The organism is Pseudoflavonifractor sp. An184 (assembly GCF_002160305.1).
GTDB classification, from domain to species: domain Bacteria; phylum Bacillota; class Clostridia; order Oscillospirales; family Oscillospiraceae; genus Lawsonibacter; species Lawsonibacter pullicola.
Map to the genome: position 1 here is coordinate 1 of NZ_NFKI01000002.1, position 115343 is coordinate 115343.

The 115343-nt window shown below is 60.9% G+C and carries 104 protein-coding genes, 1 tRNA gene, 1 pseudogene and 2 riboswitches; of the genes and pseudogenes, 27 read left to right on the forward strand and 79 right to left on the reverse strand.

Annotation, left to right across the window (positions count from 1 at the left end; genetic code table 11):
- Window positions 1–30: 30 nt before the first annotated feature.
- Window positions 31–1620, reverse strand: coding sequence for an FAD-dependent protein (locus B5F19_RS01010; protein ID WP_087286720.1), 1590 nt, complete (start codon window positions 1618–1620; stop codon window positions 31–33).
- A gap of 149 nt (window positions 1621–1769) precedes the next feature.
- Between B5F19_RS01010 and B5F19_RS01015 the strand changes: the two genes are divergently transcribed.
- Window positions 1770–2312, forward strand: coding sequence for a nitroreductase (locus tag B5F19_RS01015; protein ID WP_087286723.1), 543 nt, complete (start codon window positions 1770–1772; stop codon window positions 2310–2312).
- Window positions 2313–2535: 223 nt separating this feature from the next.
- Here the strand turns inward: B5F19_RS01015 and B5F19_RS01020 are convergent, their stop codons facing one another.
- From B5F19_RS01020 to B5F19_RS01045, 6 genes are all read right to left on the reverse strand, one after another.
- Window positions 2536–3264, reverse strand: coding sequence for a Bax inhibitor-1/YccA family protein (locus tag B5F19_RS01020; protein WP_087286726.1), 729 nt, complete (start codon window positions 3262–3264; stop codon window positions 2536–2538).
- 379 nt (window positions 3265–3643) lie between these two features.
- Window positions 3644–4441, reverse strand: a complete 798-nt coding sequence (locus B5F19_RS01025; protein ID WP_087286729.1) for a ZIP family metal transporter — start codon at window positions 4439–4441, stop codon at window positions 3644–3646.
- Between the two features lie 39 nt (window positions 4442–4480).
- Window positions 4481–4738 (reverse strand): hypothetical protein, encoded by a 258-nt coding sequence (locus tag B5F19_RS01030; protein ID WP_087286732.1) that lies wholly within the window; start codon window positions 4736–4738, stop codon window positions 4481–4483.
- Window positions 4739–4809: 71 nt separating this feature from the next.
- Window positions 4810–6285 carry an IMP dehydrogenase gene (guaB, locus tag B5F19_RS01035; protein ID WP_087286735.1) on the reverse strand — a complete coding sequence of 492 codons (1476 nt, stop codon included), beginning with the start codon at window positions 6283–6285 and terminating at the stop codon, window positions 4810–4812.
- A 103-nt stretch (window positions 6286–6388) separates the two neighbouring features.
- Window positions 6389–7132, reverse strand: coding sequence for an acyl-ACP thioesterase domain-containing protein (locus B5F19_RS01040; RefSeq protein ID WP_204248280.1), 744 nt, complete (start codon window positions 7130–7132; stop codon window positions 6389–6391).
- On the reverse strand, window positions 7129–7764 hold the full coding sequence (locus B5F19_RS01045) for a hypothetical protein (RefSeq protein ID WP_087286738.1): 636 nt from the start codon (window positions 7762–7764) through the stop codon (window positions 7129–7131). The genes B5F19_RS01040 and B5F19_RS01045 overlap by 4 nt, the downstream gene beginning before the upstream one ends.
- Window positions 7765–7935: 171 nt before the next feature.
- Between B5F19_RS01045 and B5F19_RS01050 the strand changes: the two genes are divergently transcribed.
- Window positions 7936–9021: a hypothetical protein gene (locus tag B5F19_RS01050; protein WP_242972652.1), complete on the forward strand. Its 1086-nt coding sequence runs from the start codon at window positions 7936–7938 to the stop codon at window positions 9019–9021.
- 231 nt (window positions 9022–9252) lie between these two features.
- Here B5F19_RS01050 and B5F19_RS01055 read toward each other — a convergent pair whose 3' ends face one another.
- Window positions 9253–10107 (reverse strand): MurR/RpiR family transcriptional regulator, encoded by an 855-nt coding sequence (locus tag B5F19_RS01055; protein ID WP_162612489.1) that lies wholly within the window; start codon window positions 10105–10107, stop codon window positions 9253–9255.
- A 361-nt stretch (window positions 10108–10468) separates the two neighbouring features.
- Between B5F19_RS01055 and B5F19_RS01060 the strand changes: the two genes are divergently transcribed.
- Together B5F19_RS01060 and B5F19_RS01065 are read left to right on the forward strand one after the other, a co-directional pair.
- Window positions 10469–11650 carry a nucleoside recognition domain-containing protein gene (locus tag B5F19_RS01060; RefSeq protein WP_087286744.1) on the forward strand — a complete coding sequence of 394 codons (1182 nt, stop codon included), beginning with the start codon at window positions 10469–10471 and terminating at the stop codon, window positions 11648–11650.
- A gap of 40 nt (window positions 11651–11690) precedes the next feature.
- Complete coding sequence (locus B5F19_RS01065) at window positions 11691–11903, forward strand: hypothetical protein (protein WP_087286747.1); 213 nt, start codon at window positions 11691–11693, stop codon at window positions 11901–11903.
- Between the two features lie 283 nt (window positions 11904–12186).
- Here the strand turns inward: B5F19_RS01065 and B5F19_RS01070 are convergent, their stop codons facing one another.
- A complete protein-coding gene (locus B5F19_RS01070; protein WP_087286750.1) occupies window positions 12187–14028 on the reverse strand; it encodes an LTA synthase family protein in 1842 nt (613 codons plus the stop codon).
- Window positions 14029–14418: 390 nt separating this feature from the next.
- Entirely contained in the window at window positions 14419–15540 is a 1122-nt protein-coding gene (gene alr, locus B5F19_RS01075) for an alanine racemase (protein ID WP_087286753.1), read from the reverse strand.
- Between the two features lie 278 nt (window positions 15541–15818).
- Between alr and B5F19_RS01080 the strand changes: the two genes are divergently transcribed.
- From B5F19_RS01080 to B5F19_RS01095, 4 genes are all read left to right on the forward strand, one after another.
- Window positions 15819–16715 carry a transporter substrate-binding domain-containing protein gene (locus tag B5F19_RS01080; RefSeq protein WP_087286756.1) on the forward strand — a complete coding sequence of 299 codons (897 nt, stop codon included), beginning with the start codon at window positions 15819–15821 and terminating at the stop codon, window positions 16713–16715.
- Window positions 16716–16816: 101 nt separating this feature from the next.
- A complete protein-coding gene (locus B5F19_RS01085; protein ID WP_087286759.1) occupies window positions 16817–17587 on the forward strand; it encodes an amino acid ABC transporter permease in 771 nt (256 codons plus the stop codon).
- Window position 17588: 1 nt separating this feature from the next.
- A complete protein-coding gene (locus B5F19_RS01090) occupies window positions 17589–18317 on the forward strand; it encodes an amino acid ABC transporter ATP-binding protein (RefSeq protein WP_191436648.1) in 729 nt (242 codons plus the stop codon).
- Window positions 18318–18431: 114 nt separating this feature from the next.
- Complete coding sequence (locus B5F19_RS01095; protein ID WP_087286762.1) at window positions 18432–18698, forward strand: YlmC/YmxH family sporulation protein; 267 nt, start codon at window positions 18432–18434, stop codon at window positions 18696–18698.
- A 335-nt stretch (window positions 18699–19033) separates the two neighbouring features.
- Here the strand turns inward: B5F19_RS01095 and B5F19_RS01100 are convergent, their stop codons facing one another.
- From B5F19_RS01100 to B5F19_RS01115, 4 genes are all read right to left on the reverse strand, one after another.
- Window positions 19034–20182, reverse strand: coding sequence for an iron-containing alcohol dehydrogenase (locus tag B5F19_RS01100; RefSeq protein WP_087286765.1), 1149 nt, complete (start codon window positions 20180–20182; stop codon window positions 19034–19036).
- Between the two features lie 42 nt (window positions 20183–20224).
- Window positions 20225–21361 carry a flavodoxin gene (locus B5F19_RS01105; RefSeq protein ID WP_087286767.1) on the reverse strand — a complete coding sequence of 379 codons (1137 nt, stop codon included), beginning with the start codon at window positions 21359–21361 and terminating at the stop codon, window positions 20225–20227.
- 71 nt (window positions 21362–21432) lie between these two features.
- A complete protein-coding gene (locus B5F19_RS01110) occupies window positions 21433–22284 on the reverse strand; it encodes an aldo/keto reductase (RefSeq protein ID WP_087286770.1) in 852 nt (283 codons plus the stop codon).
- Window positions 22285–22305: 21 nt separating this feature from the next.
- Window positions 22306–22704: a cupin domain-containing protein gene (locus B5F19_RS01115; RefSeq protein WP_087286773.1), complete on the reverse strand. Its 399-nt coding sequence runs from the start codon at window positions 22702–22704 to the stop codon at window positions 22306–22308.
- Window positions 22705–22996: 292 nt separating this feature from the next.
- On the opposite strand from B5F19_RS01115, the pseudogene B5F19_RS01120 reads away from it, so the two are divergent.
- Window positions 22997–23749: pseudogene (locus B5F19_RS01120) on the forward strand (site-specific integrase); the annotation flags it as partial.
- Between the two features lie 240 nt (window positions 23750–23989).
- Here B5F19_RS01120 and B5F19_RS01125 read toward each other — a convergent pair.
- Both B5F19_RS01125 and B5F19_RS01130 read right to left on the reverse strand, forming a co-directional pair.
- On the reverse strand, window positions 23990–24886 hold the full coding sequence (locus tag B5F19_RS01125; RefSeq protein ID WP_343219410.1) for a LysR family transcriptional regulator: 897 nt from the start codon (window positions 24884–24886) through the stop codon (window positions 23990–23992).
- Window positions 24887–25218: 332 nt separating this feature from the next.
- On the reverse strand, window positions 25219–27378 hold the full coding sequence (locus B5F19_RS01130; protein WP_162612490.1) for an S-layer homology domain-containing protein: 2160 nt from the start codon (window positions 27376–27378) through the stop codon (window positions 25219–25221).
- 266 nt (window positions 27379–27644) lie between these two features.
- On the opposite strand from B5F19_RS01130, the gene B5F19_RS01135 reads away from it, so the two are divergent.
- Together B5F19_RS01135 and B5F19_RS01140 are read left to right on the forward strand one after the other, a co-directional pair.
- Window positions 27645–27720: transfer RNA gene (locus B5F19_RS01135), tRNA-Gly, on the forward strand.
- A 364-nt stretch (window positions 27721–28084) separates the two neighbouring features.
- Window positions 28085–28531, forward strand: coding sequence for a (deoxy)nucleoside triphosphate pyrophosphohydrolase (locus tag B5F19_RS01140; RefSeq protein WP_087286779.1), 447 nt, complete (start codon window positions 28085–28087; stop codon window positions 28529–28531).
- 142 nt (window positions 28532–28673) lie between these two features.
- Here B5F19_RS01140 and B5F19_RS01145 read toward each other — a convergent pair whose 3' ends face one another.
- Window positions 28674–29291: a folate family ECF transporter S component gene (locus tag B5F19_RS01145; protein ID WP_087286782.1), complete on the reverse strand. Its 618-nt coding sequence runs from the start codon at window positions 29289–29291 to the stop codon at window positions 28674–28676.
- 87 nt (window positions 29292–29378) lie between these two features.
- A riboswitch (THF riboswitch) is annotated at window positions 29379–29515 on the reverse strand.
- 150 nt (window positions 29516–29665) lie between these two features.
- On the opposite strand from B5F19_RS01145, the gene B5F19_RS01150 reads away from it, so the two are divergent.
- The 3 genes from B5F19_RS01150 (at window position 29666) to B5F19_RS01160 (ending at window position 32569) form a co-directional block, all read left to right on the forward strand.
- Window positions 29666–30067, forward strand: a complete 402-nt coding sequence (locus B5F19_RS01150; protein WP_087286785.1) for a ribonuclease III domain-containing protein — start codon at window positions 29666–29668, stop codon at window positions 30065–30067.
- Between the two features lie 189 nt (window positions 30068–30256).
- Window positions 30257–32035 (forward strand): NFACT RNA binding domain-containing protein, encoded by a 1779-nt coding sequence (locus tag B5F19_RS01155; protein ID WP_087286788.1) that lies wholly within the window; start codon window positions 30257–30259, stop codon window positions 32033–32035.
- 264 nt (window positions 32036–32299) lie between these two features.
- Window positions 32300–32569 (forward strand): DUF6514 family protein, encoded by a 270-nt coding sequence (locus B5F19_RS01160; RefSeq protein WP_087286791.1) that lies wholly within the window; start codon window positions 32300–32302, stop codon window positions 32567–32569.
- A gap of 385 nt (window positions 32570–32954) precedes the next feature.
- Here B5F19_RS01160 and B5F19_RS01165 read toward each other — a convergent pair whose 3' ends face one another.
- The 8 genes from B5F19_RS01165 to murJ form a co-directional block, all read right to left on the reverse strand.
- On the reverse strand, window positions 32955–34964 hold the full coding sequence (locus B5F19_RS01165) for a pyruvate carboxylase subunit B (RefSeq protein WP_087286794.1): 2010 nt from the start codon (window positions 34962–34964) through the stop codon (window positions 32955–32957).
- Window positions 34965–35230: 266 nt separating this feature from the next.
- Window positions 35231–35362 (reverse strand): hypothetical protein, encoded by a 132-nt coding sequence (locus B5F19_RS18170; RefSeq protein ID WP_255378357.1) that lies wholly within the window; start codon window positions 35360–35362, stop codon window positions 35231–35233.
- 410 nt (window positions 35363–35772) lie between these two features.
- A complete protein-coding gene (gene csaB / locus B5F19_RS01170; RefSeq protein ID WP_087286797.1) occupies window positions 35773–37995 on the reverse strand; it encodes a polysaccharide pyruvyl transferase CsaB in 2223 nt (740 codons plus the stop codon).
- A gap of 13 nt (window positions 37996–38008) precedes the next feature.
- Window positions 38009–38527: a DUF4330 domain-containing protein gene (locus B5F19_RS01175; protein ID WP_087286800.1), complete on the reverse strand. Its 519-nt coding sequence runs from the start codon at window positions 38525–38527 to the stop codon at window positions 38009–38011.
- The gene (locus tag B5F19_RS01180) at window positions 38524–39024 is read right to left on the reverse strand and encodes a DUF4330 family protein (protein WP_087286802.1); all 501 of its coding nucleotides are present in this window, start codon (window positions 39022–39024) and stop codon (window positions 38524–38526) included. The genes B5F19_RS01175 and B5F19_RS01180 overlap by 4 nt, the downstream gene beginning before the upstream one ends.
- On the reverse strand, window positions 39011–40141 hold the full coding sequence (locus B5F19_RS01185) for a glycosyltransferase family 4 protein (protein WP_087286805.1): 1131 nt from the start codon (window positions 40139–40141) through the stop codon (window positions 39011–39013). The genes B5F19_RS01180 and B5F19_RS01185 overlap by 14 nt, the downstream gene beginning before the upstream one ends.
- Complete coding sequence (locus B5F19_RS01190) at window positions 40138–41592, reverse strand: O-antigen ligase family protein (protein ID WP_087286808.1); 1455 nt, start codon at window positions 41590–41592, stop codon at window positions 40138–40140. Before B5F19_RS01190 ends, B5F19_RS01185 begins: the two co-directional genes overlap by 4 nt.
- A 3-nt stretch (window positions 41593–41595) precedes the next feature.
- A complete protein-coding gene (gene murJ, locus B5F19_RS01195; RefSeq protein WP_162612491.1) occupies window positions 41596–43161 on the reverse strand; it encodes a murein biosynthesis integral membrane protein MurJ in 1566 nt (521 codons plus the stop codon).
- A 267-nt stretch (window positions 43162–43428) separates the two neighbouring features.
- On the opposite strand from murJ, the gene B5F19_RS18175 reads away from it, so the two are divergent.
- Window positions 43429–46242 carry an S-layer homology domain-containing protein gene (locus B5F19_RS18175; RefSeq protein WP_162612492.1) on the forward strand — a complete coding sequence of 938 codons (2814 nt, stop codon included), beginning with the start codon at window positions 43429–43431 and terminating at the stop codon, window positions 46240–46242.
- Between the two features lie 469 nt (window positions 46243–46711).
- On the opposite strand, the gene B5F19_RS18180 is transcribed toward B5F19_RS18175, so the two are convergent.
- From B5F19_RS18180 to B5F19_RS01230, 7 genes are all read right to left on the reverse strand, one after another.
- Entirely contained in the window at window positions 46712–46840 is a 129-nt protein-coding gene (locus B5F19_RS18180; protein WP_255378364.1) for a hypothetical protein, read from the reverse strand.
- Between the two features lie 15 nt (window positions 46841–46855).
- On the reverse strand, window positions 46856–48001 hold the full coding sequence (locus B5F19_RS01205; protein ID WP_087286814.1) for a sodium ion-translocating decarboxylase subunit beta: 1146 nt from the start codon (window positions 47999–48001) through the stop codon (window positions 46856–46858).
- Window positions 48002–48266: 265 nt separating this feature from the next.
- On the reverse strand, window positions 48267–48854 hold the full coding sequence (locus B5F19_RS01210; protein ID WP_087286817.1) for a hydrolase: 588 nt from the start codon (window positions 48852–48854) through the stop codon (window positions 48267–48269).
- Between the two features lie 171 nt (window positions 48855–49025).
- Window positions 49026–49865: a DegV family protein gene (locus B5F19_RS01215; RefSeq protein ID WP_087286820.1), complete on the reverse strand. Its 840-nt coding sequence runs from the start codon at window positions 49863–49865 to the stop codon at window positions 49026–49028.
- A 96-nt stretch (window positions 49866–49961) separates the two neighbouring features.
- Window positions 49962–50717: a tRNA (guanosine(37)-N1)-methyltransferase TrmD gene (gene trmD, locus B5F19_RS01220; protein WP_087286823.1), complete on the reverse strand. Its 756-nt coding sequence runs from the start codon at window positions 50715–50717 to the stop codon at window positions 49962–49964.
- Between the two features lie 93 nt (window positions 50718–50810).
- Window positions 50811–51824: an AEC family transporter gene (locus B5F19_RS01225; RefSeq protein ID WP_087286826.1), complete on the reverse strand. Its 1014-nt coding sequence runs from the start codon at window positions 51822–51824 to the stop codon at window positions 50811–50813.
- A gap of 213 nt (window positions 51825–52037) precedes the next feature.
- Window positions 52038–52922, reverse strand: coding sequence for a 3-hydroxyacyl-CoA dehydrogenase NAD-binding domain-containing protein (locus tag B5F19_RS01230; RefSeq protein ID WP_162612496.1), 885 nt, complete (start codon window positions 52920–52922; stop codon window positions 52038–52040).
- Between the two features lie 414 nt (window positions 52923–53336).
- On the opposite strand from B5F19_RS01230, the gene B5F19_RS01235 reads away from it, so the two are divergent.
- On the forward strand, window positions 53337–53849 hold the full coding sequence (locus B5F19_RS01235) for a DUF4352 domain-containing protein (protein WP_087286832.1): 513 nt from the start codon (window positions 53337–53339) through the stop codon (window positions 53847–53849).
- Between the two features lie 98 nt (window positions 53850–53947).
- Here the strand turns inward: B5F19_RS01235 and B5F19_RS01240 are convergent, their stop codons facing one another.
- The 8 genes from B5F19_RS01240 to B5F19_RS01275 all read right to left on the reverse strand — a co-directional run bounded on the left by B5F19_RS01240 (window position 53948) and on the right by B5F19_RS01275 (window position 62345).
- Window positions 53948–54712, reverse strand: coding sequence for an alpha/beta hydrolase (locus B5F19_RS01240; protein ID WP_087286835.1), 765 nt, complete (start codon window positions 54710–54712; stop codon window positions 53948–53950).
- A gap of 150 nt (window positions 54713–54862) precedes the next feature.
- On the reverse strand, window positions 54863–55375 hold the full coding sequence (locus tag B5F19_RS01245) for an amidase domain-containing protein (RefSeq protein WP_087286838.1): 513 nt from the start codon (window positions 55373–55375) through the stop codon (window positions 54863–54865).
- Between the two features lie 126 nt (window positions 55376–55501).
- Window positions 55502–56656, reverse strand: a complete 1155-nt coding sequence (locus tag B5F19_RS17630; protein ID WP_087286841.1) for a hypothetical protein — start codon at window positions 56654–56656, stop codon at window positions 55502–55504.
- Between the two features lie 61 nt (window positions 56657–56717).
- On the reverse strand, window positions 56718–58295 hold the full coding sequence (locus tag B5F19_RS01255; RefSeq protein ID WP_087287149.1) for a recombinase family protein: 1578 nt from the start codon (window positions 58293–58295) through the stop codon (window positions 56718–56720).
- A gap of 137 nt (window positions 58296–58432) precedes the next feature.
- On the reverse strand, window positions 58433–58732 hold the full coding sequence (locus B5F19_RS01260) for a hypothetical protein (protein ID WP_087286844.1): 300 nt from the start codon (window positions 58730–58732) through the stop codon (window positions 58433–58435).
- Window positions 58733–58749: 17 nt separating this feature from the next.
- A complete protein-coding gene (locus tag B5F19_RS01265) occupies window positions 58750–60036 on the reverse strand; it encodes a plasmid recombination protein (RefSeq protein WP_087286847.1) in 1287 nt (428 codons plus the stop codon).
- A gap of 346 nt (window positions 60037–60382) precedes the next feature.
- Window positions 60383–61747 carry a phage/plasmid primase, P4 family gene (locus tag B5F19_RS01270; protein ID WP_087286850.1) on the reverse strand — a complete coding sequence of 455 codons (1365 nt, stop codon included), beginning with the start codon at window positions 61745–61747 and terminating at the stop codon, window positions 60383–60385.
- Window positions 61725–62345, reverse strand: a complete 621-nt coding sequence (locus B5F19_RS01275; protein WP_087286853.1) for a CHC2 zinc finger domain-containing protein — start codon at window positions 62343–62345, stop codon at window positions 61725–61727. Before B5F19_RS01275 ends, B5F19_RS01270 begins: the two co-directional genes overlap by 23 nt.
- 215 nt (window positions 62346–62560) lie before the next feature.
- On the opposite strand from B5F19_RS01275, the gene B5F19_RS01280 reads away from it, so the two are divergent.
- The gene (locus B5F19_RS01280) at window positions 62561–63406 is read left to right on the forward strand and encodes a sigma-70 family RNA polymerase sigma factor (protein ID WP_140394135.1); all 846 of its coding nucleotides are present in this window, start codon (window positions 62561–62563) and stop codon (window positions 63404–63406) included.
- A 34-nt stretch (window positions 63407–63440) separates the two neighbouring features.
- Complete coding sequence (locus tag B5F19_RS01285; RefSeq protein ID WP_087286859.1) at window positions 63441–64349, forward strand: hypothetical protein; 909 nt, start codon at window positions 63441–63443, stop codon at window positions 64347–64349.
- Between the two features lie 187 nt (window positions 64350–64536).
- On the opposite strand, the gene B5F19_RS01290 is transcribed toward B5F19_RS01285, so the two are convergent.
- The 25 genes from B5F19_RS01290 to ribD all read right to left on the reverse strand — a co-directional run bounded on the left by B5F19_RS01290 (window position 64537) and on the right by ribD (window position 90709).
- Window positions 64537–65250, reverse strand: coding sequence for a SprT family zinc-dependent metalloprotease (locus tag B5F19_RS01290; RefSeq protein ID WP_087286862.1), 714 nt, complete (start codon window positions 65248–65250; stop codon window positions 64537–64539).
- Window positions 65251–65253: 3 nt separating this feature from the next.
- A complete protein-coding gene (locus B5F19_RS01295) occupies window positions 65254–68385 on the reverse strand; it encodes a type I restriction endonuclease subunit R (protein WP_087286865.1) in 3132 nt (1043 codons plus the stop codon).
- 69 nt (window positions 68386–68454) lie between these two features.
- Window positions 68455–68688, reverse strand: coding sequence for a DUF2188 domain-containing protein (locus B5F19_RS01300; protein WP_087286868.1), 234 nt, complete (start codon window positions 68686–68688; stop codon window positions 68455–68457).
- 425 nt (window positions 68689–69113) lie between these two features.
- Entirely contained in the window at window positions 69114–70400 is a 1287-nt protein-coding gene (locus B5F19_RS01310; RefSeq protein ID WP_087286874.1) for a restriction endonuclease subunit S, read from the reverse strand.
- A 3-nt stretch (window positions 70401–70403) separates the two neighbouring features.
- Complete coding sequence (locus B5F19_RS17375) at window positions 70404–70541, reverse strand: hypothetical protein (protein ID WP_162612493.1); 138 nt, start codon at window positions 70539–70541, stop codon at window positions 70404–70406.
- An 80-nt stretch (window positions 70542–70621) separates the two neighbouring features.
- Window positions 70622–71467 (reverse strand): DNA damage-inducible protein D, encoded by an 846-nt coding sequence (gene dinD, locus B5F19_RS01315; RefSeq protein WP_087286877.1) that lies wholly within the window; start codon window positions 71465–71467, stop codon window positions 70622–70624.
- Window positions 71464–73050 carry a type I restriction-modification system subunit M gene (locus tag B5F19_RS01320; protein ID WP_087286880.1) on the reverse strand — a complete coding sequence of 529 codons (1587 nt, stop codon included), beginning with the start codon at window positions 73048–73050 and terminating at the stop codon, window positions 71464–71466. Before B5F19_RS01320 ends, dinD begins: the two co-directional genes overlap by 4 nt.
- Window positions 73047–73628: a restriction endonuclease subunit S gene (locus B5F19_RS01325; RefSeq protein ID WP_087286883.1), complete on the reverse strand. Its 582-nt coding sequence runs from the start codon at window positions 73626–73628 to the stop codon at window positions 73047–73049. The genes B5F19_RS01320 and B5F19_RS01325 overlap by 4 nt, the downstream gene beginning before the upstream one ends.
- 220 nt (window positions 73629–73848) lie before the next feature.
- Window positions 73849–74100, reverse strand: coding sequence for a DUF6061 family protein (locus B5F19_RS01330; RefSeq protein ID WP_087286886.1), 252 nt, complete (start codon window positions 74098–74100; stop codon window positions 73849–73851).
- A 65-nt stretch (window positions 74101–74165) separates the two neighbouring features.
- A complete protein-coding gene (locus B5F19_RS01335) occupies window positions 74166–74294 on the reverse strand; it encodes a helix-turn-helix domain-containing protein (RefSeq protein WP_087286889.1) in 129 nt (42 codons plus the stop codon).
- Between the two features lie 661 nt (window positions 74295–74955).
- Window positions 74956–75546 carry a DUF4093 domain-containing protein gene (locus B5F19_RS01340; protein WP_087286892.1) on the reverse strand — a complete coding sequence of 197 codons (591 nt, stop codon included), beginning with the start codon at window positions 75544–75546 and terminating at the stop codon, window positions 74956–74958.
- 10 nt (window positions 75547–75556) lie between these two features.
- On the reverse strand, window positions 75557–76618 hold the full coding sequence (gene holA / locus B5F19_RS01345) for a DNA polymerase III subunit delta (protein WP_087286895.1): 1062 nt from the start codon (window positions 76616–76618) through the stop codon (window positions 75557–75559).
- A gap of 24 nt (window positions 76619–76642) precedes the next feature.
- Window positions 76643–77485, reverse strand: coding sequence for a pyridoxamine kinase (locus tag B5F19_RS01350; protein WP_087286898.1), 843 nt, complete (start codon window positions 77483–77485; stop codon window positions 76643–76645).
- A 1127-nt stretch (window positions 77486–78612) separates the two neighbouring features.
- Window positions 78613–79290, reverse strand: coding sequence for an alpha/beta hydrolase (locus tag B5F19_RS01355; RefSeq protein WP_087286902.1), 678 nt, complete (start codon window positions 79288–79290; stop codon window positions 78613–78615).
- A gap of 1 nt (window position 79291) precedes the next feature.
- Window positions 79292–79627 carry a cytochrome C biogenesis protein gene (locus tag B5F19_RS01360; RefSeq protein ID WP_087286908.1) on the reverse strand — a complete coding sequence of 112 codons (336 nt, stop codon included), beginning with the start codon at window positions 79625–79627 and terminating at the stop codon, window positions 79292–79294.
- On the reverse strand, window positions 79624–82986 hold the full coding sequence (locus tag B5F19_RS18230) for a PD-(D/E)XK nuclease family protein (RefSeq protein WP_087286911.1): 3363 nt from the start codon (window positions 82984–82986) through the stop codon (window positions 79624–79626). Before B5F19_RS18230 ends, B5F19_RS01360 begins: the two co-directional genes overlap by 4 nt.
- A 334-nt stretch (window positions 82987–83320) precedes the next feature.
- Window positions 83321–83476 carry a hypothetical protein gene (locus B5F19_RS17635; RefSeq protein ID WP_204248282.1) on the reverse strand — a complete coding sequence of 52 codons (156 nt, stop codon included), beginning with the start codon at window positions 83474–83476 and terminating at the stop codon, window positions 83321–83323.
- 80 nt (window positions 83477–83556) lie between these two features.
- Window positions 83557–84651, reverse strand: a complete 1095-nt coding sequence (locus tag B5F19_RS01370; protein WP_087286913.1) for an S-layer homology domain-containing protein — start codon at window positions 84649–84651, stop codon at window positions 83557–83559.
- Entirely contained in the window at window positions 84648–85310 is a 663-nt protein-coding gene (locus tag B5F19_RS01375) for a redox-sensing transcriptional repressor Rex (protein WP_087286916.1), read from the reverse strand. Before B5F19_RS01375 ends, B5F19_RS01370 begins: the two co-directional genes overlap by 4 nt.
- 159 nt (window positions 85311–85469) lie before the next feature.
- Window positions 85470–86258, reverse strand: a complete 789-nt coding sequence (locus B5F19_RS01380) for an inositol monophosphatase family protein (protein WP_087286919.1) — start codon at window positions 86256–86258, stop codon at window positions 85470–85472.
- Window positions 86259–86425: 167 nt separating this feature from the next.
- Window positions 86426–87115, reverse strand: coding sequence for an HAD hydrolase-like protein (locus tag B5F19_RS01385; protein WP_087286922.1), 690 nt, complete (start codon window positions 87113–87115; stop codon window positions 86426–86428).
- A 1-nt stretch (window position 87116) separates the two neighbouring features.
- Complete coding sequence (gene ribE / locus B5F19_RS01390; RefSeq protein WP_087286925.1) at window positions 87117–87584, reverse strand: 6,7-dimethyl-8-ribityllumazine synthase; 468 nt, start codon at window positions 87582–87584, stop codon at window positions 87117–87119.
- Window positions 87585–87739: 155 nt separating this feature from the next.
- The gene (locus B5F19_RS01395) at window positions 87740–88948 is read right to left on the reverse strand and encodes a bifunctional 3,4-dihydroxy-2-butanone-4-phosphate synthase/GTP cyclohydrolase II (RefSeq protein WP_087286928.1); all 1209 of its coding nucleotides are present in this window, start codon (window positions 88946–88948) and stop codon (window positions 87740–87742) included.
- A gap of 20 nt (window positions 88949–88968) precedes the next feature.
- Window positions 88969–89622 carry a riboflavin synthase gene (locus tag B5F19_RS01400; protein ID WP_087286931.1) on the reverse strand — a complete coding sequence of 218 codons (654 nt, stop codon included), beginning with the start codon at window positions 89620–89622 and terminating at the stop codon, window positions 88969–88971.
- Window positions 89603–90709, reverse strand: coding sequence for a bifunctional diaminohydroxyphosphoribosylaminopyrimidine deaminase/5-amino-6-(5-phosphoribosylamino)uracil reductase RibD (gene ribD / locus B5F19_RS01405; protein WP_087286933.1), 1107 nt, complete (start codon window positions 90707–90709; stop codon window positions 89603–89605). The genes B5F19_RS01400 and ribD overlap by 20 nt, the downstream gene beginning before the upstream one ends.
- A 161-nt stretch (window positions 90710–90870) precedes the next feature.
- Window positions 90871–90987, reverse strand: a riboswitch (FMN riboswitch).
- Window positions 90988–91235: 248 nt separating this feature from the next.
- Here ribD and B5F19_RS01410 point away from each other — a divergent pair.
- Entirely contained in the window at window positions 91236–92627 is a 1392-nt protein-coding gene (locus tag B5F19_RS01410) for a sodium-dependent transporter (RefSeq protein WP_087286937.1), read from the forward strand.
- Between the two features lie 82 nt (window positions 92628–92709).
- Here the strand turns inward: B5F19_RS01410 and B5F19_RS01415 are convergent, their stop codons facing one another.
- From B5F19_RS01415 to B5F19_RS01480, 14 genes are all read right to left on the reverse strand, one after another.
- Window positions 92710–93141, reverse strand: coding sequence for a hypothetical protein (locus tag B5F19_RS01415; RefSeq protein WP_087286939.1), 432 nt, complete (start codon window positions 93139–93141; stop codon window positions 92710–92712).
- Window positions 93142–93294: 153 nt separating this feature from the next.
- Window positions 93295–94101 carry an RnfABCDGE type electron transport complex subunit B gene (locus B5F19_RS01420; protein ID WP_242972653.1) on the reverse strand — a complete coding sequence of 269 codons (807 nt, stop codon included), beginning with the start codon at window positions 94099–94101 and terminating at the stop codon, window positions 93295–93297.
- Window positions 94102–94120: 19 nt separating this feature from the next.
- Window positions 94121–94729, reverse strand: coding sequence for an RnfABCDGE type electron transport complex subunit A (locus B5F19_RS01425; protein WP_087286941.1), 609 nt, complete (start codon window positions 94727–94729; stop codon window positions 94121–94123).
- Window positions 94729–95421 carry an electron transport complex subunit E gene (locus B5F19_RS01430; protein WP_087286944.1) on the reverse strand — a complete coding sequence of 231 codons (693 nt, stop codon included), beginning with the start codon at window positions 95419–95421 and terminating at the stop codon, window positions 94729–94731. Before B5F19_RS01430 ends, B5F19_RS01425 begins: the two co-directional genes overlap by 1 nt.
- 16 nt (window positions 95422–95437) lie before the next feature.
- Window positions 95438–95971, reverse strand: a complete 534-nt coding sequence (locus tag B5F19_RS01435; protein WP_087286947.1) for an FMN-binding protein — start codon at window positions 95969–95971, stop codon at window positions 95438–95440.
- The gene (locus tag B5F19_RS01440) at window positions 95968–96921 is read right to left on the reverse strand and encodes an RnfABCDGE type electron transport complex subunit D (RefSeq protein WP_087286950.1); all 954 of its coding nucleotides are present in this window, start codon (window positions 96919–96921) and stop codon (window positions 95968–95970) included. The genes B5F19_RS01435 and B5F19_RS01440 overlap by 4 nt, the downstream gene beginning before the upstream one ends.
- Window positions 96921–98231, reverse strand: coding sequence for an electron transport complex subunit RsxC (rsxC, locus tag B5F19_RS01445; protein WP_087286953.1), 1311 nt, complete (start codon window positions 98229–98231; stop codon window positions 96921–96923). The genes B5F19_RS01440 and rsxC overlap by 1 nt, the downstream gene beginning before the upstream one ends.
- Before the next feature lie 517 nt (window positions 98232–98748).
- Window positions 98749–99273: a hypothetical protein gene (locus B5F19_RS01450; RefSeq protein WP_087286956.1), complete on the reverse strand. Its 525-nt coding sequence runs from the start codon at window positions 99271–99273 to the stop codon at window positions 98749–98751.
- A 2-nt stretch (window positions 99274–99275) separates the two neighbouring features.
- Window positions 99276–99773 (reverse strand): pantetheine-phosphate adenylyltransferase, encoded by a 498-nt coding sequence (gene coaD, locus B5F19_RS01455; protein WP_087286959.1) that lies wholly within the window; start codon window positions 99771–99773, stop codon window positions 99276–99278.
- Window positions 99770–100330 (reverse strand): 16S rRNA (guanine(966)-N(2))-methyltransferase RsmD, encoded by a 561-nt coding sequence (rsmD, locus tag B5F19_RS01460; protein ID WP_087286962.1) that lies wholly within the window; start codon window positions 100328–100330, stop codon window positions 99770–99772. The genes coaD and rsmD overlap by 4 nt, the downstream gene beginning before the upstream one ends.
- A 28-nt stretch (window positions 100331–100358) precedes the next feature.
- Window positions 100359–100976 (reverse strand): NUDIX hydrolase N-terminal domain-containing protein, encoded by a 618-nt coding sequence (locus tag B5F19_RS01465; RefSeq protein ID WP_087286965.1) that lies wholly within the window; start codon window positions 100974–100976, stop codon window positions 100359–100361.
- Window positions 100977–100995: 19 nt separating this feature from the next.
- Window positions 100996–102834 (reverse strand): excinuclease ABC subunit UvrC, encoded by a 1839-nt coding sequence (gene uvrC, locus B5F19_RS01470; RefSeq protein ID WP_087286968.1) that lies wholly within the window; start codon window positions 102832–102834, stop codon window positions 100996–100998.
- 929 nt (window positions 102835–103763) lie between these two features.
- Window positions 103764–104027: an HPr family phosphocarrier protein gene (locus B5F19_RS01475; RefSeq protein WP_087286973.1), complete on the reverse strand. Its 264-nt coding sequence runs from the start codon at window positions 104025–104027 to the stop codon at window positions 103764–103766.
- 280 nt (window positions 104028–104307) lie between these two features.
- Window positions 104308–106671: an endonuclease MutS2 gene (locus B5F19_RS01480; RefSeq protein ID WP_087286976.1), complete on the reverse strand. Its 2364-nt coding sequence runs from the start codon at window positions 106669–106671 to the stop codon at window positions 104308–104310.
- Between the two features lie 138 nt (window positions 106672–106809).
- On the opposite strand from B5F19_RS01480, the gene B5F19_RS01485 reads away from it, so the two are divergent.
- The 8 genes from B5F19_RS01485 to infB all read left to right on the forward strand — a co-directional run bounded on the left by B5F19_RS01485 (window position 106810) and on the right by infB (window position 115179).
- Entirely contained in the window at window positions 106810–107451 is a 642-nt protein-coding gene (locus B5F19_RS01485) for a CatA-like O-acetyltransferase (RefSeq protein WP_162612494.1), read from the forward strand.
- A 162-nt stretch (window positions 107452–107613) separates the two neighbouring features.
- Window positions 107614–108981 (forward strand): sodium:alanine symporter family protein, encoded by a 1368-nt coding sequence (locus B5F19_RS01490; protein WP_242972654.1) that lies wholly within the window; start codon window positions 107614–107616, stop codon window positions 108979–108981.
- 180 nt (window positions 108982–109161) lie between these two features.
- On the forward strand, window positions 109162–109866 hold the full coding sequence (locus tag B5F19_RS01495; RefSeq protein WP_087286982.1) for a hypothetical protein: 705 nt from the start codon (window positions 109162–109164) through the stop codon (window positions 109864–109866).
- 184 nt (window positions 109867–110050) lie between these two features.
- Window positions 110051–110506 (forward strand): ribosome maturation factor RimP, encoded by a 456-nt coding sequence (rimP, locus tag B5F19_RS01500; RefSeq protein WP_087286985.1) that lies wholly within the window; start codon window positions 110051–110053, stop codon window positions 110504–110506.
- 22 nt (window positions 110507–110528) lie between these two features.
- Window positions 110529–111743, forward strand: coding sequence for a transcription termination factor NusA (gene nusA, locus B5F19_RS01505; RefSeq protein ID WP_087286988.1), 1215 nt, complete (start codon window positions 110529–110531; stop codon window positions 111741–111743).
- Between the two features lie 121 nt (window positions 111744–111864).
- Window positions 111865–112143 carry a YlxR family protein gene (locus B5F19_RS01510; RefSeq protein WP_087287160.1) on the forward strand — a complete coding sequence of 93 codons (279 nt, stop codon included), beginning with the start codon at window positions 111865–111867 and terminating at the stop codon, window positions 112141–112143.
- Window positions 112133–112759 carry a 50S ribosomal protein L7 gene (locus B5F19_RS01515; RefSeq protein ID WP_087286991.1) on the forward strand — a complete coding sequence of 209 codons (627 nt, stop codon included), beginning with the start codon at window positions 112133–112135 and terminating at the stop codon, window positions 112757–112759. The genes B5F19_RS01510 and B5F19_RS01515 overlap by 11 nt, the downstream gene beginning before the upstream one ends.
- Window positions 112760–112779: 20 nt before the next feature.
- Complete coding sequence (infB, locus tag B5F19_RS01520; RefSeq protein ID WP_087286993.1) at window positions 112780–115179, forward strand: translation initiation factor IF-2; 2400 nt, start codon at window positions 112780–112782, stop codon at window positions 115177–115179.
- Window positions 115180–115343: the final 164 nt, after the last annotated feature.

Consider the following 115343-nt stretch of genomic DNA (forward strand, 5'->3'; position numbering starts at 1 on the left):
CCTGCGGCGGGGCCCCGGCGAAGGGGCCGGTCATCCCTTGGCGATGGCCTCGGCCACCCGGATACCATCCACCGCGGCACTAACAATCCCACCGGCATACCCGGCCCCTTCGCCGCAGGGGTAGAGACCCCGGAGGGCGGACTGGAGGGTCTCGTCCCGGAGGATGCGCACCGGTGAGGAGGAGCGGGTCTCCACTCCGGTGAGCACCCCGTCCGGACAGGCAAAGCCCCGGAGCTTCCGGTCCATCAGGGGCAGGGCCCCCCGCAGGGTGTCGGCCACCGCCCGGGGCAGACACCGGTCCAGCTCCGTCCAGGTCACCCCGGGGCGGTAGGTGGGCCGGATGCTCCCCGGCCCCTGGGAGGGCTGTTTCAGGAGGAAGTCCTCCACCCGCTGGGCGGGGGCATAAAAGTTCCCGCCCCCCAGCTGAAAGGCCGCGTGCTCCCACTGCTCCTGGAAGCGCACCCCGGCCAGGGGGTCGGAGCCGAAGGCCGAAAAGTCCTCCGGACCCACCCCCACCAGGAAGCCGCCGTTGATGTTCTTCCCGTCCCGGGCCCGGTAGCTCATGCCGTTGGTCACCACCTGCCCCGGGGCGGAGGCGGCGGCCACCACCTCTCCCCCGGGGCACACGCAGAAGGTGAAGGCGGACCGGCCGGTGGGCAGGTGGCAGGCCAGCTTGTAGTCCGAGGGGGGCAGCTGCTCCCAGGAGGGTCCGTACTGGGCCCGGGAGACGGCGGCCTGGTCCTGCTCAATGCGCACCCCGATGGCGAAGGGCTTCTGCTCCATAGGCACCCCCGCCCCGTGGAGCATGGCAAAGGTGTCCCGGGCGGAGTGTCCCGGGGCCAGCACCAGGGCGTCACAGTCCAGGCGGTACGCCCCCTGGGGGCCCTCCACGCGCACGCCGGTGAGCATCCCCTCCCCGGTCTCCAGGCCGGTGAGCTGATGGCCGAAGCGCACGTCGCACCCCAGGGCGATGAGCTCCTGGCGGATGCGCTTCACCACCTGCCGCAGAATGTCGGTGCCAATGTGGGGCTTGTGGGACCACTTCACGTCCGCCGGGGCCCCCGCCCCCACCAGGGCGTCCATCACCGCCGAGATGCGGGGGTCGTGGGTGCCGGTGGTCAACTTCCCGTCGGAGAAGGTGCCCGCGCCCCCCTCCCCGAACTGTACGTTGGAGGCGGGGTCCAGCGCTCCTCCGGCCCAGAACCCCTCCACCTTGGCGGTGCGGGCGTCCACGTCCTCGCCCCGCTCCAGCACCACGCTGGGGATGCCGTTCCGGGCCAGAAACAGGGCGGCAAACAGCCCCGCCGGCCCCATCCCCACCACCACGGGCATGGTCCCCGAGCGGCGCTTCACCTCCGGGAACACATAGGGCTTGGGGGTTACCAGGGCGATGTTTTTCTTTCCGGTCCGCTCCACCGCCTGCTCCTCCCCGCTTTTCAGGGATACGTCCACGGTGTACACGTAGTGCACGTCCTGCTTCTTCCGGGCGTCGATGGACTGCCGGACCAGGACAAGGTCCTCAATCGCCCCGGGGCGCACCCCAAGGGCCTTGCCCGCCCGCCTGCGTAAAAGCTCCAGATCCCCGCCGATGGGCAGGGGAATATTTTGAATGCGTATCATAATGTAATCACCAGGGGTAAGTGTACCATATCCCCCTCCCCTTGAAAAGGGCGGGGGGCGGAAATTTTTCTCTCCCCTGCCCTTGACAAATGTTTCGCTCCGGTCTACCATAACCCCATCCCAATCATCGTTCCAGGAGGATTTTCTTGATGGACGCACAGACCTGTATTCTCACCCGGCGCAGCGTTCGGAAATTTACCGACGAGCCGGTGAGCCGCGAGCTGCTGGAGAAGGTGGTGGCCCTGGCCGCCTACGCCCCCAGCTGGAAAAACACCCAGATCAGCCGCTATCTGGCCATTGAGGACCCGGCGGTCCAAAACACCATCGCCGAGGAGTACTGTCTGGCCGGAGCCAACAACCCCAACATCATCAAGGGGGCTCCCCTGCTGGTGGCCCAGACCTTTGTAAAAGACCGCTGCGGCTACAACCGGGACGGCACCTTCACCACCGACCGGGAGGACGGCTGGCAGTACTACGACTGCGGCATCGCCGCTCAGACCTTCTGCCTGGCCGCCCACGACCTGGGGCTGGGCACCGTCATCATGGGGGTGTTCGACCGCAAGCGCCTCCAGGCCTACCTGGAGATCCCCCAGGACCAGGAGCTGATGGCCCTCATCGCCGTGGGACACCCGGCGGAGGTGGGCCCCGCCCCCAAGCGCAAGGACGTGGACGTGCTCCTGTCTTGGCGGTGACATGACCGAAAAAAATCCCGGCACCACGCGGTGCCGGGATTTTTCAGCTTGTCAAAAAACCTCTGCTGAGTAGAATGCGCCTCAGTTTTGGCGGGGGAGCTCGAGGGGGCGGCAGCCCGCCTCGAATGGGATCGAATACCCTGAATGCCTTGCTTGGCAAGGCGTTCAGCGAGCGCAGCGAGGACTTTCCCGCCGCTGTGCGGCGGGAAAGTAACGGCATTTTTCAGTTGCGGCTCTTGCCCAGGAAGCGAAGCAGGTACAAAAACAGGTTGATAAAGTCCAGATACAGCTGCAACGCGGAGAAGATGGACGCCTTTTCCATCATATCCGGATAGCCGGCGTAGTAGTGGTAGTACTCCCGGATGCGCTGGGTGTCGTAGGCGGTGTAGCCCAGAAACACCGCGATGCCGATGAGGCACACAATGGTGTCAAAGGCGGTGAGAGCCGGGATGAACAGGCTCACCAGTCCAAACACCACCAGGAAGATCAGGCCGGAGAACAGGATGGGACCGATACCCGCCAGGTTCCGCTTGGTGAAATGTCCATAGGCCGCCAGCACGCCGAAGTACAGGGCAGTGGCCAGGAACACAAGGATGATGCTGTCCAGCCGGTACACATACAGGTAGATGGACAGGGTAAACCCGAACAGGGCGGAGAAGGCCACAAAAATGGACCGGGCCGTCCCCACCGACATCTTCTCAATGCGGGCGGACATGGTATAGGCCATGACCAGGGTGGCAATCAGCACCGCCAGCTGGACAAAGGGCGCGTACACATACACATACAGCGTCAGGTTGGTAATCCATCCCACCACCGCCACGCCAAAGGTAATCATCAGACCCAGCACCATCCACAGGAAGGTCCGGGAGGTATACTCCCCTTCGGTGACCACCCGCCGGTTTGCAGGGTTGGGGGTGTAGTCCCGGTCAAATTCATAGGGATCAAAACTCATTGAAAACACTCCTTTCCAGAGCTTCGAAAGTTCCATTTGCACATCTTTATTATACCCCAGACGGCAAGGAAAGTCAAAGAACTCTTCTGTAAGGAGTTCCACCGCCCGCAGACGGCAGAATATGATGCGATTCCGTCATTCCCGAGGATGCCGCCTGTGGCGGCTTCTCTTGGCCTTCGGTCAACTTATCTTCTGCATCTCGGAAATAAGGCTTTTTCCAAAAATTTTACCAACAATGATTGGTCCTCAAAACTACTCTATGGTTTTCCGGGAGAGGAGATACAGAAAGGACGAGCATCCAGGTTTGCACGGACGCAGACGATCCACAGCTTGCGGTAACGACATCAAGGCAAAGATTCCGTGCAGTTTAACGCAAATGCTACCCCAGGGCCACGTCCAAAATCATCATCAGGGTAAAACCCACGGCGAAGCCGATGGTGCCCAGGTTGGAGTGGTCCCCCTGGCTGGCCTCGGGGATAAGCTCCTCCACCACCACATAGAGCATGGCTCCGGCGGCGAAGGCCAGGAGGTAGGGGAGGGCAGGGGCGATCTGAGAGGCCAGCAGAATGGTAAGCAGGGCGCCCACAGGTTCCACCACTCCGGAGAGCAGACCGTACAGGAAGGCGCGCCCCCGGCTGGCCCCCTCGCTTTTAAGCGGGAGGGAGATGATGGCCCCCTCCGGGAAGTTCTGGATGGCGATGCCAATGGACAGGGCGAAGGCCCCGGTGAGGGTGATCTCGCCTTGTCCGGTGAGCATGCCGGCGAACACCACGCCCACCGCCATCCCCTCGGGGATGTTGTGGAGGGTGACCGCCAGCACCAGCATGGTCAGCCGCTTGAAGCTGCTGTGGGGGCCCTCCGCCTTCTTGCTGCCCAGGTGCAGGTGGGGGACCAGCTGGTCCATCAGCAGCAGAAAGGCCATGCCCAGCAGAAAGCCCACCGCCGCCGGCAGGAAGGCCAGCCGCCCCAGGTGGGCGGACTGGTCCATGGCGGGGATGAGCAGGGACCACACCGCGGCGGCCACCATCACCCCGGAGGCAAAGCCCAAAAGGGCCTTCTGCACCAGGGGATGGATCTGGTGTTTCAGGAAAAAGACGCACCCCGCGCCCAGCGTGGTGCCAAACAGGGGGAGGAGCAGCCCTAAGAGCAGCCCTCCGTCCAAGAGTTGATTCAACATGGGGATTCCTCCATTCCGGCGGCTCCCCCGGAGATAAGATCAGGGGAGCCTGTACTGCTCCAGCCGCAGCCGGAGCTGCTGGTTGACCAGCTTTCGGGCCATCAGCTCCTTAAACTGGACGGTCTTATTCTTCCCCTGAAGACGCAGCTCCTCCAGCTTTTGGGCCAGTTCGGTCTGTTCCCGCTCCAGGTCGGAGAGCAGGTCCTCGCACCGGCCCAGCCGGTCCAGGGCCCGGGAGAGCTCCGCCCCCTCCGCCAGGGCCCAGGTCTCCTCCCGGCGCTGGGTATAGCGCTCCATATCAGATTCCTCCTCTGTGACGGCATCATAAAAAATGGGCCGCGCCGGCAGGCGCGGCCCTGAAACGGTGATCAGTCGGGGCTGATGGTGTAGTTGGGAGCTTCCTTGGTGATATAGATATCGTGGGGGTGGGACTCCCGCAGGCCGGCCGCCGTGATCTGCATGAACTGGGCGTTTTGCTGCAGCTCCTCGATGGTGTGGCAGCCGGTGTAGCCCATACCGGCCCGCAGGCCGCCCATGAGCTGATAGATGGTGTCGCTGGTGGTTCCCTTGTAGGGGACGCGGCCCTCCACGCCCTCGGGGACCAGCTTCTTGTTGTTCTCCTGGAAGTAGCGGTCCTTGGAGCCGTGGTTCATGGCGGCCAGGGAGCCCATGCCGCGGTAGGTCTTGAACTGACGGCCCTGATAGATCTCGGTCTCGCCGGGGGACTCCTCACAGCCGGCCAGCAGAGAGCCGATCATGACCACATTGCCGCCGGCGGCGATGGCCTTCACAATGTCGCCGGAGAACTTCACGCCGCCGTCGGCGATGATGGGCACGCCGTACTCGGCGGCCACCCGGGCGGCGTCATAGATGGCGGTGATCTGGGGCACGCCGATGCCGGCCACCACGCGGGTGGTGCAGATGGAGCCGGGGCCGATGCCCACCTTCACGCAGTCGGCGCCCGCCTCGATGAGGGCGCGGGTGCCCTCGGCGGTGGCCACATTACCGGCGATCAGCTGCACGTCGGGGTAGAGGGCCTTGATGCGCTTGACGGTCTCCAGCACGTTCTGGGTGTGGCCGTGGGCGGAGTCCAGGCCCAGCACGTCCACGCCGGCCTCCACCAGGGCGGCCACCCGGTCCAGCACGTCGGAGGTGGCGCCGATGGCGGCGCCCACCAGCAGGCGGCCCTTCTCGTCACGGGCGGAGTTGGGGTATACCTCGGCCTTCTCAATGTCCTTAATGGTGATGAGGCCCTTCAGGCGGAAGTCCTTGTCCACGATGGGCAGCTTCTCGATCTTGTGCTTGCGGAGGATCTCCTTGGCCTCGGCCAGGGTGGTGCCCTCGGGGGCGGTGACCAGGTTTTCCTTGGTCATCACGTTGTCGATGAGCTGGTTCATGTCGGTCTCGAACTTCATGTCCCGGTTGGTGATGATGCCGATGAGCTTTCCGTTGTCGCAGATGGGCACGCCGGAGATGCGGAACTTGGCCATCAGCTCGTCCGCCTCGGCCAGGGTGTGGCCGGGAGCCAGCCAGAAGGGGTTGGTGATGACCCCGTTCTCGGAGCGCTTCACCATGTCCACCTGCTCGGCCTGCTGGCTGATGGACATATTTTTATGGATGATGCCGATGCCGCCCTCCCGGGCGATGGCGATGGCCATGCGGTACTCGGTGACGGTATCCATGGCAGCGCTGATCAGGGGGATATTCAGCCGGATCTTCTTCGTCAGCTGGGTGTGCAGGTCCACGTCGGCGGGCAACACGTCGCTGGCCGCTGGGATCAGCAGCACATCGTCAAAGGTGAGGCCCTGCTTGACGAACTTCTGGGCGGCGTCCTGATTGACCATAAGCTACAACTCCTTTTCCTTCTCCGCCCCGCGGGAGCCGCGGGGCCTGTCGTCACAAAAATGTGTATTCGATATTTCATTGTACCCCGGGGCACAGGGGTTGTCAAGGAAGCACTTCACCAAAAATCAGGGCCGCCTCAAAGCGGGATTTGCCGCCTTCGTCCATCCCCTGGACGAAGTGGGTACCGTCCTGCTCCTTGGTCCAGAGGAGCAGCTCCTCTCCGGGGCGGCACTCGGCCAGATAGCCGATCTGCATGGAGGACAGGAACCGGTCGGGGCCCAGGCGCTCCATCTCCAGGGCGTCGCAGGCGAAGTCGGCGTACCGGGTGTTGTTCACATGGCCGTTCAGGTCGGTGTCGCTGTAACGCAGCTTCCGCCGCCCGGCCAGCTCCAGGTCCTGAGGCAGGCGGAGCTTGGAGAGCTTCTTGCTTTTGCACAGCTCCCCGCCGCCGGTGCCGTCCAGCTCGTGCACGGTGGCAAGGCGGATGATCTGCCGGGTGTCCATGCTGGCCAGCACCCAGGCGGAGACGCACTCGCCCACCGCCTCCCCGTCCACAAACAGGTCGTAGTCCCGGTACATGGTGGCCCCCTTGTCCTCCCGGTGCCAGGTGCGGATGGTGAGGGGCTCCTCCCACCGCAGGGGGCGGCGGAGCTGATACCACACCCGGGTGAGCATCCAGAAGGCGTGGTAGCCGTCGGTGGTCATGGCCCGGCCGAAGCCCCCGTGCTCGGCGGCCTGGGTGGCCGCCTCCTGGATGTGGCCCAGCAGGGCGGAGGCCTTGCAGTAGCCGTTCCCATCCACGTCCCGGGAGTCGATGGGCAGGGTCATCTCGTAAAAGAGGCTCATTTGGACTCCTTTCCCCGCAGCAGCAGCGTGGTCTTGCAGCAGATGTCGTCCAGATCGTCGGCGGTGGCGGCGGGAATGCGCATCTGGGCCCCGCAGTCCCGGCACTGCAGGTCCACCGAGCTGTAATTCACCTGGAAGGTCCAGTTTTTGGAGCCGCAGGTGCAGGAGATGCCGCCCCGGGCGGCAATGTCCCGGATCTCAGACAAAACCTCCTCCATGATCAGGGGGTCCAGGAAGGGGGGCTTCTCCTCGTCCTCGGTCTGGCCGGAGCCGTCGGGGGACTCCAGCTTGTCAATGGCCCGCTCCAGCCGGGCGGTGGCGGCGTATACCGGGCCCTCCTCGCCCACATAGCAGCAGTCCAGGCCGGAGGCGGCGCAGGAGAAGGCCAGAGCCTTTTCCCACAGAAAGGCGTGGGAGGGGCAGGAGACCAGGTGCTCCCGGCCGCAGGCCACGCAGGGGACGCTTAAGGTGACCCGCTGGGGCATGAACTCCACGGTCAGCTCCGACTTGCCGCAGGGGCACTTGATGTGGGCCGGAGCGGCGGCCAGGGCGAATACGTCCTTCTCCACGATCACCGACTGGCGGCAGCGGGGGCAGATATAGGCAAGAAAGCGCGTCTTCTCATGTGTCATGGGCGTTCCTCCAGTTTCCTTGTGCGCGGTTGGGGCCGGGGCGGCGGGCCGTCCCGGCGCAAGGGATATTATACCGCAGATTTTCGCCGTTGACCAGTGGGTTTTTCGCACCACGGGGCGCTCAGGCGCATAGTCTGGGACAGATTTTGGAACCAATGGAGGGAAGCATCCATGTCTCAGACCTATCAGATCCAATATTTTTTGGGGGCCAACTCGCCCCAGGGCTTTTACTCGCTCTACGACCAGCTGCTGCCCCCGGAGACAGCCAACGCCATTTACATCATCAAGGGCGGTCCGGGCTGCGGCAAGTCCACCCTCATGCGCCAGGTGGCGGCCCAGGCCGCCCAGGCGGGGGAGACGGTGGAGTACATCCTGTGTTCCGGAGACCCGGATTCCCTGGACGGGGTAGTACTGCCCCGGCTGAAGGCGGCCCTGGTGGACGGCACGGCCCCCCACGTCATAGAACCCAAGTATCCCGGCGTGGTGGAGCAGTACGTCAACCTGGGCGTTTGCTATGACCGGGAGGGGCTCCAGGCGGTGCGGGAGGAGCTCCAGGGGTGCATGAGGGGCTACAAGGAGCACTACCAGCGGGCCTACCGCTGCCTGGGGGCGGCCGCCGAGATCCGGGAGGACGTGCGGGACACCCTGATGACGGAGGAGCTGGAGGCGAAGCTGGCCAAGCGGGCCCGGGGCATTTTGAGCCGGGAGCTGAAGCCCAGAAAGACCGGCGAGGCGGGGGCGGTGAAGCAGCGCTTCCTGGGGGCGGTGACCCATAAGGGCGTACTGACCCTCTACGGCACCGCGTCCGCCCAGTGCACCCGGATCTATGAGCTGTCCGACCGGTACGGCCTGGCCCACCCTCTGCTGGCCCGGCTGCTCTCCGGGGCGGTGCTGGGGGGCTATGACGTGGTGGCCTGCCCCGACCCCATGGCACCGGAGCGGCTGGCCCACCTGCTGGTGCCCGAGGCGGGGCTGGCCTTCGTCACCTCCACTCCGGCCCAGCCCTACCCGGGGCGGGCCTGCCGCCGCCTGCGGCTGGAGACTATGGCGGACCAGGACCTGCTCCGCCGATGCCGGCCCCGGCTGCGCTTCGCCCTGAAAGTGTCCGCCGCCCTGGTGGAGGAGGCGGTGGACTCCCTGGCCCAGGCCAAGGCCATGCACGACGAGCTGGAGGGGCTCTACCACCCCTATGTGGACTTCGGTCGGGGCGCGCTGGAGGGGGAGCGGATCGCCGGAGAGATCCTGGTACTGACTTAGGACCAGTTTGTAATGTTGTCATGCTTCGTAGAGGACCTGGGACGAAAAAAACGGAGGTCAGGCATTTCAATGCCAGGCCCCCGTGAGGCTGTGGGAAAAACGGCTTCTTTTGGGCTGCGCCTATGTTGCAAACCTAAGAGCTCTGCCCTTTCGAAAACGAACGCATGCAAGATGGTTTTTTGACATCCATCCCCCCTTCCGGCGGCTTCGCTGTCGGAAGGGGGGATGTTTCTATACATGCCTTCGTGCAATGGCTTCGGCGATGCGCTCCCGGCACTCCACCGCCTGCTCCGGAGCCCGCTGGAACAGCTCGGTGTACAGCAGGTCCAGTACAAACAGCTGAGCCACCCGGGCGGGAACCGACCCGGCCTGGAGGGGTCCCTCGTTGGAGCCGCACTGGAGGACCACATCCGCCTTCAGCCCCCCGGGGGACTTGGGAAAGCGGGTGATCAGGATCACCTTTCCCTTCCGGGCGTGGGCCACCTCCAGGGCGTCCTGGATCTCCCGGGTGGAACCGGAGTAGGAGAAGTACAGGGCCGCGTCCCCCTCCTCCATCAGGGCCAGGGCGGCCATCTGCTGGTGGGAGTCTGGCACCAGGGCAAATTTGGGGGAGATGGAGGACAGCAGGGTCCAGGCCTCCTCCGCCAGCACCATGGAGCTCCCCTGCCCCATACACAGCACCCTCCCCGCCTGGAGCAGCAGGTCGGCCGCCCGCTTCAGGGCCTCCGGGTCCAGCCGCTTCACCGTCTGCTCCAGGGCGGCGGTGCTCTCCTGCATCCGCTCCCGGCACATGGCCTCAAAACCGTCCCGGCCGCCCTCCTCCATTCCCGCCCGGCGGGCGCTGTGGGCGGCCATGGACGCCTTGGCCAGCTCCAGCTTGAAGGTGTTGTAGCCCCCCAGCCCCAGGCGGCGGCAGAACCGGGAGATGGTGGCGTCGGCCACCGCGCACTCCTCCGCCAGTTCGGAGATGGACATGTACTGGGCGTCCATCCGGTGGGCCAGCACATAGTCGGCCACTTTCTTCTCCGAGTTGGTCAGCTGAAAATACTGGCTGCTGATGGTCTCAAAAATATCCTGCGCGCTCATGGTTCCGCGCCTCCTTTCCCAAAAGGCGGCTGTCTCCTTCTTGTTATTCATTATAATCGGTTTTGCAGGGTTCCGCAAGCGGAGGATGCAATTCTTTTCCCGTTTTGGTTTTTTTCCGTCGGAATTTCCCCGGGACAAGCAAGTTTTGCCCTCATTCCGCATATTCTTTTTCCAGTTTGATCTAGGCCTTGTTTGAAGCATGGAAATGTGCCCAACGGCGAGGAATTTTTTCGCCAGACAAGGCGATTTGCCGTGTAAATCCTTTGTGGATTGCAAGGAAAATCAACGCGGTATGGCGGAAAAAGGCCCGCCGTCAGGGCTGATTGACATGCTTTATACAAGGCCTAAAGGAGGGAGCGCTGTGGGGCGGCTGGTGGGAAAGCGGCAATACCGGGAGCTTCTGCTGGCCCTGGGGCTGCTGTGCGCCGCGCTGGCCCTGGTGCTGTGGCCGGGGGAGGCCATGGGGGCCATGAGGGACGGCCTGAAGCTGTGCGGCAATGTGATCGTCCCCTCCCTGTTCCCCTTCTTCGTCCTCTCCTCCCTGGTGGTGGAGCTGGGGATGTCCCGATACCTGGGGCGGCTGTTTCAGCCGGTGATGGCGCCCCTGTTCCGGGTGAACGGGGCCTGCGCCTCCGCCCTGGCCCTGGGCTTTGTGGGGGGCTATCCGGTGGGGGCCCGGACGGCCATCTCCCTCTACCAGAGCGGCCAGTGCTCCAAGACGGAGGCGGAGCGGCTGCTGGCCTTCTGCAACAACTCCGGTCCCGCCTTCATCTTTGGGGTGGTGGGGGCCGGGATCTTCGGCAGCGGGGCCCTGGGGCTGCTCCTCTACCTGGTCCACATGGCCGCCTCCCTGCTGGTGGGGCTGCTGTTCCGCTTCTACCGCCCGGGGGAGGGCCCCCGCAGTGGGCGGCTCCAGGGGGTCCAGTTTCAGACCGCCTCTTTCCCCACCGCCTTCACCCACTCGGTCGCCGGGGCTCTGGCCTCCACCCTGAACATCTGCGCCTTTGTGCTGTTTTTTACCGTTATCATCCGCATGCTCAGCCTCACCGGCGTGCTCACCGGTCTGGCCCGGCTGCTCTCCCTGCTGTTCGGTCCCCTGGGCTTTGACCAGTCCTGGGCCCGGCGGCTGCTCACCGGCGTACTGGAGGTTTCATCAGGGGTGTCCTCCCTCACCGGCGGCTCCCTGTCCGGGCGGCTGTCCATGGCCGCCTTCATGCTGGGGTGGGCGGGTCTGTCCGTCCACTGTCAGGTGCTGGCCTTTCTGGGAGACAGCGGTCTGTCCATGCGCACCTATCTGGTGGGAAAGCTCCTCCACGGGGGACTGTCCGCCGCGCTGCTGGGGCTTCTGGTCCCCCTCCTCCCCCTGGAGGCCCCCGTCTCCGCCTACCTGGCAGAGCAAACGGAGCTCCTGGCCGCTCTGGACTTTCAGCGGGCCCTCACCATCTCCACCGCATCCGCCTGGGGCACCTGGCTGCTGTTGTTTGCCCTGGCCCTCCAGGCGGTGAAAAAAAGCAGTGGAAAAAAGCGGCTCCGGGGAGTATAATAAAAGTTAAGATTTCACATCAGGAAAAGGAGGCCCTTTCATGGCCCTGTTTCAAAAGAACATCGATCCCCGCTGCTCCTACTGCGCCCGCAGCCGCCCCCTGGACGCGGACCAGGTAGTGTGCGACAAGAAAGGCGTCATGTCCGGCGCGTCTCACTGCCGCGCCTTTCGGTATGACCCCCTCAAGCGGGTCCCGCCCCGCCCCGCCAAGGCGGACTTCAGCGGACTCAAAGACGAGGACTTTCAGCTGTAACCAACAAAAACAGCCGCCCAGTTGGGCGGCTGTTCAGCTTGTCAAAAAACTCTGTTGAGATGAATCCCACTCAAATTAGGGTGGGGGAGCTCGAGGGGGCGGCAGCCCGCCTCGAGTGGGATCGAATGCCCTGAATGCCTTGCAGAGCAAGGCGTTCAGCGAGCGCAGCGAGGACTTTTCCGCCGCGCAGCGGTGGGAAAGTATCGGCATTCTTTCAGGCTGTCGAAAAAGTCCAAAGACTTTTCCGACAGCCTGAAAGCCGCCCAGTTGGGCGGCTGTTTTTTTAATCCAGGCAGTACATGGGCCTTGCCTCGTCGAACAGGTCCACCATGCCGCAGTAGTTCAGCGTCTCATAGGTGATGAGCCACTCCTGCTGCTCCTCATCGAGCTCCTCATCGGTGAGGAACTCCCCCTGGGCGGAGATCAGGCCCACCGGGGTGATCACCGGCAGCACCTCATAGAGCTGGGACAGAAAATTCATGTACCCGGTGAGGGGCAGACCGGCCATCTGGGCGGTGAGCACCCCCAGGAAATTGGGGCTGATGACCACGTCCTGCCGCTCCTCTATGTCGTAGTTGGTCCAGATGAAGAAGGGGGTGGCGTACTGCTGCATCACCTCTTCGGTGGTGCGCTCAGACAGCTTTTTGCCATAAAGCTGTTCATAGAAGGCGTTCTTCAGGGGCGGCTGATGGTCGCCGAAAAAGACCACCATGGTGGGCTCCTCACTCTGGCTGTAATGCTCGATCAGATCCCGCAGGGCGTCGTCGCTGGCCCGGATCAGGGACAGGTACTGCTCCGCTGTGGTGTCTGCCGCCTTCTGGACGTCCGGGAGGGTGACGGTTTTCTCCAGGTTGTTCCAGCCCTGGGCGTAGCTGCTGTGGTTCTGCATGGTCACATTGAAGATGAAGGTCTTATCCCCCTGCTTCCCGTCAGTGATCTCATAGAGCTTCTCATAATCCGACTGGTCGGAGATATACCGCCGGATGAGATATGGGTCCTCCACGTCCTCCTGGTACATCTGATGGTCGAAGCGCATGTTGCTGTACACAATGGGCCGGTTCCAGCCGGAGGACTGATAGGGGTGAAAGGCGGTGCTCTCATATCCCTGGCTGCCCGCCAGGGCGGCCAGGGAGGGCATGCCCTCCTCGGTGTAGAGCTGATAGGCCACCGTGTGGGGCGGCTGGAAGATAGTGGCGAAGCCGGTGAGATACTCAAACTCCACGCTGGCCGTCCCGCCGCCGGTGACGGGGGAGTACATCCACCCCTTCACCGTGTTCTCCTCCAGGGAGTGGAGAAAGGGGGTGGGGTCGTCCGAGACCGCCAGGTTTTCAAAGATAGTCATATCCGCAAAGGACTCGTTCATGATGGCGATGATGTTCACCGGCTGGGTGACGGAGCCGTCCCCCTCCACCGCTGGGTACTCCTCCATCAGCTCCAGCACCTTGTCGTGGCTGTAATCCTCCGGCTTGTCCACCGAGCTGTACCGCATGGCCACGGTGAAGTTCAGCAGGAAGCCGTTGGCCTGGGTCACCCACTGCTGGGTGTAGATCCCCAGGGCCGGGAGGGCGCCGGTGCAGAAAAACGCGAAATTGTAGCCCAGGATAAAGAGGATGAGTCCGGCCCCCAGGGGCTTGGGCATCTTGTCCCGCTTTTTCTGGGGGACACAGAAGAACACCATGGCCAGATAGGCCACAAGAAGGATCAGGGCCTGCTGCATCTCCAGGTCGATGGAGAAGTCGAAGGCGTCGGCCACATTGGCCGCCGTCCGCCAGGCGGTCAGGTCGGCGGGAAACAGGATGCGGCCCCGGAACCGGAGCACATAGTGGTTGACCAGTCCCACCAGAAAGCAAACCGCCGCCGCCAGGGCCGCCGCCCGCCTCCGCCGGCCCAGCGCCAGACGGCACACCACGAACCATATGTAGTACCAGATCAGGTTCATCAGCACCTGCCAGGCGTAGAGATCGGAGAACACGTCGTTCTCATTTAGGATCTCCACCATCCAAAAAGAGGCCCAGGGCCCCAGCAAAAATACCAGCCTTGACAGCCACTTGCCCGGCTGCTCCCGAAGATCCGCCGCCAGCCGGGGAAAGGTATCCCGGTACAGCAGGCTCCGCAATCCGCTCAATTTCGTCTCCTCCTATGCTGCAGTCCTCTCTAGCATACCGCTTTTTGTAAAAATTTCAATAGAATTTTCCTTAAATTTTACCATCTGTCTTAATAGACGAACAACGTGCCGGAAGGTTGCACCTTCCGGCACGTTCAGGCTGTCGAAAAAGTCTAAGGACTTTTCCGACAGCCTGTAAAAATGCCGTTACTTTCCCGCCGCTGCGCGGCGGAAAAGTCCTCGCTGCGCTCGCTGAACGCCTTGCCATGCAAGGCATTCAGGGCATTCGATCCCACTCGAGGCGGGCTGCCGCCCCCTCGAGCTCCCCCGCCGACACTCGGGCGGATTCATCTGAACAGAGGTTTTCGACAAGCTGAACGTGCCGGAAGGTTGCACCTTCCGGCACGTTTTTTACCGTTCCTCGTATACCCGGGCCACCCGCCCGCTGAGTAGGGAGGTGAGCCCGCACCCCTCGTCGTCCCCGATGAGGAGGGACACCTCCTGGGCGGAGAGAAAATTTCCCGCCCGGTCGTACCCGTACAGGGTCACCTCGTCGTCCACCCGGCAGTCCAGGCCGGTGACGTCCACAATGGTCTGGTCCATGCAGCAGGCCAGCATGGGGACCCGCCGCCCCCGGATAAGCACCGGGCCATTGGCCCCGACCAGCTCCGGGCTCAGACCGTCCCCGTAGCCCACGGCGATGGTGGCCACCGTCCCGTCCCGCTCCATCCGGACGTGTCCCCCGTATCCCAGGGCATCCCCCGCCTTCAGCTCCCGCAGGTTGGTCACCCAGGTGCGCCAGGAGGCCACCTCCCCGATGGTCCCCAGGGGCTTTGTGGGGTGGTCCATGTACAGCCGCCGGCCGATGCGCACCCCGTCCAGCCGGTACTCCGGGAAATACTCGCTGGCGGCGCTGGCGGAGATGTGCCGGAAGGGGATCTCCATCCCCCCCGCCTCCAACTGGTCCACGCCGGACAGGTAGGTCCTCACCTGCTCCCCGGTCCGCTCCCGGTCCCCCAGGTCGGCAAAGTGGCTGTATGCCCCGGTGACGGTCACCCAGGGGCGGGCGGCCCGCCACTCCTCCAGCAGGGCGGAGAGCTCCGCCCCCGGCGTCAGCCCCACCCGGTGCAGGCCGGTCTCCACCTTCACCTGGACCTTCACCGGCCGTCCCCGCTCCCGGCCCAGCCGGACCAGCTGGGGCAGCACCCCCAGCCGCCACACGGGCAGGGTCAGGTCCAGCTCCGCCGCCGGGGCCAGCAGCCGCTCCGGCACGCCCCCCAGCACCAGGATGTCCTTCTCCACTCCCGCTTCCCGCAGGGCCGCTCCCTCGGACACCTGGGCCACCGCCAGGGTGTGGATCTCGTCAAAGGCGGCCAGCTCCCGGCCGATCCGCTCCAGCCCCAGGCCGTAGGCGTTGCCCTTGAGCACCGGGATGAGCGCCTTCCCCTCCAGCTCACCCAGCAGGGTCCGCACGTTCCGGCGCAGCTGTTCCAAATTGACATGCAAAACTGAATTATGCAAAATTTTATTCATTTTATTCCACTCTCATCCGGGGGCGGCCCGCCCAGCTCCCGCGTGACGCATCCCCATTTTTTCTCCTTCAAAAAACCTTGCAGTGGGGATTATACCCCCTTTCTTTCCCACTTTCAACTGCAAATTCTCCCGTGCTGTCATTTACGCCAAAAAAAATTCCGCAAAACAGGAGAATTCGCATATTTATCTATTGACGATGTATAAATTTTAGGAGTATACTCTTAACAACCTGTTTGGACCGGGCAACCGGTCCAGGCCTGTAAAGGAGATTGAAACGAATGACGAAAAAACTTCTTGCGCTGGGCCTGTCCCTGACCATGGCCCTGAGCTTGGCCGCCTGCGGTGGGGACAGCAGCTCCTCCGCTTCCGGCTCTGCCTCTACCCCTGACAGCTCCTCCCAGACCAATAGCTCCGCCTCCACCGGCGACACCAGTACCGCTGCTGAGGTCACCACCGTAGAGCCCGGCAAGCTGATTCTGGGCACCTCCGCCGACTATCCCCCCTTCGAGTTCCACATCCTTGATGAGAACGGCGAGGACCAGATCGTGGGTCTGGATGTGGCTCTGGGCCGTCAGATCGCCGAGGACCTGGGCCTGGAGTTTGAGGTGGTCCACATGGACTTCGACAACCTGTTCACTCTGATGAACAACGGCCAGTGCGACATGATCATCGCCGCCCTGGAGGATGACGGCGAGCGCAGCCAGAACGCCAACTGCTCTGACGGCTACTACTCCGACCTGCCCCCCAAGATCCTGGTGAAGGCGGGCAACGAGGGCAACTACTCCTCTCTGGAGGACTTTGACGGCATGGTGGTCGGCGCCCAGATGGCCACCACCAAGGCGGACATCGTCACCAATGACATGCCCGGCGCCACCCCCAACTTCATGTCCTCCGTTATCGACCTGGTGAACGCCCTGGTGTATGATCAGGTGGATGCTCTGATCCTGGACGGCGCGGTTGCCGACCAGTACCTGGAATCCAACCCCGATCTGGCCGCTGTTGATATTGATTTGAGCGGCTATGTGGAGCCCTACCGCGTGTGGGTGCCTAAGGATGACCCGGGTAACCTGCTCCCCTCCATCAACGAGACCATCGCCCGCGTGCTGGAGGACGGTACCATGGACAGCTTCATCGCCGAGGCCAACGAGCTCAGCGACCAGGCCCTGGAGGGCTGATCTTCCCCATCTTTTTAAATGACGCGTACCGTGGAAAGCTGGTCTACCCGGCTTTCCACGGTCTCATCTTGTTTCCCTGACAGAAATAAAGGAGTGCCGCCATGTTTGAGAATCTCGCTCAACAGATTGCCACCACGTTTGAACCCTTCATTCATCTGTTTACCGATCCGGGCCCGGCCAGCTTTATCAACTTCCAATTTCTTCCCAAATTCGCCCCCTATTTTGTCGATGGCGTTTTAAACACCTTGGCCCTGTCCGTTGCGGCGGTGCTTCTGGCCGTCATCCCCGCTCTGGTGCTGGCTTTGATGCGGCTGAGCAAAAATAAGCTGATTCATACCATCTCCGGGGCTTATATCGCGGTCTTTCGCTCCACCCCCTTGCTGGTTCAGCTGACCATCATCTACTTTGGCATTTTCTCTTCCATCATTCAGGTGCCCCGCATCACCGTAGGTTTTATCCGTCTGAATATGTTCATCCCCTTCGTGGTGGCTCTGGCTCTGAACAGTTCCGCCTATGTGGCCGAAATCTTCCGGGCCGGCATTCTGGCGGTGGACTCCGGCCAGACTGAGGCCGCCCGCTCCCTGGGACTGTCCCAGTGGCAGGCCATGAAGCTGGTGGTTCTGCCCCAGGCCATCAAGAACGTGCTCCCCGCTCTGGCCAATGAGGTGGTCACCATGGTGAAGGAGTCCTCCATCTGCTCCACCTACGGCATGATGGAGCTCACCTGGGCCGCCCGCAACGTAGCCGGAACCACCACCATCTCGGTGGGCCCCTTCGTCCTGGTAGCGGCCATCTATTTCTGCATCAACTTCCCCGCCAGCAAGGCGATTGAGGCAATCGAAAGGAGGATGCGCCGTGGCGACAAGCGGTAATCTGATCCGTGTGGAGCACGTGGTCAAGTCCTACAACCACGGGGCGGTCATGGCCCTGAACGACTGCTCCCTTACCATTCAAAAGGGCGAGGTGGTGGCCATCATCGGCCCCTCCGGCTCCGGCAAGTCCACCCTGCTCCGGTGTCTGAACCTGCTGGAGGTGCCCACCACGGGACACATCTACTTCAACGACGTGGATATCACCGACAAAAAGGTGGACATCAACCTCCACCGCCGGAAGATGGGCATGGTATTCCAGCACTTCAACCTGTTCCCCCACATGACGGTGCTGAAAAACATCACCCTGGCCCCGGTCCAGCTGAAGCTGAAAACCCAGGCCGAGGCGGAGGCGCAGGCCAAGAAGCTCCTGGAGCGCATTGGCTTGGCGGACAAGGCCGAGGAGTACCCCAACATGCTCTCCGGCGGCCAGAAGCAGCGCATCGCCATTGTCCGGGCCCTGGCCATGGAGCCCGACGTGATGCTCTTTGACGAGCCCACCTCCGCCCTGGACCCTGAGATGGTGGGCGAGGTGCTGGATCTGATGCGTGATCTGGCCCACGAGGGCATGACCATGGCGGTGGTCACCCACGAGATGGGCTTCGCCCGCGAGGTGGCCAGCCGGGTCATCTTCATGGACAGCGGCAAGATCCTGGAGGAGAACTCCCCCAGCGAGCTGTTCGACCACCCCCAGAACCCCCGCACCCAGCTGTTCCTCAGCAAGGTCCTGTAAAATAGGCAAAACCCCGCCCCAGCGCATTTTATCGATGCGCTGGGGCGTTTTTTCGTATAGGACAGCTCCTCCCCCGCATATCCATAAGACAGCCATAGAAAGGGGGCATGCTCCATGGAGACGCGGATCGCGGAGCTGCGCTGGAAAGAGGTAATCGGCCTGCGGGACGGAAGCCGGTTCGGATATGTGGAGGACATGGAGGTGGACCTGGAGAGCGGCCAGGTGCGCTCACTGGTGGTCCCCGGCCGGCGGAGGCTGTTCGGCCTGTTGGGCCGGGAGGAGGACCGGTATATCCCCTGGAGCTCGGTGCGCCGCTTCGGGGAGGACATTATTCTGGTGGAGCAGGAGCCCCAGTCCCGGCCGCCCCGGCGAAGACGCTGAACGCCCGCTCCCCTCCCCCTCTGCCGCCGGAAGCGCCATAAAAACCGCATATTGCAACAAGCGGAGCTGAAAGCCTTGAAATCCAAGGCTTTCAGCTCTCTTCAACTGCTGGGGATTTGGACCGCTTCCGCCCCCCCTGCACTTCCCGCAGAGGCATGTCCATCCTGCCCCAGAAGGGCGCATGGTGCATATTCTCTCACGCCGGGGGTATAGAGATGCGCTTCGTTGCATAAAAAGGCTGGCAGCACTTTGGCTGCCAGCCAGTATTGTTTGAATTATCTCTCCTGTCCTTTTGACGGGACGGTGCACAAAGCCGGTGGATGTGCTCTTTCCCCTTACAGACACTCCTTTAAGATTTCATAAACCTCGTCGTGAGTGAGCTGCCGGGGGCCGTTGGGCAGGAGATTGGTGCTGTCCGCCACCTGCCGCAGCAACTCCGGTGTGACCTCCACCTTGGAGCGGAGCTGAGAGAGTCTGGTGGGCAGGCCACACTCCTGGATGAAGGCGGCCAAAGCATCCACCGCCCCATCAGAGCCGTCCACGTCAAATACAACTTTTCCCAGCTTTGTAAACTTCTCCGGCGCGTCTTTCACGATGTGCCGGTAGTAGGCGGGGTGGAGCACCGCCAGCCCCTGACCGTGGTTGCAGTCGGTGTAGGCCCCCAGCTGATGCTCGATCTGGTGGCACTCGAAGTCGGTGACCCGGCCTACCTTTAAAATGCCGTTCTCCGCCATGGCAGAGGTCCACATGAGATTGCTGCGGGCGGTGTAATCGTTGATGTCCTTCAGTAAAGTGCGCATATTGACCACGGTGCTGTGCATGACGGCCAGGGCCACCTCGTCGGAGACGTTGTCCCGGTCGGAGCGGCCAAAATAGGTCTCCATGGCGTGGCTCAGGGTGTCAAAGGCGCCGGAGAGCACCTGCATCCGGGGCAGGCGCATAGTATACTCCGGGTCCAGAATGGCGAAGCGGGGGGCGGCGGCGAACATGCCGCCCTTGATTTTGGCCTCCTCATTGGTGATGACCGCCCCGCCGTTCATCTCCGCCCCGGTGCCCGAGGCGGTGACCACCGCCCCCAGAGGGATGGGGGGCACGGACGGCGCCTTGTGTTGAACCATCTCCAGATCCCACAGTTCCTCGTCGGTGACTGCCTGAGCGCACACAATCTTACAGCAGTCGATGACGCTGCCGCCGCCCACCGCCAGCACCAGATCGGCCTTACAGTCCCGGGCCAGCTGGGCCCCCTCCTGCACCTTTACCCAGGTGGGGTTGGACATGATGCCGGCAAACTCGGTGACCGTCTTGCCGGCGGCCTTCAATATTTCCAGCAGTTCCTCATAGACCCCGTTTTTCTTGATGGAACCGCCGCCGTAGGCCAGCAGCACATTGGGGCCGCAGGCAGACAGAATGCCGGGCAGGTGGGCCTTGGCCGCCCCTTTTCCAAAACAGACTTTTGTAGGATATTCATAGACAAAGTTTTCCATGATTTAGACTTCCTTTTCTAAAGCTAGCGCTTTCTTTTCCATTCAATTCAGTCCCAGGCTCTCCACCCAGGCAGTTACGTCCTCCTGAGAGGCGCTGGAGCGGAACCGCTGTCCCTCCATCCAGTCGCCGGTGCCGGCCAGCTGGGCCAGCCGCTGCCCGCTCTCCCCAAGGCCGGAACTGGAGGAGGTGCAGAAGGGGATCACCGTCTTGCCGGTGAAGTCATTTTCCGCCACAAAGCCGTCCACCGGCCAGGCGGCGTCATACCACCAGATGGGGTAGCCCACAAAGACCACGTCATAGTCCGCCCAGTTCTCCGGGGTGTAGGCGACCAGCTCCGTATCCCGGGCATCCGGATTTTCGTACTCCTGGACCACCCGGCTGTTTTCGTCGGTCCAGTTCAAATCGTCGTCGGTGTAGGGGTCCGCCGGGGTGATTTCAAACAGGTCGCCTCCGGTGGCCTCCGCGATGGCATTGGCCACCCGCTCCGTGTTGCCGGTGGCGGAGAAGTAGGCCACCAGCACATGGCTCCCCTCCGCCGGGGGCTCCGGGAGCTCGGATGCGCCCATGGTCCGGTAGGCCCGGAGCATCACGGCCACCTCCGCCCGGGTGGCGCTGGCCTGGGGATCGAAGCGGCTGTTCTCCCGGCCGCTGAGGATGCCGCTGCTCTGGGCCCAGTCCACTGCCTGGGCGGCCCAGGAGGCGATGCTCCCCTCATCGGCGAAGGGGGAGCCGGCCTGGGCCTCCGGACTGCCTGCGTCCCGCCAGAGGATGACGGCGATTTGCTCCCGGCTCACCGGGTCGTTGGTACCGAAGAGCCCGCCTCCGTAGCCGCTGATGATCCCCTCCCGGGTGGCCCACAGGACGGCGTCGGCGTACCAGGCGTCCGCCTGGGTGTCGGTGAAGGCGTCGCTACCCGAGACGGTGGGGCTGCCCGCCGCCCGGTACAGGGTCTGGGCCAGCATGACCCGGGTCATGGTGCCGCTGGGGGAAAACTGGGCGTCCGAGGTGCCGCTCATCAGGCCGTTGTCCCGGACGTACTCCACCGCCTGGGCGTACCAGCTCCCGGCGTCCACGTCGGTATAGCCGGTGTCCTCCACCGCGGCCAGGGCGTTAAGATTCAGGCTGGAGATCAGGGCCAGGGACAAAAGCACGGCCCCCATGCGTTTGAGATTGCCCATTGCTTGGTCCTCCTTACGTAACTTTAAATTGATTTTTATGGACTCCGCCCCCGGGGGGACGGGGTTTCCCCTTATACCTTCCGTACCAGGCCGGCCAGCATCTCCACCACGGCGGGGTCCCGGTGGTCAAAGAAGGAGCTGACGCCGGTGTCCAGGGCGGCGATGGCAGCCATGTCCTCCTGGGACAGGGTGAAGTCGAACACATCGAAGTTCTGGGCCATCCGCTCCCGCTTGGTGCTCTTGGGGATGCACACAATACCCCGCTGGAGCTGCCAGCGCAGCACCACCTGGGCCACGCTCTTGTGGTATTTTTCCCCGATGGCGGTCAGGGTTTCGTTGTGGAACAGGTCATTGTGCCCCTCGGCAAAGGGAGCCCAGCTCTGCATCTGGACGCCCTTGGACTTCATGTAGTCCTGGGCCTTGTGCTGCTGGAAGAACACGTTGCACTCCACCTGGTTGACGGCGGGAGGCATCTCGTTGAACGCAATGAGGTCGGCCAGCCGGTCGGGGTAGAAGCTGCACACCCCGATAGCCCGGACGCGGCCCTCCTTGCACAGCTCGGTCATGGCCCGCCAGGCCCCGTAGTAGTCGCCCAAGGGCTGGTGAATCAGGTACAGGTCCAGGTAGTCCAGGCCCAGCCGCTCCATGGAGGCCGCAAATCCCCGCTTGGCCCCCTCATAGCTTGCGTCGGAAATCCACAGCTTGGTGGTGACGAACAGGTCCTCCCGGGCCACGCCGCACTCCCGCACCGCCTTGCCCACCGCCTCCTCATTGCCATAGGAGGCCGCCGTGTCGATGAGGCGGTAGCCCACGTCGATGGCGTCCCGCACCGCCCGCTCACACTCCGCCGGGTCCTTGATCTGATAGGTGCCGAAGCCCAGCTGGGGCATTGTCACCCCATTGTTTAAGGTCACATAGTCCATAAGAATGCCCTCCGCTTCTCGTTACTTCAATTTTTGATAGTCCGCCTCATCCACGGCCTCCAGCCATTCCGCCTGCGAGCCGGGAATGGAGATGGCCACATGGGCGAACCAGCTGTCCGGGGCCGCCCCGTGCCAGTGCTTCACCTCCGGCGGGATGCTCACCACATCGCCGGGGCGCAGCTCCCGGGCGGGCCGACCCCACTCCTGGTAGTAGCCCCGTCCGGCAGTGCACAGGAGGATCTGACCGCCCTTGTGGTGGATGTGCCAGTTGTTCCGGCACCCCGGCTCGAAGGTCACGTTGGAAACGGAGACGCCACCCTCATTGCTCAGAGGATAGAGGTAGCTGGCCCCGCTGAAATACTGGCCCGCCACGGTGTTGGGACCGCCCTGGGGAAAGAGATTCTGAAACCCTTCGCTCATATGTTCCGCCCCCTTAACATACCCGATAGGTCGTAGACGATGCCGGGCAAAAGCTGTACACTTACATCAAGAGGTTAGCAACAACTAATCGAAGAATTGATAAGAAGGTCTTGCATCCATGAAACAAAAATCCGGCGGGATTAAGCGGTTGATGGAGTTCACGGGAAAACACCGTGGGCTGCTCACTGTTTCCCGCATCCTATCCGGCATCAGTTCGGTCTTTATCCTTGGACCGTTCCTCTGCGTTTACTTTGCAGCGCGTGACTTGGTGGGCGTATTTGCCGGGACGCCGTTAAGCAACTGGAAACGGTCTTTGAAGGCTGCCTTCTACACGGCGATTGAGGATGACTGCATCCGCAAAAACCCGTTCAACTTCGCCATAGCCGATGTCCTGGAGGATGACACGGAGGAAAAAGCCGCGTTGACCCAGGAGCAGGAGGACCGCCTCCTGGCCTTCGCCGGCAGCGATCCGGTCTACCGGAAGTATTGTGATGAGATCATCGTTCTGCTGGGGACCGGCCTCCGCATTTCCGAGTTGTGCGGATTGACAACGGACCTGGATTTTGAAAACCGCTGCATCCATGTGGACCACCAGCTCCTGCGGGACAGCGAGCTCGGCTACTATGTGGACGAGCCCAAGACCAAAAAGGGTGCGCGGCAGATCCCCATGAGCGAGAAGGTTTACCAGGCGTTGAAGCGGGCTGTGAAGAACAGAGGCAAGGCCGCCCCGGTCAATATCGGGGGCTACACCAACTTCCTGTTCCTCAACCAGAGCGACCTTCCCAAAACGGCGTCCTGTTACGAGAGTATGTTCCAGGGGCTTGTCAGGAAGTACAACAAGCACCACAAGCCAGAAGAAGCCCTGCCGAACATCACGCCCCATACCATGCGGCATACCTTCTGCACTCGCCTTGCCCACGCTGGGATGAACCCCAAAGACTTGCAGTACATCATGGGACATTCCAACATCACCATGACGCTGAACTATTATGCTCATGCGGATTACGCCTCCGCAAAGGCGGCGATGGACAGGCTGGCGGCGTAGTAGTAAGCCGCCGTTTCTACTACGGTTTTACTACTTTTCAACGCCAAGTGAGGCTCCGAAATGCCATGATATGCGGGGTATCTTCCGAAATGCAAAATGCCGGAAATGCTTGATATTCCAAGCCTTTCCGACATTTGCGGAGATTTGAAAAGATAATCAGAAAATCGGTAAAACTTTTATTATAAAAAAATCGAGACCTCCGCAGAAGTCTCGAAAAGTTATGCTGTATGTACGTCTGTGTTATAACTGATACACCGTCCGGACCGCCTTGAGAAACCGCCGGACCGTGGGCGTGGGGCGGGGGGAGTGGAGCAGGCCGTAGGGGATGGTGTAGCTCCAGTCCACCGGGATGGTCTTGAGCAGGGGGTGGACCTGCCGCCAGTTGTCGATGGTCATGAGGATGTCCTCGGAGTTCTCGCACTGGTTGAACACGTTGATGTTGAACATCTCAAAGTCCACAATGCGGATCTGGGGGTGGTCCCGCCACAGCTCGTCCCGCATCTGGTCCAGATACCGGTTCCAGCCCCGGCGGATCAGCAGGAAGTTCTCCCCGTGCAGATCCTCCACCGTCAGATGGTCCTTGGCCGCCAGGGGGTGGTAGATGGATACCGCGCATCGGATGGGCTCCCGGCTGAGCTCCAGGGCGGCGCACTGCCGGTTCTCCAGGAAATTCTGGTCGAAGAGCCCGGCCACAATGTCGATGTTCTGACCCAGGTTGCGCAGGATCTCCACCGAGTTCTCCGGGGTGTTCTCATAGGGGACCATCTTGAATTTGATGTTGGGACACTGGGTCTTGATGGCCGGCCAGAGATCCAGCAGGAACTGCCCCGGCGTCATGGGGGAGACTCCGATGCGGATGATCTTGTCCCCCTCCTCGGCGGCGTTCTTGGCCCGCACCACCGAGTCCTTGCAGTACTGTACCACATACTGGGCGTCCCGGTAGATGGATTTGCCCGCCTCGGTGAGCTTCAGCCCCCGGGGGCTGCGGATGAACAGCTTCAAATCCAGGCTGGACTCCAGGGAGGTGATCTGCTTGATCACCGCCGGCGGCGTGATGAACAGCTCCTCCGCCGCCTTGTTGAAGCTCCCCGCGTCCGCCACCCGGAGGAAGGTCTCCAGCTGGGGGTTGTACATCATGCGCGCCGCCGCCTCTCTGCCCACGTTCCAGGGCCTGTTTAAGGACTATTTTACTGTTTTCCAGTGGAAATAGCAAGGAAAAATATGCGGGCAGAAGATCGCCTGCCCGCGCGTTGCGGCGGGCTGAGACCTCCTGAATTTCGCTGCGGGCAGGGAAAAAGCCCGCCGCATCTTTTTCAATGCGGCGGGCTGCTGCAAAGTGATTTCTCGCCCTTCAGTTGTCGCTGTTTGGACACGTTGACACCTTTCAAACAGGACCTAGTCTGTCAATTTTCAAATGGGTGTTTGATATTCGTCACGACCAGATGATGTTTCGTCCCTCACCGGCGGGCTCAGGCCACGGTCTGGCAGAAGTTGGCCAGCACTTGAGCCACCTGGGCGCGGGTCGCGGTCCCGGCCGGAGTCAGCAGATGATCCCCGGTGCCGGACAGCAGCTTGGCGTTTACCGCCCAGGCCATGGCCTCCACCGCCCAGTCGGAGATCTTCTCCATGTCCTGGAAGCCCTCCAGGGGCTCGCCGTCCACCTGCACATCATAGCTTTTGTGCTGGGCATAGCGGTACAGGATCAGGGCCATCTGCTCCCGGGTCAGGGCGTCGTTGGGGGCAAAGCGGTCCCCGCCCACGCCGGACACCAGGCCGTTCTCCGCGGCCCAGGCCACGGCGGCGGCGTACCAGTCGCCCTCCTCCACGTCGGAGAAGTCCTCCCCGCCGGATGCCTGGGGTTTGTCCTCCATGGCGTACAGGGTCTGGGCCAGCATGGCGCGGGTCAGCGTGGCGCCGGGCTCAAAGCGGCCCTCCTCCACACCGGACATGATGCCCTGCTCATAGACATACTGCACGGCGGCATAGAACCAGTCGCTCTCGGCCACGTCCCGGAAGACGGGCCCAAAGACCGCGGAGACCGTCACAGGGCTCTCCGGCATGGTAAAGGTGTAGGTCCCGTCCTCCTGCCGGGTGAGCTCCACGGCCTGGTCCTGGCCGTCCCGGGCCTCCAGCTTCTCCAGCCGGTACCCCTTCTCGGGGGTGACGGTGAGGGTGATCACCGCGCCGGACTGGGCCTGGGTGCGGTCAGCGGAGAGACTGCCGTTCTCGCCGGCCTCCAGGGTGACGGCGTGGCGGACAGGGGCAGGGGCGGACACGCTTCCGCTGTCCTTGTCATAGGTCAGGTCCACCCGGTCAGAGCCGCCGATGGAGGCCCGGACCTGCTCCAGAATCTCCTCCATGTCCTCGGTGCTGCCCAAGGTCCCGATCTGCTCCAACGTTTCCGGGCTGATATACAACAGATTCGTCTCCGGGCTGGCATCCACGCTGTTCAAGGTCAGACTGGGCAGCTTGCTGTCCGCCTGGTAGGTGATGCTGGCCCCGGCCCCCTCCTGGGGCTTCAGGGCGCTGTTCTCCAGGGTGACAGAGGCCCCGTTCACCAGAATGGCGGCCGTCTGACCGCCCTGGACGGTGACGCCCTCCAGGCGGGCGTTCTCCGCCCCGGAGAAGGTCAGCACATGCCGGGCCTTGCCCCCGCCGGCAAAGCAGGCGTTCCGGATGGCGCTGTCCGCCCCGTCCACCGCCAGCAGGCTGTCAATCTCCGACTCTCCGGTATAAGTCACTGTGTGGCCCTGGCCGTTCAGGGTGACGCCGGCGGGCAGGGTCAGCGCCCCACCGGAGGACCGGGACTCCGCCTGCTCGCCGGAGCCTACGGATACGTTCTTCAGCAGGGTGACGGTCTTGTCCCCCTCGGACAGCCCGGCGGCCTCCAGGGCCTGGGCCAGCGTCTCATAGGAGGCGCCGTCCATCTGGGCCTCCACCCCCAGGTTGTCCTGGTCCAGGTAGATGTGGTCCTTGCCGGAGGCGTACTCGGTCCAGATGTACAGGGGTTGGCTCTCATTGGCCTGGATGGTCCCCTTTCCGCTGTCGCTCCACAGGGTGGGCTGTTCCTTGGTCTCGCTCTCGTTCACCAGAGCGGCCTGGGTCAGGTCCAGCTGGGCCTCCCGGCACACCTCGATACCGCCGAACTCATTGTTCGACACGTCAATGGTGCCGCTCATGGTCACGGAGCCGCCGCTGACCTGGATTCCGGCGTTGGCCTGCCCCACGGTGACGTTCTGGAGCTGGGCCCCCCGGGCCTCATACAGCTTGATGCCGAACTCGCCGTTATCCCAGCCCTCGGCGTTGGTGTTGGGCCCCTCGACGGTCAGGTCCCGCAGGGTGGCGCCGGCGGTCACCAGAATCCCGGCGTTGTTGGGGAACACATCCTCCCCCTCCCCTTTGGTAATGGTATAGCCGTTGCCGTCCAGAACGATTTCCTTCTCAATCACCAGTTGGCTGGAGAGTTCCACGCTCCCGGTCAGCTCCACAGTGGCCCCGGCCTGGGCCTGCTCCAGGGCGGCAATCAGGTCCTCCTCCGTCATAGAGGCCCCCTGGGCGTAAGACATCATAGGCGCCTGCGCGGCCATCAGAGACAGAGCCATCGCGGCAGAAAGGATTCTCTTGTTCATTCGAATACACTCCTTGTTACAGTGGCTTCCCACCATTGGACAGGTATTTCTTCTTTACATTGCTTGTACTGCAAAGTTTCATTCAACCTATTTCGTTGGTGGGCAATACGGATTTTAGCCCATCCTCCCTCCTTCCGTCAACCGGGAGTGGCTGGAAGTTTCCCTTTCTGACCCTGGCAGTTTTTCCTTTCGGAAATTTTTTTCAAATTTTTTTGAAAAACCCGTTGACAACCCGTCCAACTTCTGCTAGAATAACATCCGTCGCCGCGAGTGTAGCTCATCTGGTAGAGCGCCACCTTGCCAAGGTGGAGGTAGCGAGTTCGAGCCTCGTCACTCGCTCCAAAAAGAAAGGACTTCCTATCGGAAGTCCTTTCTTTTTGGGTTTCAGCCGCCAAAGGCGGCTTTCACCCTTTGGATTAAAATGCTCGGCGGAAGTGAATTCCGCCTGCGCCGAGGTTTTGCCTGCGGCAAAACGCTCGTACGGCGCAAAGGCGCCGCCGGCCAGAAGGCCGGTGGGGTGGTTTCCCCTATACCTTTTTGATATTTCAAAACATCGATTTTAACCGCCCCTTCTGGATTTGAATGCTCGGAGCGGCGGAGCCGCCCCTGCGCATTTCCCGCCCACAGGCCGGGAATTTACGGCGCACCCGCGCCGTCAGCCGCCTGGCTCAGAGAAAACTCACAGAAATATTAGGAGGCCTCTGTTATGACCCAAGTTGTCGCCGCCCTGATCTGGTCGGGGGATAAATTTATGATCTGCCAGCGTCCAGCCCACAAGGCCCGGGGCCTTCTGTGGGAGTTTGTAGGCGGCAAGGTGGAGCCCGGCGAGACCAAGGAGGCCGCCCTCATTCGGGAGTGCCGGGAGGAGCTGGCCGTCACGGTCTCCGTGGGCGGCGTCTTTCTGGAGGTCACCCACACCTACCCCGATCTCACCATCCACCTGACTCTGTTCCACGCCTCCATCTCGGAGGGCGCGCCCCAGAAGCTGGAGCACAACGACATCCGCTGGATCACCGTGGACGAGATCCCCCAGTACGAGTTCTGCCCGGCGGACCAGGTCATCCTGGCCAAGCTGAGGAGCCGGGAGGACAGCGCTGATACAGCCTTCTTCGGGGTTCCATGCGCTTTTTCGGCCGATTATTCCAAAAAATGAAACAGGGCCGCATCCGGGAGGAGGCCGCACAAGCGGCCCGCCATCTCACCGGATGCGGCCCAAAATATTTGGCGCTTTTGAACGGGTTCCCTGCCGGCGGGGAGTGTTTGCCAGGCGCGGCCCAGTTCTGCTCAAACACGGCCTAAAAAAACCGAATCCGCCCCTCGGTCTGATCGGGGATCAGGTCCATCCGGCGCAGGATGGGGAGCAGCGCCTGAAACAGGATGTACAGCGCCGCCGCCTTGGGGAGAATGGTAATCAGGTTCTTGGCCAGGCTGGGAATGAACCAGCCCAGGTATCCCCCGCCCCGGACCATGGTGCTCCACACCGAGCCCATGGCCGCATTCACCAGCAGATTCACCACCGCGTTGGCCAGCACCAGGTTCACCACGGTGATCCGCCGGCGGAAGAAGAACAGGGCGTACACCAGCACTCCCGCCATGGTGGACAGGGTGTAGCCGGGGAAAAAGTCCCCGGTGGGCTGGAGGACAAAGCCCAGAATATCCTCCACAAAGCCAAAGACCAGCCCCAGCACCGGGCCGCACACCAGGGCGCACACCGACCGGGCCAGGAAGCCCCAGGTGAGCTTGGTGTGCCAGATGGGGATGCCGGGGATCAGGGACAGGGCCCGGGTCACCGCAATCATCAGCGCCGCAAAGACCAGCAGTTTGAGGCACTTCATGGCCAGATTGGCCTCGTGCCAATAGGCGGGGGAACAGGGCGTTCGGTACAGGTTCATAGGGATTCGGATTTGCCGCATGATAAAAAACCTCCTTCTGTGTTCGGCAGCCCGTTTTGCGGGAATGCCGCACAGAAGGAGGGAACTTTATCTCCGCTCGGCCCATGCGGCAGCGGGATGCGGACCACCCACTGCCGCGTTTTGGAAACGCTGTTCGTCCGGCGGACAACTCCCCGTCCCGCCGGCACTGAAGGTCCCCCTGGCCCATTCCAGGCCGGGACCAGCACGTGTGGCCCTACTCTGCCAACGGGCAGTATACTCTACTTTTCTGAAAAAAGCAAGGAAATTCTGGAGGGCCCTCCCCCGCCGCCTCCCTCCCTTGTATTTCTCTGCCAAATATGCTATGATGGCATAACCGTTTTCCACTCCAATTTCATGCTATAACGAGGATCAATATGGATTATTTTCATCTGAACGCCAGCCGGGAGGAGCTGCTGAACATGAGCTCCCTGGGGCTGGCCCATCTGGGGGACGGGGTGTTTGAGCTGATGGTCCGCGCCTGGCTGTGCCTCCACGGGAAGGTCAAGGTAAAGGACCTGCACCGGGCCACCGTGGGCTATGTGGCCGCTCCCGCCCAGGCCGCCGCCATGGAGCGGCTGCTCCCCCTTCTCACCGACGAGGAGGCCGACGTGTACCGCCGGGGCCGGAACACCGCTCCCCACTCGGTGCCCCGGGCGGCCACCCGGGCCCAGTACCAGTCGGCCACCGGCCTGGAGGCCCTGTTCGGCTGGCTCTACCTCCAGGGCCGCACCGACCGCCTCAACGAGCTCTTCGACCACATCATGAACCCCCAGTGAGAGATAGGAGTTAGGAGATAGAAGATAGGAGATAAATTCCTAACTCCTAATTCCTAACTTAAAACTCCTATCTCCAAACTCCTATCTCCAAACTCCTATCTCCTATCTCCAAACTCCTATCTCCTATCTCCTATCTCCAAACTCCTATCTCCTATCTCATATCTCCTATCTGAAACCGAGGTGTTTCCCATGCCCTTAGACGCCCTCTGCCTGTCCGGCCTGGTCCACGAGCTGGACCAGACGGTCACCGGCGGAAAAATTGATAAGATCTATCAGCCCGGCCGGGACGAGATCCTGCTGGCGGTGCGCACCCCCGCCCACGGGAACGTGCGCCTGCTGCTGTCCGCCAACCCCAACCACCCCCGGCCCCAGCTCACCCAGATCTCCCGGGAGAACCCGGACACGCCCCCCATGTTCTGCATGCTCCTGCGCAAGCACCTGTCCGGCGCCCGGCTGCTGGCGGTGGAACAGCCACCGCTGGAGCGGGTGGTGATCTTCACCCTGGAGGCCCTCAACGAGCTGGGGGACCGGGTGGAGCGCAGGCTGGTGCTGGAGGCCATCGGCCGCCGGTCCAACCTGATCCTGCTGGACGAGTCCGGCCGCATCCTGGACTGCATGCGGCGGGTGGAGTCCAGCCTGGGGACCGGAAACGCCAATCAGCGCTCCCTGCTGCCCGGCATGTTCTACCGCCTCCCCCCCGCCCAGGAGAAGCTGGACCCCACCGCCCAGAGCCGGGAGGAGCTGGAGCGCCTGCTCTCCGCCGCCCCGGAGGAGGCCCAGGCGGACAAGTGGCTGCTGGACACCTTCAGCGGCCTGTCCCCCCTGGTGTGCCGGGAGCTGGCCTTCCAGGCGGGGGGCGCCACCGACCTGCGCCTGAACGTGCTGGGACCGGCCGGCCGGACACGGCTGCTGGACAGCCTGGAGGGGCTGCTCGCCCTAGTCCGGGAACACCGCCTCTCCCCCACCCTGCTCAGCCGGGACGGGGCCCCCTGGGACTTTACCTTCTTCCCGGTGGCCCAGTACGGAGCCCTGGTGGAGTGCACCCCCTTCCCCTCTTTTTCGGAGCTGCTGGACCGGTTCTATGAGCAGCGGGAGCACCTGGAGCGGGTGAAGCAGCGGGGGCAGGATCTGATCCGCTCGGTGACCACCGCAAGGGACCGCACCGCCCGCAAGATCGCCCACCAGGAGCAGGAGCTCGCCGCCACCCAGGACCGGGAGCGGCTGCGGGAGCTGGGGGACATCCTCACCTCCAACCTCTACCAGATGGAGCGGGGAATGGCCCGGCTGCGCACCGTGGACTTCTACGACCCGGAGGGAAAAGAGGTGGACATCCAGCTGGACCCCCTCCTCACCCCCCAGCAGAACGCCGCCAAGTATTATAAGGAGTACAACAAGGCAAAGACCGCCGAGGTGATGCTCACCCAGCAGCTGGAGAAAAACCGCCGGGAACTGGAGTACCTCAACAGCGTCCTGGACACCATCCCCCTGGCCGAGGGGGAGAAGGACCTCAGTGAGATCCGTCAGGAGCTCACCGACACCGGCTATCTCCGCCGCCCCTCCAAGGTCAAGGGCCGGGAAAAGCGGGTGGTCTCCAAGCCCATGGAGTTCCGCTCCTCCTCCGGCCTGCGCATCTCGGTGGGCAAGAACAACACCCAGAACGACCTGCTCACCTGCAAGCAGGCCTTCAAGAGCGACATCTGGTTCCACACCCAGAAGATCCACGGCTCCCACGTGATCCTGTGGACCGAGGGGCGGGAGCCCGACCTGCAGAGCGTCCAGGAGGCCGCCTGTCTGGCCGCCTGGTTCTCCCAGGCCCGGGACAGCAGCAAGGTGCCGGTGGACTACACCCCGGTGAAGTATGTGAAAAAGCCCGGCGGGGCCCGGCCGGGTATGGTGATCTACACCACCTACGAGACCGCCTGGGTCACTCCGGACGGGGAGCTGGCCAGGCGGCTCCGGGTCCGCTGAACAATCTCACATTTTTCCATTTTAAAGCTGTGGGAGCATCCGGAATCTGGATGTTTCCACAGCTTTTTCCACAGAAAAGAATTTTATGCGTGAAAATTTCCCCGGAAATTCTCGGAGATTCGACGGGGTATGACGAAAAAACACTCTCGCGTCCTCGAAACCAGGCGAAATGTGAGATATTTTTTCGACCAGTTTTTCTTCCTCTTTCCACAGGCACACTATATAATGTGGTCATGTGTTCTAAAGGAGAGGAGAAAACGCTACATGATGGAAATTAAAATTGCATCCCGTACCTGCCCGGACGAGCTGGGCCGCTCCCGAACCTTTCACTATTCCCTTACGGTGGATACCGTGGAGTCGGGAGCTTTTTCCTGCGAAAACTATGGCGTAAAGATCTCCGAGGATGACGGAGACACCGCCGCCGTCCCCGGAATCACCACCAGCGCTCTGCGGATCGACGAGCTGATGACCCTGTTGGTAGAGCACGGCGTGGGTCCCGCCTCTCTGCGGGATGTGGTGGACGACTGGCTGTAATGTTTCTCTGGCCGCTTGGTTTTTCCCGCATGTGCCGGTCTCTCAGCAAAAAAGCTGACCCATCTCACTGGATGGGTCAGCTTTTTTCAGGCTGTCGAAAAAGTCCAAAGACTTTTCCGACAGCCTGAAAAAATGCCAATACTTTCCCGCCGCTGCGCGGCGGAAAAGTCCTCGCTGCGCTCGCTGAATGCCTTGCCTTGCAAGGCATTCAGGGCATTCGTTCCCACTCGAGGCGGGCTGCCGCCCCCTCGAGCTCCCCCGCCCTAACTTGAGCGGATTCACCTATACAGAGGTTTTTTGACAAGCTGAAAAAAGCTGACCCATCCTACTGGATGGGTCAGCTTTTTTATTCTTTCACTTACAGCAACGCTGGCCGGGAGTACACTCAGCCCAGAACCACCAGCAGATCGTCGGTGTTGACGGTGGCGCCGGTGGCCACAGCGATGGACTTGACCGTGCCGTCCACAGGGGCGGACACCTCGATCTCCATCTTCATGGCCTCCAGCACGATGAGCACGTCGCCCGCCTTCACGGACTGGCCCACAGAGCACTCCACCTTGAAGATGCTGCCGGGCATGGGGCTGTTCACCGCAGTCTCACCGGCGGCGGGAGCCGCAGCCGCAGGAGCGGGAGCAGCGGCGGGAGCCGGCGCGGGGGCAGGAGCAGGCGCAGCCGGGGCCGCGGCGGGCGCGGGCGCAGGGGCGGGAGCCGGTGCGGGGGCCGCGACGGGAGCAGCCACAGGAGCGGCAGCCACGGGGGCGGCGGGGCCGTCCGCCTTGGCCACGGAGACCTGGAAGGGCTTGCCGTCAATGGTCACGGTGAAGGAGCCGGTCAGGTCCTCACGCTTGCCCATCTTCAGGTAGGCAGGCTGATAAGAGGCGGCGAACTGAGGAATGGGACGGCTGGTGTAGCCGGGCACCGCGGGGGCGGGCACCTCGGTGTAGTACACGTGGCCCTGCCAGGCGGGGATGGGGGCCATATCCTCCAGCTTGGGGGCGGGAGCAGCCTCCTTCTTGGGCTCCGCCTTCTTAGCCTCCTCCTTGGGCGGGAAGCCGGCCTCGCGGTCCTTGAAGAAGGCCATGGCCACCTGGGGGAAGGCGATGTAGCTCAGGACGTCCTCGTCGCTCTTGGCGGTGGCGCCCAGCTCCTTCTTGGTCTTCTCAAACTCGGGCTCCAGGGAGTCGGCATAGCGGCCCTTCACCACAGGGGTGTCGCCCAGGATCTTCTTCTGAATATCGGGGTCGATGGGGGCGGGAGTACGGCCGTACTCGCCGCGGCAGTAGGCCTTGATCTCCTTGCCCACCACCTTGTAGCGCTCGCCGGCCAGCACGTTCTGCACGGCCTGAGAGCCCACCATCTGGCTGGTGGGGGTGACCAGGGGAGGATAGCCCAGGTCGGCGCGGACCTTGGGGGTCTCGGCCAGGGCCTCGTCCAGCTTGTCCATGGCGTTCATCATCTTCAGCTGGGAGATCAGGTTGGACAGCATGCCGCCGGGGATCTGATAGTTCAGGCACTGGGTGTCGGTGGACATGGAGATGGGGTCCAGAGTGCCGTCCTTCAGGAAGTCGGCGCGGACGCCCTTGAAGAAGTCGGCCATCTCCACCAGAACCTTGTCGTCCAGATCCACCTGGTAGCCCAGCTGACGCAGGGCGTAAGCCAGAGTCTCGGTGGCGGGCTGGGAGGTGCCGCCGGAGAAGGGGGAGATAGCGGTGTCGATCACATCGGCGCCGGCCTCCACCGCCTTCAGGTCGGTCATGAAGGCCAGACCGGTGGTGCAGTGGGTGTGGATGACCAGAGGCAGCTCGGGCACCGCATCCTTGATGGCGGAGACCAGATCATAGGCGTCCTTGGGGCCCATGATACCGGCCATATCCTTGATGCAGATGGACTGCACACCCATGCTCTTCAGGTCCTTCACCATCTGGACGTTCTTCTCCAGGGTGTGAACCGGGCTGGTGGTGAAGCAGATGGTGCCGGAGGCGTGGGCGCCCTGCTTGTTGGTCTCGTCAATGGCCACCTCCAGATTGCGCACGTCGTTGAGTGCGTCAAAAATCCGGATGATGTCGATGCCGTTCTTCACGGAGTACTCCACAAACTTGCGCACCACGTCGTCGGGGTAGTGCTTATAGCCCAGGATGTTCTGGCCGCGGAGCAGCATCTGCAGCTTGGTGTTGGGCATCTTGGCGCGGATCTTGCGCAGCCGCTCCCAGGGGTCCTCCCGCAGATAGCGCAGGCATACGTCAAAGGTGGCGCCGCCCCACACCTCGGCGGAGTAGAAGCCGGCCTTATCCATGGTCTCCAGGATGGGCTCAAACTTGTCGTAGGGGAGGCGGGTTGCGATCAGCGACTGGTTCGCGTCGCGCAGTACCGTCTCCGTAAACTGTACCTTTCTCATGTTGAATCGACCTCCAAATACTCTTTGGTATTCTCAGAAAATTCGGATCTGCCTTCTCACTCAGCATTCCGGTCTGTGGCGCCGGCCCCAAGCTCGCCGGAAAACTCACTGGTATCTATTTTAGTATATCTTCCGCCGCAACGCAACCCCTTAAGTGGAAAACCTTACAATTTTCCCGGGGCAAAAAAAGAAAAACACCGCGGTCAGCCGGGAAGAAAGCTGCCGCGGTGTCTATATGTCCAGAACTGCAGTGCCGGGACTGTTCGTCACCGCTCGCTGCATGTATGGTCCTCCTTGTAGCCGTAGTAGGACTCCTCGCCGAAGATCAGATCGTCGATGTCCCGGTCCTCCCGAACACGGCTCCAGATATTGTTGGGCTCACGCTTCACCATTGTCATGCTTCTCACCTCCTCCTTTCTGTATTTTGGGTATAAAAATACCACCGCCGCCTACCGCAAACGATGGAACAAAGTTTTGAGTTCGTATGAGCCTGTGGGAATTCACTCTTACGCACACACCAATGCTCCAGCACGTCCGCTCTGGTCCTTCCGGGTCCCCTGCTTCTCCATCTGCTGAGCCATTGGTCTTCACTCCATTCTCTCGTGGTAGCGTTCTTCGCCCGCACGCCGGGGCGCGTCCAGTTTCTCTTTGGACGTTCGTTATTGTAAACCCAAACCTGTCATTTTGTCAAGTGCTTTTTTCAAATTTTGCAAAACATTTTTCTTGTTCCTGCAAAACGCCCCATCTTCTGCCGAAAAAGGCGGGGCCCAGGCGTGTGAAAATACGCCTGGGCCCCGCACATCCGTCATCAGGATTTTTTTGCGGCTGAACCCTCCAGCAGCTGGAGCAGCAGCTCCTCGTTTCTCAGCGCCGCCTGGGACAGGGCCTGGGACTTGTCCCGGAGGCGGGAGAGAACCACGTCGTAGTCCGCCATCAGGCGGTCGGCGCAGGCGATGGCCTCCCGGGCGTCAAAGCGCTCCACATGGCCGGCGGAGGGCAGCTCCAGCTCCTGGAGGTAACTCTCCACCTTGGGGTCGTACACCAATCCCAAGCAGGGCACCGCCATCCGGGCGGCGAAAATCAGGGTGTGCAGGCGCATCGCTACGCACAGCCGTGCCTGTCCCAGCACCGCCATCAGCTCCTGCGGGGTGCAGGAGGCCTCCAGCAGATAGGAGGGCTCCTCCATAGCCTGGCGCACCTGCTGGGTGGCGGCCCGGTCGTGGCCGGGCTGCATCATTAGAAACAGAATCTCCATGCCGTAGGCCCGGCGCAGGTGGTCGCACAGGGCGGCCAGCTGACGGGGAAACTCCCCCGTCCCAGGCCAGTCCCGCACGGAAACCGCCGCGAAGGGAACCCCCTGGGGCAGCCGGGCTGTTTCCAGCAGCTCCTGTCCCCGCGCCTCCGGGGCGGGGGGCAGATTGAACACCGGGTCCGCCGTCACATACAGGTCGGAGCGGCTCACTCCCATATCCTGGAGTTCCTTGGCGGAGCTGCGGTCCCGGAGGGTAACCAGAGCCGCCCGCTCCACCGCCTTTTTGACCCGCCGGCGGTTGGCCGGCCTGCTCACCGGACCGATGCCGTTGGCGTAGAGCATCACCGGCTTGTGGAACCGCTCCGCCAGCCGGATGATGGACAGATAGTAGAGAAGGGACCGGGTGGAGGTCCGGTCCTGCAGGAGGCTCCCCCCTCCCGACAGAAGCGCGTCACACCGGCGCAGGGCCTGAAGGACTTTCCATACCTGGAATCGGGGTACCGCATCCAGGCCGTACAGCCGCTCGGTCAGCGCCGGGTCGTTGGACAGGACCGTGATGGAGATGTCCTCGCTGGCGGCCACAATCCCCTCTTGAATGGACTGAAGGATGGCGTCGTCTCCCGCGTTGGAGAAGCCGTAGTAACCGCTCATCACCACGTTATACCGGCGCCGGCGCACCTGGTCGTACACCTTCAGGCAGTCCCCCGCCATCCGGCGCACCGAGTAGAAATCAAAGATCACCTGACGGCCGTACTCCCCCAGCTCCGCCTTCTTCTCCGGCGGGAGGGCCAGGGCGGCCAGCACATCCTCCCGCAGCCGCTCCGGGGTGGACATAGGCAGACCCCGGCAGCAGAAATTGCCCGCCTGGGCCTCCTCCAGCTTGTCCGGGCCGAAGAGCCCCTGATAGCCCTCGTTGCCCGCCACGATCACCGGCTTGGCCGCCGACATGGCCTCCAGAGCCGAGCGGGACACCCCCACAAACAGGTCCCCCGCCGCCACGATCTCGTTGATGTCGGTGCGGGGACCGGTCATCACCACGCAGGTGCGGCCCAGATCCGCGTTCACCTGGTCCGCTTGGGCTTTGATTTCGTCAAACACATTGCCCCCGCCGGTGATGATCAGCTGGATACCCGGCACTTCCCGGTCCAGATCCCGGGCAACCTGCACCAGCTGACGGGCCACCAGAGCCCGGTCCTCATCCATCCGGCTCACATAGGAGATCACCGGCTTTTGGGGGTCCAGCCCCAGCTCGGCCATCACCCTGTCCCGGGATACCTCCGGGGAGAACTTGTTGGTGTCGATGCCGTTGACGGTGACGGTGATGTGCTCCTCCGGCACCCCGTACTCCCGCATCAGATATGCCTTGATATCCTCGGACACAGCCACCGTCCGCTGCCCCCAGTTGGTGAGGTAGCGGAGCATCCCCCGGGTCTCAAAGACCCAGTGGGCGGTGGTGACAAAGGGAAAGTGCATGGTGGCATGAAGAGAGCCGCACAGAAAGGCGGGGATGCGGGCGTGGGCGTGGACCACATCGGGCTTCTCCTTTTGGATGATCTCCTTGAGAAGCTTCCGGGAGCGGCGCATATACCTTACGTTCCGCCGGTGCATGGGGACCGAGTAGTGGCGGATGCCCGCCGCCTTGATCTCGGGCACGTACACTCCCCCGTTGGAGGCGATGGCCACGTCATGGCCCTCCGCTTTCAGCTCCTTGGCCAGCTCCACGATGTGAGTCTCCGCTCCGCCGATATCCAGGCCCATGGTGGCCATTAAAATCTTCACGGACGCTTCCCCCTCACTGGGCCGAATCCGCTCCCTGGACCTGGATGTCCGTCACCATCCCCAGGAAGTAGGCGTACTTGGTGTTGAAGTGCCGGTGGGAGTTGACGCCCAGATCATAGATCCGGTTCAGGGCCACTGTGCCGTCCGAACCAATCAGAGCGTCTCCCTCAATGGTCAGCAGGATATCATAGTACCCCTCCGCCGGCACATAGGCCACGGTGCCGTCGTCCAGCTCCCCCTGCTCCGTACCGGGGCTGACCTCAATATCTACAATCGTTCCCAGAGAGCCGCCGGTGCTGCGCTCTTTGTCGTACATCTGGTCTCCCACCTGGATGGCGGAGAGCATATACTCCGGCTGGTTGTTCAGCTTCATCTGATAGACCACCTTGGTGGTGGTCACGCTGGTGCCCGTCTGGGGCATCTGAGTCTTTACATAGATGGCCAGCGCCAATACGGCCACCACCAGAATTACGATCACATCAATAATGCTGATCTTGCCGAACAGGCGGCCGTCCCGATCCAGTATTTTCATCCTTCCGCCTCCCTCACGATCTCCGTCACCGGGCCGCTGCCCATGTAGCCGGGCCCGCGGACATAGGTGGTCTGTCCCACCCGGAAGTCATAGCCCCCGTCCAGCAGGAGGGCCTCTCCGCTGTCGGTGCAGGTGCTCTCCACGGTGACATACACATCCTCAAAGCCCTCCAGCACCGCGTCCACATAGGTCTGGGTCTCCTGGTTGAGCACCTGAACCACGGCGGGCTCCGCCCGCACGGACACCACGCTGCCCATCCGATAGTTTTTCACCGTGTCCACCAGGGGGTCGCCGGGCTGGATCAGCTCGCTGCTCCCCTCAGTCATGCTTTGAAACATTATGGTGTACTGCACCGTCTGGGAGGCGGAGGACGTCTCCCCTCCCCCGGACCGAAGGCCAAACCAGGCCACCGCCGCGCCCGCCGCCAGAACCACCACCAGTACGATGGCGTCGAACAGGTTCAGGCGCAGGCGGAATTTATGGTTATTTTGTTCCATGGGGCACTCCTTTCAGCACGTCAAGATACACTTGCTCCACATTCTTGGCAAAAATTTCTCCGGTAAACCGGCTCTGGAAAATCTCCACCGCCCTCCGGCTCATCCGCGCCAGGGTCTCCGGCTCGTCCATGAGCCGGGCGATGCAGCGGGCCAGGGCGGCGCTGTCCCGGTTGGGGAAGATCAGTCCGTCCTCCCCGTCGTCAATAAGCCAGGGATTGCCCCCGTAACTGCTGACGACGGCGGGCAGGCCCATGCTCATCCCCTCCAGAATGGACAGGCTGGAGGTCTCGGTACCATAGGATGCGTTGAGCTGCACATCCAGCACGGAGAGCACCGGAGCCACGTCGGTCTGGAATCCCAGGAAAAACACCGTGTCCTCCAGCCCCCGGTGGGAGACTTCCCCGCGCAGCTCTTCCTCGTACCCGCCCACGCCGGCAATGAGGATCTGGAGTTTCCGCCCCTCCTCCTTCAGCTGCTGGGCCGCCTCCACAATGTGCAGGTGGCCCTTGTAAGGCTCGATGCGGGCCAGGATACCGGCAGTAAATACGTCCGGACTGAGGCCGTACCGTTCCCGAAAGTCCCGACACGTCTCAGGCGCGCTGCGCGCTACCGGAGCGACTCCGTTCATCATCACTGTGATGCGCTTGGACGAAATGCCGGCGTCGGTAAGATTGGCCGCCGCCGCCGGGCTCACGGCGATGATCCGGTCGGCGTAGTGCTCATTCACCCACTTATTCACCCACCGCCCGGGGGGATACCGCAGCTTGGCAGGCACCGGGAAGGCGGAGTGGCGGGTGTACACCACCTTTTTCCCGCACCGCCGGGCGGCGATGCGGCCGGACAGGGCCCCGTGGGTGTGGACGATGTCCGGGTCCACCCGGCCAATAAGCTCCCGGAGCAGCTTCACATCCTCTTTATCATAGGAGCGGTCGGCGATACCGTCCACCTCATAGACCGTGGTGTTCAGCTCCTCCAGAGGGGCCTTCAGCAGACTCCCCCGGGGAAGGGCCACCGCCGTGTCAAACTGCGCCCGGTCGGCATACTGCAGGTAGTTGATCAGCACCCGTCCGGCGCCCCCAATATTGGTATCGCTGATGATGTTCAGCACGCGGATCATTGGATTCTCCTCCCTTCCTCCGGAAGTTGTCCGCGCCGGGCCAGCAGACCGCCCAGGGCGATGAACACCCAGAACAGGAACATGACCCGGTAATTATAAAAAGAGTAGTCTGTCATGGCCTGGACCATAAAGCCGGCCATGCCTGCCACCACCGCCGCCTGGTGCAGACGGCTGTAAGAGTCCTTCTCCCGGCAGAAAGCGGCGCACAAATCCCGGAAAAAGTGGAACAGGAGCAGCACAAAGATCACCAGAGCGATGACCCCCGCGTCACACATGATCTGCAAAAACAGATTGTGGGAGTGGGGGGCGGTAACGCCGCTGTAACTGTACCGGGGATAGACCAGGTTGAAGGCCGCATCTCCGGGGCCGATACCGCACAGCCAATAGTCCTTCAGCATGGCCAGGGTCCCCATCCAGATATATACCCGGTAGGAGGTGGACTGATCTCCCAGGTTTCCGATGCTGGTAAAGCGCTGAATCACCGTCTCGGGAAGGACAAAATACATGGCCACCAGCAGCAGCGGGGAGAGCAGCAGCAGCCGGGGCTGGAGGAACATCAAAAAGACCAGCCCGGCAAACAGCAATCCCAGCCAGGCCCCCCGGGCAAAGGTGAGCAGCATACATACACACATGAGCCCGCAGCAGCAGAAGTAGACCACTCGCATTCCCCACCCCTTGGCAGAGAGCAGTCCTGCTCCGCCCAGAGCGATGACCAGGATCAGATATTGCCCCAGCATGTTGGGATTCTCCAGGGTGGATGTCGCCCGGAAGGTGATGCTGCTGAACATGTCGCTGTCCACCCAGGCGTCCGACTGGTAGCCCCAGCCGAAGATATACTGACAGATGCCGTACAGGGCCACCGCTGTTCCCGCCAGCACCAGCAGGAGGACCAGGGTGTCCAGCTGCCGGCGGGTGGTGATGGAGTTCTCCAGCACCAGAGCAAAAAGGGTGAAGGCCACCGTCAGGCATCCGCCCAGCAGACTGCCCGACCGGGTGACTGAGAACCAGGTCCCCACCAGATAGATGGCCGCATACATCCAGATATAGCGGTTATAGGGGGCGTAGAACAGTTCCAGTTCCCGCCGCTCCATCACCAGAAGCAGCAGGGAGAAGCAGCTCACCAGCATCAGCCCCAGCACCGCCATAGTGGGCAGGATGGGGGCCAGCGCCGCCGCCGCCCCCGCCCAGAGCCAGCACTTTTGAAAGACGCTCCCCGCGAACAGCTTTCGCAGGTGGAGGGCCTCATAGATCCGGCACAGGCCCCGGTGGACACACCGCCACAGGCGGGTAAAGACGCTGCTCTCCGACTCCGCCCGCTCCAGCCGGATGGGTGGGTGGAGGAACCACTGGATAACGCCGCTCCCCTGCCACTGCCGCCCGAACCACAGGCACAGGGCGAAAAGCGCCCGGTACAGGACGCTCGCTTTCACGATCCGCTGCATTCGTTCCATCGCTCAACCTCGTTTTCTCAGTTTGTTCCAAACGCTCCCTGCCAATTTCATTTCCTCCAGCCGCATGAGGCCGGCCAGCAGGAAGTAAACCGCCGCTCCCAAAGCGGCGCAGAGTCCCAGAAGGACCACCTCGCCCAACTTGCCCGAGGGCAGCAGCGATTCCAGCCCGGTCCGGGCCAGCCATACCACCGCAGACATGCCAACGGCAGCCAGGAGCATCTTTCCGAAATCCCCCAAAAATTCCCGGGAGAGCACCCCCTCTCCCCGCGCCTCCAGGGGAATCAGCAGAAGAACTGCGTACAACGTGGAGGATACCGTGGAGGAGATCGCCAGTCCCGCCACCCCCAGGGGCTCTGTGAGTACCATGCACAGGCCCAGGTTGGCCAGAATGGAAATGGCCCCGGCCACCAGGGGGGTGCGCCCGTCCTGCCTGGCAAAGTAGGACCGGCTCAAAATATTCTGAAGGCCATAGCCCACCATCCCCAAAGAGACCCAAACCAGGGCCTGGGAGGTGATGGACACGGAAAATTCGTCAAACTCCCCGCCCCCGTACAGGAAGGACACCAGGGGCCGGGCCAGGAGCATGAGCCCCGCCGCCATGGGGAGGACAAAAAACAGGCTCCCGTGGACCGTCTGGCGCAGAGTGTCCCGGAAGGCCGCCTCCTGGTGCTGGGCCGTAAGCCGGGACAGCTTGGGGAAGATCACATTGGTGATGGACAGAATAAATACCCCGGCAATTACCAGATATAAATTGGTGGAGTACTCCATGGCGGACACCCCCGCCCCGTCGTACAGGTGGGAGCCGAACCGGGAGTTGATGGTCAGATTGATGGGCTGCACCCAGGTGGACACCATCACCGGCCCCATCAGGGCAAAGGCCCGGCGCATCCCATCGGTGCGGAAGGAGAAGTTGGGGTGGTACCGGAAGCCGATCTGTTTTAAGGAGGGCACCTGTACCAGGGCCTGGAGCAACCAGCCCGCCAGATAGGCGGCGGCCAGGCCGTATACCCCATACTCCTCGTCCAGGAAGTAGAAATAGCCGATGATGACCAGATTGGAAACCGTGCTGATGAGGGCGGGGATATTGAACCGGTCCATAGCCTGCAAAATTCCCACAAAGGAGAAGGCTACCCCGGTAAAGAGCACCGTGGGGAACATCACCCGGGTGAGGGAGGCCGCCAAGGCGGCGGTCTGGGCGTCATAGCCGTCGGCAAACAGGGTCACCAGGGGCTCCGCAAAGAGAATGCCCAGCCCCGTCAAAAGGGCGGTAAGCAGGGTCATGACAGACAAAAAGTTGCCTCCAAACCGGAATGCCTCCTGCTTTCCCTTCTTTGTCAGATACTCGCTGAACACAGGGATGAAGCAGGCCGCAATGGCCGAGGCAAACACCACATCAAAAAAGACTCTCGGAATCCGGCTGGCCACATAAAATGCCTTGGCCTCCATCCCGGCGGTGCCGTAGTGGACCGCCATGAGATGGTCCCGATACAGTCCCAGTATCTTTCCAATCAAGGTAATGACCATCACGATACTGATGGTCCGAGTTGCATGTTCGTTTTCTCTTGCCAAACTTTTCGCTCCTCTCCTGCTCCGGTCTGGATTGAGCCGCGCTTTATTGTACACCAACCCCCTCCCTTTTTCAACCATTCTCCGCCAGATTCACGGCTTGTTCATACTTTTCCTCTTTTCTTCGGCGTACCGCAGTTTTTTCCACCGCTGCTCACATTGATTTTATGTAAATTCCCTGCTATAATGAAGGCTGTTATGTCCCGCCCTGGCGGTGCGGTCCGCTGGAGGGTACTCGAATTTTATTCTCGATTGATTAAGGAGTGTATCATGAATCGTTCTGCCATTCCGAAGCTTCCCAAGCGCGTTTTGGCTCTGGTGCTGGCGGCGGCTTTGCTGACCCCATCCGCCTTCGCCTCCGCCGGAACCGCTCAGATCAATACCGCCCAGACTCTGGCCGACGGGCTGGTCTACCGAAACACTGTCTCCAACCACTCCAGCGCCGGAAGGATGGAGAGCTTTGCCCTGGAGCTGGAGCCCGACAGCGAAATCTATCCCATTATGATTCAGGCAGCCGGTACCGTCTACGGGGCGGCTACCATCAACCGGGCCATCCGCACGGCGGAGGAACTGGGCTATACGGTGGTGGGAGGCATCAACAGTGACTTCTTCACCCTGGGAACCGGAATCCCCAACGGCATTTCCATTGAGGACGGGGTCTACAAGTCCAGTCCCGGCGGGGAACACGCCATCTCCATGGTGGACGGAGAGCTCCGCCTGTCCGCCGCCCCACAGGTGGAAATGACTGTGACCAACCAGCGCACCGGAGAGTCCGTCTCCCTGACCAACTTCAACAAGTGGCGCAGCTCTTCCGGCGGGCTCTACCTGTTCAACGAGGACTTCTCCACCGTCTCCACCCATACGGACTCCGCCGGAGGGCGGATGATCCGCATGGTGGTCTCGGAGGAGGATCAGGACACCCCCCTCACCGTCAACAGCACCCTCACCCTGGAGGTGACCGACGTCTTTGAGACCGAAGATGCCCAGCCCATCGGCGAGGACAACTACATACTCACCGCCGCCTATGAGTCCGGATACTGGGAGCTGTTCAACAGCTATCAGGCCGGGGATGAGGTCACCCTGACCACCACCTGTGCGGACGCCAACCTGTCTGAGGCTCAGTGGGCCAGCGGCTGCGGCGACATCATTCTCTCCGACGGCTCTATCACCAACAGCGCCACCTGGAACTACGCCTCCGGCCGGGCTCCCCGCACCGCGGTGGGCGTTCAGGCCGACGGCACCATGATCTTCTACACCGCCGATGGGCGGCAGTCCGGCTACTCCGGCGGCCTGACCGAGATGGACCTGGCTGAGGAGCTCCAGCGCCAGGGCTGCGTCTGGGCGGTCAACCTGGACGGAGGCGGCTCCACCACCTTCGCCCTCCGCGTCCCCGGCTCCAGCGGCCTCACTGTGATCAACTCCCCCTCGGAGGGAAGCCTGCGCTCCTGCGCCGCCTTTATTTTGTTGGTTACCGACTCGGATACCGCCGACGGCGCGGCGGAGCGGCTGGCCCTGAAGGAGGACGGCCTGGTGGTACTGGCCGGCTCCTCCGTCACCCTGGGCGATGTGGCCGCTCTGGACGGGAGTGGCTCCACGGTCTCCAGCCGGGTGTCCGACGCGGTCTTTACCTCGGAGGACGGACTGGGCTCCTTCAACGGCGGCGTCTACACTGCGGGGACCCGGGCCGGCACGGACACCATCTCCATCGAATCCCCCTCCCTGGGCATCTCCGGCACCGCCCAGATCCACGTGGTCACCGCCCTGTCCGACCTGACGGTCACCCGGGCGGGGAGCAGTTCCGCCGTGTCCTCCCTGTCCCTGGAGCCCGGCGAGACGGTCTCCCTGACCGCCACAGGCACCTACTGGTCCCGCAGCGCCCTGCGCACCGGCTCCGCCGGCGTGACCTGGGCCGTCACCGGGAACGTGGGTACCATCACCCAGGACGGCGTGTTCACCGCCTCCAGCGGCGGCACCAGCGGAACCATTACCGCCACCGCCGGCGGCGTCACCAAGACCATCTCGGTGAGCCTGAACAACGTCCACACCGACGTCCCCGCAGACCACTGGGCCTATACGGCGGTGGAGTACTGCTATGACAACGGCATCGTCAGCGGCATCTCCGCCACCGAGTTCGGCACCAACTACTCCATCTCCCGCAAGGACTTCGTCCTCATGCTCTACGGGGCTCTGGACCGTCCCGCCGTGTCCGGCTCCTCCGGCTTCTCCGATGTGGCGGACGACGCCTACTACGCCGACGCCGTCACCTGGGCCAGCTCCAACGGCCTGGTGTCCGGCGTGTCCGAGGGCCGCTTCGCTCCCGACGACCTGGTCACCCGGGAGCAGGCCGCCACCATCCTCCACCAGGCCATGCCCCTGCTGGGCCTGAGCAGCGCGGAGGCTGATCTGTCCGTTTTGGATCAGTTCGCCGACCAGGGACAGATTGCCGACTACGCCCGGCCCCATATGGCCGCCCTGGTGTCCCAGGGGCTGATGAGCGGCACGGGCTCCGGTCTGAATCCCAAGGGCAATCTGACCCGGGCGGAGATGGCTACCCTCCTCTACCGGCTGCTCACCACCTCTCCGGACAGCACGCCGGAGGAGCCCGACTCGGAGCCGGAAGTTAATCTGGACCCGGACGCCGCGCTGACTCTGGATGTGACGGAGTACACCCTGGCCTCTACTCAGACCCTGCAGCTCAACGCCACCCTCACCGGCGGCACCGGAACCGTCACCTGGAGCACCAGTGACGCCACCGTGGCCACCGTCTCCTCGGACGGCACCGTCACCAATGTGTACGCCGGGGTGGGCACTCCCTCGGTGACCATCACCGCCTCCTGCGGCTCCCTGACCGCCAGCGCGGTGATCCAGTGCTCCCCCGCCGACGTGGTGGGGCAGGTCACCGCCACCACCCTGAACGTCCGCTCCGGCCCCGGCACCGACTATACCGCCATCTCCAGCCTGAAATCCGGCGCTCAGGTGGTGGTGCTGGACACCTCCACCCCCGGCTGGTATCAGGTCCTCTTCTCCAGCGGCGGCGCCGCCGTCACCGGCTGGGTGTCCGCCGACTATCTCACACTTCTGTAACCTGTCTCCTCTTTCCGCAGTAAAAGGGCGGAGAACTGCCAGCCAGTTCTCCGCCCTTTTCAATGTTCAAAAATGCGATTCCTCTGAATCCCGGCCGGAAGGAAACCGTGAAGCTGCGCCTTACTCGCTCTTCTGCGGGGCGCGGGAACGCATGGGCTGCCGCCCCCTCCAGATCTGCCGCTTATCGCCCCCCGCCTTCTCCGCTTCTGTTTGCTTTTATGCGTCAAAAGGGAGGAGAACTGCCAGTCAGTTCTCCTCCCCTCTTTTGTCCGCCTCCCCACAAGGAGACAGACCCCGCTGCGGCGCCGCGAAGTGAATTTTGTGGCCGGTTCTGTCCGGCGGGCCCGGATGGGAATTCTCTCCCCCGGCAGTCTGCCCTTCCCGGACCGCTGGTCCCCACGGAATAAAAGACGGGGTCTGAAACCAAAAGGTTCCAGACCCCGCGCAGCGTTTCGATTGGAAAACAGGCTCAGCCTTTCTTCTTGCCGCCTGTCTTGCCCATGAGCAGCACCAGGAGGGCGATGATGCCCAGCACCACGAAGATGCCGATCATGCCCTGAGCCAGCATCTCCAGAGCCAAAAACATATTTTCACTCATCGTATACTCCTCCTCTTAACCCATGTTGGCGAAGAACTGCAGCACCACGCCGCCGGCGACCACGGAAGCGATCTGGCCGGACACGTTGGCGGCAGCCGCGTGCATCAGCAGGTGGTTCTGAGGATCGGCCTCCTGGCCCAGCTTCTCAATGACACGAGAGGACATGGGGAAGGCGGAGATGCCGGCAGCACCCACCATGGGGTTGATCTTGTTGTGGGGGGTGAAGATGTTCAGGATCTTCACGAAGATGACGCCCACCATGGAGTCCAGCACGAAGGCCACCAGGCCCAGGCACATGATCATGATGGTAGCGGGCTGGACGAACTGATCGGCCTTCATGGAGGCGGCGATGGTGATGCCCAGCAGCAGGGTGATCAGGTTGGCCAGATCGTTCTGAGCGGTCTTGGAGAGGGACTCCAGCACACCGCACTCACGGATCAGGTTGCCGAACATGAGGAAGCCCACCAGAGCCACAGAGGAGGGGGCCACCAGGCCGGCAATCACGGAAACGACGATGGGGAACAGGATGCGCATCCGGCGGGTCACGCCCTGGGGCTTGTAGGGCATCCGCATGGCGCGCTCTTTCTTGGTGGTGACCAGCTTAATGGCAAAGGGCTGGATGATGGGAACCAGAGCCATGTAGGAGTAAGCGGCCACGGCGATGGCGCCGATGTAGTTGGAGCCCAGGGTCTGGGACACCAGGATGGAGGTGGGGCCGTCAGCGGCGCCGATGATGCCGATGGAGGCGGCGTCCTTCAGGTCGAAGCCCAGCACGACCGCGATGATGATGGTCAGGAAGATACCGGCCTGAGCGGCGGCGCCGCACAGGAACAGCTTGGGGTTGGACAGCAGAGGCCCGAAGTCGATCATGGCGCCGATGCCGATGAACAGCAGGATGGGCATGGCCTCACTGGCCTCGATGCCGATTTCAAACAGCCACTCAATGATACCGGCGGTCTCACCCAGCGCCTCACTGGTTTGATTGATAACACCGGACAGGGGCAGGTTGACCAGGATGGCGCCGAAGCCCATGGGCATCAGCAGAGAGGGCTCAAACCCCTTCTCGATGGCCAGGTAAATCAGCACCGCGCCCACCACATACATGACAGCCTGCTGCCATGTAATGGAGAGGATGCCGCTTACCAGAAACGAAAAATCCATGTAATTTCCTCCCTTTACGTCTTTCTCTTTTGCAGCCTTTTTAGGGAGCGCCTGCATGCATCCTGTGAGCATGACAAAAAAGACCTGCGTTCCCCCATCAGAACACAGGTCTGGTCATTTCAGGCAAAACCAGGAAGGAAGGACCTTCCAGGATTGTTGGCTCTGCCACACAGCAGATACTGTGCCGACTACTCCCCTTAGCCCGACTATCGTATCAAATTATTCTTCCAATGTCAAGAATTCTTCTTCAAAAATTTATTCCGTCTTAACGGGCGCCAGCCTCTGATACAGCCGCCTCAATAGCGCTCTCCTCGTCCCGCATGGCGGACAGGGTCTGGTTCAGCAGCTCATCCAGGTCCCAGCCCAACAGCTCCGCCCCCTGGGCGATGATCTCCCGGGAACAGCCGGCGGCAAATTTTTTGTCCTTGAACTTCTTTTTGAGAGACTTGAGCTCCATGTCCGCCACGCTCTTGGAGGGGCGCATCAGAGCCGCCGCGCCGATGAGTCCGGTGAGCTCGTCCACGGCGAAGAGTACCTTCTCCATCTGGTGCTCCGGCTTGATGTCCACCCGGTGGCCCCAGCCGTGGCTGGCAGTGGCCCGGATGACGGCCTCGTCCACCCCGGCCTCCCGCATGAGCTCCTGGGACTTCTCGCAGTGCTCTTCGGGCCAGCGCTCAAAGTCCAGGTCGTGGAGCAGGCCCACAATGGACCAGAACTCCTTCTCGTCCCCATAGCCCAGCTTATCCGCAAACCAGCCCATCACATGCTCCACCGTAATGGCGTGGCGGAGGTGAAAGGGCTCCTCATTGTACTGCTTCAGCAGGTCCCAGGCCTGCTCTCTTGTGATGGACATATTCGGTTCCTCCTTATTTTTCTATGTTATTCTTTGGAAGAAAACGGCGGGGGCAAGCCCCCGCCCCAGGCTGTCGAAAAAGTCCAAGGGCTTTTCCAACAGCCTGCAAAATGCCGTTACTTTCGCGCCTCACAGCGGCGCAAAAGTCCTCGCTTCGCCTCCCCCTCAGCGTCAGTAGGCCACCACAATGCCGCCCTCATTGGCGTACACGGTGGTGATGCCCCCCGCCTCCAGAATGAGGATCTTCCCCGCCTGGCAGGTCTCCTCGATCCGGCGCTTCACCTGGAAGGCCCGGTCCAGGCAGCCGCAGTGGCAGATGGCCACGGTGCGCCCCTTGTGGGCGGGGTCGGCGGCGATACGCTCCACCAGCTTGTTCAGGGCCTGCTTCATGGACAGGGCCTGTCCCAGCTTACAGATCTCCCCCTCCGGGGTGGCCCCGCACAGCAGCTTGATTTTCAGGGCGCTGGTGACCACCGCCTGCAGCTTGGTGAGCCGTCCGTTTTTCCGCAGGTTGTCCAGGGACTCCAGCACAAACAGGGTCTGCATCTGGTAGATGAACTGCTCCACCTCCCGGACCACCTTTTTAAAGGGCATGCCGGAGGAGGCCAGCTCCTGGATCTTCAGGGCGGCCAGCACCTCGCCGGAGGAGGCGGAACAGGAGTTGAACACGTGGATATTGCGCTCGGGCTGTTCCTCCTCCAGCAGGACTCGGGCCTGTTCCGCGCTGTTGTGGGAGCCGCTGAGCAGGGCGGACAGGGTGACCACATAGACGTCCTCCCCCTCCTCCCCCTGGTAGGCGTCCAGGTAGGCCTGGGGCGAGGGGCAGGCGGTGGAGGGGGCGTCCTCGCTCTGCCGCATGGACCAGAGCAGGTCTGCCTGGTCCAGGGTGTCGTCGTCCACAAAGACGCTCCCGTTGGCGTGGATGGAGAGCGGAACCTTCACAAAGCAGGGGTCCTTGCGCATCTGGGGCGTCAGGTCACAGCAGCTGTCCACTACGATCTTAAAACTCATGCTCTTCATCTCCAAACATCGTTTTTAAAACGAAATTAACATTATCTTTACCATAACACAGGCCGAAGGAATTGTAAAGAGAATTCCCGTCGATTTTTACAGCGGCTCCCCCGTCTCCTCCCTCAGCTCAGAGAGCAGCTTCTTGTCCTCCTTGGAGGACAGGTCCAGCTTCTCGTACAGGTCGGGCCGGCGGCGGTAGGTGCGCAGGATGGACTGCTTCCGCCGCCACTGGTCCACCTTGGCGTGGTTGCCGGAGAGCAGGATGGACGGCACCGCCCGGTCGTGCCACACCTCGGGCCGGGAGTACTGGGGGGCCTCCAGCATGCCGCTCCAGTGGCTCTCGTTCTCATAGCAGGAGGGGTCGGAGAGCACCCCGGGCACCAGGCGGCACACCGCGTCGGCCACCGCCATGGCGGGGATCTCCCCTCCGGTCATCACAAAGTCCCCCAGGGAGATCTCCTCGTCCACACACTCCTCAATGAAGCGCTCGTCGATCCCCTCGTAGTGGCCGCACACCAGGATGAGCCGGGTGTAGTCGTCCCGCAGCCGCCGGGCGTCCGCCTGACGGAAGGTCTTGCCCGCCGGGGACATGTAAATGGTGTGGACCCGCTCCCCCGCCTCGTCACAGATGTGCTTCCAGCACTGGTAGAGGGGGTCGGCCTGCATCACCGCCCCCCGGCCGCCGCCGTAGGGGTAGTCGTCCACCTGCCTCTGCTTATTCAAGGTGTAATCCCGGATCTGGTGGCACTCAATGCGGATATAGCCCCGCTCCTGCCCCCGGCCCAGAATCGACTCGCACAGCATATCGCCCACCACATCCGGGAAGAGCGTCATAATATCAATCCGGTACATAGTTTCCTCTGATCCCTCACTTATGGTTCTGTCGTTCTCTTGATTATACGCAATCGCCCCCGGCTTTTCAAGCTGGAATTCATCCCGTGCCCGTTACAGCAGCCCGGCCGCCCGCAGCAGGAAAATCCACAGGAACAGCGTGATCATGCTGAAGGCGGAGGTCCACACCACATACTGGCGGGCCAGCTCGGCGTCGCCGCCCATCTCCTCCGCCATCACCGCGCTGGCCGAGGCCACCGGCGAGCCGTACATGCCCACCAGGGCGCTGAGCACCGCCGGCGTCACCGTGAACAGGCCCAGGCCGTCGGCCAAAAAGGCCATGCCGAAGCCCACCGCCGGCGCCACAATCAGCCGCTGGACCACGCCCACCGCCAGCTCCTTTTTCATATCGCCCACAGCGCTGAAATTCACACGGGCCCCCAGCAGAATCAGAATCAGCGGAGAGGCCATGTCCGCCAGACTTTCTATCGGGGCGTAGAGAAACGGCAGATCGCCGGCCAGTGAGAAAACCAGCTCCCCTTGGGCGTCCCGGGGCACGAATTCCCGGACAGCCAGGCAGATCAGCCCGGCCACCTGGCCCAGAATCATGGGGTTGGTGGCGATCTTCTTCAGGATGCCCCCCACATCCACCGCCCGGTTCGGCTGGTCGGAGTAGATGGTCAGGAACAGCACCGCCGCCACGTTGTAGTAAATGATGGCCGGGGCCTGGATGCTTGCGGAGACCGCGCCTCCCGCCGCCCCTCCCAGAGAGAAGGCCAGGGTGGTCCCGATGATGGCAAAGTTGCTGCGGAAGCTGTTTTGGATCATAATGCCCCGCCGCTCCCGGCGGTCTGTAAAGATATGGGCCTCCACCCAGCCCAGCCCCGTCAGCACCAGACAGGTGGCCAGCACGAACCAGATGCTGTCCAGGTGAATCTCCCGCAGGGAGGACAGGCTGTAGATGTTGCGGAACATCATGGCGGAGATCCCAAAGCGGAAGGTGAAGGAGTTCATCCGCTTCAGCAGGTTGTCGTCAAAAAAATGGGCCGCCTTCAGCCCCCACCCCAGCAGCATCAGAAGCAGCATGGGCGTGACCGCATTAAAGGCGTACAGGAAGGTATCAAACATTGCGAAGCCTCTCTCTTTCCATCCGCAGCGCCCGCCGTCTCTCGCACGGCGGGCAAAATCGTATCTCCCGGCCAGACGGCCGGCTTCTTTTTATATTATAGCGAATTTCATAGGCCGGCACAAGATACCCCTTCGCGCAGAAAGGCGGGCACTCCCTACCGGAGCGCCCGCCTTGCGTATCAAATCAATTCAGATGCTGGTTTGTTCCGATTCTTACTTCACCAGAACCGGGTTGACGCCCACCTTCTTGCCCTTCTCATAGACATAGAAGCCGGCGCCGGACTTGCGGCCCAGGTAGCCGGCGGCCACCATCTTCCGCAGCAGGTGGGCAGGACGGTACTTGGTGTCGCCCAGGTCGATGTAGAAGGTCTCCATAACCTCCAGCAGGATGTCCAGGCCGATCATATCCGCCAGAGCCAGGGGGCCCATGGGGTGGTTACAGCCGCGCATCATGCCCTCATCCACGTCCTCCACGCTGCCGATGTCCTCGTCCAGGACCTGCACGGCCTCGTTGAGCATGGGCAGGAGCATACGGTTGACGATGAAGCCGGGCTTGTCCTTGGCCAGGATGGTGCGCTTGCCCATGTGCTGACCAACAGTGGTCACGATGTCAATGGTCTCCTGAGAGGTGCGCAGGCCGTAGACGATCTCCACCAGGCCCATCACCGGCACGGGGGAGAAGAAGTGCAGGCCCACAACCTTCTCCGGACGAGTGGTGGCGGCGGCCAGGCTGGTCATGGAGATAGAGGAGGTGTTGGAGGCAAAAATGGTGCGGTCGTCGCAGATCTTGTCCAGCTGCTGGAAAATGGCGCGCTTGGCGTCCAGATTCTCATAGATGGCCTCGATGACCAGATCCACGTTGGAAGCGGTATGTACGCTGGGGGTGATGGTCAGACGGCTCATGCAGTCTTCCTTCTCCTCGGCGGTCATCTTGCCCTTCTCCACCAGACGGTCCAGACGGGCGCTGATGCCGGCCTGCCCCCGCTCAAGGGCGGCCTTGCTCTGATCGTTCAGGATAACCTCATAGCCGTACTGGAGGGCGGTCTGGGCGATGCCGCTGCCCATCAGACCGGAACCGACAACAAAGATTTTACGGATTTCCATTTTGATCTCCTTCTTTTACTATGAAATTGTACGCCCTGGAGTTTCCTCCAGGCAACCGGCTTCGGCGGAAATCGGTCACAATCATCTTAACACACCGCCCTCTATTTGTCCAGCGGAAATCCGGATTCCACCGGATTTTGTCGCCCGCCTCCCTCCCGGATCTATAAAAAGCCGGCCTGTCGGAGCGGACAGCGCTCAGCAGCAGCCGAAAACCCCTTGCTTTCTTCCTCCAAACCGCCTATCATAACATCTGCCTGGCAGACCGCATCGGGGACGGCCCCATACGCTCAGCACCGCCCCCTGCGCCTCCATGCTTGCGGCTTTGCCCTCCCTGCATTATAATAGGGACACGACCGCGGGCTCCCATACCGGTGAACCCGCCATTTTGATCTGGAAGGAGCACCTGCCATGCAAGGGACAAAAATCTGGCTTCTGGGAGGGCTGACGGCCCTGGTCCTGTCCGGCTGCGGCCTCCTCCCCGGAACGGAGCGCACCGAGACGGAGGAGGTCCATGTGGGGGATACCGTCTCCACCTCCTGGTTTGACTACACCATCACCAGCGCGCAGTCCGCGGACTCCTATCAGGCCCGCGCCGCCGACGAGGGCTGCAAGCTGATCGTGGTGGAGCTCACCATCCAAAACCGCTTCGACGAGCCGGTCCCCATGTATGACTCCGACTTTCAGCTGTACTGGGGCGAATACGCCCAGGACCAGTGGGCCCTCCCACTGGAGACCTACTGCTCTGAGCAGCTGCCCCAGGAGTACAGCCTGGCCGTGGGCGAGACCCGGGAGGGCGCCCTGGTGTACCAGGTCCCCGACAGCGCCTGCGACTTCACCCTGGCCTTTCTGGAGGTCTTTGACAACGGCACCCCCGAGGGCGAGGAGGGAGACGTCTACCTGGCCTACTTTACCACCTCCTGAGTCCGCCAGATCCACCGTTTTGACGCGCATGAACAGGGCCGCCGGTTTTACCGGCGGCCCTCAGTTTTTAGGAAACACTCCAAGGCTTCCGGGGCGATCTATGTTACCCCGTCCGGAACCAGAAACGCCCGGACGTCCCCGGCCAGCTCCTCCGCACGGGACAGGATGAGCGGATGCTCGCCGGTCTCGTACAGTTTATAGTGGATGTTTGGGTTTAAGCCGCACAGCCGCCTGCACTCCCCCTCCATGTCGTTGGCCAGCATCCGGTCCGCCCGGCTGACCGTGATGAGCAGAGGGACCTGGATGGTCTCGATGGGGCGGTGGAACAGCCGGACGCCCTTCCGCTCATAGTTCACCAGGGCCTGGGTGTCCAGATCCACCACCGTCTCCCAGTCCTCCCCCTGGCACCACTCATAAAACCCCCGGGCCTGCTCGTCCCCCTTGGCGGCCTGCCGCTCCCGGAGGATTCCGTCCCCAAAGCCCTGGGGCAGGGCGCTCCCGTCAAAGCTGTCCGCCACCACCCGGCCAAACAGCTCGGGGGCCTCCAGCGCGGCGTTGATGGCGGCGTACGCGCCCCCGCTGGTCCCCACCAGATTTACCTTCCCACAGTCCAGGCGCCGGCACAGCTCCGCCGCCTGGCGGCCCTGGTCGATCCACAGCTCCTCCGGGAAGGCGTCCACCCGCTGGGACTTTCCATTCCCCAGAAAGTCCAGCAAAATCACCCGGAAGTGCCGGGTGTACAGGGGCAGGAGAAAGGTAAACATCCGGGAGGAGGCGGTGTTTCCGTGGAGGAATAGGCAGGGCTCCCCTTGGCCCGCCTCCTGGTAGAAAATCTCCTTTCCCCGATAGGTGAAATACGGCATCCGCGCCGCCTCCCCTCGTCATTTGCCGGAATCCGCCCGGACCCGGCTTGTCTCTGGTCCCACTATACCTGATTTTTCCTCCGGATGCAAGGATGGGCCGCGAGAAAGGCCGCCCGGCTCAAATGGGAGCCGGGCGGCGGGCACTGCGGGCTATCCCGCCGCCGGGGGGCGGGTGCCCAGGATGTGGAGAAACCGGATCTCCTGAAAGTAGTAGGTGCTCAGGGGGCGGAAGTCCGCGTCCTGGCTGTGGGCGGCCACCAGGATGTTGTCCAGGGTGGGCGGGTCCCCCACCTCCACAATGATGGGGGTGTGGCCGAACGTGTCGTAAGCAAACCGGAGCTGCACAAAATCCCCGGGCAGCAGCATATCCGGGGAGGCCGCCACCCCCACCGGTCCCTGGGACGCCTCCCGCCGGGTCATAAAGTTGTAAAAGTATGGCACTCCCGTCCAGGCGGGGGCTTTATGCCCCGCGTCAATGTAGTACCAGCCGAAATCCGGGGTGAAATTCATCACTCCGCTGCCCTGGTACAGGCACTGGGAGGCGAAGTTGGTGCAGTCGCCCCCGATGGTCTCAAAGTCAAAATACCTGGGATTGCGGCTGAAGGCCCACTGGTGGGCGTAGCGCACCGCCGCCTGGCGGTCGTATGGAATCAGCTCGGGCAAGGTATCTCCCCCTCTCCTCCCTCCATGCTATGCCCGCGGCGGCGGCCGGGGAACCCCGCGGCAGACAAAAGGGCCGTCTGCGGCATGTTATTTTGCCGCAGACGGCCCCGTCCAGCTCTATTTAGTTTAGAGGGTAAAGTCCCAGTCCGCCGGGTCGGAGGAGTAGGAACCGCCTGTGCTCCACTCCCCATCCACCACATGCAGATCCGGGTAGGATACCACCATAAAGCTCCGGCCGTACTGGTCGGTGACCTGAGCGGCAAAACACAGGGTATCCCCCTCCTCCAGTTCCACCTCCTGAGGGTCCAGGCGGAAACACCGGCCTCCCTCCTCAGCGTCCCAGCTCTCCGGCTTCTCGCAGCGCTCCATCCACGCCACCAATTTTTGGTTTTGGAACAGCCCCATACGTACTGTCTTGACCCAGCTCCGTCCCACCGTATTGTTGACTTTGGAAGCCTCCGAACTGTTTTCCTCCACCACCAGCCCAAAGCTCTCTGGTATCTCCACCGTCCCCTCCAGGGACTGAGGAAGGGTCATCAGCGCGAACTCCAGGTAGCGGATGCCCACCGAGGGGAAGCTGTTCTGGTATAGATTTTCGTACTGGTCCAGCAGCTGGGTCTGCCGGGTATCCCCGGCGATAAAGACAGCGGAGAGGGCAATCACATCCGTGAGAGGACAGGTGGCCTCCCCGGTAAACGCGCCGCTCTCCTCCTCCTGGGCGGGAAACTCCAGGGTCTCCTCCCCGTTGTCCGCCAGAAAAACCACCGACATTCCGGGGGTATAGGTTTTTGGCACCACCCGCAGAGAGAAGGCGACCGTGTTGGCCGCCAGGTCGGCGGAGCGCAGCTGGGTGCCGTAGTCGGCGGTGAGGTCGTTCTGGGCCTTCAGCACCTCCTCCACCCGGTCGGTAATGGAGCCGATCTGGCGGTTGACCGAGGACGTGACATTCCCCACCGAATTGGCCAGCTCGTAATATCGCCGGTCCATCTGGTCCAGGCGCTGAAAAAGCGTCACACCGCCCACAGCGATCATCAGAGCCGCCAGCCCCGCCGCAGCCCAGGGCCACCAGCGGCGCTTTTTGGTGGACTGCCCCACCAGCTCCTCCACCTGCTTCCGCTGGCCCTCGCTGAGCTCTTCCGGCTCGGTGCGCTGATAGCGGCCCAAAATCTCCTCCAGCAGCTTCAGCTGCTCCGGGGAGAAGTCCACGCTCTGGGGCTCCGGCTCCTCCTCCACCCCCAGCAGCCAGCCCACGGGCACCTGAAAGAGGCGGCTCAGGGCCACCAGCTTGTCGATGTCGGGCAGAGACAGGTCTGTTTCCCATAGTTAAGGATATGGATGCAAGTTAATCAATTTTGCCGATAAATCGGTAGTAAATCTCAATCTCCTGATCTCGCATCCCATCCGCACCTTTAGTAGCCTCATGAATCACAATCTTCTCAATCAGGGTATTGAGAAGTTCAGCGGTCAGTTCTGTGGGATTGGCGTACTGCTTGATGAGAGCGACCCACTTTTCGGCATTCAGGGCAGTTTGCTGCTCTGCGGACAGCTCCGCTTGCAAGCGGCTGATCTTTTCCTCCAGCTCCAGCTGTTCTGCCTGGTACTTTTTCGTCAGCAGATTGAAGTTATACTCGGTGATGCGTCCGGCGGACCAGTCCTCATACATTCGGACAAACTTTCCATCCACTTCTGCCTTGCGCTTTTCCGCCCGTTTCAGTTCGGATTCCTGACGCTTGGCGGCGGTCATGCGTTCCCGGTCACCGTTTTTCAAAATCTGCTGCAAGAGTTTTTCTTCGCTCAGCTGCGCCCGATGGGACCAATACTGGATTCTGGACAGTACATAGACATAGAGCGTGTCATAGCGGATATAATGCGCCGAGCATTGTGTACCCATCTGTCCGTATTGGCTGCAAGTGAAGTGGCTGTACGGCGTTTTATTCTGCCGGTTTGTGCCGAAGCGCATAGACCAGCCACAATCTGCACATTTTACAAGACCGGCGAAAATCTGCGTTGTGGCATCCTTCTGCTGCCGTCTGCGGCTGGCAATCTGCTTTTGCACCTGCTCAAACACATCCCGGCTGATGATCGCCTCATGGGTATTTTCCACCCGAATCCATTCTTCTTTCGGCTTGCGCACCTTTTTCTTGTTTTTATAAGAGATATTGGTCTGCTTATTGTGCACGCTGTTGCCGATATAGGTTTCATCTTGCAGGATACTTTTGACCTGAGCAATCGTCCAGGCATAGGATTTTTCTTCCGGCGCATTGGCATAGATATTGGCGAAAGTTCCATACCGCTGATAATTGAGCCAGCCCGCAGTCGGGACTTTCTCTGCAATCAGGGTCTTGGTGATCTTCGCCGCACCTGCTCCATGAAACGCAAGGTCAAAGATTTTCTCGATGATCCAGCGGGTTTCTTCGTCTATGGCTAAAGTGTTTTTGATTTCTGGATGGCGGATGTATCCCAGCGGCGCATAGGCAAAAGTACGTTCTCCGGCAGCAAATTTGGCACGGAGCGCCGTTTTCACCTTGCGGCTGGTATCCTTTGCAAACCATTCGTTGAAAAGGTTCTTGAACGGCACAAAATCCGAAAGTCCTTTTTCGGTGTCCTCATTTTCGGCCACAGCGATGTATCGAATCTGCTTTTCCGGGAACACAAATTCCAGATAGTAGTCCATCATTACGTGTTCACGGCCAAAGCGACTGAGGTCTTTGGTAATGATGCAGTTGACCTTTCCGGCCTCCACATCATCCATCATCCGCTGAAAACTGGGACGCTCGAAGTTCGTTCCGCTCCATCCGTCATCGACATATTCGCCATACACCGAAAGGCCATGTTCCTTTGCGTACTGCTGCAAAATGGTGCGCTGAGTCTCGATACTCACGCTGTCGCCATAGTTTTCGTCGTCACGGCTGAGACGCATATAGAGTGCGGTATTGTAAGGTTGTTTCACGGTAAAAATCCTCCTTCTAATCGAAACAACCCACGCTTACAATACTTCTGTTTTTATTATACCGTAAGCGTGGGTGTGGTTCAACGACATTTTGTTGTGGAATGGGTTTATCCAGCGTTGCGGGCAGCATACTGGATCACATTTTCAATCAGCCTGTCCATGGGTTTACCTGCTTGGGAGAAATGCTCGGATACTCGAATCCGAGTATTGCCGCAGTAAAAATATTGGATGCCATCCGGCTCTGTGACATAGACCGAGGTGTTCTCCAGTGTCGGTTCGGGTTCATCCTCCCAGCTGCGCCATTCTTCCAGAGTTTCCAACGGCGGTTCAAAAATCGGTTCAAAGCAGGATTCAATGTCGATATAACCATAGTCGGGTTCGCTCATAAAATCTTTGTGTTTTCTCATGCAGTTTCCTCCATCAATTAAAGTTCCATATCCTGCGACTTACGGCGGGAAGGTTGATCGTGCTGCCTCGTTTGTCGGGTTCGGGTCAAAATGGCGTCAAGAAAAGCCCGCACCTTTTCGGGTGCGAGCTTGACAGCGTCCAGATATGGCTGGACTTCCTTTTTCAGTTCTTGGTACTTGTCATAAATCTTTTCATACCGCTGTTTCCAGACAGCGGCACTCTTTTGCGCTTGTTGCAACTTATCTTCCAAGCGGCTGTTTTCTGCCTTGGCAAGAATCCCATTGACCGCATAATCCTTGAGCGTGCTGCACTCAGATGGAGTCAGAGTGATATTGCCGGTGATCGTCTTTTTCCCCATGGAGCGGATTTCCTGTACGGTCAGGGCGGTGGTGCGCTGTTCTTTGGTCTGCTTTTGCAGGGATTGCAGCTCTTTTTGCTTTTTCTCTACAGCAGCCTGTGCGGTGTCCAGCGCCTGCTCCGTCTGAGCGATTTGGGCGGTCACATCTTCCAGCCGCTGCTGTTCCTGTGCTACCTTGAACTGGGTCACCGTCAGATGTTCCTCGGTGCTGCCACGCTCTCCACGCTCCACATCCGTATATCCGGCAGCTTTCATATAGTTGAAGAAATCGTCTTGCAGGACACTGTATGATGTCCGCAGGACTTTCTTGCCCTTGGCGGTCAAAAGCGGATTGCCCTGCTCATCCAGAGCTACCTTGGATTCCCACTTTTTACTGCGGCTGACCTGCATAATGGTCTCCTTGACTGTACCTACAAGGGACTTATCCTTGCACCGCTTCGACCAAAGAATCTGTTTTTCCACCACCGGGACATAGACCACATGAAGGTGGTAGTGGTACACATCCTGCCCCAGAGCTTCCGACATAGCCCGGTTGCGTTCATCGGCGTGCATGACGGCAGAGAGGATATACTGCTCACCGCCCACGATCTCTACGGCAGCTTTGTATGCATCGGTGTAGAATTGCTTGGCATATTCGTAGCCACCGTGGTTGTGGAAGTAGGCGGAGTTCACATCAAAAATCAGTTCCCCGTATTTCACCGCATCGGCTTTCAGACCACGGGTAGAGATAACGCCATCGGCAATCAACTGATCGAACATGGCGGCATAGCTGTCGGTGGGTGCTTTGAAATGGATATTCCGGTAGGTCTGGGTGGTATCAATATCCTGGTTGGAGTAGCTATCCTTTTCTCGTTCATTATGTTCCTGAACTTTCGCCACATCATCAAGTGTGGGCAAGTCCTGGTTACGGGCAAAGGTGCGGTCGATTCCGTCGTTTCTGGCCATAAAAATCAGCTCCTTTCCATTGTGTGGCAGACGGCTGAGGGACGGGGATGCACTTCCTGCGGGAAGTGTAATAACCCACTATGACACTTTCATCCCGAAGGGCTGCAAAGTGCCGTGGGCTCTCCGAGGGGGAATTGCGGTCATTGCGATGACCGCTGCTGAACTGCCCGGAAACCGTCTGCATCGCTTCCTGTTGTTCAGCCCGGACAGCCGATGTTCTGCCAAACATCAGCCATCCGGCAGCAAACAAAGGCGTGCTTTGTCTGCCGTTGGGGTGCGATACGAGAGTCCCATATAGAGACGGTTTTGGGTAAAACGCTGTGTACATACGTACAAGAGCACGGTGTTATTCGTCCTGCCACGGTACGTACGTATCTTCTGAAACAGTGGAAACTCCGTTTATATGAGGTCTGGCAATCGCTTCAATTCCGAAAAATCCCCACACCCTCCGTCCGGCGGTGTTGGTGATCCTGTTGCAGTATTCCAGATTGTACTTGCCTTGATTGGAGATCACAGCATCACTAAAGCTGCGCCGCTTCAGCGCCGTCAGATTGTTTTCCTCACACCACATCTGGTAAATTTCATACAGTTCCTTAGAACTGATGGTACTGTCTGCTTTCAGCCGGATATATCCCTCGGATTCCAGAAAATCAAAGATATTATTATTATCCCGTTTGACAGCCTCCCGGTTATCTTTTGTGCGCTGGCTCTCGGTAAACTTGAAGTTGTTGGCGGCCAGCCGCTGCAACCCCTCAAAAGCCCACAGCAGGATACCCTCCACCTCGGCCTTCATCTTTTCGGCCAAGTCAGGGTCATCCACACGTCCGGCAGGCTTTTCTTTTGTGGTCAGCACCAGTTGGCGACGGTAGAACCCGTTGCTCCGGTCAAACAGTGCCTGCAAATCTCCATTGGAGAAAGCCAGCAGCCGGGCACACATCCATCCCTGATAGCTCTGTTTGCCCTTGCGCTCCAAATCCATCTTGCCCTGGGCGGTGACGATGGATTTCACATAGTTGGTCTGGCGTAGGGCCTCCATCCGCATATCGTCATCTACGCACAGGAGGATATGCTCCAAATCGGCACGGGCAAATCGGTTCTCCGATATTTTCCCAATGCTGCCATCCTTCATGTTGGAGCCGAACAAAGTTCCCAGCACAGCGCCGATCTGCGACTTGCCTTCGCCGCCGTTGCCCTTAATGACCATCATCCGCTGACCTTTGTTGCTGGGAATCAGGCAGTAGCCGATGTATTCCTGCAAGGTGGGAATGTCCTCCGGGTAGAGCAGGCCATCCAGAAATTTCAGCCAGAGAATGGGTTTGGATGCCCCGGGATTGTAGGCCACAGGGAAACGATTACGGACGATTTCGGGTTTTCCCTCCACAAATTTTCCATCCAGAAAAAGCGTCCCGTTGGAGAGGTGAATCCGGTCCGGCTCCGGGGGAAAATCCTCCACCAGCGCCACCAGCTTCATCAGCTCCACAATGTTGCTGATTTTGCGGGGGATATTGCTGACCGCACAGCATTTCAGCTCCTCAAAAATCTCTCCCCGCAGGGGCAGCTCATCGGTCACACGGCCTTCGGACGTGAAAAAAGCCCCGTTTGTGAAGAGGATTTTGTGCGTCTGCAAGAACTCCTCACAAAACAGGGCTTCGTTGATGTTTTTTCCATCGAACCAGACGGGCATTCCGTCAGGCGGATTGTTTTTCTTCATAGGGTGTTTCCTCCTCCTTTTGTCGTTCCAGCCGCGTCTCCAAGCTGGCAATCAGGTCATCTTTGTCCAGCATTTCTACGATTTTTACCCGCTGTTCCAGTTCGGCAGCAATGAGCAAATCCGCCAGATACTCCACATACTCCAGCATCTGACAGGCTTCCACAAACCGGTCATCCAAAGCATCTTCCGGTGTCTTGGGCGCATACTGTACCTTCCAGCGTTCTAAAAGATGCAGATAATCGCACAGCACCCGAAGGCAGCGCATTTCCTCCTGCCGGTATGCCGTCAGCAGGGGGCGTTTCGGCTTGGGCAGAGCAATGGCCGCCGGGGGCTTATCCGGGTCAATCCCGAAATCCTGTGCCAGCTTTTGTGCCGCCTCGAAGCTGCTCAAACCAAAGAGCCTTGCCACAAGGTCGATCACATCGCCGGTGGCCCCGCAGCCGAAGCAGTAAAAATACTTCTCATTCAGCTTCATGCTGGGATGCCGGTCATCGTGGAATGGGCAGCGGCACATCCCACTGCGATTGACCTGCAAGCCGTAATGCTCCGCTGCATCCCGCACATGAATCGTTTGCTTCACCAGCTCAAACAGCGTCATTTTCGCTCCCTCCCCTCTGAAAAATGATCGGATGCCGTTTTTTCCATAGAGCCTCTCTTTCTTGCGCTTCCGGCGCAGCTGTTGTATAATGTTGATACGGTTCCGAAAAAAGTAATCTGCTTTCAGATTACCCTTTCACTAATAGGAGAAATCCCGGGTGTAAAACGGAACCATTTTTTGAAAAATCATAAAAAATTTTTGAAGGGGGTGGAGTCATGGCGTATCTCACAGATGATGAGCTTCTGGATACCGAAGATGGCTTCACCGAATGGGATGAGGACACAGCCGCCGGATCGACGGAGGAAACGCTGGAACAGGCCCTTGCGGGAGAACGCCTGGCAGAACTGGAAAGCGAGCTGGAGCAGGATGAGCATCCCGTTGATTATGATACCGAGCTGGAGACCGAGGAAGAAGAAGCCGCCCCGGTCAGCGAAAAGCGACTGAAACAGGAGATTCGGGCGGAAGCCATGCGCCGGCTGGAGGAAGCGGCCCGTACCGAAAGTGATTTTCGGGTGGTCGTGGACGAATGGAACAAGCTGGACCGGAACCGGGAGCGCCGGGAGCGGGACCACGAAAACCTCCGTGGGGATGTGCCGCTGGAATACCAAGCAGTTCCGGAACCAAAGCTCATCCCCCTGTGGATGAACAACCCGGCATACCGGCAGCTGATGGCCGGGAACTTTCTGGACATCCTGTTTGACTGCCCCTATGAGATGCACTATCTGAGCGCCGACCCATTTATCTCCGGCATGATCGAAAATCTCAGTGAGGAACACAAGGAAGTCCTGTATTTTCTCTCTTTGCGGCTGTACAGCATCACCCGGCTTGCTGCCATTCGTGGACAGTCTGACCGCAATATCCGCAAGCTGCGGAAAACCATCCATAAAAAATTGCAGCGCCAGATGTATGACCATCTGTGCAGCAAGCCGGAAAACGGCCTGACCTTGCGGGAGCGCCGGTTTCTGGAGGAATACTCGAAAATCGCAAAGAAACAGGGCAAGGACGCCGTGATTCGGCGGGAGAACAAGACCAAGCGCAGAAAAAAGAAAAAACGCCCCTGATGGCAGGGGCGATGAAACAGAAAGGGCACGCATAATGAAGAATCTATTTGAACAATCCCGTTCTCATTGGGTGCGCTACGATCATTATGAGCTGAAAACAGCGGAAGATGGCAAACGGTACATCACTCCCGGCAAAAACGCAAAGCCGGATGTCTACAATCCGCTGAAAGAGATCCCGAACATTGTGTTGGATGCACTAAATGTGGGGATGCTGCTGATGGGACGTAAACCGGAGGCAGAAGTGGAAAAGGCTGTGATGGAGTTTGTCACCCGGTACGGCCTACTGGGGCTGATGACCGCTCTGCCCACGACGCCGACTTTTATGGACTACGAGGCGGTGTACCTGCCGAAAAACCACTTTATCAAGGAAGAATCTATGGCGACAGGCCAATATCTGTCCCTTTTTTACCCCTTCGACCAGCTGGACGTGGTGAAAAAGGGCATTGAATCCACATGGAATGTGTCCAGAGACCGGACCATGATTGCCCTGACCATGACTTTCATGGACGAGCCGATGGCAAAGAACATGAGCTTCCAGCGAGAGTATGCTGAACCCTACGACTGGGTTGCCCAGCAGTTCAAGGACTGGGCATTCACCCTATCTACCTCAATCCTGTACTACAATGATTATGACTCCATTGATGAGGACGCACGGGGCCTGTATCGCAAAGCTATGGCTGCGTTCGGCGGAATCGCCCCCAGCTACCACATTGAGCTTCTGGATAAGCCCACCATCTACTGGGATTTTCACTCTCTACTGCTGGGTATCCAGATGATGTTCAGTTTCATGCTGGTGGACGATGACCAGCCCCTGCGCCTGTGCAAGCACTGTCAGAAGGTGTTCCTGGGCAGCCGGTCCAACGCCGCTTTTTGTAGCCCACGGTGCAAGAACCAGTACAATGTCTATAAGAGTCGTGAGAAGTCCAAGGGAGAAGCAGACTAACGAGGGCACTGTTGCTTCTATTGGGCACCAATACGATTGCGATCTCCCGACGCCAACAATTCAAATGGAAATTGTTTATAATGTGGGCTCTCATGACGTGTATAGTTCTCATCTCCAAATCAAAACAGCGCAGACCACCATTTTGGGCGGCCTGCGCTGTTTTGGTATTCAGAATGACTCTTGATAATTATATCCCTATTACAAATTCATAATCAAGTTGTTGCTTGCGATATTGCCAATCGGGCATATGAACGGTGATAAAATCGAAAAATTCCTTGTTGTGATATGGATAAAGGAAGTGAGCCAATTCGTGTAAAACTACGTACTCTATGCAGGGAACACTTGCTTTGTATAAATAGAAGTTTAAATTGATTTTTTGATTAGTTCTACTGCAGCTACCCCATAATGTCCGCATTTTCTTCACGCATATATCCGGACGCTGAACTCCATGTTTCTCAACTATGGGATACAGTCTATTAAGAACATCTTGAAAATACTCCTTTGATGTTTTTTGCCACCAGTTGTTCACTTGCTTGTCGATAATTTGTTGATCTGTTTCTGGTGTGTAAACATTGAGGACGCTGTCTTCCCTTATAATTTGTTTGCGCCGCGCCTGATAAACTTGGATTGTAAGTTGTCTGCCTAAGATACGAGTAGAAGATCCAGACACAAAATGTTTCTCTTTCTCAATTGCTCGAGTTTGAATAAAAAACTCCAGTTTTTCTTCAATCCAACCGGCCTTATCATTCAGGTACTCAGCGATCCATTCCTCTGGTGTCCCTGTTGGTACAGATAGCTTAATTTCACCAGATGGGAATACCTTGAGGCGGACTTGCTTCATCTTCTTTAAGGAAACCGATACCGGCAATACTGATCCTTTTACAGTTACAAAATAGTCCATATATCAGTACCTGCTCATTGCTGTCTTGATTGCATTTTCAATTAGGATATCCATTTTGTCGATGGGTAAGTCCACGCCAAATTCATCACAGAAATCCCACAGTAAATCCTCCACAGCCTGGTTCATTTTCTTGTGGATAGGAGTACTTGTTCTCCAATCCACACGTGCAAGCGACTGTACTGCCTGTTTCATATCCAGTGCGAGCTTACCAATGGCATCATCAAATTCCAGGCTATCCTGGCCATGCTGCTTTAATATGTCGGAAACGACACCGTAAAACGCTTTGGCATCGCTATCATTCGAGATTGCAGTCGGATAGGAGTGGCCGGTGAAACCTTGTCTAAGATCTTCTGCCATTCTCTTCATGCTGGCAAGATAAATATTTTCATCTCTGGATCTCCGGTATTCTGCAATGGTCTCTCTGATTCTTTCAGAAAAGCGTTTGAACAGCATAGGATCTTCATATCTCCGAGATTCGAGTTCAGAGACAATACGAGTATGGATATATGCAGCTTTCGCTTTTTGACCCTCCACTTCTTCAAGTTGCTTATCCATCGCAGCTTTGTCATGAATAGCGACAGGCTCAACAACGATTTCTACGGGCTCAGATGTAACAAAAGTGTTCAGCAGACTTCTGATTCCATCCTCGTATTTGCTGAAATCAACTTTTTCCGCATAAACCATCATCAGGGCAGACCGCAGTTTCTGAAAGAACAAAAGATCTGCTTTATAGTTTTGCATTTGATCAAAACCAATACTCTGGTACAAGGAGTAGTTTCCGACAGCCATGGTCATCATCTTAGAAAAGGCCGCTAACTTCTCATAGAATTCTTTTCTCAGCTTTTCACTTTCAGCGGCATCTTCTTTTTCAAAGAAAGCAACCCATGCTCTGGGATTATTCTGGTCAAAAGTAACATCACCAAAGAAATTCCACAGTGCCTTATGCGCTTCTTTTAATTTTTCCTGGCCTTCAGCCGCTGTTACTATCGATTCAGCAATGTCGGCGGGATCATAGCCAGACAAGCCAGACTGATCATCACTGTACATTTCCATGGCGTTGTTCAGATTTCCAAACAAACCCCAATAATCGACAATCAGACCGAAGTCTTTCCCCGCAGCGATCCGGTTGACACGTGCAATTGCCTGCAAAAGAGAGTGCTCTTTCATAGGCTTGTCAACATACAGCACGCCTAAAGATGGCGCATCAAAGCCTGTTAACAGCATACTTTGAACGATGACGATATCTACATCCTCGCCACCAATAATATTGTTTTTTACGTATTCCTCGTAATCATCGTATTTTGTGCCAAAACGTGGCTCGACTTCATTCTTGAAGAAATCACGGATGATAGCTTTATCGTTTTTGGTGACAGTTCCTTCGTCACCCTCTGAAGATACAGAATCATCGCAGATCAACGCAGCTGCTTTAACTCCTCCAAGTCCATTAATTGCATGCTCCAGTTGGACAGCAAGCGCACGGGTAGATACTGCCACCATGGCCTTAAATCCGCGAGGTTTGCAATAATTTAGGAAATGTTCGTGGATATCAAAAGCAATCATAGAAAGCCGCTGTTCCGTCTGTGCCAAGTGCATGAAGGAACTCCACTTCCTGCGCATATCCTCCTTCTGCGGCTCGGTCAGCGGTGCCAGAATGCTCTTTAGATAGTCATCAATTTTGTCGCTGGTAACTTTCTGCGGAATCACACGCCCATCGTAAACCAGCGGTACAATAACGCCGTCGCGAATACCATCTTCAAACCGATAAGAATGTCCAATTTGTTTACCAAACTTCAGATAAGTATTGCTCTTATCCTTTCTAAGCAGAGGTGTTCCAGTAAAGCCGACCTTAAATGCGTTTGGGAGAACCTCATTCATCATGTTGTGGAATTCACCGGTATGTGAGCGGTGGCTTTCGTCGATCAAAAGGAAGATATTTTCGTTCAGAATCTTGGTGCGGGATTTAGCTGCTGCTTCAAACTTATTAATTGTTGTGGCGATAATGGTATTTCCGTCGTCTTTCAGCAGAGATACCAGGCCACGGCCAGTCGTTGCTTCCACCGGATCCATGCCCGTATGAACGAAGTTATCCCGCAGCTGCTTGATCAGATTCAAACGATCGCAGACCAATACAAATCTTGGATTTGCCACACGCTTGTCAGCGATAATACGCTTTACAAGCATAACCATTGTCAGGGATTTACCGCTTCCCTGTGTATGCCAAATGACACCGCCCCGGCTGAGGCAATCATCCTCACCGTGGATACGACGCATCGTATTTTCAACACCAAAGAACTGCTGATAGCGGGCAACTTTCTTAATGCCACTATCATACAGAATGTAAAAACGAATAATATCAAGCAAGCGCCGTTTGCTGAGCATGGACACAATAGCTCGGTCTTGCTCTGTGATATGGCTGTCATCTACATAGCGTTTGGCAGTATCGGTCTGCCACTGCACATCTTCTTCGTGCCACTTGCAGTAGAACTCCTGCTTTGTTCCGGCAGTTCCGTATTTCACGAATTCCGGATTCATAGCAATGGCCAACTGCGTAAACTTAAACAGTTGCGGAATATAATCGGGTTGCCAGTTGCGGACATTCTGCTTCACGCCCTCTTCCACATCTACACTGGACTTCTTACATTCGATCACAACCAAAGGAATGCCATTGACGAGCAGAACAATATCAGGCCGGGCATATTTGCCATTATTTCTCTCTACAGAGAACTCGTCTGTAACTTGCCAGATGTTCTTATCCGGCTCATCCCAGTTAATATAGGAAATATCGAAGGACTGAGTGTTGCCGTCATACAAATGCACATCGCAGCTCTTACCATAAATCAACCTGTCATAGATCGCTTTGCTGGAAAACATTAAACCACGTTCCAGAGGAGCATCCAGTTCCCGAATCGCCTCGCCAATGGCGTCATCCGGGAATGGGGTCTGCTTTCCCCGGTAAATAAAAGACTGAGAGGCCAAAAATTCCCGCATAACATCAGGAAAAAGAACATGCGAAAGATGGCCGCGCTTCTGCTCGGCCTCCGCTCTGGGAATATACTGGTAGCCCATGGCTTGTAGTTCTTTCAGCGCTCTGTCCTGGGACTCCGGGCGCTCATTAAAAATCTGATGATGCGGCATAGTGAATACCTCCGACCTGTATGATAAAGAGGCACAGCAGGGCGCTAAGGCCCTGCTGGCCTGTTTTGATTACTTCTTGTCCCTCGGCGGACAGGGGTCATTGCCGTGACTGTTGGGGTTCTGAATGGTGCCATCCTTGCGGTGGGGAATCAGTTCCGTTCCCTGGTTGATGCTCATCCTCCTGCCAGCCTCCATAGCCTCTTTCTTAGTCTCGTAATGACCACTGCTGCGCTTTGCGTTTTCACGCTTCACATCCCAACCTCCGTTGGAATTAGGGACAATATGATGTTCTTTTCTTGCCATGTGCTTACCCCCTATGAGCCTTGGGGCAGCACACTGCGCACCCGTCTGCATCAGAATAGTAGACCTTGGCATACCTTACGGCATCTGTCTCGCTGGCGTGCCAACCGAGGTCAATGGACTCTCTGATTTTCAGCGTATTGGCATGTTCGTGCGTATGAACCTCATGGTGTAACCCAGGGTTCAGTGTTTGGTTTTTATTTACACAATAGTAGGGCATTTGAATCCTTTCTCTTGACGATAGTCAAGCCGGCGTGCTATAGTTAGCACATAAGTTGATGTACGAGTCTGCTTATAATCGAGTGATTAAACTGTTGCCGCGGTTTAATCACTCATTTTTTGTGCCCTCATAGGCCTCACCACCTTTCAAGAAATTCACCTATATTTAAGGGATGCCGGTGTGGTTGACGCCACACCGGCGTTTCAAACTAAGCATTAACACGCGCAAGTCCTGTCAACAGTAGTTGCATAATGGCTTTTTTCTTTTGTTGCCATGCTTTAATTTCGGTCTCGATTAGAGTGATTTCTCTATCAGAACTTTCCAGGACATTTGCAATAGTATCCTGTTCATCCCGGGCTGGCAATTCAATAACCATTGCCTTAATTTCTTTGGATGCAATTCCTTTTATGGAAGTGCCTTGTGACATAGACAGAATACGTTGGATTTCCCGTTGCAGCTGGAGCGTGACAAAATACAGATTGCCCTTAACATCAACAAGGTTTATAAAATCTTGGCTTGTACAAAGGGCTGTTGGCGCAATTGCAATTTTACCAACACCCACTCGAGAAACAATTAGTATAGAATTCTCGGGGCAAATTTTTGTTGCGGAATTATTTACCGCCTCTTCTGTAATATAGCGAGTAGCGTTAATGCAACGGATATTTCCTTCTTGCAGATCTGCCGATGAAATCCACGGAATTGTTCCGTGCCAGTATTCATCATTTGAGGTGTCTGGCGTCCCACCTCCTACAAATTCACATAAATCCGACAGCGGTGTCTCAATCCATTCGGAGCGCTCAAACCCCGGCAGTCTTACGCCACTACTGGGATCCAGGAGCTTCTGCATCAGCCACTGCTTCTGACGGCGCTTTTCTTCTAACAGCTTTTTCTTCAGTTCAAGCGCTCGGTCGAACTGGGCAATAATCTCATTAATACGTTCCTGCTCCTGTAATGAAGGCAAAGGAATTCGTCCGAGCAAAACATCTTCATTATTGACCTTCATGTCGTTCTTGGCACCACGTTTTACAAGCGGCTTCAAGTAGTTGTTCAAACAAGTATCAATGCTGAAGTAATTTTCGAGATACTGTCCAGTAATGGGAGAATTACAATGGTAAACAGCATACAGCGTTGATACAATTCCGGGAACGCCATGATTCTGTTTGATGATGCCGTAAGGATTTTCTTTCAGCGGACTTTTGGTATAAACCACATCACCAGTTTCAACGATATGATATGCTGCCACAGACTCTCCAGCATAAGAACGCCCAAGAAGATCAATCTGGTTTATAATGCCTTGCTCACCAGACACGGAAAGAACATCTTCTTTTCCAAAATGTAAATCTTCGTTGCGATCCTTATTCTCGGTTAGTACTGTATTCAACGGCACAGGATCGCCCCATTCGTTCGGGAACAGCATGGCACGCTCCGTACGATATCCCTCCGGCACTTCACCGCGGCGAACGGCATCTATTCTGTTTTTGATTGATTCTCTCATAACTCAATCCTCTATCTGTAAATTGTGCAGCGCAGTAGCGAGGCTTGCATCGCCGGTAGAAAATAATGTGAAAGCGTATGCGGCAAATGATGCCGCCTTGGTAATCGCGGGGATACCGTGGGCATTAACAAACTGTGCCATTGGCATCATCTCCTTTGCTCTCATATAGGTCAGGGCGAGTGGGATGCAAGCTGCTACCGTCTCCACAAACATGTGGTAAATTAATTGTTGTCGCCAGGCTTCAGCTTTCGCTTTTCCTGTTCACGCTCGATCTGAGCAATACTCTTTTCTGGTGTGGGCAGATCTTCTGGCATGGTGCCGCCCAGTTCCTTAATAGTCTGGCGAACCTTCTTTCCGACCTCATAATGAGTGTCATACGCGGCCTGCTTTCCCTGGATATTCTCCCGACGAAGCTTTTCGTCCGTCTGGGTAGCACGGAAAAGGTTGGCTGCCAGCTCGGTGCTGCCCATATGATCCAGAATCTTCTGGCTCTTCTTCAGCCCCTTCCGGGCATGAATCTCCTTGGCACCAAGGCCACCATACAAGCCCTGATAGCCCTTATTCTGGAAAATGGCATAATCTCTGGGGTCCTCCACGCCGGCCATCTGAGCAGCTTCTGCCAGGGACTTGTTATGAGCAATCATTTCGTTGCGGATCGCCAGACGCTTCTGATCCTCAGAAAGCTGCTCGTAGTTATCGATCAACTCCTGCTGGCGGGTCTTGACGGCAAAGTAGGTCTGGCCAATAGCGATAACTTCTTTATTTGGATCGCCATTCATTACGACCAGATAGCACGCATAGCGCGAAAGCATTACATCATCGATTTCACGCTCGGCTCCAGAACCCAACGGCACCATTTTCGTGACCTCACGAAAATGGTCTTCTACGTCAAAGCCAGTATTCGTACAGGCCTTTTTTGCTCTTTCGATGGCTTTGTTGAAATTTTCCCATCTTGCGTATTCGAGAACACCCTGCAATTCACGGGCCAGCCAGTATTCTTCGCCATACTCGTTTACATGCTTGATGCTTTCAAATGTCTGCTCGCTGTATTTTACAAGTTCACTCATAAGCCAAGCTCCTTCAAATACTGTGCCATCTGGGCTTCAACCACTGCGATTTCAGCCTTAATGCGCTCGATATTACCCTGTACCTCCTCAATGTCGATCAATTCTTCCTCCTCGAAGGTGTCCACATAGCGGGGAATGTTCAAGTTAAACTCATTGGCCTGGATTTCCTCGAAAGATGCCACATGTGCAAAGCGCTCTACATCTACACGCTCGGTGTAGGCGCGGAAAATGTCATCAATATGGCTCTTCTCCAGTTTGTTCTGGTTTTTGTCCTTGCGATATCTCGGGTTTCCGTTTGCATCCTTTCCGGAAGCGTCAATGAAGAGGACATCGCTGGTGGCCCGGTTCTTCTTAAACACCAGAATACAGGCAGGGATAGAGGTTCCGTAAAACAGGTTCGCAGGAAGACCAATTACAGCGTCCAGCAGATTTTTCTCAATGACCGTCTGACGGATACGACCCTCTGCAGAGCCACGGAACAAAACACCGTGAGGGACAACTGCTGCCATACGACCGTTGCTGCGCAGAGAGTGAAGCATATGCAGTAGGAATGCCCAGTCGCCTTTGCTGGCAGGAGGCACACCCCAATCGAAGCGATGGAACCGGTCGAGATTGGCAGTCATCTTGAACTTCTTTTCCTTGTCGCTGGAACCATCCTCTTGGCCGCCAGGGTTGAAGCCTTCCGCCCATTTATCCAGCGAGAAGGGCATGTTGGCGACAATTACGTCGAACTGCTTCAGATTTCCGTCGGAATCCAGATGCTGGGGATTGGCCAAGGTATCGCCCCAGGCAATGTCGTTAGGATTAACATGGATACCGTGGATAAAAAGGTTCATTCTGGCCATGGACCAAGAAGATCCATTCATTTCCTGACCGTAGATTGCAACCTGATCCAGATTGCCCGCCTGACGGGCGGTACGAATCAGCAGAGAAGCCGATCCGCAAGTGGGATCGTAGATGGAATCTCCTGCGCGCGGACCGGTTAACATGCCCATCAGTTCGGACACCATGCTCGGGGTGAAGAAGCTGCCCGCTTTCTTTCCAGCCTCGGCGGCAAATTCGCCTACCATGTATTCATAGGCGTCACCGATTACATATGCAGGATCTTCGCCGGGGCCTACCTCGATCTGAGAAGGTTCCAGGCACAGGGGCTTAAAGTCCTCCAACAATGTGCGGAGTTTTGTGACTTTCTGCTGAGGGTTGCCCAGCATGGACTCGCTGTTGAAGTTAATACTGCGGAACACGCCGCGAAGTTCGGTGTTGCTGTCCTGGATGCCCTGCAGTGCGGTATTGATCATCTCGCCGATTTTGGGGTCGAAGCGATTATCATACAGGTAATCAAAGCGCTCTTTTTCACCAAGGACGAACGGAAGGTTCTTCTTAGCGCGGTCGATACGGATCTGATTTCCCTTGTATTTTTCCTCCAGTTCTCTCAAAAACTCCTTATAGGTATCATCCAGATACTTCAGAAACAGCATAGAGAGGACAAAGTCCTTATAGTTCGCAGCATCAATTGTGCCACGGAATGTGCCTGCTGCTTTCCACAGCGTCGCCTGAATATCCTGAGAAGTAGTCTTGCTCATTTTTCTTTTCCTCCACCGCTTATTATTTTCGAAGCCAACATCGACACCAAGCGGTCGTTTTCGGCCATATACTTATTTAAAAGTTGTTTCCGCTGGCGGCTTAGTTTCCAGATTGCGCCAACCTTTTGTTGCTCGACTATTGGAATAATAGGAATCGTAATCCCGGCCAGCTTTTTTACGGACACTGCCTTAATTGCTGCTGCACTACCTGTTACATGTTCTACTTGGCCAAGGATTTCTTTCTGCTCCAGAAGATATCCGAGGTAGTGCGGGTCTACATCGCCACCCGGTCTTACGACAAGCAGATTTTGAGATGCTACCATACCGACGGTTTCAAGATCTACTACATGTACAAATGAGGGATTCAATCGCTTAACAAGAATATCGCCAACCATCAGTTTCTGCTTTTCGGAAACCTCGTCATTCCGCTTTTGCCATTCAACGGCACCAATAGTGCCTGTATCGGAAAAACTGTTTGGCTGAACAACTCCATATCGATAGTTGCCGACATCCCCAAGCCCCGTCATGCCAGCCATAACTTCGGCTACTTCACCAAGGCGTCTTTCAATAGGGCGCATCGGACATCCCTCCTTCCATAAACAATATAGCATCTACCGCCAAAGAAGTCAAGAATATTTTTAGTTAAGCACTAACTTCATGTATTTTGCTGTTGGGAGAATTAATGCAGCCGCTATTGACGTTTAATTCGTTGTTATCGCAAAACAAAAAGCGCCCATCAGTCATCTGGCCGATGAGCGCTGCGGTATATGTTCAATTATTCTGCCATGGCTTCCACTATCAATCGAGATCTAACTGTGGAGTCTCCGTTACGGTTCGCAGATATTCTTCCGGATCGCCATTCAAAATCAATTCTGTATAAGACAGCGGATCGTTGTAGATGAGCCAGTCCAGTTCAGACCGCTGAAAACAACTATTGGCCACCTCATCCTCAACAGCGGCACAGTTAATGGCAATCATGCTGCCGTCAGAATATTTCAGTTCCACACAGGCGGTGTCGATATTAAACTCACAGGAAATCAGTTGTTTCATGGGATGTACCTCCAAAATTTAATGTTCTGGAAGTAATGTAAGCGTGGGTTTGTGGTGTGGTATCCTTAACTATGGGAAACTTCGCTTTCCCACTTGTAAACCGTCTGCCGGGATACCCCCAGCTTGTCCCCCAGAGCCTCCTGGGAGAGCTCCAGCTCTTTCCGCCTGGCGGCGATCTTTTGTCCGGTGGTCATGGTATCATCTCCTCCCCGTCAGCCTAGCAGACGGACGGGCCGCCCGCCACCATCCGGCGGTTTTGGTTTTGCTAACCGTGGGTTTACATGGGAGTGAAAGGGTTGGGAGACAAGGGATTGAAGTTGGTCTTGATCTGTGCGGGAGATTTCGCCGCCCTATGTTGCAGGGTTTCGCCCTGCGGGGCGAGGTACTTTCCCAGCGATGGGAAAGCACCCAAAGGATCGCCGGGGGACGGCTCAGGATGGACACTTCGTGTCCATATTCGCCTACCCTACCCCCTCTGTCGCTTCGCGACATCTCCCCCTGACAGGGGGAGTCGGCCCCCGGTCCCCCATTACGGGGGACGCGTACCTGCTGGATTTTGCAGCATTTCCGGCGCGCAAAATCTGAGTGGTTGGTCTCAATTCCCGCCGGGCCACTGGGCCCTGGCCGGATGGAAAATTGCGTCGGCTGCAATTCCACGGCTGCGCCTAGCCTGGCCGAGCAGGTGATAGCTGGTCCGTCATCGTCGGGCCGGTCTGGGACCGGCCCCTACGAAAGAAGGGACAGCTTCTGTATCCGCCGTAGGGGCGGGTGTCCTCACCCGCCCGTGCCTCCCCCTGAAAGGGACGGCTGGAAAAATCAGGCGGCGAAACGCAGTTTCGCACCAAGTTCTTTTGGTTACTTTTCTTCTAAGAAAAGTAACGCCTCCTCCCGGGTGTAACAGGTGTTGAGCACCTCCAGCAGGGCGTTGGCGGTCATATGCTCGGGCAGCTCCAGCCGCTTCAAGAGGGCCAGCCGCCGCTGGGCGCTGTCCGGGCGGCCGGTGAGGCCGGCGGCGAACAGGTCCGCCTTGGTGAGGGGGGGCTCCTGCTCCCGCGCCTCCCCCTGGTCCAGGAAGGTGGCCCCCGCCCGGCGGAGCACCTGTTCCAGCACGGCGGGGGACATGCCCTCCACCCCCAGCTTGCCCTCTTTCCCCCGCTGGCGCTTGCGCTTCTCCTTGCCGTACACGTCGGGGATATAGGCGTGTTTCAGGTACTGCCCCGGAATGGCGCTCTTGATGCGGTTCCGGATGACGAAGCCCGCCCCGTCCGAGTCGGTGAGGACGATGAGCCCCCGCTTCTCCGCCGCCCGGCGGAGGAGTGCCATCCGCTCCGGGTCCTTGAAAATGCCAAAGCCGTGGGTCTCCAAAATCAGGGTGTCCACCACCTGGGAGAGGGTGTTTTTGTCGTACCGCCCCTCCACGGCGATGGCCTCTCGTATTTTCAGCATGGGAACCCCCTCACCGCCGGGGCAGGGCGGGCTTCCGGGCGGGAGCGGACAGCTCCAGCAGCAGGCTGGTGAGCAGCTGCTGCCCGTCCTGGCCGGTGGACTTCATGGCCAGGTCCGCCTCACCGCACCGGACCACCGCCCGGCGGCACCAGGGCAGGGAAAACCGCCGGGCCGCGGTAAAAATCTTCTCCGCCTGGAAGGATCGCAGGCCCCACAGATCGGCCACGTAGGCGGCCCCTCTCCCCTTCTCCAGGGCCAGACGGGCGGAGTACAGCTGCCGCATGTTCCGCCCCAGGGACCACAGGATCTTGATGGGGGGTTCCTGCATCTGGAAGAGCTCCCCCAGCACCTGGGCCGCCTGGTCGAATTTTCCCGCTCCAATGGCGTCGGTCATGCGGAACACCACCGTGTCCAGCTGGGGGGTGGCCACCGCGTCGACGTCCGCCCGGGTGATCTGCGTGCCCTTGGCGTAGGCCCCGATCTTCTCGATCTCCCCGATCAGGTTGGTCATCAGGTCCCCGCACAGGAAGATGAGCTCCGAGGCCAGATTGCCGTCGATGTCCTTGCCCAGGGCCCGGAACCGGCGGCGCACCCACTTCACCAGTTCCCCGGTCTCCTGGCGGGCGAAATTCACCACCACCCCGCTGCGCTTGATGGCTCCCGCCAGCTTGGTGCGGGCGTCCCCCTTGTAGGGGATCAGGTCGTAGACAAACACCAGACACACGTAGTCGGGCAGCTCCTCGAAGAGCTTGGCGTAGGCCTCCCGGTCCTTCTCCCCCGCCTTGAACAGGTCGAAGTCGGTCACCTGGACCAGGGTGCGCTGGGCCATCATGGGCAGACAGTCCAGGGCCTCCTCCAGGCGGCGGGGGGACATCTCCTTGGCGGGGATCTCATGGAAATTGAAGGTCCCCATTCCCCCGGACAAAATCAGCTCCTTGAGCTGATTCAGGCAGTAGTCCCGCAGATAGGTCTCCTCCCCGTGGAGGATATAGAGTTTTCCCGGAGCCTGGGCGGACAGGTCCTTTTTCAGCTGCTGATAGCCGGCGGTATCGGCTTTTCCTTTGGGCGGCATGTCGTCTCCTCCTGCTCTCTTGGCTTACCGGTTCAATACGCTTAAATACTTCTCGATGCGGATGCCCTTGTTCTTCTCGCTCTCGTCCCGCTCCAGCAGGATCAGGGTCTCCAGCACGTCCATGGCCCGGCGCACCGCCGACTCCAGGGGCTTTCCATTCAGAAGCTCCCCCACCAGCACGGCGGAGAACATGTCCCCGGTGCCCGGGAAGTGGACCTTGATGAACTCATAGGGGATGGTGAAGTAGGAGCCGTTTTTGTGGTTGTAGCCCCACACCACGTGGCTGCCCGTCTCCGACTCCACGCCGCTGGTCACCACCACAGACCGGGGACCGAAGGACAGCAGGCCGTCCACCACCTCCTTGGCCTCCGCCTGGGTCAGGCTCTCCTGCCCCACATACCGGCCGGTGAGGAAGGTGGCCTCCGTGAGGTTGGGGACGATCACGTCGGCCACCCCGATGAGGCGGCGCATGTTGGCCACCGTCTCCTCCGTCACCCCGTTGTAGAGCTTGCCGTCGTCGGCCATGATGGGGTCGGTCATCACCAGCAGGTCCTCCTTCCGCTGGCTGTCGATAAACTCCCGGATGATGTCCACCTGCTCCGCCGAGGCCAGAAATCCGGTGGTGATGCAGTCGAAAGAGAAACTCAGGTCCTTCCACACGGCGATGGACCTCTTCATGTATTCGGTGGTGTCCAAAATCGTGAACTTCCCGTAGTCCAGGGTGTTGGACACCAGGGCGGTGGGCAGGTTGTAGACGCTGTGGCCGAAGTTGGACAAAATGGGCAGCATGGCGGCCAGGGCCACCTTGCCGTAGCCGGGCATGTCGTTGATGATCAAAATATTTTTGCTGTTTTTGCTCTTTTCCATTGGGTTACCCTTCTTTTTCTTTTTTTCACGTGGAGATTTCGCTGCCTGCGGGCAGCGAGTGACTTTGCCCGCGGCGGCTCGTCGTCGCAATGGCCCAGGCCACCTTCTCTTGGCCCTTCGGTCCAATTCACCTTGAGTCCACTCGACTCCGTTTCCGCCTGGTGGCGAAAACTGCGCTCGTTCCCTTGCTCCTCCTCTTCCCGGCGAACCCACTTCGTTGGGCTTCGCCGGGAGGTACGAGAGAGATTACCCAAAACGCCGCCGGGAACGCGGCCGATGGACTACGGCTCCGCTTCGCTCCGCCTAGGTCCATAGGACCGCTTTCCCCGGATCCCATTACGGGGGACGCGTACTTGCTGGATTTTCCTGCGCTTCCGGCGCGCAAAATCTGAGTGGCGGTCTAAATTCCTGCCGGGCCACTTCGTCGTCACGGATTCCGTATCCCTCGCTTCGCCCGGATCGGGCAAAGCTCGCTCACTCCATCGCTCCTCCTCTCCAACGCAAACCCGCTGCGCTGGGCTTTGCGTTGGGGGCCGCCTTCGGCGGCCTATTGGGTGGAAAATTACAGCCGGTGCGGGTTCACGGCTGCGCCTGGCTTCGCCGAGCTAACGGTACCGGTGCGGTTTCCGCCGCAGGAGCGACCCTTGCGGCCGCCAGAAAGCCTTCCCCCTGTCAGGGGGAAGGTGCCCCCGAAGGGGGCGGATGAGGGTGACCTCTTGGCCCGCCCACCTACCGCAGAAGCCCTAAGGACCTCCCCTATCCAAAATCCGAACCGATTTCGTTCATGCCGCAGGGGAGGGACTTGCCCCTCCCGCCGTCCCCTTGAGCCGCACTTGAGCCTCACCGGCTCAAAAGGCGCGCTTCCAACCGGTAGGAGGACCACCCAAAGGTTACCGGAAACTCAGCGGCAGCGGTAATAGTACGGAAACTGTTCAGCTGAGCCGCCCGCGCCTTTGCGATTACGAGCCATGCCGCCTAATTGGCGGCCCCCGTAAAATGGGGTCCGGGGAAAGGCAACTATGAGCACGCAGTGCTCATCGGAGCCGTCCCCGGGGGCGTTTTGCCTACTTTGCCGCCATGGGCAAAGTAGATCGCCGCCCGCAGGCGGCGAAATTCCCCGCACAAAATCACTCCAAAAACTCCAGCACCACCGGATTGAACGCCTCCCAATTCCGCCGGGCCACAAAGTGGTCCCCCGGCAGGATGACCAGCTTACTGTTGGGAAGGGAGGCGGCGATGAGCCGGGTATGCTTCTCGAGAATCATATCGTTCTCCCCTGCGATGACCAGAGTGGGTATGGTCAGCCTCCCCAGTTCCTGGGGCTTGATATGGGGCTGGGTCACCATGAGATTGAGCATCTCCCAGTTGGCCTTCGCCTGCCTGCTGAACAGGCCGCACACCCCGCAGGCGCACCACCCCGCCACAATGGGGAGCTGGGTGGACAGCTTCACCCCCGAGGGGCGGAGATTGGCCCCGTTCAGCACCAGCTTCTCCACGTACTGGGGGTATTTCAGGGCAAACAGCAGGGCGATATTTCCCCCGTCGGAGAATCCCAGCAGGTGACACCTTGTAATTCCCTTCCGGTCCAGAAACTCCTTCAAATCCCCGGCAAACTGGTCCAGGGTAAAGGGCGCGCTCCCCCGGGGACTCCCCCCGTGGCCCCGGGTGTCCAGGGCAATCACCCGGTACCTCTGAGAAAATGGCTCCATCTGCCGCTTGAAATAGGTGTGATCCTCTCCGTTTCCGTGGAGGAGCACCAGGGGGAACCCCTCCCCGGTTTCGATATAGTTTAAGGCAATGTCCATGCTACTCCTCCAGTCCGGTGGCCGCCAGGGGGATCACGTTGATCACCGGCTCCTCATAGGGGTGGGCCGCCCGGACGGCGGCCAGGGTCTCCCGGAGCCGCTCCCCCCGGCAGCAGACCTCGATTTTCAGCTCCTCCGCCTGGCACACCTCCCCCGGCGTACCCAGGAAGGGGTCCGTCCCCTCCAGAGGCCGCCAGCAGCTGTGCACCCGGCTCCAGGACATACAGCGGTCGTAGGCCCCGATGTGCCCGGCGTCCACCGACCACAGGGCCTCCCGCACCGCGTCAAAGCAGCTCTCCGGGCGGAAAATCTCCAGCTTATAGACTTCCTGTCTCATTTGCGCTCCTCCCGCTCCACGTTCTCCCAAAATTCCTCGCTCTTGACCTGGGGCAGCCAGCGGCGGCAGTCGCCCCCCCGCCCCTCCTCAAAGTGGCAGGCGGCGGCGTAGTCGCAGTAGCGGCAGGCGTTCTTCTCCGGCCCCCGCCAGAAGGGGTCGGCGGAGATGTTCCCCTCCGCGATCTCCCGGCAGATGTCCCGCAGGGTGGCCTGGATGTGCCCCCCCAGCTTGCCCAGCCGCTCCGCCGAGGCCAGGGCCTCCCCGGAGATGGCCCCGGTGGTCTTGGACACCTTCAGGGGCAGGAAGCGGTAGCCTTTCTCCCCCGGCGTCTCCATGGCGGCGAGCACCTCTGGGTCGTCCAGCACCAAACCGCTGCGGGTGAGCTCCTTGTCCAGCTGTTTGCGCCATGCCTCGTCGCTCATGGTGCGGCTCCCCCGGATCACCGCGTCCCGGGCGGGGAGGTAGAGCACCCCGGCCCCCTCCACCGGCCGGCCGTAGTACTTCTCGCCCCGGTCCTCCAGGGTGAACAGGTACAGGAGCATTTGCAGCCCCAGGCCGTTCCACACCTCGGTGAGGTCGAAGGATTTTTTGCCCGTCTTATAATCGACCACTCTCAAATAGAGTTTTCCGTCGTGGACCCAGCCGTCCACCCGGTCCACAAAGCCGGTGACGCTCAGGGTCACCCCGTCCACGGTGAACTCCACCGGGGGCAGCTCTCCCCGCTTGCCGAAGCCCAGTTCGAAGGAGATGGGCCGGAATTTGGAGGCGGCCAGCTCCTCGGCCACATTGTCCACCACCGCCTGGACCGACCGGAGCAGGCGGCGGAACAGGTACCGGAACCGCTCGGTCTGGTTCTCCAGCCCCCCCAGTTCCTCACGGACGTACCGCTCCACCGCCGCCTTTGTCAGCTCCCGCAGCCGCCGGCGGTTCTCCGCTCCCCCGATGGGGTCGTCCCAGCCGGGGAGGACGGTCTGCTGAAACATCTCGTCCTGGAGCACGTGCTCCAGCACGTCATGGACGAAGGTGCCGTACTCCGGCGCGGTAAAGCCGGCTGGCTTGCGGGGCTCCGCCTCCAGGCCGTAGCGCATGAAGTAGGAGAAGTGACAGGACTTGTATTTGTCCATCCGGGAGGCGGACATGGGCACCCGCTGGCCATAGAGCCGGTCCACCGCCGTGGGGGACAGGTGTCCCCGCTCCCAGCGGCCCGCCCGGTCCAGCCGCTCCACCGCCGGGGCGTACTGCGGCAGCCGGGCCAGGGCGTCGTGGGCCGCCCGGCTCCGCCCCGCCTGCTCCAGGGCGGGCAGCGGGGCCGCCAGGCGGAAGGCCCCCTGGAGGTCCTCCTCCCGCTGGACCTTCAAATCGGAGAACAGCAGCTTGAGCCGCTCCGCCAGAAAGCTGGGACGGCGCTCCTCCCCCGAGGGGCTCTGGCCGGACCAGCTGACGACGAGGCGCTTTGTGGGCCGGGCGCAGGTGAGGTAGACGGTGGTCATCTCCCGGTAGAGCAGCTCCTCCCCGGACTGGTTCAGCTCCAGGCCGTAGGAGGCCAGCAGAGAGCGGTCGTCGTCGGACAGCAGCCCCGGGGCCTGGGTCACCATGGGGATGGACTGGTCGTCCGCCCCCAGGAGAAAAAGGACCTGTACCGGGTGGCCCGTCTGGCGGGTGGTCTCCCCCGCCGTCACCCGGTCCAGGGAGACGGGGATGGTCCCCACGTCGTACTGGGAGAGGACCAGCCGGAACAGATCGGCGAACTCGTCCAGCTCCATGGGGGCGTCCTCCAACTGGGCGGCGCACTGCTCCAGGCCGCCGCACAGGATGGACCACAGCTGCCGGTACTCCTCCGCCAGGGCGGGCCGCCCCCGGCGGCGCAGCTCCTCCACCCGCTCCTCCAGGCGCTCGGGCAGGCCGATCTTCTCCAAAAAACTGTAAAGGGCAATGGCCTGTCCCCGTCCGGTGTGGTTGGTGTTTTTACGCAGCAGTTCCAGAGGCTCGGCCACCTGGCGGCGGGCCCGGTCCAACCGCTTCACCAGGGCCCGGTCCTCCTTCGTCCAGTCCGCCCCGTAGCCTCCGGGGTGCATGGCCCAGTCCTTCTTCTGGGTCCATCGGCTCCCCCGCAGGTTCCATTTGATCACGTAGTTCTCCAGCAGGTCCTGATCCTCCTGGCTCAGGTCGGTGAGGCCGGTCTTTAAATACCGGAACACGTCGTCGTACCGGTAGCCGTTGGCCACCGTGTCCAGGGCCGCCGTCACCAGGGTGAGGATGGGCTTTTCCAGAATGTCCGTCATGGCCGAGGAAAACACCGGGATCTCATACCGGGGGAACACCGACTCGACGAGAGGCTGATAGGCGGAAAAATCCCGGGCCACCACCCCCATGTCCCGGTAGCGGTACCCCTCCTTCCGCACCAGCTCCCGGATGCGGGCGGCGGTCCGCTCCACCTCGGCGCGGGGGGTGGAGGCCTGGAACAGCTCCACCGCGTCGCCGCATGAGACCGGCTCCGGCCGCTCCTGGGCGAAGAGCTGACGCTCCACTATCTGAAGCTCGGGGGCCTTTGCCGGGTCATGCCCATCAAGTATTTCTACTTCACTTGGAATTCGCTCCTGTTTGGCCAGACGGAGCAGCTGGGCGGCGGTGCGCCGGGCGGGTGAGAAAATCCCCGCCCCCCCTTCGTCCTCCTCCAGATGGTCGCAGGTGAGGGTGACGGTGACCGTGTCCGCCTGTTTCAGCAGCTCCCGCAGCACCTCCTGCTGCTGGGGGGTGAAGTCGGTAAATCCGTCCAGCCACAGGCCGGCCCCCTGGGCCCAGGGGCAGTCCTTTAGCTTCTCCGCCGTCCGGGTGAGCCGGTCCCTGGGGTCCAGGGCGGTGCGGGCGGACAGGGCCTCGTAGGCGGTGCAGATAAGCCCCAGGTCGTGCAGCTTGTCCCCCTCCCCCGCTCCGGCCTCCTCCCCCGCCTGGAGCAGGAGCTCTGGCCGGACGCAGCAGCTTTTCAGCTCGTCCACTGTGGACAGCAGCTCCTCCAGAAAGGCGGGTCGGCGGGAGGGGCGGGCGTACACGGTGAGCCGGCTGGCCACGGACCGCACCGCCCGGTGCATCATCAAAATGCGGCCCCCCGCGTCCAGCTCGGGCTCCCCCATGCCCCCCGCCGCCAGGAACACCCGGTTGCTGAGACGGCTGAAGGAGAGCACCTCGGCGTAGAGTGAGACGCCGTCCCCCCCGAAGCGGCACAGGGCCCGCTCCGCCTCGTGGGACTGCTGCTCGGGCACCATCAGGATTTGGCGCTTGTCCGGCCCTCCCCGGCACAGCCGCTGGAGCACCTGGGTGGTCTTTCCGCTCCCGGCCCGGCCCAGAATCAGTCGCAGCATACGGCACTCCCCCTTTCATGTTTGGTCAGTGCTCTCATCATACCACACTTGGATGTTCAAAAAAAGCCCTTCTTCTCAGAAGAAGGTTTCTCTCTCCATTCCACGCAAGCCCTATGCGGCCCCTGCAAGGCGTTCCTTTTTCACGAACAACGGTGGACCGCCCGCTATACTACCTCCGGCAATCACACCCGCCTCCGGCTCAAAGCCGGAGAGGCGCCGCTGCTGCGGCGCCTCTCCATCAAATCCTCTATATTCTTTCAGTGGCTTTCTGTACCTTCCGCGCGGCCCAGGCAGCTCCGCTCCGATGGACCGCGTCTTCGGATGTCGTGTTCGGTCAGCAGCAGCCGCCGCAGCCGTTGTTGCCGCCGCAGCCATTGCCGCAGCCGTTTCCGCCCCAGCTGTTCCCGCCGCAGCAGCAGCACAGAATGATGATCAGGACGATGATCCACAGGCAGCCTCCGCCGCCAAAACCGTTATTGCAGCACCCCATTGATGAAGTACCTCCCGTTATGAAGTCTGAGACGGCTCTCCGCCGCGCTCAGTCCATCCTATGTACCGGGAGAAAAAGGGTTACAGATAGAGGCTGTCAAATTTCATCAGAATGGCAGCTACCTCTGCCCGGCTGGCCGGGTCCTCCGGCCGGATGGTCCCGTCGCCGGAGGGGACGATGAGCTGGTTGGCCGCCGCCCAGGACACCGCCTCCCGGGCCCAGGAGGCCGTCTGTCCTCCGTCGCTGTATTGGGACAGATCCGCCCCGCCGGTGAGGCTCAGCCCCAGGTACTGCCGGGCGAAGCTGTGGAGCATCACCAGAAGCTGCTGGCGGGTGATACTCTGCTCCGGGCCGAAGGAGCCCTCTCCGGTGCCGGCGGTGACTCCCTGGACATAGCCCCAGCGCACATAAGGGGCGTACCAGCTGTCCGCGGCCACATCCCAGAAGCTGGCCTGGGCGCTGTTCAGCTCCTCCTCCGGCGAGCCCGCCAGGCGGTACAGCACTGTCACCAGCATGGCCCGGTTCATCGTCAGGTTCGGTGAGAAGGCGTCGGCGCTGGTGCCGGAGAACAGGCCGTTGGTATAGGCGTACTCCACCGCGCTCTCATACCAGTCCCCCTGTGCCACGTCCACAAAGGGCAGGGACTGGGTCCCGGAGTCTGTAAAGGTGTAGCTCCCCTGGAGCCCCAGGTACATCACGCCGGAGCGCACCGCCAGGGCGGCGGAGGTGTCCTCCCCCACCAGGTAGCGGTGTCCCGCCGTGAGCTTCGTCCCGGAGGGGACTGCCGTCCCGTCGGTCACGTCGATGACCGCACCGTTGTGGGCCAGCTCCCCGGTCCCCCCATAGATCATCAGGCCGGAGCCGGTGGGCAGGGTGATGATGTCTCCCTGAGAGAGGGTGCGGCTCTGAAAGTCGGCGCTGTACAGCCCGCTTCCCGTTCCCGCTCCGCTCTGGATCTGGGCAGCGGCCTGGTCATAGGCCTCCTGCATGGCGTCGTTCTGAATCTCCTCCAGCTGGCTCTGGGCGCTGGGGAGAAATGTATCGGTGAGATAGCTCAGGGAGATCAGGCTGTCCCCGTTTCCCAGGGCCAGCGCTCCCCCGGCCAGCGCTCCCCCGGCCAGCGCCGCCGCCAGCCCGGCCGCGCACAGGGCCAGGCGGAATTTGGGCCGTCTCATGTGGCGTCTCCCCCCTCTTCCTCGTCCTCCCGCTGGGAGATCATATAGCTCAGCGCCAGCAGGCTGTCGGAGAAGTGGACGCTCTCCACCACCACGTCAGAGCCGGGAAAGGACACCTCGTAGTTGGTAAAGTTCCAGATGCCCCGGACTCCGGCGGCCACCAGCCGCTCCCCCATACACTGGGCGGCGGATTTGGGCACCGTCAGCAGGCCCACATTGACCGGGTGCTCCGCGAGAAAGGCCTCCAGCGTGTCGGCGTGGTACACCGGCACGCCGGCAATCTGGGTGCCCACGGTGCGCTCCTGCACGTCAAAGGCGGCCAGCAGCTGAAAGCCGTTGCTGGAAAATTTGAAGTTTTCAATGAGGGCCCGGCCCAGGTTGCCCGCGCCCAACACCACGATGGTGTGGCCCCGGTTGATCCCCAGGATCTCCCCGATCTGCTCCTTGAGCCCGTCCACCTTATAGCCGTAGCCCTGCTGGCCAAACCCGCCGAAGCAGAACAGGTCCTGCCGGATCTGGGAGGCGGTCAGCCCCATGGATTTGCCCAGGGCGCTGGAGGAGATGCGGACCACCCCCTTGCGCTGCAGCTCGGACAGCTGGCGGTAATAGCGGGGCAGTCGGCGGATGACCGCTGTGGATACCTTGGAATTCCGCTTCATAGGCTCCCCCCTTCTTTCTGATGTATTTTCCATAACAGTAGTTTACTCGAACTCGCCCTCCCTGTCAAACCCCGGATTTTTGGGGGCGGGCCCTGGGGCAATGAGAGGACCGCCGCGGCTGATCCCGTCCGCGGCGGTCCTTTTTCCGATGCCAGTGGTTTATTCCGCTGCGCCCAGATACCGCTCCCGCACCAGGCGCAGCGTCTCCGGGGCGTTGGCCGCCAGGACGGGGGTGCGCCGGTCCAGGGGGAGGAATTCCCCCTCCAGATCGCACAGGCTTCCCCCGGCCTCGGCCAGGATGATCCGGCCGGCGTTGTGATCCCAGGGGCAGGACCGCAGGGTCACGAACAGATCGGCCTCCCCCGCGGCCAGGGCGCACAGCTCCAGAGCCACCGAGCCCAGGCTCCGCACTCCCCGGACCTCCCGGGCCAGCCGGAGCAGGCCCTCCTGCCGGGGGTGGGGATTCAGCAGGGTGCGGGGCACTCCGGGGACGGTCAGCAGCAGTTCCTGCACCTCCCGCCGGCGGGAGGTATGGAGGGGCGTGCCGTCCCGGAAGGCCCCGCTCCCCGCCTGGGCCCAGTAGAGGGCGGGCCGCTCCACGTCCAGCACCAGGCCGAACAGGGGCTCCTCCCCCCTCCAGCACCCCACGGACACGGCGTAGTTCCGGTGCTGGCTGACAAAGTTGGTGGTGCCGTCGATGGGGTCCAGGTACCAGGTGCAGCCCTCCGCCCCCTCGTTGGCGGCGGGGTACTCCTCCCCCACGATAATATCCTGGGGGAACGCCTCTGAAATTCCCCGGCGGAGGAACTGCTCCGTCTCCTTGTCCCACCGGGTCACCAGATCCTGATACCCGCTCTTGTGCTGGATCTCATCCTCCCGCAGGCGGCTCTCCCGCAATGCGGCGCCGGCCTGCAAGACCAGCTCCCGCGCTAAGGCAAATCGCTCCATAACTTGTCCTTCCTCCTCGTTTCGTCCCTCCAGCAAACCACATTTTGGACCGTCTGTCAAGTTTTTTCTCCGTTTTTGCATCATTGTTTCCGCCGCAGAAGCCGAAAAATAAAACCGCAGCCCGCCATTCCTGTTGAGAACGGCGGGCTGCGGTTTCTTTCCTCTCGTTATTCTCTATGTGGGACAGGCGTCTCTCTCCGCGCCGGAGCGATGGAACGCAGCGCCCGCTCCAACTCCTCCGGCCTCTGAATCCGCACCGAGGCCCCGGCCATTTCCTCCCGGCCGCCGTAGCCGTACGCGCATCCCACGCTGGGCAGATGATGCCGCCGGGCAATCTCCAGATCGGAGGAACGGTCCCCCACAACAATGTACTCCCCTGGAAACTCCCGCCGGATGGCGGGAAAGAGCTCCCACTTGGCGGGCCAGCCATAGTCCTCCGTACAATAGAACCCATCGAAGTGCCGGTCCAGGGAAAACCGCCGCCGGTGGACCTCCAGGTAGCGGCGCTGGCAGTTGCTCAGGAGAATGAGAGAGTATCCCTCATTTTTGAGCCGTTCCAGCAGGGCGGGAACACCTGGGTAGAGCTCCGCCCCTCCCTCGGCGGTCCGCCGGAGCATCTCCTGAAAAATGATCTGGCTGCACTGCTCCCGCAGCTTTTCCGGCAGGTCGGGGGCGAATTCCGCCCACATGTCTTTGGGGGACATCCCCAGCCAGCCTGCAAGCTCCTGGGGCCGCCAGTCTTTTGGGGGCCGGAAGCCCCCATCCACCAGGGTCTGATAGGCTCTCTGAAAGGCGGGAGCGTAGATTTTCAGGCAGTCATGGAGAGTACCGTCGTAGTCCAGCAGGACCCGGACCACCTTACGCCTCCAGAGAGCGGATCAAATTCACCATCTCCACCGCTCCCTCGGCACACTCGGAGCCCTTGTTGCCCGCCTTGCTGCCGGAGCGCTCGATGGCCTGCTCGATGTTCTCGGTGGTGATCACCCCGAACATCACCGGCACGCCGGTCTCCAGAGAGACGGCGGCAATGCCCTTGGACACCTCGTTGCACACATAGTCGTAGTGGCTGGTGCTCCCCCGGATCACCGCCCCCAGACAGATGACCGCATCGTATTTCCCGCTCTTTGCCATTTTGGAGGCGATCAGGGGGATCTCAAAGGCCCCGGGCACCCAGGCGGTCTGGATATCCTCCTCCCGCACGCCCCGGCGCTTCAGGCCGTCCAGGGCCCCGCCCAGCAGGCGGGAGGTGATGAACTCGTTGAACCGGGACACGACAATGCCGATTCTGATGTTTTCCGCAACCAAATTTCCCTCAAATGTTTTCATAATTCTCTCTTCCTTTCCGACGTTTCATCTGATTCTTTGAGCTCTGTCTGAGCGGCCTTCTTGCTTCGGCCTGCATTTCCCTCCGCCCTTATTATCCTGCATGGCTCCTCGCTCCACCCAGAGGCGAAACGCAGTTTCGCACAGCGTTCTTTTGCTTACATTTCTTTCAAGAAAAGTAAGTGGCCCATTTTCTCCCGCTTGGTGCGCAGGTACTTCCGGTCGTACTGGGTGGCCTCCATCTGGATGGGGACCCGCTCCACGATCTCCAGGCCGAAGTCGGCAAGCTGATACACCTTGTCCGGGTTGTTGGTCAGAAGGCGCATGGTCCTGACCCCCAGGTCCCGGAGGATCTGTGCCCCGATGTAGTACTCCCGCAGGTCCCCGGCAAAGCCCAGGGCCAGGTTGGCCTCCAGGGTGTCCAGCCCCTGCTCCTGGAGCTCATAGGCCCTCAGCTTGTTGATGAGGCCGATGCCCCGGCCCTCCTGGCGCATGTACAGCAGGACGCCCCGGCCCTCCGCCTCGATCTGCCGCAGGGCGGAGGCCAGCTGCTCCCCGCAGTCGCACCGGAGGGAGCCGAAGGTGTCCCCGGTGAGGCACTCGGAGTGGACCCGGCACAGCAGGTTCTCTCCGTCTCCGATCTCCCCCTTCACCAGGGCCACATGGTGCTCCCCGTTGAGGCGGTTCACATAGCCGAAGGCCCGGAAGTCCCCGTATTTGGTGGGCAGGCGGGTCGCCGCCACCTGGTCCACCAGCTTCTCGTGGCGCTTGCGGTACCGCTGCAGGTCCTGGATGGTGATGATCTTCAGCCCCCAGGTCCTGGCCAGCTCCACCAGCTCCCCGGTGCGCATCATGGTGCCGTCCTCCCGCATGATCTCACAGCACAGCCCGCACTCCTTCAGCCCCGCCAGCCGCAGCAGGTCCACGGTGGCCTCCGTGTGACCGTTTCGCTCCAGCACCCCGTTTTTCCTGGCCAGCAGGGGGAACATGTGCCCCGGACGGCGGAAGTCCTCGGGCCGCACCCCCTCCTCCACACACTTCATGGCGGTGATGGACCGCTCGGCGGCGGAGATTCCGGTGGTGGTGGACACGTGGTCAATGGAGACGGTAAAGGCCGTCTCGTGGTTGTCGGTGTTCTGGGCCACCATCTGGGGTAGCCGGAGCCGCTGGACGTACTCCAGGGACATGGGCATGCAGATAAGCCCCTTGCCGTGGGTGGCCATGAAATTGACGTTCTCGGTGGTGGCAAACTGGGCCGCGCAGATGAAGTCCCCCTCGTTCTCCCGGTCCGGGTCGTCGGTGGCCAAGATCAGCCTGCCCGCCCGCAGATCGTCCAGCGCTTCTTCAATGGTGTTAAAAGAATACATGTCACTCTCGCTCCTCGCTGTTATAAGATTCCGTTTTGGGCCAGAAATTCCAGGGTAATCCCCTCTCCCTCCGGCGACTGGCCCTGAGCGGGCCGGAGGAGCTTCTCCACATATTTCCCGATGATATCGCACTCCAGATTCACCCGGTCCCCCGCCCGGCGCTGTCCCAGGACGGTGGCCGAGGCCGTGTGGGGGATGACGGAGACGGAAAACCAGTCCTGCCCCACCTGGGCCACCGTCAGGCTGATGCCGTCCACGGCGACAGACCCTTTCTCCACCACATAGCGCAGCACCTCCGGCCCCGCCTGGAGGGTGTACCACACGGCGTTGTCGTCCCGCCGGAGCCGGGTGATCCTCCCGGTTCCGTCCACATGGCCGGCCACGATGTGCCCCCCGAAGCGGCCGTTGGCCGCCATGGCCCGCTCCAGATTGACGGCGCTCCCAGGCCTCAGCTCCGACAGGGCGGAGCGGTCCAGGGTCTCGTGCATCACGTCGGCAGAGAAGCCTCCGGGCCGGAGGGCCGTCACGGTCAGGCACACCCCATTCACCGCCACGCTGTCCCCCAGCTTCAGGTCCTCCAGCACAGTCCGGGCCCTCAGGTGGAGGACGGCCGAGCGGGCCCCCCGCTGAATGCGCTCCACAGTCCCTATTTCCTCAATGATTCCCGTAAACACCCGGGACCACCTCACTCTCCAGCAATAAATCACCGCCCAGCCGGGTGACCTCCCAGGCGCCCAGCCGGACAGCCTGGGCGGGGGCCGGGAAGCCCTTCCCCTCCACCGGGGTCTTCGCCCCGGCGCCCCCCAGCAGCATGGGGGCCACATAGGCGTACACCCGCTGGACCAGCCCCTGCTCCAGGGCGGACCAGGCCAGGGCGCCGCCCCCCTCGATCAGGAGGCCGTCCACCTCCCGCCTCCCCAGTTCGTCCAGGAGGGCCCCCAGGTCCACATGTCCCTCCCGCTCCGGGAGGCGCAGGATCTCGCACCCCGCCGCCTGATAGGGAACCCACCGCTCCTCCTCCCCGCAGCAGGTGGCCAGGAGGGTGGGGACCTCGCCCGCCGTGCGGACCACCTGGGCGGTGACCGGGGTGCGCAGTCGGGTGTCACAGACCACTCGCACCGGGCTGCGCCCCTCGGGCAGGCGGCAGGTGAGCTGCGGGTCGTCGGCCAGCACCGTCCCCACCCCCGCCAGGATGCCCCGGTACTGGTGCCGGAGCTGGTGGACATGAGCCCGGGCCGCCTCCCCGGTGATCCACCGGGAGACCCCCGTGCAGGCGGCAATCTTGCCGTCCAGAGTCATGGCATATTTCAGGGCCACATAGGGCCGCTTTTTGGGAATGTAGTGGAAGAAGATGAAATTCAGCCGCCGGCACTCCTCTTCCAGTACGTGCTCAGTCACTTCCACCCCATTTTCCCGAAGCTGGGCAATCCCCTTCCCCGCCACCAGGGGATTGGGGTCCCCGGAGCCCACCACCACCCGGGCGATCCCCGCCTCCAGGATAGCCCGGGTGCAGGGGGGCTGCCGCCCCTGGTGGCAGCAGGGCTCCAGGGTGACATACAGGGTGGCCCCCGCCGGGGACTCGGTACAGCCGGCCAGAGCCTCCCGCTCCGCGTGGGCCTGGCCGCACCGGTGGTGCCACCCCCGGCCGATCACCCGTCCCTCCTTCACGATCACCGCCCCCACCATGGGGTTGGGAGAGGTCCATCCCCTCCCCCGCTCCGCCAGCGCCAGGGCCAGTTTCATGTAGTCTAAATCGTTCAAATACTCGCCTCCCAACAAAAAAGCGCCTGGAAGGAAAACCTTCAAGGCGCAGTATGGCAGGACGGAGGGGCAATCGAATCTCCCGTGAAACAAAAAACTCTGAAACGGCGTACCATTTCAGAGCATACACGAATCACGGGGCATGCAATCTCCCCCGAAACTCAAATCTTCTTCCATCCAGACTATACTGTCGGTTTTGGAATTGCACCAAATCCTGCGCCGGAGCGCTCGCGGACTATACCGCCGATCGGGAATTTCACCCTGCCCTGAAGATCCTCATTCAGTTGTGGCTTTATTATAGTCACACAGCCGTTTGCTTGTCAACCCCTTTATTCCAGGCTTGAGACGCCCCTGTCCCAGTCCGCTGAATCCGCCTGGGGGACAGCTTTGGAAGGGCGCAGGCGAATTGACATCATCAGTGAAATAAGATATGATATGATTCACTGGATTTTTCCGGCAGGCGGACCGGCCGGCCCGCTCTGCCCCGAATCCGGTATGTTTGTAAAAGAGGGAAGGAGTTCTCATCGTGAAAGAACGAGAAACATTTGCCTCCCGCCTGGGATTCGTGCTCATCTCCGCCGGATGCGCCATCGGCCTGGGCAACGTATGGAGGTTCCCCTACATCGTAGGGCAGTATGGCGGCGCCGCTTTTGTGGTCATCTACATCATGTTCCTGCTCATCATGGGTCTGCCCATCATGTCCATGGAGTTCTCCGTGGGCCGGGCCAGCCGCAAGAGCATCACCATGTCCTTTCAGGAGCTGGAGCCCAAAGGGACCAAGTGGCACTGGTACGGCTGGTTCGGCATGGCGGGAAACTATCTTCTGATGATGTTTTACACCACCATCGCCGGATGGCTGCTCCTCTACTTCTTCAAAGTGGCCTCCGGCCAGTTTGAGGGGATGACCACCGCCCAGGTCAGCGAGGCCTTTACCGCCATGCAGACCCAGGACGTGGGAATCCAGCTGCTGTTTATGGCCCTGGTGGTGGTCCTGGGCATGGTGGTGTGCAGCCGCGGCCTGAAAAACGGCGTGGAGAAGGCCAACAAGGCCATGATGCTCTGCCTGCTGGCCCTGCTGGTGGTGCTGGCGGTGCGGGCGCTGAGCCTGCCCGGCGCGGTGGAGGGACTGAAGTTCTACCTGGTCCCCAATTTCCACAATCTGATGTACGACGCCGAGGGAAATTTCCGCCTGTTCCGGGCGGTCTATGACGCCATGGGCCAGGCCTTCTTCACCCTGAGCCTGGGTATCGGCGCCATGGCCATCTTCGGAAGCTACATCGGCCGGGAGCGGAGACTGTTCGGCGAGGCCATCAACGTGGGCATTCTGGACACCTTCGTGGCCTTCACCTCCGGCCTGATCATCTTCCCCGCCGCCTTCGCCTTCGGGGTCAACCCGGACTCCGGCCCCAACCTGATCTTCGTCACCCTGCCCAATGTGTTCAACTCCATGCCCGGCGGGCGGCTGTGGGGGGCGCTGTTCTTCGTGTTCCTGTTTTTTGCCGCCCTGTCCACGGTCACCGCGGTGTTTGAGAACATCCTGGCCTGCTGGATGGACCGGTGGAACATCTCCCGGAACAAGGCGGTGGCCGCCAATCTGGTGCTCATCCTCCTGCTGAGCCTGCCCTGCCTGCTGGGCAACAACCTGTGGAGCGGCGTGCAGGTTCTGGGCATGAGCATCATGGACTTTGAGGACTTCCTGGTGAGCAACAACCTGCTGCCCATCGGTTCGGTAATCTACCTGCTGTTCTGCTGCACCTCCTCCAAGTACGGCTGGGGCTTCGACCGTTTCCTGGCGGAGGTGGACCAGGGCCAGGGCATCCGCTTCCCCGCCCGGTTCCGGATCTACTTTACATATATCCTGCCGGTGATCGTCCTGGTCATCTTTGTTATGGGCTACTGGGACAAGTTCGGCGGCTGAGACGCCTTGCTGCACGCCAGTACGGTGTCATAAAAACGCTCCCCGGGTTCTTCGGTCAAACCGAAGCCCCGGGGAGCGTTTTTCATTCCCGCAGCAGATAGCAGAAGTCGCCGCCGTAGGAAAACTCCAGTTGTATTTCAAAGCACTTTGACCCGTAATTCAGAAATCCGCTGAGCCAGGCCTGATTGTATCCGTACATCTCGTCCATCACGTCCACCGTCCCGCCGGGATAGCGTTCCAAAAACTCCGGGATGGACATTTTCCGCCCGGTGAAGCTGCCGAAGTTGCCGCAGAGGACGTCCTGGTACTCCAGAACATAGGCACGGCAGAACTTCCAGTCCACCCCGGTGATCCGGACGTCGCCGTCCACCTGGCAGGCATCCTCCACCCGCAGGTAGCCCCCCTGAAACCGGAGCCGGACAGAGTCCCCCTCCGGCACAAGCTCCATCAGATACGCGTCGTGCAGGCTGTACGGCGGCTCCGCTGTCCGCTCCTTTCGGACTATGGTCTCCATGGCCCTCTCCCCTTTCCGCGGCTGCGCCGCCCCAATCTTCTGTCCTCAGCATACCGCATTTCCACCGGTATTGCAAGCAGACCACCTATGTCCAAAACATAGAAAAACCCAGACCCAATATGGGTCTGGGTTTTTGTAATCTCTGAGAGAATCTTACATGGCAGCAGGCACATGGATGACCCCCACGGGGCACTCCTTCACGCACAGCTGGCAGCCCACACACTTCTCCTGGTCGATGTAGGCCACGTTGTTCTCCACGGTGATGGCCTCTCTGGGGCAGGCCTTGGCGCACTTCATACAGCCGATGCAGCCCGCGGTACAGGCCTTCCGGGTCTGGGCGCCCTTGTCCTTGTTCTGGCAGAGGACCACAGGCTTGCGCTTGTGCTCGGGCACCACCTCGATGACGTGGTTGGGGCACACGGCGGCGCAGGCGCCGCAGCCGGTGCACTTCTCCCGGTCCACCTTGGCGATGCCGTTCTCAATGTGGATGGCGTCGAAGGCGCAGGCCCGGGTGCAGTCCCCGTAGCCCAGGCAGCCGTAGGCGCAGGCCCCGTCGCCGCCGTACAGGCCCTTGACGGCCTGGCAGCTGGAGATACCCTCGAAGGTGTAGCGCTTGGAGGTCTTCTCACAGGTGCCGGAGCAGGCCACAACGGCCTTCATCGGCACCATGCTTCCCGCTTCCACACCCATGATCTCAGCGATGGCCGCGGCGGTTTTCGCGCCGCCGGGGATGCACTTGTTGATGCCGTTCCCCTCTTCCACGATGCTCTTGGCGTAGTCGGCGCAGCCCGCGCAGCCGCAGGCGCCGCAGTTGGCCCCGGCCAGCACGCCGGTGATCTGCTCCACCCGCTCATCCACAGGGACGTACATGACGATGGAGGCAACCACCAGAATGACCGCACCGATCAGGCCAATCACCGTAACCAGCACCACCGCCATCAGAATCATCTGCATATCCATACTCTATCTCCCCCTCCTATCAGACGCCGAAGATGTTCTCGACGATACCGCCGAAGCCCATGAAGGACAGGGAGACCATCGCCGCGGCAACCAGGGTGATGGGCAGGTCCTTGAAGCACTTGGGAGGCATAGCCTCTTCCACCCGGCGGCGCACGCCGGAGAACAGCACCATGGCCACCAGATAGCCGATGCCGGCGCCGGCGGCGCAGACGATGCTCTCCAGGAAGTCATAGCCGTTGTCGATGTTCAGCACGGTCACACCCAGGATGGTGCAGTTGGTGGTGATCAGAGGCAGATACACGCCCAGAGACTTGTACAGGGCGGGGATGTACTTCTTCAGGATGCTCTCCAGCAGCTGCACCAGCACGGCGATGATCAGGATGAACACGATGGTCTGGAGGTAGCCCATATCCCACGCGCCGCTCTCCGGGGTCAGCAGGAACATCTGAATGGGCCAGGTGGCCGCGGTGGCCAGCACCATGACGAAGGTGACGGCCAGGGACATGCCTACCGCGCTGTCCAGCCGCTTGGACACGCCCAGGAAGGGGCAGATGCCCAGGAACTGGACCAGCACGTAGTTGTCCACCAGGATCATGGAGAAAAAGATAACAGCAAGCTCAACAGCCATTATGCATTCCCTCCTTCCGCAGCCTCAGCGGGGGCGGAGGCCTTCTCCTTCTTGGGGCGGGTGGTCAGCCAGGTGGCCGCCGCCATCATCACGCCGAAGATAAAGAAGCCGCCGGGGGCGCTGGTCATAATGGTGAAGGGGTCGATGGACTCAGGCAGAACCTGAATGGCAAAGCCCTCGGGCAGGAAGGGGAACAGGCCGTCCAAACCGGACATCCAGGTGCCGGAGCCCAGGATCTCACGGATGGTGCCCATGATGGTCAGGGTGAGCATGAAGCCAAGGCCCATGCCCAGTCCGTCCAGAGCGGAGTCCACGATGCCGTTCTTGGAGGCGAACATCTCGGCGCGGCCCAGAATGATGCAGTTCACCACGATCAGGGGCAGGTACACGCCCAGGGCCGTATCCAGTGCGGGCACAAAGGCCTTGACCAGCATCTGCACCACCGACACGAAGCCGGCGATGACGGTGATGTAGCAGGGGATACGCACCTGATTGGGGATGATCTTCCGCAGAGCGGAGATGACGATGTTGGAACACACCAGCACGAAGGTGGCCGCCAGGCCCATGCCGATGCCGTTGGAGGCCATGGTAGACGTGGCCAGAGTGGGACAGGTGCCCAGGACGAGCACCAATACGGGGTTTTCTTTCAGAAAACCGTTGGTAAATACTTTCAGCTTATTGTTGCTGCTCATCTCAACTCACCGCCTTTCAAGGAATCTGATTGTAGGCCTCAATGGCGGCGTTCACCGCATTGATGACCGCAGTGCTGGAGACGGTGGCGCTGGTACGGGCGTCCACGTCCTCGTTGAGCACCAGAGGCTCGGCGGCGGACAGGCCGCTGTACTGGGCCAGATACTCGGGGTTGTCCACCACGTTGCTGCCGATACCCTTGGTCTCGGTCTGCTGGGTGACGGTGATGCCCTCGATGTTGCCGTCGGCGTTGATGCCCACCATGATCACCACGTCGCCGCCGTAGCCCTTGGCGGAGGCGGTGATGGCGGCGCCGGCGCCGTTGTCGGCGGTGTAGACGGCGGACACGCCCTCCACAGTGATGCCCTCCACGGGGCTGAAGCTGTCAGCCTCAGGGAGCACCTCGGCACGGGCGGCGTTCTCCGCGGCGATGGTCGCCTCTTCAATAATAGGAGCGGTCACCTCATTGGTGGCAGCCAGAGCACCGGTCACCACCACGCAGATCAAAGAAAGCACCACGATGGGTTTCCAAATACGATTCCAGTTGTTCATTTCCCGGCACCCTCCTTGTTCTTCTTGACTTTGGCGATGCCCAGGCGGTCCTGACGGGTGAGAACCTCAATGTAGGGGACGGTCAGGTTCATCAGCAGGATGGAGAAGGACACGCCCTCCGCCATGGTGCCCAGGAACCGGATGCCGCAGGTGATGATGCCCAGACCCAGGCCGAAGATCAGCTTGCCCTTGGTGGTGGTGGGCGAGGTCACATAGTCGGTGGCCATGAAGAAGGCGCCCAGCAGCAGGCCGCCGGAGAGCAGCTGATAGATGGGGTCCTCTCCCGCTACCAGGGACAGCACCGCCACGGTGGCCAGATAGGTCACGGGGATGGTGGGGCTGATGACCTTGGTGGCAATGAGGAAGATGCCGCCGATGAGAATGGTGATGGCGCAGGTCTCGCCCAGCACGCCGCCGTGGGTGCCCAGCAGCAGGGTCATGTAGCTCTCAGAGCCCACCTGCCCGGCCACAGCCAGGGGAGTGGCGGAGGCGAAGGCGTCAATGTTATTCACCGGATGGGGGTAGCTGGACATGGCCCCGGCAAAGCCCATGGCCATGGCGATACGGCCCACGATGGCGGGGTTGGCGAAGTTGTAGCCCAGGCCGCCGAAGAGCTGCTTGACCACCACGATGGCGATGAAGGCGCCCACAATGGCCATCCACCAGGGGAGGGTGGCGGGCATATTGAAGGCCAGCAGCATGCCGGTGACCACGGCGGAGAAGTCGCCGGTGGGGTTCTCCCGGTGCATGAGCTTGCAGTAGCCCCACTCAAAGAAGACGCAGGCCACCACGGTCACAGCCACCAGGATCAGGGCGTTGATGCCGAAGATGATCACCGAGGCGATCAGGGTGGGGAGCAGCGCCAGGCACACCCGCTGCATGATCTTCTGGGTGGTGTCGGTGCTGGTGATATGGGGGGCCGCAGTTACGATCAGCTTATTGTTGTCCATCACTTCTTACCTCCATTCTTCATGAGGATCTTTGCCAGGGCAATGGAGGGGGCCAGAGGCCGCTTGGCGGGACAGACGAAGGAGCAGGTGCCGCAGCTCATACACAGGTCCGCGTTGAGCTCCTGGAGCAGCTCCACATCGCCCTTCTCATAGGCCTTGACAATGTCCTTGGCCGCCAGGCCCAGGGGACAGGCGTTGACGCACCGGCCGCAGTGGATGCAGTTGGTCTTCTTGGGCAGATGGGCCCACGCCTCGGAAAAGGCCAGAACAGCGTTGTTGTTCTTCAGAATGGGCTGGTCCAGACTGGCCACACAGGTGCCCATCATGGGGCCGCCGTACAGCACCTTGCCCGGCTGGGCGGTGAGGCCGCCGCAGAAGTCCAGCAACTCCTGGATGGGGGTGCCGATGATGACCTCCACGTTCTTGGGCTCCTTGACAATGTCGCCGTCCACGGTGAGGCGCTTGGTGGTCAGGGGCATGCCGGTCTCTAAGTACTTGCCCACGAAGGCGGTGGAGGTGACGTTCATCACGATCACGCCCACGTCGGAGGGCAGGCCGGGGAAGGGAACCTCCCGGCCGGTGCAGGTCTCAATGAGCACCTTCTCAGCGCCCTGGGGGTAGCGGCAGGGCAGCTGCTTGACCTCGATGCCGGCCACGTCGATGGCGGACTGCATCTTGGCGATGGCGTCGGGCTTGTTGCCCTCGATGCCGATGATGCACTTGGGGATGTTCAGATACTTCATCACGGCCTTGATGCCGCTGAGGATGAAGTGGGTGTCCTCCAGCATGCACCGGTGGTCCGAGGTGATATAGGGCTCACACTCGGCGCCGTTGATGAGAAGGGTGTCGATCTCATCCAGGTTCTTGGGGGACAGCTTCACCGCCGTGGGGAAGCCGGCGCCGCCCAGGCCCACCAGGCCGCTGGCCCGGATGGCGTCCGTGAAGGACTTGAAGTCTGTGACCTGGGGGGGAGCGATGGAGGGGTCCACCTTCTGCTCCCCGTCCGGGGTGATGACCACGGTGGTCTGGGTCGACCCGTTGGACCCCACCATGGTGGAGATCTCAGCAACGGTACCCGACACGCCGGAGTGGATGTCGGAGGACACAAAGCCCCCCGCCTTGCCCACCACGGTACCTACGTACACCTGATCGCCCTTCGCCACCACAGGGGCCGCCGGAGCGCCGATGTGCTGGTTCATAGACAGGACGATCTTTGACGGAAGCGGCATGGCCACCGTCTCAAGGCCGGCGGTCCGCTTCTCATGCGGCACGCCCGCGCCCTGCGCAGAGCGTTTGAGAAATTTGCTCATTCGGATTTCAACCTCCCTATACTGCAATCGCTGGGGAAAAATAGTCGTATCTCTCCTGCCGGCGCTCCACTCTCCCACGGGAGCTCGGTCCGGCCCTTCTTTTCAGCCCTCCCTAGATCCGTTCTCTGCAATTTTGGGCCCCTCCACGGCACAGCAAAACCCGCCGGTCTCTCCCCTTGTGTGAAAAACCGTCGGTTTTCCTGGCGCGCCCCGCCGGTCCTCCCGGAGCGGAGCGCCCTCCAGCCGTCTCGGAGCTGTGCGGCCGCTGACCGCGGATTGCCCCACAGGCGGGGGCAATCATTGGCTTTTATCATACACCCTTTTTGCCGAAAATGCAATCGTTCTTTTCCCAGATTGCATCCTTTTGCTCCAAAAAATTCTCACATTTTTTGAAGAAATTTCAGCGGTTTTCCTCCCGGTTCCGCCGTCCGCAGACAGACGGACCGGCACAGAGGGCGCCTCTGTGCCGGTCCGCATTCTCAACCGTATCCTATCATAATGTCTGACGGAGATTCTCTCAGTCCTCGTCCGCCGCCGCGTCGTACATGGGACGGCCGCCGGAGGGGGCCTGTCCGCCCGCAGTGGAGCTGGCCGCCGCCCGGAACCGGGCCCGGGACTGCTTGATCTCGTTGTAGGCCTCGGCCACCGCCTCCTCGGTGCGGCGCAGGGCGTCCTCACAGTACTCGTTGGCCGAGCGCTTCAGCTCCCGGCTGCGGTCCTCCGCCTGCTGCATGAGCTCGTTGGCCCGCTGTTTGGCCTGGAGGAGGATGGTCTCCTCCGAGAGCACCTGCTTGGCCTTCTCCTCCGCCTGACGGCGGATGGCCTCGGCCTCCCGCTTGGCGGAGGCGATCAGGTCCGCCCGGCTGGCCATCACCTTCTTGGCCTCGGACAGTTCCACCGGGAACTGAGCCCGGATGTCGTCGATCAGGTCCAGGGCACGGTCCCGCTCGATCATGCAGCGGTCGCTGGACAAAGGCACGTTCTTGGCCTCGTCCACCATATCAAATAACATGTCCAGCAGCTCTTCCACTCCGCTTGCCATGGTCAATCCTTCCTTTCCTGCAATTCCTGCATCCGCCGGTTCACATCGTCCACGATCTCCCGGGGCAAAAACTCTCCCAGGTCGGCCCCGTACCGGGCCATCTCCTTGACGATGGTGGAGCTCAGGTATGTATATTTCTCGCTGGAGGCCAGGAACATGGTCTCCAGACCGGGGTTCAGCTTCCGGTTGATGACCGCCATCTGGACCTCCTGCTCAAAGTCGGACACGGCCCGCAGGCCCTTGACCACCACATGGGCCCGGCGGCGCTTGGCGTAGGCGGCCAGCAGCCCCTCGGAGTAGTCCACCTCCACGTTGGGGAACCGGGCAGTGGCCTTTTTCAGCAGCTCCACCCGCTCCTCCGGGGTAAACATCCCCTGCTTTTTGGAGTTGATCATCACACAGACGATCAGGCGGTCAAAGCAGGCGGCGGCCCGCTTGATGATGTTCAGATGACCCAGGGTCACCGGGTCAAAGCTTCCAGGGTAAATGGCAGTCTTCATGGACGGCGCTCCCCTCCGTTTCTCCGGTACACCGTCAGCTTGATCTTTCCGTACCGGTAGTCTTTTCCACGCTCATAGGGCTGAGATAAGTCGGGCAGCACCTGTTCCAGCGGACTTTCGCAAATCATTATACCATGTTCCCGGAGAATGTCAAATGCCGCGATGGTCTCCATGGCCCGCTCCAGAAGGCCGCTCTGATAGGGCGGGTCCAGGAAGATCACATGGAATTTTTCCCGGCAGGACATGAGGTAGGAGATGGAGTCCCCCTGGACCACCTTCCCCTGCCCGGTCAGGCCGGTGAGCTTCAGGTTCTCCCGGACCAGGGCGGCCGCGTCCTTCCGCTGGTCCACAAAGGTGCACCGGGCCGCCCCCCGGGACAGGGCCTCGATGCCCAACTGCCCGGTGCCGGCAAACAGGTCCAGAATGTCCCGGCCGGGGACCTCAAACTGTACGATATTGAACAGGGCCTCTTTCACCCGGTCGGTGGTGGGGCGGGTCTCCATCCCCTGCAATTCGTTCAACCGCCGCCCGCGGGCGGAACCGGAAATCACGCGCATGTCTGATCTTCCTTTCGTGGCATGAATTTCACTCGAGTCTGGTCTCCCAGTGCTCCGCCCCGCGGGCCTCAAAGCACATCCGGAGCTGCTCCGGGGTGGTCTTTTCCAGGTCCAGCTCCGGAAGCTCATTTAAAGAGAACCAGCCGCTCTCGCTGGTCTCCAGGTTCTCCCGGAACTCCCCGCCCAGAAGGGTGCACAGAACGAACACGATGCACACCTTCCAGGGGTAGAGGGTCTCGTGGTGGTTCTCCCCGTCCTGGAGGGCGATGACCCGGTCAGGCCGCACCTCCAGGCCGGCCTCCTCCCGGACTTCTTTTATGACATTTTCTCTCACTGAGACGTCCACGTCCACCCAGCCTCCGGGCAGAGCCCACCCTTTGGGCTCCCGCACCAGCAGGACGTGCTCTCCCTGAAAGACGGCGGCCCTGGTGGCCAGCTTGGGGGTCTGGTAGCCCGTCTCATTGCAGAACCACCCCTTGACCTGCTCCAGGGGCAGGTCCGTCTGCCGGGCCACCATTTCCGCGGCGATCTCCCGGATGCGGGCGTACCGCTCCCGGTCAAACTTGTCCTTTCCATAGTACAGCCCCGCCTGGGCCAGGCTCTGGAGCTCACTGGCCCACTTCAGCCACGGTTCTCCCTGTTTCACGTGCCGCCCATCTCCATTCCTAATTTCTAATTCCTGACCCCTGATCCTCCCGGAAGTAGTGGTACACCGCCTGGGCGGTGTTCTTGGGCACCACCTGTTCCAGCTCCTCCAGGGGGGCCTCCCGCACCGCCTTGACGCTCTTGAAGTGCTTCAAGAGCTGGGCCCGGCGCACCTCCCCCACCCCGGGGATCTTGTCCAGGGTGGAGCCCTGGACCCGGCCCTTCCGCTGCTGGCGGTTGAACTCGATGGCGAAGCGGTGGGTCTCCTCCTGGATCTGCCCGATGAGGGCGAACACCGCCGGGATGGCCTGAATGCCGATCTCCCGGCCGTCGGGGGCCACCAGGGCCCGGGTGCGGTGGCGGTCGTCCTTCACCATACCGAAGGCGGGGATGTCCAGGTTCATGGCCTCCAGCACCCGCTGGGCCACCCGCACGTGGTTTTCACCGCCGTCGATCAACAGCAGATCCGGTTTTGTATTGAACTTCTCGTCTCCGTCCAGGTACCGGCGGAACCGCCGGGTGAGCACCTGCTCCATGGAGGCGTAGTCGTCCGGGCCGTTCATATCCTTGAGCTTGAAGTGCCGGTAATCCCGCTTCAGGGGGCGGCCGTTCTCAAAGACCACCATGGAGGCCACGATGTCGTCGGAGCCGGTGTTGGAGATGTCGTAGGACTCCATCCGGCGGGGCGTCTCGCCGAGGCCCAGCATCTTCCCCAGCGCCTCCAGCAGCTTGTTCTGCCGCTCCTCCCGGGTGGTGGCCCGCTCCACCTCCTCCACGGCGTTCTGGTTGGCCAGCTTGATCAGGTCCATCTTGGCCCCCCGCTGGGGGGTGACCAGCTCCACCCGGTACCCCACCTGCTCGGAGAGCATCCGGGTAAGGGGCACCTGGTCGGACAACTCGCAGGGCAGCAGAATCTGCTTGGGCAGGCGGGTGCGCCCCCCGTAGTACTCCCGGATGAGGGAGGACAGGACCTCCTCCTCGTCCTCCTCCATGGGGGTCTCCAGCAGCTCCATGTCCTTGGCCGCCAGGTCCCCGTCCACATAGTGGAGGACCACAAAGCAGCTCTTGGCCGTTCCCCGGAAGAAGCCCGTCACGTCGGTGTCCGCCAGGGAGCCGGCCACCACCTTCTGCCGGGCCCCCAGCAGTTCGATGGCCCGCAGCCGGTCCCGGATCTCCGCCGCCTTTTCAAAGCGCAGCTCCTCCGCCGCCGTTTCCATCTCGGCGGTGAGGTCCGCCTTCACCTCTTTGAAGCGGCCCTCCAGCAGGGAGACCGCCTGGGCGACGGCCTCGTCGTGCTGCTCCTTCAGATTTTCCGAGCGGCAGTAGCCGTCGCACTTGCCCATGTGGAAGTTGAGGCAGGGCCGCTCCTTACCGATGTCCCGGGGGAACTTCTTCCGGCAGGAGGGCAGGCGCAGGGCGGTGCGCAGAGCGTCCAAAATGTTCTGGGTGCTGTGCCGGCTGGCGTAGGGGCCGAAGTACCGGGCCCCGTCCTCCGCCACCCGGCTGGCCAGGGAAAATCTTGGGTACTCCTCCCTGGACAGGCGGATATAGGGGTAGCCCTTGTCGTCCTTTAAGAGGATGTTGTACCGGGGCTGGTGGCGCTTGATGAGGGAGTTCTCCAGCACCAGGGCCTCAAACTCGCTGTCGGCGATGATGACGTCAAAGTGGTCGATCTGGGATACCATGGCCCGGGTCTTCTCCGTGTGGGAGGCCAGATTGGCAAAATACTGGCTCACCCGGTTTTTCAGGGCCTTGGCCTTGCCCACGTAGATGACCTTGCTCTGGGCGTCCTGCATGATGTATACGCCCGGCTTGAGAGGCAGGCTATGGGCTTTTTCTTTTAATTCGTCAAAGGTCATAGTTGCTTTTCCTGCCTCCTTTTTATGTACTCGCGGGAACTTCGCCCTCTGCTCCATCTAAGCCTTCCCCCTGGGGGAAGGTGGCCCCGAAGGGGCCGAATGAGGGGGCGATGATTGAGCTCCTTCGTCCGTTGCGGAGGAATTTCGCCGCCTGCTCCCTCCCAAGCCTTCCCCCTGGGGGAAGGTGGCACGGCGAAGCCGTGACGGATGAGGGGGCGATGACAGCGCCGTTTCGTTTCTTGCAGGGGGGATTTCGCCGCCTGCGGGCGGCGAGTTTCTTTCCCAGCGATGGGAAAGAAACCAAAGGATCGCCGGGGGACGGCTCAGGATGAGCGCTCCGCGCTCATATTCGCCTTACCCCCAGACCCCCATTACGAGGGACGCGTACCTGTGAGATAGAAAAAATTTTCCGGCGCGCAAAATCTAAGCGGCTTTCCTCAATTCCCTCCGGGCCACTGGGCCCTGGGTTTGCAAAAATGGCAACTGGTGCGGTTCCACTTCTGCGCCTAGGTTTACTGAGCCAGCGGTACTGGTGCTGGATACGCCGTAGGGGCGGCTCAATGTGGCCGCCCGCTTACCCAATCCCGAAAGAGTTTCTTAAGAACCGTAGGGGAGGGGCTGAAGGTGAATCGGCCGAAGGCCGAGAGAAGCCACCCTGGGGTGTGCCCCTCCCGCGGGCCGGTCTGGGACCGGCCCCTACGGCGTGGCCGGACAGTGATAGCCCTCCGTAGGGCACGGCCTCCTGGACGCGCCGCCCCGGCCGCCTGTAACGCCCGTAGGGGCGGCACACCGGGCCGCCCGCTTTTTATCCTGTCCTGCCCAGGCCGAGAAAGAGCATGGAAAAATACCGGATCAAACGTCCCCCCGCCTCCGCTTCTAGTATCAAAAAAGGCGCCGCATGGCGGCGCCTTTTCATGGTGCTTGGGAAATTACTCGGAAAAGTCGGAGGAGATCATCTTGTACAGGGCCTCCACCGCTTCCTTCTCATCGGGGCCATCCGCAATCAGCTTGATGGGGGTGCCCTTCACGATACCCAGGGACAGAACGCCCAACAGGCTCTTTGCATTCACCTTCCGCTCATCCTTCTCCACCCAGATGGCGCTCTTGAACTCGTTGGCCTTCTGGATAAAGAACGTGGCCGGTCTGGCATGCAGCCCAACCTGATTGTTAACGACCGCTTCCTGACTATACATACAACCGTACCTCCGCACTCGTCATATTGTGTCTTTAGCATACCAGATTTATCCCGTTCCCGTCAATGACATTTTTCACAAATCTATGCTTTTCCGCTGCAAAAAATTACAAGCAGAATGGATATTCGTTTTTTTATACGATATACCTGTTTTTATCCCGGTGTTTTACAGTCAAAATGACGGATTATTTTAGGCGCTGAACGGTTTTTCATGCGGAGGCCGCATCTGAATTTAACGCCGCTCCGGTCAGGCCGTTCCAGCTCATCACATACGCCTCACATTATTTCAGTTCCACCACGGTCACGCCGTCCTCACCCTCGCCGTAGCGGCCGGGGCGGAAGGACTTCACATAGCGGCTGCGCTTCAAATAGGTGCGCACCGCATTGCGCACCGCGCCGGTGCCCTTGCCGTGGATGACGGTGACCGTCTCCAGCTTGCCCAGCATGGCGGTGTCCAGGAAGTTCTCCAGGGTCACCAGGGCCTCGTCGGTGGTCATCCCCCGCAGGTCCACCTCCCGGGGGGCGGCGGAGCGGAGGGTGCGCTCGGCCCGCTGGATGATCTTCCGCACATCCTTCTGGCTCTGGGTCTCCCCCTCCACCACCCGGACCTCGCTCTGCTTGGCGGAGATCTTCAGAATACCGGCCTGGAGCTGCAGGCTGCCGTCCTTGTTCACCGACAGCACGGTGGCCTTCGTGCCCATGGACACCAGCTCCACCGTGTCCCCCGCCTTGGCGTCCCGGGTGGGGGGCGGCGCCTCCGGCTCCTGGACCGGGCCGCCGATGTTCTTCTCCGCCTCGTTGAGCAGATGCCTCGCCTGGGCGCGGCCGTCGTTCACCTGCTGCCAGTCCAGGTCCTTCCGCTTCTGGAGCTCCTTGAGCTCGGAAATGGCCAGGTCGCTGGCCGCCCGGGCCTCCTCAATGATGGACCGGGCCTCCGCCTGGGCCTTCTCCACCACCTTGGCCCGCTCGGCCTCCAGCTTGTCCCGGTACTCCTTGGCCTTGGCGGCGGACTGCTCCATCTCCAGTTTCAGCCGTTTGGCCTCGGTGCGCTCCTTCTCCATCTCCTGGCGCTGCTGGTCCAGCTTGGTGAGCACATCCTCAAAGCGCACGTTCTCCGCGTCCAGCCGGGCGGCGGCTTTTTCGATGATATACTCCGGCAGCCCCAGCCGCCGGGAGATGGCGAAGGCGTTGGACTTGCCGGGGATGCCCAGAATCAGCCGGTAGGTGGGGGCCAGGGTCTCCACGTTGAACTCGCAGGAGGCGTTCTCCACCCCGGGGGTGGTCATGGCGTACACCTTCAGCTCGGCGTAGTGGGTGGTGGCCGCCACCAGGGCCCCCAGGTTCCGGGCGCTGTCGATGATGGAAGCGGCCAGAGCGGCGCCCTCCACCGGGTCGGTGCCCGCCCCCAGCTCGTCCAGCAGGATGAGGGAGTGGTCGTCCGCCTCGTTCAGGATGCCCACGATGGTAGTCATGTGGGAGGAGAAGGTGGACAGGGACTGGGCGATGGACTGCTCGTCTCCGATGTCGGCCAGCACCCGGTCAAACACCCGGACGGTGGAGTCCGCCCCGGCGGGGATGTGCAGGCCGCACTGGGCCATAAGGGTCAGCAGACCGATGGTCTTTAACGTCACCGTCTTGCCGCCGGTGTTGGGGCCGGTGATCATCAGGGTGTCGAACTTGTCCCCCAGCTCCAGGTCGTTGGCCACCGCCGTCTTCTTGTCCAGCAGGGGGTGCCGGGCCTTTTGCAGGCGTAAATACTTCTCCGACAGCCGGGGCTGGCTGGCCTCCATGTTCAGGGACAGCCTGCCCCGGGCAAAGATGGTGTCCAGCCAGATGAGCAGGTCGTAGTCCTCGGAGATATCCTCCTTGTGGGCGGCACACTGGGCGGACAGCTCGGCCAGGATGCGCTCGATCTCCTTCTTCTCCCGGGCAGCCAGCTCCCGCAGCTCGTTATTGGCCTTCACCACCCCCATGGGCTCGATGAAGAAGGTGGAGCCCGAGGAGGACACGTCGTGGACCAGGCCGGGGATGGAGTTCTTGAACTCCGACTTCACCGGCACCACGTACCGGTCGGAGCGGATGGTGATGATGGACTCCTGGAGGTACTTGGACTGGTTGGAGGAGATGATCTTCTGCAAAATCTCCCGCACCTTGGCCTCGGTGGAGCGCATGTGCCGGCGGATGGAGGCCAGTTCGCTGCTGGCGGAGTCGGCCAGCTCGTCCTCCCCCACGATGGAGTTGGTGATGGTGTCCTCCAAAAAGCGGTTGGGGGTGAGGGCCCGGAACAGGTGGGAGATGGGGGTCTTCTCCTCGGTGTCCCCGTACTCCTTGGCGGTGCGGGCGCACCGGAGGACGGCGGCGATCTCCAGCAGCTCCCGGGTGTTCAGGCTGCCCCCCATGTCCGCCCGGTGGAGGCTAGCCCCCACCGGCTTCACCCCGGAGAAGCCGGGGCTCCCACGCTGGATGAGCATGTTCACTGCCGCCGTGGTCTCGTCCAGGGCCCGCTGCACGTCGTCCGGGTCGGTCATAGGCCGCAGGGCCAGGGAGCGCTCCTTCCCCTCCTGAGTGGCGGCGCAGGCGGCGAGCTGCTCCAGAACCCGGGGCAGCTCCAGTGTGACGATGGATTTTTCAAACAGGTCCGTCATAGCTTGCCTATCTCCTGTCTTTCCTATATAAGGTTCATTTCCCGGTTATTTTCTCACACTTTTGCCGTTTTGACAAGGGGCGGGGCTTATGGTATGCTGAGGCCGAGAACCCCATTTTGCTTGAGAGGAGGCGCGCCCTTGTTTACTCCCATCGATCTGGAGACCTGGCCCCGCCGGGCGGTCTTTGAAAATTTTTTGGAGCTGGACTGCAGTTATAGTCTCACCGTCCCCCTGTCCATCGCCCCTCTGCTCCGGTATGTGCGGGGACGCGGCCTGCGCCTCTACCCCGCCCTCACCTGGGCGGTGACCACCGCCGTCAACCGGCACAAGGAGTTCCGCATGGCCTATGACCGGGAGGGGCGGCTGGGGTACTACGGCCTGGTGCACCCGGAGTACACGGTGCTGGACCCGGCCACCCACAATATGGACAGCCTGAACACCGCCTATACCCCCTCCTTTCCGGACTTTTATCGGGCCATGACGGAGGACCTGGACCGCTTCCAGCAGGACGGGACCCGCACGGTCAGCCGGGAGAACTCCATCCTCCTCTCCTGCGTGCCCTGGTTCTCCTACACCGGCGTGTCCTTCCACCCCAAGTCCAGCCTGATGTTCCTGCGCCCCATGTTCGTGTGGGGCAGGTACCAGGAGCAGGGGGAGGACGTCACCCTCCCCTTCACCCTCCAGGTCCACCACGCGGCTGCGGACGGGTACCACTGCCACCTGCTGCTGGAGGAGCTGCGCGGCCTGCTGGAGCGGCCGGAGGAGTCATTTGCCCTTTGATTTTCGTCTTTTCTCTTGCTTTTTGGGGAGAAATCGGTATAATAAAGAATATCTACGCCTTCCATTGGCGGGGGCGCGGCATACGGGCGGACTCCGGTGGTCCGCCCGTTTTTTACTCCGCCGCCCCGGGAGGCGGCATCAATCGAGAGGGAGGAATTTTGTTTGGAATTGATTTTACAGATCAACAGTTTCATCAACGGGATCGTCTGGGGTCCTATCATGCTGTTCCTGCTGGTGGGTACGGGAGTCTATCTCACCGTCCGCTGCGGGTGCCTTCAGGCCCGCAAATTCGGCTTTATGCTGCGCAGCACCCTGGGCTCCCTGTTCCGCAAGACGGACAAGGCTTCCGGCGGGCAGAACCTCACCCCCTTCCAGGCGGTGTCCACTGCCCTGGCCGGGACCGTGGGGACGGGCAACATCGCCGGCGTCACCGGGGCCATCTTCGCCGGAGGACCGGGGGCGGTCTTCTGGATGTGGGTGTCCGCCTTCTTCGGCATGATGACCAAGTACGCCGAGATCGTCCTGGCGGTGAAGTACCGCCAGGTGGACGGGGACGGCACCCACTTCGGCGGCCCCATGTACTACATTGAAAAGGGCACCGGCCAAAAGTGGCTGGCGGTACTGTTCGCCCTGCTGGGCGGCGTCGCCTGCTTCGGCATCGGCAACATCGCCCAGTCCACCGAGATCGCCGGGGCCATGCAGTCTCTGGTGGGCCTGCCCCCGCTGTACACCGGCATCCTTCTGGCCATCCTCACCGCCTTTGTGGTCATCGGCGGTGTGAAGCGCATCGGGCAGGTGGCCTCCTACCTGGTCCCCTTTATGGCCATCTTCTACATCGTGGCGGGCGTGGCCGTCATCCTGCTGCGCATCACCGACGTCCCCGCCGTCCTGGCCTCCATCTTCACCGAGGCGTTCAGCTTCCGGGCGGTGGGCGGCGGCGTGTTCGGCTACGCCATTCTGGTGGCTATGCGCCAGGGCTTCGCCCGGGGCGTGTTCTCCAACGAGGCGGGCCTGGGCTCGGCCCCCATGGCCCACGCCGCCTCCAACACCAAGGAGCCGGTGGAGCAGGGCCTGTGGGGCATCTTCGAGGTCTTTGTGGACACCATCATCATCTGCACCCTCACCTCCATGGCGGTGCTCCTGTCCGGGGTGCTGGAGAACGACGTCAACTCCTACGGCTCCAACGGCGCGGCTGCCGCCGCCGCGTTCAACGCCATTCTCCCCGGCACCATCGGCGGCACGGTGCTCCAGATCAGCCTGCTGTTCTTCGCCCTGTCCACCATCCTGGGCTGGAGCTACTACGGGGAGCGGTGCTGGGGCTACCTCACCCACAACAGCAAGATTGCCAACCTGATTTTCAAGGTGGCCTTCGTGCTGGTGTGCGTGGTGGGCGCTGTGGGCTCCGGCAGCCTGATGTGGGACATCTCCGACACCCTCAACGGCATGATGGCCATTCCCAACCTGATCGGACTGCTCCTGCTCTCGGGCACGGTGGTCCAGCTGACCCGCACCTACTTCAAAGACAAATAGCCTTCGTGTAAAACAAGCCCGGCGGACCGTCTCCCCCCTGAGGCGGCCCGCTGTCGTTTTACTCCCGCCCCATAAAGGAAAAAACGGGGAAACGCTCTGTCTCCCCTTGCCATCCGCCCAGAGCTGTGGTAATAATATTACTATAATAATGTATAAAACGAAGCAGGGAGGCAGAAAATCATGGACAGAAGCCGATTTTCCACCCATAAGTGTTTGGCGTTTCTTCTGGCCGGGGTCCTGCTGGTCCTTCTGGGCATTTTGGGGGGCTGGCATGTCCTCTCCCGTCAGGCCCAGTGGACGGTCCTGGACCAGGCCGCGCTGGAGAACGCCGGGGACGTGCACCTGCGCTCCCTCTCCCAGCGGGCGGAGCAGTGCGCCGGCGCCCACGACTTTCTCTGGATCGGAGAGCCGGTGGAGCTCACCAACCGCCTCTCCTCTGAGGCCCACGCCTTCCTGCCGGTGTGCGCCATCGCCCCCGCCGACGTCCCCAAGTACGGCGACGCCGCCTGGGAGGTCGAGTTCTCTCTGCTCACCACCTGGGACGGGGAGGAGCCCCCGGCCTGGGTCCCAAAGCTCTCTGTCTCCCAGTGGGAGCTGGAGCTGGACCCGGGAATCAACACCGGCCTGGCCGCCCCCGACTGGCGCCCCGCCAGCGGGGCGCGGTGGTACTCCCTCACCCAGGCGGACGCCTCCCTCTGGAATGAGGCCCGGAACGGGACCCCCCACATCCGGTACAGCCTCCAGGCCGCCGCCCTGGACTCCGACGGCCCGGACAATGCGCCCGCCTCCGGCGCCCTGTCTCTCTCCTTCACCCTGGAGGGCGGCGGACAGGCCCAGTCCTACCAGTGCCGTCTCCCCTTCGACTATCTCTCCAGCGCCGCGTGACGCCCAGGGCCCGGACGGGTTCTCCCCTGTCCGGGCCCGGAAAAAATATCTGGAAAACCCCTTGCAATCCGGTTTCGGCTATGGTATAGTAGGAAAGTAAATTATGGTAGTATTGGCTAGAGTGGGGTTTCGGCTCCGCTCTTTTTCCTTGACTAAAGGGCCGGGACCGGCACAGGAGGCATGTATGGCAAAGGTAACCGACGCGGTGGCCCAGCTGGCCCTCCCCTATGTGGAGGCGGCGGGCTGCACCCTCTGGGATGTGGAGTATGTAAAGGAGGCCGGGGAGTGGTTCCTGCGGGTCTATATCGACAAGGCGGACGGGGTGTCCATTGAGGACTGCGAGGCGGTCTCCCGCCCCCTGTCCGACAAGCTGGACGAGGCCGACCCCATCGAGGGGAGCTACACCTTCGAGGTGTCCTCCGCCGGGGCCGACCGGGCGCTGAAAAAGCCCGAGCACTTCGCCCAGTTCCAGGGGGCAGAGGTGGAGGTCCGCCTGTACCGCGCCAAGGACGGCCGGAAGGACTTTATCGGGCTGCTCCAGTCCTGGCAGGACGGGGACGTGACCCTGGAAGTGGGCGGCGCGCCCATGGTCTTTACCAAGCAAGAAGTAGCCCAGGTGCGGCTGTACCCCCGCTTCTGAGGCAGTTTAGGAGGAAACATTCGTGGCTAAGAAGACGACCAAGAAAGTCAACAACAACGAGCTGGACGGTCCCGAGTTTTTCGCCGCCATCGCTCAGATCGAGCAGGAGAAGGGGATCAAGCCCGGCTATATGATGGAGAAGATCACCCAGGCCCTGGTCTCCGCCTACCGCCGGGACCATGAGGGCGTGGGCGACAACCTGGTGGTGGACGCCAATCCGGAGACCAACACCGTGCGCATGTTCCTGAAAAAGGACGTGGTGGAGGAGGTAGACAACCCCGCCACCGAGATCAGCCTGGCCGAGGCCCAGGCCGCCCTCCCCCGGGCCCAGCTTGGGGACGTGGTCCGCATTGAGATCAAGCCCAAGAGCTTCGGCCGCATCGCCGCCCAGACCGCCCGTCAGGTCATCATCCAGGGCATTCGGGAGGCGGAGCAGGGCATGGTGTACGACGAGTTCTCCTCCAAGGAGCACGAGCTGCTCACCGGCGAGGTCACCCGCATCGACCCCCGCACCGGGGCGGCCACCCTGCGCATCCGGTCCGGCTCTGAGTTCACCGACGCCTATCTGGGCCCCAACGAGCAGGTGAAGGGCGAGCACTATGTGGAGGGCCAGCGGCTGAAGGTGTACATGGTGGAGGTCCGCAAGGCCACCAAGGGCCCCCAGGTCCTCATCTCCCGCACCCACCCCGGCCTGGTGAAGCGCCTCTTCGAGCTGGAGGTGCCCGAGATCTTCGACGGCACCGTGGAGATCAAGTCGGTGGCCCGTGAGGCGGGCTCCCGCACCAAGCTGGCGGTGTGGTCCGCCGACCCCAACGTGGACCCCATCGGCGCCTGCGTGGGTCCCCGGGGCCAGCGTGTGAACACCATCGTGGAGGAGCTCAAGGGCGAGAAGATGGACATTATCAAGTACTCCGAGGACCCCGCCGAGTACATCGCCGCCGCCCTCTCCCCCGCCGACGTGATCAGCGTGGACCCCCTCCCCGACGGCAAGAGCTGCCGGGTGGTGGTCCCTGACGACCAGCTCTCCCTGGCCATCGGCAAGGAGGGCCAGAACGCCCGGCTGGCCGCCAAGCTCACCGGCTTCAAGATCGACATCAAGCCCGCCTCCGCCCCCCTGGAGCCCATCGAGGAGCCCGAGGAGGACCTGTTCGCGGAGGAGGCCCCGGCTGAGGAGGCGGAAGCGCCCGCCCAGGAAGTTGCGGAGACCGAAAACACGGAAGCTCCGGAAGAAGCCTAATCTTTCACAGATATATAGAGTAGAGTTGAGAGTGGAGAGTGAAGATATCTCCTATCTCCTATCTCCTATCTCAACTCTCTACTCTTCACTCTCAACTCTAACCAAAAGGGTGGTGCGGAACGTGCCTAAGAAAATACCCATGCGCCAGTGCGTCGGCTGCCGGGAGATGAAGCCCAAAAAGGAGCTGATTCGGGTGGTCAAGTCTCCGGAGGGGCAGGTCTCCCTGGACTTCCGGGGCAAGCTGCCCGGCCGGGGGGCCTATGTGTGCCCCGATCCGGCCTGTCTGGCCAAGGCGCGAAAGTCCAGAGCCCTGGAGCGCGCTTTCTCCGCCCCCCTCCCCCCTGAGGTGTGGGAGGCCCTGGAGGAGCAGATGAAGGAGGTGCCCACGGATGCCCAATGACCCCATTCTTCACATGCTGGGACTGGCCCGCAAGGCCGGCCGCCTGGAGATCGGCGAGGAGCCGGTGGGGGCCGTCTGCCGCGCCAGGCAGGCCAAGCTGGTACTGCTGGCCTGTGACGCGGCCTCCAACACCTTCCGCCGGGCCGCCCACTTCGGCGAAGCGGGCAACGTGCTCTGGCTGGAGGTCCCCTTTACCAAGGCGGAGCTGGGCTTCGCCCTGGGCCGGGGCAGCTGCGCTATGCTGGCCCTGACGGACGTGGGCTTTGCCTCCTCCCTGGTGCAGAAGCTCTCCGCCCGGGACCCGGAGAAGTACGGCCCCGCCGCCCAGCAGCTGAAGGCGAAGGCAGACAAGACCCTCCAGCGGCAGAGAGAGAAGCGCCAGCACGAGAAGAACCTGCGGGAGGGCAAACGGAAACCCTGGGCGGTCCCTCCGACGGAGCAGAAGAACCCCTCCGCCCCCAAAAAGCCCAAGGCCGCCCGGAAGTCCTCCGGCCCGGCCCGGGGTACTCCCGGCAAGCGGGAGGAAGGTCCCAAACGCTCTGCCCGCCCCGGCGGTCTTTCCAAGGCCGGTCCCGGCGGCCGTAAGCTGTCCGGCAAGTTCCGGCATCATCCCTAAGAAACGAGGTGGCTCCCCATATGATGATAAAATATCCCATTCACAAGGTTGCCAAGGATTTCAAGCGGGGGTCCAAAGAGCTCCCTTCCAAGGAGATCATGGACATTCTGACCCAGTACGGCCATCCCCCCAAGAACCATATGCAGCCCCTGACCGACCAGGAGCTGTCCATCGTGTTTGAATATCTGACCCAGCACAACCAGGTGGACTCCATCGAGTCCATCTACGCCGACGTGTACCACGAGCCGGCCGCCGCCAAAAGCGCCGCTCCCGCCCCCAAGCAGCCCGCCCAGGGCCAGCAGCAGGCCAAGAGCGCCAACAGCCAGCCGGCCAAGCAGCCCGCTCAGAACCAGAGCGCCGCCAAGCCCGCCGCCCAGGGCGCCAAGCCGCAGGGCCAGACCCAGGCCCCCGCCTCCAACAAGCCCGCCTCCCGCACCCCCGCCAAGAAGGTGGTGGACACCCGGGGCGGCCAGGCGGTGAACCTGGAGAAGTACGACGAGCGTCTGGAGAACTTCACCACCGAGCGCCAGCAGCAGGGCGGCGGCAAGCAGAAGTTCCAGGGCCGCAACGCCCAGCGCCAGCGGGGCCGTCAGCAGGGCCCCGGCAACAAGCGCCGCCAGGAGGAGGCCGAGAAGATGCGCCGCCTCCAGCTGGAGATTGCCAAGAAGGCCCCGGTGAAGGTGATGATCCCCGACGAGATCGGCGTTGGCGAGCTGGCCTCCCGCATGAAGAAGACCGGCGCCGAGGTGGTCAAGACCCTGATGAAGATGGGCGTCATGGCCTCCCTCAGCGAGATCATTGACTACGACACCGCCGCCCTGGTGGCCATGGAGCTGGGCTGCAAGGTGGAGAAGGAAGTGGTAGTCACCATCGAGGAGAAGCTCATCGACACCACCGAGGACAAGGAGGAGGATCTGATCCCCCGCGCCCCCGTGGTGGTGGTCATGGGCCACGTGGACCACGGCAAGACCTCCCTGCTGGACTATATCCGCCACGCCAACGTGGTCTCCGGTGAGGCCGGCGGCATCACCCAGCACATCGGCGCCTATCAGGTGGACGTGAACGGCAAGCCCGTCACCTTCCTGGACACCCCCGGCCACGAGGCCTTTACCGCCATGCGCGCCCGAGGCGCCATGGTCACCGACATCGCCATCCTGGTGGTGGCAGCCGACGACGGCATCATGCCCCAGACCGTGGAGTCCATCAACCACGCCAAGGCCGCCGAGATCCCCATCATCGTGGCCATCAACAAGATGGATAAACCCACCGCCAACCCCGACCGCATCATGCAGCAGCTCACCGAGTACGAGCTGGTGCCCGAGGAGTGGGGCGGCGAGACCATTATCTGCCCCATCTCCGCCAAAACCGGCATGGGCATCGACAACCTGCTGGACATGGTGGTCCTCACCGCCGAGATGCGGGAGCTGAAGGCCAACCCCAACCGCTCCGCTCACGGCGCAGTCATCGAGGCCCGGCTGGACAAGGGCCGCGGCCCCGTGGCCACCCTGCTGGTGCAGAACGGCACCCTGAAGCAGGGCGACGTGATCATCGCCGGCACCGCCGTGGGCCGTGTCCGCGCTATGACCAACGACAAGGGCCAGAAGGTCACCGAGGCCGGCCCCTCCGTCCCCGTGGAGATCATCGGCATGGGCGAGGTGCCCGAGGCGGGCGACGACTTCCACGCCGTGGCCGACGAGCGCATGGCCCGGGAGCTGGCCGAGCAGCGCAAGTCCGAGCAGAAGAACGCCCTGAACAGCAATGTGGGCAAGGTCACCCTGGAGGACCTGTTCAGCCAGATTCAGGCCGGCGAGATGAAGAACCTGAACGTCATCGTCAAGGCCGACGTCCAGGGTTCCGCCGAGGCGGTGAAATCCTCCCTGGAGAAGCTGTCCAACGAGGAGGTTCGGGTGCGGGTCATCCACTGCGCCGTGGGCGCCATCAACGAGTCCGACGTGATGCTGGCCACCACCTCCGGCGCCATCATCGTGGGCTTCAACGTGCGGCCCGACGCCAACGCCAAGGAGAGCGCCGCCCGCAGCCACGTGGATATGCGCATGTACCGGGTCATCTACGACGCCATCAACGAGATCGAGGCGGCCATGAAGGGCATGCTCACCCCCAAATTCAAGGAGGTGGACCTGGGCCGGGCCGAGGTGCGCAACGTGTTCCGCATCACCGGCGTGGGCATGGTGGCCGGCTGCTATGTGCTGGACGGCAAGATGCAGCGGGGCGCCCAGATGCGCCTGCTCCGGGACAACATCGTCATCTACGACGGCGCCATCGCCTCCCTCCAGCGGTTCAAGGACTCCGTCAAGGAGGTCGCCGCCGGCTACGAGTGCGGCATTACCTTTGAGAAGTTCCAGGACATCAAGGAAGGCGATATCGTGGAGGCCTACCTCATGGAGGAAGTAGAGCGGTAATGCCGCACGAGTCCCTCGCGCAGCGAGGGCGCGCCTTTTGGCGCGTAAAATCGCAGCCGCAGGCGAAGATTTGCGCAGGGCGAATTCATTTCGCCCGAGCATTTTAAAAGTCAAAGGGGCCCCCGCGGAATGGAACATTCCGTGGGGAAGTGCGGCATTACCTT

Excerpts from the sequence above, each read along its gene's own strand:
- B5F19_RS01450 (WP_087286956.1), bottom strand. The coding sequence starts at position 99,273 with ATGGCAAGCGGAGTGGAAGAGCTGCTGGACATGTTATTTGATATGGTG.
- B5F19_RS01480 (WP_087286976.1), bottom strand. The coding sequence starts at position 106,671 with ATGACGGACCTGTTTGAAAAATCCATCGTCACACTGGAGCTGCCCCGG.
- B5F19_RS01360 (WP_087286908.1), bottom strand. The coding sequence starts at position 79,627 with ATGAGACAGGAAGTCTATAAGCTGGAGATTTTCCGCCCGGAGAGCTGC.
- B5F19_RS01205 (WP_087286814.1), bottom strand. The coding sequence starts at position 48,001 with ATGGATTTTTCGTTTCTGGTAAGCGGCATCCTCTCCATTACATGGCAG.
- B5F19_RS01095 (WP_087286762.1), top strand. The coding sequence starts at position 18,432 with ATGGAGACGCGGATCGCGGAGCTGCGCTGGAAAGAGGTAATCGGCCTG.
- B5F19_RS01255 (WP_087287149.1), bottom strand. The coding sequence starts at position 58,295 with ATGCGTCTCAGCCGTGACGACGAAAACTATGGCGACAGCGTGAGTATC.
- B5F19_RS01030 (WP_087286732.1), bottom strand. The coding sequence starts at position 4,738 with ATGGAGCGCTATACCCAGCGCCGGGAGGAGACCTGGGCCCTGGCGGAG.
- B5F19_RS01260 (WP_087286844.1), bottom strand. The coding sequence starts at position 58,732 with ATGAGAAAACACAAAGATTTTATGAGCGAACCCGACTATGGTTATATC.
- B5F19_RS01010 (WP_087286720.1), bottom strand. The coding sequence starts at position 1,620 with ATGATACGCATTCAAAATATTCCCCTGCCCATCGGCGGGGATCTGGAG.
- B5F19_RS01320 (WP_087286880.1), bottom strand. The coding sequence starts at position 73,050 with ATGAGCAAGACTACTTCTCAGGATATTCAGGCGACGCTGTGGAAAGCA.
- B5F19_RS01335 (WP_087286889.1), bottom strand. The coding sequence starts at position 74,294 with ATGACCACCGGACAAAAGATCGCCGCCAGGCGGAAAGAGCTGGAGCTC.
- B5F19_RS01440 (WP_087286950.1), bottom strand. The coding sequence starts at position 96,921 with ATGGACAACAATAAGCTGATCGTAACTGCGGCCCCCCATATCACCAGC.
- B5F19_RS01025 (WP_087286729.1), bottom strand. The coding sequence starts at position 4,441 with ATGTTGAATCAACTCTTGGACGGAGGGCTGCTCTTAGGGCTGCTCCTC.
- B5F19_RS01285 (WP_087286859.1), top strand. The coding sequence starts at position 63,441 with ATGAAGAATCTATTTGAACAATCCCGTTCTCATTGGGTGCGCTACGAT.
- B5F19_RS01430 (WP_087286944.1), bottom strand. The coding sequence starts at position 95,421 with ATGAGCAGCAACAATAAGCTGAAAGTATTTACCAACGGTTTTCTGAAA.
- B5F19_RS01130 (WP_162612490.1), bottom strand. The coding sequence starts at position 27,378 with ATGAACAAGAGAATCCTTTCTGCCGCGATGGCTCTGTCTCTGATGGCC.
- B5F19_RS01210 (WP_087286817.1), bottom strand. The coding sequence starts at position 48,854 with ATGTCCATCACAAGAGAGCAGGCCTGGGACCTGCTGAAGCAGTACAAT.
- guaB (WP_087286735.1), bottom strand. The coding sequence starts at position 6,285 with ATGGTCAATCAGGACGCCGCCCAGAAGTTCGTCAAGCAGGGCCTCACC.
- B5F19_RS01180 (WP_087286802.1), bottom strand. The coding sequence starts at position 39,024 with ATGGAACAAAATAACCATAAATTCCGCCTGCGCCTGAACCTGTTCGAC.
- B5F19_RS01105 (WP_087286767.1), bottom strand. The coding sequence starts at position 21,361 with ATGGGCAATCTCAAACGCATGGGGGCCGTGCTTTTGTCCCTGGCCCTG.
- B5F19_RS01225 (WP_087286826.1), bottom strand. The coding sequence starts at position 51,824 with ATGTTTGATACCTTCCTGTACGCCTTTAATGCGGTCACGCCCATGCTG.
- infB (WP_087286993.1), top strand. The coding sequence starts at position 112,780 with ATGATGATAAAATATCCCATTCACAAGGTTGCCAAGGATTTCAAGCGG.
- B5F19_RS01330 (WP_087286886.1), bottom strand. The coding sequence starts at position 74,100 with ATGAAACAACTGATTTCCTGTGAGTTTAATATCGACACCGCCTGTGTG.
- B5F19_RS01015 (WP_087286723.1), top strand. The coding sequence starts at position 1,770 with ATGGACGCACAGACCTGTATTCTCACCCGGCGCAGCGTTCGGAAATTT.
- trmD (WP_087286823.1), bottom strand. The coding sequence starts at position 50,717 with ATGTACCGGATTGATATTATGACGCTCTTCCCGGATGTGGTGGGCGAT.
- B5F19_RS01050 (WP_242972652.1), top strand. The coding sequence starts at position 7,936 with ATGTCTCAGACCTATCAGATCCAATATTTTTTGGGGGCCAACTCGCCC.
- B5F19_RS01175 (WP_087286800.1), bottom strand. The coding sequence starts at position 38,527 with ATGAAAATACTGGATCGGGACGGCCGCCTGTTCGGCAAGATCAGCATT.
- B5F19_RS01515 (WP_087286991.1), top strand. The coding sequence starts at position 112,133 with ATGCCCAATGACCCCATTCTTCACATGCTGGGACTGGCCCGCAAGGCC.
- B5F19_RS01275 (WP_087286853.1), bottom strand. The coding sequence starts at position 62,345 with ATGACGCTGTTTGAGCTGGTGAAGCAAACGATTCATGTGCGGGATGCA.
- B5F19_RS01435 (WP_087286947.1), bottom strand. The coding sequence starts at position 95,971 with ATGAACAACTGGAATCGTATTTGGAAACCCATCGTGGTGCTTTCTTTG.
- B5F19_RS01290 (WP_087286862.1), bottom strand. The coding sequence starts at position 65,250 with ATGGACTATTTTGTAACTGTAAAAGGATCAGTATTGCCGGTATCGGTT.
- B5F19_RS01145 (WP_087286782.1), bottom strand. The coding sequence starts at position 29,291 with ATGCGGCAAATCCGAATCCCTATGAACCTGTACCGAACGCCCTGTTCC.
- uvrC (WP_087286968.1), bottom strand. The coding sequence starts at position 102,834 with ATGACCTTTGACGAATTAAAAGAAAAAGCCCATAGCCTGCCTCTCAAG.
- B5F19_RS01115 (WP_087286773.1), bottom strand. The coding sequence starts at position 22,704 with ATGAGCGAAGGGTTTCAGAATCTCTTTCCCCAGGGCGGTCCCAACACC.
- holA (WP_087286895.1), bottom strand. The coding sequence starts at position 76,618 with ATGCCGCCCAAAGGAAAAGCCGATACCGCCGGCTATCAGCAGCTGAAA.
- rsxC (WP_087286953.1), bottom strand. The coding sequence starts at position 98,231 with ATGAGCAAATTTCTCAAACGCTCTGCGCAGGGCGCGGGCGTGCCGCAT.
- ribE (WP_087286925.1), bottom strand. The coding sequence starts at position 87,584 with ATGAAAACATTTGAGGGAAATTTGGTTGCGGAAAACATCAGAATCGGC.
- B5F19_RS01395 (WP_087286928.1), bottom strand. The coding sequence starts at position 88,948 with ATGTATTCTTTTAACACCATTGAAGAAGCGCTGGACGATCTGCGGGCG.
- B5F19_RS01295 (WP_087286865.1), bottom strand. The coding sequence starts at position 68,385 with ATGCCGCATCATCAGATTTTTAATGAGCGCCCGGAGTCCCAGGACAGA.
- B5F19_RS01415 (WP_087286939.1), bottom strand. The coding sequence starts at position 93,141 with ATGGAGACCATAGTCCGAAAGGAGCGGACAGCGGAGCCGCCGTACAGC.
- B5F19_RS01055 (WP_162612489.1), bottom strand. The coding sequence starts at position 10,107 with ATGAGCGCGCAGGATATTTTTGAGACCATCAGCAGCCAGTATTTTCAG.
- B5F19_RS01425 (WP_087286941.1), bottom strand. The coding sequence starts at position 94,729 with ATGGCTGTTGAGCTTGCTGTTATCTTTTTCTCCATGATCCTGGTGGAC.
- B5F19_RS01300 (WP_087286868.1), bottom strand. The coding sequence starts at position 68,688 with ATGGCAAGAAAAGAACATCATATTGTCCCTAATTCCAACGGAGGTTGG.
- B5F19_RS01125 (WP_343219410.1), bottom strand. The coding sequence starts at position 24,886 with ATGATGTACAACCCCCAGCTGGAGACCTTCCTCCGGGTGGCGGACGCG.
- B5F19_RS01190 (WP_087286808.1), bottom strand. The coding sequence starts at position 41,592 with ATGGAACGAATGCAGCGGATCGTGAAAGCGAGCGTCCTGTACCGGGCG.
- dinD (WP_087286877.1), bottom strand. The coding sequence starts at position 71,467 with ATGAGTGAACTTGTAAAATACAGCGAGCAGACATTTGAAAGCATCAAG.
- B5F19_RS01140 (WP_087286779.1), top strand. The coding sequence starts at position 28,085 with ATGACCCAAGTTGTCGCCGCCCTGATCTGGTCGGGGGATAAATTTATG.
- B5F19_RS01420 (WP_242972653.1), bottom strand. The coding sequence starts at position 94,101 with ATGGATATGCAGATGATTCTGATGGCGGTGGTGCTGGTTACGGTGATT.
- B5F19_RS18175 (WP_162612492.1), top strand. The coding sequence starts at position 43,429 with ATGAATCGTTCTGCCATTCCGAAGCTTCCCAAGCGCGTTTTGGCTCTG.
- rimP (WP_087286985.1), top strand. The coding sequence starts at position 110,051 with ATGGCAAAGGTAACCGACGCGGTGGCCCAGCTGGCCCTCCCCTATGTG.
- B5F19_RS01165 (WP_087286794.1), bottom strand. The coding sequence starts at position 34,964 with ATGAGAAAGGTACAGTTTACGGAGACGGTACTGCGCGACGCGAACCAG.
- B5F19_RS01495 (WP_087286982.1), top strand. The coding sequence starts at position 109,162 with ATGGACAGAAGCCGATTTTCCACCCATAAGTGTTTGGCGTTTCTTCTG.
- B5F19_RS01110 (WP_087286770.1), bottom strand. The coding sequence starts at position 22,284 with ATGGACTATGTGACCTTAAACAATGGGGTGACAATGCCCCAGCTGGGC.
- B5F19_RS01020 (WP_087286726.1), bottom strand. The coding sequence starts at position 3,264 with ATGAGTTTTGATCCCTATGAATTTGACCGGGACTACACCCCCAACCCT.
- B5F19_RS01040 (WP_204248280.1), bottom strand. The coding sequence starts at position 7,132 with ATGAGCCTCTTTTACGAGATGACCCTGCCCATCGACTCCCGGGACGTG.
- B5F19_RS01065 (WP_087286747.1), top strand. The coding sequence starts at position 11,691 with ATGGCCCTGTTTCAAAAGAACATCGATCCCCGCTGCTCCTACTGCGCC.
- B5F19_RS01080 (WP_087286756.1), top strand. The coding sequence starts at position 15,819 with ATGACGAAAAAACTTCTTGCGCTGGGCCTGTCCCTGACCATGGCCCTG.
- B5F19_RS01160 (WP_087286791.1), top strand. The coding sequence starts at position 32,300 with ATGATGGAAATTAAAATTGCATCCCGTACCTGCCCGGACGAGCTGGGC.
- B5F19_RS01185 (WP_087286805.1), bottom strand. The coding sequence starts at position 40,141 with ATGATCCGCGTGCTGAACATCATCAGCGATACCAATATTGGGGGCGCC.
- B5F19_RS18170 (WP_255378357.1), bottom strand. The coding sequence starts at position 35,362 with ATGACAATGGTGAAGCGTGAGCCCAACAATATCTGGAGCCGTGTTCGG.
- B5F19_RS01325 (WP_087286883.1), bottom strand. The coding sequence starts at position 73,628 with ATGCGCCCTATTGAAAGACGCCTTGGTGAAGTAGCCGAAGTTATGGCT.
- B5F19_RS01045 (WP_087286738.1), bottom strand. The coding sequence starts at position 7,764 with ATGACACATGAGAAGACGCGCTTTCTTGCCTATATCTGCCCCCGCTGC.
- B5F19_RS01240 (WP_087286835.1), bottom strand. The coding sequence starts at position 54,712 with ATGCCGTATTTCACCTATCGGGGAAAGGAGATTTTCTACCAGGAGGCG.
- B5F19_RS01310 (WP_087286874.1), bottom strand. The coding sequence starts at position 70,400 with ATGAGAGAATCAATCAAAAACAGAATAGATGCCGTTCGCCGCGGTGAA.
- B5F19_RS17375 (WP_162612493.1), bottom strand. The coding sequence starts at position 70,541 with ATGGCACAGTTTGTTAATGCCCACGGTATCCCCGCGATTACCAAGGCG.
- B5F19_RS01085 (WP_087286759.1), top strand. The coding sequence starts at position 16,817 with ATGTTTGAGAATCTCGCTCAACAGATTGCCACCACGTTTGAACCCTTC.
- B5F19_RS01340 (WP_087286892.1), bottom strand. The coding sequence starts at position 75,546 with ATGCTGAAAATACGAGAGGCCATCGCCGTGGAGGGGCGGTACGACAAA.
- B5F19_RS01375 (WP_087286916.1), bottom strand. The coding sequence starts at position 85,310 with ATGAAGCGGAATTCCAAGGTATCCACAGCGGTCATCCGCCGACTGCCC.
- B5F19_RS01280 (WP_140394135.1), top strand. The coding sequence starts at position 62,561 with ATGGCGTATCTCACAGATGATGAGCTTCTGGATACCGAAGATGGCTTC.
- B5F19_RS17635 (WP_204248282.1), bottom strand. The coding sequence starts at position 83,476 with ATGGGGTGCTGCAATAACGGTTTTGGCGGCGGAGGCTGCCTGTGGATC.
- B5F19_RS01155 (WP_087286788.1), top strand. The coding sequence starts at position 30,257 with ATGCCCTTAGACGCCCTCTGCCTGTCCGGCCTGGTCCACGAGCTGGAC.
- B5F19_RS01100 (WP_087286765.1), bottom strand. The coding sequence starts at position 20,182 with ATGGAAAACTTTGTCTATGAATATCCTACAAAAGTCTGTTTTGGAAAA.
- coaD (WP_087286959.1), bottom strand. The coding sequence starts at position 99,773 with ATGAAGACTGCCATTTACCCTGGAAGCTTTGACCCGGTGACCCTGGGT.
- B5F19_RS01265 (WP_087286847.1), bottom strand. The coding sequence starts at position 60,036 with ATGGCCAGAAACGACGGAATCGACCGCACCTTTGCCCGTAACCAGGAC.
- B5F19_RS01475 (WP_087286973.1), bottom strand. The coding sequence starts at position 104,027 with ATGTATAGTCAGGAAGCGGTCGTTAACAATCAGGTTGGGCTGCATGCC.
- B5F19_RS01355 (WP_087286902.1), bottom strand. The coding sequence starts at position 79,290 with ATGGACATTGCCTTAAACTATATCGAAACCGGGGAGGGGTTCCCCCTG.
- rsmD (WP_087286962.1), bottom strand. The coding sequence starts at position 100,330 with ATGCGCGTGATTTCCGGTTCCGCCCGCGGGCGGCGGTTGAACGAATTG.
- alr (WP_087286753.1), bottom strand. The coding sequence starts at position 15,540 with ATGAATAAAATTTTGCATAATTCAGTTTTGCATGTCAATTTGGAACAG.
- B5F19_RS01350 (WP_087286898.1), bottom strand. The coding sequence starts at position 77,485 with ATGGAAAAGAGCAAAAACAGCAAAAATATTTTGATCATCAACGACATG.
- B5F19_RS01215 (WP_087286820.1), bottom strand. The coding sequence starts at position 49,865 with ATGAGTTTTAAGATCGTAGTGGACAGCTGCTGTGACCTGACGCCCCAG.
- B5F19_RS01150 (WP_087286785.1), top strand. The coding sequence starts at position 29,666 with ATGGATTATTTTCATCTGAACGCCAGCCGGGAGGAGCTGCTGAACATG.
- B5F19_RS01235 (WP_087286832.1), top strand. The coding sequence starts at position 53,337 with ATGCAAGGGACAAAAATCTGGCTTCTGGGAGGGCTGACGGCCCTGGTC.
- B5F19_RS18230 (WP_087286911.1), bottom strand. The coding sequence starts at position 82,986 with ATGCTGCGACTGATTCTGGGCCGGGCCGGGAGCGGAAAGACCACCCAG.
- B5F19_RS18180 (WP_255378364.1), bottom strand. The coding sequence starts at position 46,840 with ATGAGTGAAAATATGTTTTTGGCTCTGGAGATGCTGGCTCAGGGCATG.
- B5F19_RS01380 (WP_087286919.1), bottom strand. The coding sequence starts at position 86,258 with ATGGAGCGATTTGCCTTAGCGCGGGAGCTGGTCTTGCAGGCCGGCGCC.
- B5F19_RS01270 (WP_087286850.1), bottom strand. The coding sequence starts at position 61,747 with ATGAAGAAAAACAATCCGCCTGACGGAATGCCCGTCTGGTTCGATGGA.
- B5F19_RS01370 (WP_087286913.1), bottom strand. The coding sequence starts at position 84,651 with ATGAGACGGCCCAAATTCCGCCTGGCCCTGTGCGCGGCCGGGCTGGCG.